This window comes from Streptomyces sp. NPDC006643, from assembly GCF_042870175.1.
Classification (GTDB): Bacteria; Actinomycetota; Actinomycetes; order Streptomycetales; family Streptomycetaceae; genus Streptomyces.
Genome location: NZ_JBIAHA010000015.1, coordinates 55,299 through 170,641, shown reverse-complemented (window position 1 = coordinate 170,641; position 115,343 = coordinate 55,299). Strand labels below are relative to the sequence as shown.

The 115,343-nt window shown below is 71.0% G+C and carries 93 protein-coding genes, 5 tRNA genes, 1 other RNA gene and 1 pseudogene (2 of these 100 cut by a window edge); 43 read left to right on the top strand and 57 right to left on the bottom strand.

Annotation, left to right across the window (positions count from 1 at the left end):
- On the bottom strand, positions 1 to 376 hold the 5' portion of the coding sequence (gene purQ, locus ACFYNU_RS21450; RefSeq protein ID WP_356590672.1) for a phosphoribosylformylglycinamidine synthase subunit PurQ. 305 nt of this gene lie to the left of the window's left edge; only the first 376 of its 681 coding nucleotides appear in the window; the start codon lies at positions 374 to 376; its stop codon lies beyond the left edge, outside the window.
- Positions 373 to 618: a phosphoribosylformylglycinamidine synthase subunit PurS gene (gene purS, locus ACFYNU_RS21445; protein ID WP_031230836.1), complete on the bottom strand. Its 246-nt coding sequence runs from the start codon at positions 616 to 618 to the stop codon at positions 373 to 375. The genes purQ and purS overlap by 4 nt, the downstream gene beginning before the upstream one ends.
- A 399-nt stretch (positions 619 to 1,017) precedes the next feature.
- Here purS and ACFYNU_RS21440 point away from each other — a divergent pair, with 399 nt between their 5' ends.
- The 8 genes from ACFYNU_RS21440 to ACFYNU_RS21405 all read left to right on the top strand — a co-directional run bounded on the left by ACFYNU_RS21440 (position 1,018) and on the right by ACFYNU_RS21405 (position 6,052).
- Positions 1,018 to 1,344 (top strand): Lsr2 family protein, encoded by a 327-nt coding sequence (locus tag ACFYNU_RS21440; protein WP_171908496.1) that lies wholly within the window; start codon positions 1,018 to 1,020, stop codon positions 1,342 to 1,344.
- Between the two features lie 150 nt (positions 1,345 to 1,494).
- Positions 1,495 to 1,566, top strand: a tRNA-Gly gene (locus tag ACFYNU_RS21435).
- Between the two features lie 41 nt (positions 1,567 to 1,607).
- Positions 1,608 to 1,680 (top strand) — tRNA-Gly (locus tag ACFYNU_RS21430).
- Positions 1,681 to 1,818: 138 nt separating this feature from the next.
- Complete coding sequence (locus tag ACFYNU_RS21425; protein ID WP_356590669.1) at positions 1,819 to 2,814, top strand: ABC transporter ATP-binding protein; 996 nt, start codon at positions 1,819 to 1,821, stop codon at positions 2,812 to 2,814.
- Positions 2,811 to 3,623, top strand: a complete 813-nt coding sequence (locus ACFYNU_RS21420; RefSeq protein WP_356590667.1) for an ABC transporter permease — start codon at positions 2,811 to 2,813, stop codon at positions 3,621 to 3,623. The genes ACFYNU_RS21425 and ACFYNU_RS21420 overlap by 4 nt, the downstream gene beginning before the upstream one ends.
- A gap of 253 nt (positions 3,624 to 3,876) precedes the next feature.
- Entirely contained in the window at positions 3,877 to 5,349 is a 1,473-nt protein-coding gene (locus ACFYNU_RS21415; protein WP_356590665.1) for a histidine kinase, read from the top strand.
- Positions 5,346 to 5,957 carry a response regulator transcription factor gene (locus ACFYNU_RS21410; protein WP_356590663.1) on the top strand — a complete coding sequence of 204 codons (612 nt, stop codon included), beginning with the start codon at positions 5,346 to 5,348 and terminating at the stop codon, positions 5,955 to 5,957. Before ACFYNU_RS21415 ends, ACFYNU_RS21410 begins: the two co-directional genes overlap by 4 nt.
- A gap of 22 nt (positions 5,958 to 5,979) precedes the next feature.
- Positions 5,980 to 6,052, top strand: a tRNA-Gly gene (locus tag ACFYNU_RS21405).
- A gap of 59 nt (positions 6,053 to 6,111) precedes the next feature.
- On the opposite strand, the gene ACFYNU_RS21400 is transcribed toward ACFYNU_RS21405, so the two are convergent.
- The 6 genes from ACFYNU_RS21400 to ffs form a co-directional block, all read right to left on the bottom strand.
- The gene (locus ACFYNU_RS21400) at positions 6,112 to 7,011 is read right to left on the bottom strand and encodes a phosphoribosylaminoimidazolesuccinocarboxamide synthase (RefSeq protein WP_356590661.1); all 900 of its coding nucleotides are present in this window, start codon (positions 7,009 to 7,011) and stop codon (positions 6,112 to 6,114) included.
- Positions 7,012 to 7,134: 123 nt separating this feature from the next.
- On the bottom strand, positions 7,135 to 8,592 hold the full coding sequence (locus ACFYNU_RS21395) for a N,N-dimethylformamidase beta subunit family domain-containing protein (protein WP_356590659.1): 1,458 nt from the start codon (positions 8,590 to 8,592) through the stop codon (positions 7,135 to 7,137).
- A gap of 982 nt (positions 8,593 to 9,574) precedes the next feature.
- The gene (locus tag ACFYNU_RS21390; RefSeq protein WP_356590657.1) at positions 9,575 to 11,326 is read right to left on the bottom strand and encodes a hypothetical protein; all 1,752 of its coding nucleotides are present in this window, start codon (positions 11,324 to 11,326) and stop codon (positions 9,575 to 9,577) included.
- Between the two features lie 297 nt (positions 11,327 to 11,623).
- Positions 11,624 to 12,883, bottom strand: a complete 1,260-nt coding sequence (gene purD, locus ACFYNU_RS21385) for a phosphoribosylamine--glycine ligase (RefSeq protein ID WP_356590655.1) — start codon at positions 12,881 to 12,883, stop codon at positions 11,624 to 11,626.
- A 67-nt stretch (positions 12,884 to 12,950) separates the two neighbouring features.
- Positions 12,951 to 15,227 (bottom strand): DNA polymerase III subunit gamma and tau, encoded by a 2,277-nt coding sequence (locus ACFYNU_RS21380; RefSeq protein WP_356590653.1) that lies wholly within the window; start codon positions 15,225 to 15,227, stop codon positions 12,951 to 12,953.
- A 46-nt stretch (positions 15,228 to 15,273) separates the two neighbouring features.
- Positions 15,274 to 15,372: signal recognition particle sRNA small type (gene ffs, locus ACFYNU_RS21375), an RNA gene on the bottom strand.
- Positions 15,373 to 15,444: 72 nt separating this feature from the next.
- On the opposite strand from ffs, the gene ACFYNU_RS21370 reads away from it, so the two are divergent.
- Positions 15,445 to 15,532, top strand: a tRNA-Ser gene (locus ACFYNU_RS21370).
- A 379-nt stretch (positions 15,533 to 15,911) separates the two neighbouring features.
- Here the strand turns inward: ACFYNU_RS21370 and ACFYNU_RS21365 are convergent.
- The 7 genes from ACFYNU_RS21365 to ACFYNU_RS21335 all read right to left on the bottom strand — a co-directional run bounded on the left by ACFYNU_RS21365 (position 15,912) and on the right by ACFYNU_RS21335 (position 22,555).
- The gene (locus ACFYNU_RS21365; protein ID WP_356590651.1) at positions 15,912 to 16,523 is read right to left on the bottom strand and encodes a TetR/AcrR family transcriptional regulator; all 612 of its coding nucleotides are present in this window, start codon (positions 16,521 to 16,523) and stop codon (positions 15,912 to 15,914) included.
- 45 nt (positions 16,524 to 16,568) lie between these two features.
- Entirely contained in the window at positions 16,569 to 17,030 is a 462-nt protein-coding gene (locus ACFYNU_RS21360; RefSeq protein WP_356590649.1) for a nuclear transport factor 2 family protein, read from the bottom strand.
- Between the two features lie 124 nt (positions 17,031 to 17,154).
- Positions 17,155 to 18,639 carry a HAMP domain-containing sensor histidine kinase gene (locus tag ACFYNU_RS21355; protein ID WP_356590647.1) on the bottom strand — a complete coding sequence of 495 codons (1,485 nt, stop codon included), beginning with the start codon at positions 18,637 to 18,639 and terminating at the stop codon, positions 17,155 to 17,157.
- Positions 18,639 to 19,373 carry a response regulator transcription factor gene (locus ACFYNU_RS21350; protein ID WP_356590645.1) on the bottom strand — a complete coding sequence of 245 codons (735 nt, stop codon included), beginning with the start codon at positions 19,371 to 19,373 and terminating at the stop codon, positions 18,639 to 18,641. Before ACFYNU_RS21350 ends, ACFYNU_RS21355 begins: the two co-directional genes overlap by 1 nt.
- A 226-nt stretch (positions 19,374 to 19,599) precedes the next feature.
- Positions 19,600 to 20,994 (bottom strand): LCP family protein, encoded by a 1,395-nt coding sequence (locus tag ACFYNU_RS21345; protein WP_388766985.1) that lies wholly within the window; start codon positions 20,992 to 20,994, stop codon positions 19,600 to 19,602.
- Between the two features lie 112 nt (positions 20,995 to 21,106).
- On the bottom strand, positions 21,107 to 22,117 hold the full coding sequence (locus ACFYNU_RS21340; RefSeq protein ID WP_356590643.1) for a M56 family metallopeptidase: 1,011 nt from the start codon (positions 22,115 to 22,117) through the stop codon (positions 21,107 to 21,109).
- Positions 22,118 to 22,120: 3 nt separating this feature from the next.
- On the bottom strand, positions 22,121 to 22,555 hold the full coding sequence (locus ACFYNU_RS21335; protein WP_356590641.1) for a BlaI/MecI/CopY family transcriptional regulator: 435 nt from the start codon (positions 22,553 to 22,555) through the stop codon (positions 22,121 to 22,123).
- Positions 22,556 to 22,789: 234 nt separating this feature from the next.
- Here ACFYNU_RS21335 and ACFYNU_RS21330 point away from each other — a divergent pair, with 234 nt between their 5' ends.
- The 3 genes from ACFYNU_RS21330 (at position 22,790) to ACFYNU_RS21320 (ending at position 24,566) form a co-directional block, all read left to right on the top strand.
- Entirely contained in the window at positions 22,790 to 23,365 is a 576-nt protein-coding gene (locus tag ACFYNU_RS21330) for a TerD family protein (protein WP_356590639.1), read from the top strand.
- 113 nt (positions 23,366 to 23,478) lie between these two features.
- Positions 23,479 to 24,060 carry a TerD family protein gene (locus ACFYNU_RS21325; protein WP_356590637.1) on the top strand — a complete coding sequence of 194 codons (582 nt, stop codon included), beginning with the start codon at positions 23,479 to 23,481 and terminating at the stop codon, positions 24,058 to 24,060.
- A 50-nt stretch (positions 24,061 to 24,110) separates the two neighbouring features.
- Positions 24,111 to 24,566, top strand: coding sequence for a TerB family tellurite resistance protein (locus tag ACFYNU_RS21320; protein WP_356590635.1), 456 nt, complete (start codon positions 24,111 to 24,113; stop codon positions 24,564 to 24,566).
- Positions 24,567 to 24,599: 33 nt separating this feature from the next.
- On the opposite strand, the gene ACFYNU_RS21315 is transcribed toward ACFYNU_RS21320, so the two are convergent.
- Positions 24,600 to 25,808, bottom strand: coding sequence for a Dyp-type peroxidase (locus ACFYNU_RS21315; RefSeq protein WP_356590633.1), 1,209 nt, complete (start codon positions 25,806 to 25,808; stop codon positions 24,600 to 24,602).
- An 87-nt stretch (positions 25,809 to 25,895) separates the two neighbouring features.
- Here ACFYNU_RS21315 and ACFYNU_RS21310 point away from each other — a divergent pair, with 87 nt between their 5' ends.
- Positions 25,896 to 27,251 carry a right-handed parallel beta-helix repeat-containing protein gene (locus tag ACFYNU_RS21310; protein WP_356590631.1) on the top strand — a complete coding sequence of 452 codons (1,356 nt, stop codon included), beginning with the start codon at positions 25,896 to 25,898 and terminating at the stop codon, positions 27,249 to 27,251.
- Positions 27,252 to 27,295: 44 nt separating this feature from the next.
- Here the strand turns inward: ACFYNU_RS21310 and ACFYNU_RS21305 are convergent, their stop codons facing one another.
- Positions 27,296 to 28,069: a hypothetical protein gene (locus tag ACFYNU_RS21305; protein WP_388767014.1), complete on the bottom strand. Its 774-nt coding sequence runs from the start codon at positions 28,067 to 28,069 to the stop codon at positions 27,296 to 27,298.
- Positions 28,070 to 28,331: 262 nt separating this feature from the next.
- Here ACFYNU_RS21305 and ACFYNU_RS21300 point away from each other — a divergent pair, with 262 nt between their 5' ends.
- Positions 28,332 to 30,848, top strand: a complete 2,517-nt coding sequence (locus ACFYNU_RS21300; protein ID WP_356590627.1) for an SdrD B-like domain-containing protein — start codon at positions 28,332 to 28,334, stop codon at positions 30,846 to 30,848.
- Between the two features lie 67 nt (positions 30,849 to 30,915).
- On the opposite strand, the gene ACFYNU_RS21295 is transcribed toward ACFYNU_RS21300, so the two are convergent.
- The 7 genes from ACFYNU_RS21295 to ACFYNU_RS21265 form a co-directional block, all read right to left on the bottom strand.
- Positions 30,916 to 32,454: a serine/threonine-protein kinase gene (locus ACFYNU_RS21295; protein ID WP_356590625.1), complete on the bottom strand. Its 1,539-nt coding sequence runs from the start codon at positions 32,452 to 32,454 to the stop codon at positions 30,916 to 30,918.
- A 140-nt stretch (positions 32,455 to 32,594) separates the two neighbouring features.
- Positions 32,595 to 33,923: a hypothetical protein gene (locus tag ACFYNU_RS21290; RefSeq protein ID WP_356590623.1), complete on the bottom strand. Its 1,329-nt coding sequence runs from the start codon at positions 33,921 to 33,923 to the stop codon at positions 32,595 to 32,597.
- A gap of 4 nt (positions 33,924 to 33,927) precedes the next feature.
- Entirely contained in the window at positions 33,928 to 35,796 is a 1,869-nt protein-coding gene (locus tag ACFYNU_RS21285; RefSeq protein WP_356590621.1) for an NB-ARC domain-containing protein, read from the bottom strand.
- A gap of 178 nt (positions 35,797 to 35,974) precedes the next feature.
- A complete protein-coding gene (locus ACFYNU_RS21280) occupies positions 35,975 to 38,344 on the bottom strand; it encodes an esterase-like activity of phytase family protein (RefSeq protein ID WP_356590619.1) in 2,370 nt (789 codons plus the stop codon).
- Between the two features lie 178 nt (positions 38,345 to 38,522).
- On the bottom strand, positions 38,523 to 39,608 hold the full coding sequence (locus tag ACFYNU_RS21275) for a medium chain dehydrogenase/reductase family protein (RefSeq protein ID WP_356590617.1): 1,086 nt from the start codon (positions 39,606 to 39,608) through the stop codon (positions 38,523 to 38,525).
- Positions 39,609 to 39,800: 192 nt separating this feature from the next.
- The gene (locus tag ACFYNU_RS21270; protein WP_356590615.1) at positions 39,801 to 42,578 is read right to left on the bottom strand and encodes an AAA family ATPase; all 2,778 of its coding nucleotides are present in this window, start codon (positions 42,576 to 42,578) and stop codon (positions 39,801 to 39,803) included.
- 247 nt (positions 42,579 to 42,825) lie between these two features.
- Positions 42,826 to 43,251 carry a Fur family transcriptional regulator gene (locus ACFYNU_RS21265; RefSeq protein ID WP_356590613.1) on the bottom strand — a complete coding sequence of 142 codons (426 nt, stop codon included), beginning with the start codon at positions 43,249 to 43,251 and terminating at the stop codon, positions 42,826 to 42,828.
- 173 nt (positions 43,252 to 43,424) lie between these two features.
- Here ACFYNU_RS21265 and katG point away from each other — a divergent pair, with 173 nt between their 5' ends.
- Complete coding sequence (gene katG / locus ACFYNU_RS21260) at positions 43,425 to 45,656, top strand: catalase/peroxidase HPI (RefSeq protein ID WP_356590611.1); 2,232 nt, start codon at positions 43,425 to 43,427, stop codon at positions 45,654 to 45,656.
- Positions 45,657 to 45,880: 224 nt separating this feature from the next.
- Here the strand turns inward: katG and ACFYNU_RS21255 are convergent, their stop codons facing one another.
- A complete protein-coding gene (locus tag ACFYNU_RS21255; RefSeq protein WP_356590609.1) occupies positions 45,881 to 46,774 on the bottom strand; it encodes an NAD(P)-binding domain-containing protein in 894 nt (297 codons plus the stop codon).
- A 167-nt stretch (positions 46,775 to 46,941) separates the two neighbouring features.
- On the opposite strand from ACFYNU_RS21255, the gene ACFYNU_RS21250 reads away from it, so the two are divergent.
- The 3 genes from ACFYNU_RS21250 (at position 46,942) to ACFYNU_RS21240 (ending at position 56,089) form a co-directional block, all read left to right on the top strand.
- Complete coding sequence (locus tag ACFYNU_RS21250; protein ID WP_356590607.1) at positions 46,942 to 50,268, top strand: BTAD domain-containing putative transcriptional regulator; 3,327 nt, start codon at positions 46,942 to 46,944, stop codon at positions 50,266 to 50,268.
- Between the two features lie 213 nt (positions 50,269 to 50,481).
- The gene (locus ACFYNU_RS21245) at positions 50,482 to 51,396 is read left to right on the top strand and encodes an antibiotic ABC transporter ATP-binding protein (RefSeq protein ID WP_356590605.1); all 915 of its coding nucleotides are present in this window, start codon (positions 50,482 to 50,484) and stop codon (positions 51,394 to 51,396) included.
- Entirely contained in the window at positions 51,389 to 56,089 is a 4,701-nt protein-coding gene (locus tag ACFYNU_RS21240; RefSeq protein ID WP_356590603.1) for a caspase family protein, read from the top strand. The genes ACFYNU_RS21245 and ACFYNU_RS21240 overlap by 8 nt, the downstream gene beginning before the upstream one ends.
- Here the strand turns inward: ACFYNU_RS21240 and ACFYNU_RS21235 are convergent.
- Positions 56,001 to 58,283, bottom strand: a complete 2,283-nt coding sequence (locus tag ACFYNU_RS21235) for an FdhF/YdeP family oxidoreductase (protein ID WP_356590708.1) — start codon at positions 58,281 to 58,283, stop codon at positions 56,001 to 56,003. The genes ACFYNU_RS21240 and ACFYNU_RS21235 overlap by 89 nt on opposite strands.
- A 116-nt stretch (positions 58,284 to 58,399) precedes the next feature.
- Positions 58,400 to 58,912: an SRPBCC family protein gene (locus tag ACFYNU_RS21230; RefSeq protein WP_356590601.1), complete on the bottom strand. Its 513-nt coding sequence runs from the start codon at positions 58,910 to 58,912 to the stop codon at positions 58,400 to 58,402.
- A gap of 233 nt (positions 58,913 to 59,145) precedes the next feature.
- Between ACFYNU_RS21230 and ACFYNU_RS21225 the strand changes: the two genes are divergently transcribed.
- From ACFYNU_RS21225 to ACFYNU_RS21215, 3 genes are all read left to right on the top strand, one after another.
- On the top strand, positions 59,146 to 60,084 hold the full coding sequence (locus tag ACFYNU_RS21225; protein WP_356590599.1) for a LysR family transcriptional regulator: 939 nt from the start codon (positions 59,146 to 59,148) through the stop codon (positions 60,082 to 60,084).
- A 188-nt stretch (positions 60,085 to 60,272) separates the two neighbouring features.
- Positions 60,273 to 61,436: an NAD-dependent formate dehydrogenase gene (locus ACFYNU_RS21220; RefSeq protein WP_356590597.1), complete on the top strand. Its 1,164-nt coding sequence runs from the start codon at positions 60,273 to 60,275 to the stop codon at positions 61,434 to 61,436.
- Positions 61,437 to 61,547: 111 nt separating this feature from the next.
- Complete coding sequence (locus ACFYNU_RS21215) at positions 61,548 to 62,174, top strand: hypothetical protein (RefSeq protein WP_356590595.1); 627 nt, start codon at positions 61,548 to 61,550, stop codon at positions 62,172 to 62,174.
- A 22-nt stretch (positions 62,175 to 62,196) separates the two neighbouring features.
- Here the strand turns inward: ACFYNU_RS21215 and ACFYNU_RS21210 are convergent, their stop codons facing one another.
- The 5 genes from ACFYNU_RS21210 to ACFYNU_RS21190 all read right to left on the bottom strand — a co-directional run bounded on the left by ACFYNU_RS21210 (position 62,197) and on the right by ACFYNU_RS21190 (position 68,611).
- Positions 62,197 to 64,029 carry a leucine-rich repeat domain-containing protein gene (locus tag ACFYNU_RS21210; RefSeq protein WP_356590593.1) on the bottom strand — a complete coding sequence of 611 codons (1,833 nt, stop codon included), beginning with the start codon at positions 64,027 to 64,029 and terminating at the stop codon, positions 62,197 to 62,199.
- Positions 64,030 to 64,160: 131 nt separating this feature from the next.
- Complete coding sequence (locus ACFYNU_RS21205; RefSeq protein ID WP_356590591.1) at positions 64,161 to 65,888, bottom strand: asparagine synthase C-terminal domain-containing protein; 1,728 nt, start codon at positions 65,886 to 65,888, stop codon at positions 64,161 to 64,163.
- Between the two features lie 121 nt (positions 65,889 to 66,009).
- Positions 66,010 to 66,540, bottom strand: coding sequence for a hypothetical protein (locus ACFYNU_RS21200; RefSeq protein WP_356590589.1), 531 nt, complete (start codon positions 66,538 to 66,540; stop codon positions 66,010 to 66,012).
- A 17-nt stretch (positions 66,541 to 66,557) separates the two neighbouring features.
- Positions 66,558 to 67,586, bottom strand: a complete 1,029-nt coding sequence (locus ACFYNU_RS21195) for a hypothetical protein (protein WP_356590587.1) — start codon at positions 67,584 to 67,586, stop codon at positions 66,558 to 66,560.
- An 8-nt stretch (positions 67,587 to 67,594) separates the two neighbouring features.
- Complete coding sequence (locus tag ACFYNU_RS21190; protein WP_356590585.1) at positions 67,595 to 68,611, bottom strand: hypothetical protein; 1,017 nt, start codon at positions 68,609 to 68,611, stop codon at positions 67,595 to 67,597.
- A gap of 158 nt (positions 68,612 to 68,769) precedes the next feature.
- Between ACFYNU_RS21190 and ACFYNU_RS21185 the strand changes: the two genes are divergently transcribed.
- Positions 68,770 to 69,489, top strand: a complete 720-nt coding sequence (locus ACFYNU_RS21185) for a hypothetical protein (protein ID WP_356590583.1) — start codon at positions 68,770 to 68,772, stop codon at positions 69,487 to 69,489.
- Between the two features lie 64 nt (positions 69,490 to 69,553).
- Here the strand turns inward: ACFYNU_RS21185 and ACFYNU_RS21180 are convergent, their stop codons facing one another.
- The 3 genes from ACFYNU_RS21180 to ACFYNU_RS21170 all read right to left on the bottom strand — a co-directional run bounded on the left by ACFYNU_RS21180 (position 69,554) and on the right by ACFYNU_RS21170 (position 71,536).
- The gene (locus ACFYNU_RS21180) at positions 69,554 to 70,279 is read right to left on the bottom strand and encodes a TetR/AcrR family transcriptional regulator (protein WP_356590581.1); all 726 of its coding nucleotides are present in this window, start codon (positions 70,277 to 70,279) and stop codon (positions 69,554 to 69,556) included.
- Between the two features lie 34 nt (positions 70,280 to 70,313).
- The gene (locus ACFYNU_RS21175) at positions 70,314 to 70,673 is read right to left on the bottom strand and encodes a hypothetical protein (RefSeq protein WP_356590579.1); all 360 of its coding nucleotides are present in this window, start codon (positions 70,671 to 70,673) and stop codon (positions 70,314 to 70,316) included.
- Between the two features lie 116 nt (positions 70,674 to 70,789).
- Entirely contained in the window at positions 70,790 to 71,536 is a 747-nt protein-coding gene (locus ACFYNU_RS21170) for an SDR family oxidoreductase (protein WP_356590577.1), read from the bottom strand.
- A 296-nt stretch (positions 71,537 to 71,832) separates the two neighbouring features.
- On the opposite strand from ACFYNU_RS21170, the gene ACFYNU_RS21165 reads away from it, so the two are divergent.
- A complete protein-coding gene (locus tag ACFYNU_RS21165; RefSeq protein WP_356590575.1) occupies positions 71,833 to 72,249 on the top strand; it encodes a YciI family protein in 417 nt (138 codons plus the stop codon).
- Between the two features lie 42 nt (positions 72,250 to 72,291).
- Entirely contained in the window at positions 72,292 to 73,539 is a 1,248-nt protein-coding gene (locus ACFYNU_RS21160) for a sigma-70 family RNA polymerase sigma factor (protein ID WP_356590573.1), read from the top strand.
- A gap of 51 nt (positions 73,540 to 73,590) precedes the next feature.
- On the opposite strand, the gene ACFYNU_RS21155 is transcribed toward ACFYNU_RS21160, so the two are convergent.
- From ACFYNU_RS21155 to ACFYNU_RS21135, 5 genes are all read right to left on the bottom strand, one after another.
- On the bottom strand, positions 73,591 to 74,511 hold the full coding sequence (locus tag ACFYNU_RS21155; RefSeq protein WP_356590571.1) for an SDR family oxidoreductase: 921 nt from the start codon (positions 74,509 to 74,511) through the stop codon (positions 73,591 to 73,593).
- Positions 74,508 to 75,137, bottom strand: a complete 630-nt coding sequence (locus tag ACFYNU_RS21150; RefSeq protein WP_356590569.1) for a helix-turn-helix domain-containing protein — start codon at positions 75,135 to 75,137, stop codon at positions 74,508 to 74,510. The genes ACFYNU_RS21155 and ACFYNU_RS21150 overlap by 4 nt, the downstream gene beginning before the upstream one ends.
- A gap of 100 nt (positions 75,138 to 75,237) precedes the next feature.
- Positions 75,238 to 77,511: a serine/threonine-protein kinase gene (locus tag ACFYNU_RS21145; RefSeq protein ID WP_356590567.1), complete on the bottom strand. Its 2,274-nt coding sequence runs from the start codon at positions 77,509 to 77,511 to the stop codon at positions 75,238 to 75,240.
- 105 nt (positions 77,512 to 77,616) lie between these two features.
- Positions 77,617 to 79,734 (bottom strand): TerD family protein, encoded by a 2,118-nt coding sequence (locus ACFYNU_RS21140; RefSeq protein ID WP_356590565.1) that lies wholly within the window; start codon positions 79,732 to 79,734, stop codon positions 77,617 to 77,619.
- Between the two features lie 71 nt (positions 79,735 to 79,805).
- Positions 79,806 to 82,112: a terpene synthase family protein gene (locus ACFYNU_RS21135; protein ID WP_356590563.1), complete on the bottom strand. Its 2,307-nt coding sequence runs from the start codon at positions 82,110 to 82,112 to the stop codon at positions 79,806 to 79,808.
- A 165-nt stretch (positions 82,113 to 82,277) separates the two neighbouring features.
- Here ACFYNU_RS21135 and ACFYNU_RS21130 point away from each other — a divergent pair, with 165 nt between their 5' ends.
- The 4 genes from ACFYNU_RS21130 to ACFYNU_RS21115 all read left to right on the top strand — a co-directional run bounded on the left by ACFYNU_RS21130 (position 82,278) and on the right by ACFYNU_RS21115 (position 85,943).
- Positions 82,278 to 82,889: an HhH-GPD-type base excision DNA repair protein gene (locus ACFYNU_RS21130; protein ID WP_356590561.1), complete on the top strand. Its 612-nt coding sequence runs from the start codon at positions 82,278 to 82,280 to the stop codon at positions 82,887 to 82,889.
- Positions 82,890 to 83,054: 165 nt separating this feature from the next.
- Positions 83,055 to 84,596, top strand: a complete 1,542-nt coding sequence (locus ACFYNU_RS21125; protein ID WP_356590559.1) for a M28 family metallopeptidase — start codon at positions 83,055 to 83,057, stop codon at positions 84,594 to 84,596.
- Positions 84,597 to 84,892: 296 nt separating this feature from the next.
- Positions 84,893 to 85,195, top strand: coding sequence for a type II toxin-antitoxin system VapB family antitoxin (locus ACFYNU_RS21120; RefSeq protein WP_023540426.1), 303 nt, complete (start codon positions 84,893 to 84,895; stop codon positions 85,193 to 85,195).
- Positions 85,196 to 85,307: 112 nt separating this feature from the next.
- Positions 85,308 to 85,943 carry a LytR C-terminal domain-containing protein gene (locus ACFYNU_RS21115; RefSeq protein ID WP_356590557.1) on the top strand — a complete coding sequence of 212 codons (636 nt, stop codon included), beginning with the start codon at positions 85,308 to 85,310 and terminating at the stop codon, positions 85,941 to 85,943.
- Positions 85,944 to 85,965: 22 nt separating this feature from the next.
- On the opposite strand, the gene upp is transcribed toward ACFYNU_RS21115, so the two are convergent.
- Positions 85,966 to 86,601, bottom strand: coding sequence for a uracil phosphoribosyltransferase (gene upp, locus ACFYNU_RS21110; RefSeq protein WP_356590555.1), 636 nt, complete (start codon positions 86,599 to 86,601; stop codon positions 85,966 to 85,968).
- A 155-nt stretch (positions 86,602 to 86,756) separates the two neighbouring features.
- On the opposite strand from upp, the gene ACFYNU_RS21105 reads away from it, so the two are divergent.
- The 4 genes from ACFYNU_RS21105 to ACFYNU_RS21090 all read left to right on the top strand — a co-directional run bounded on the left by ACFYNU_RS21105 (position 86,757) and on the right by ACFYNU_RS21090 (position 88,461).
- Positions 86,757 to 87,002 (top strand): hypothetical protein, encoded by a 246-nt coding sequence (locus ACFYNU_RS21105; RefSeq protein ID WP_356590553.1) that lies wholly within the window; start codon positions 86,757 to 86,759, stop codon positions 87,000 to 87,002.
- A 252-nt stretch (positions 87,003 to 87,254) separates the two neighbouring features.
- Entirely contained in the window at positions 87,255 to 87,809 is a 555-nt protein-coding gene (locus ACFYNU_RS21100) for a hypothetical protein (protein WP_356590551.1), read from the top strand.
- Positions 87,810 to 87,898: 89 nt separating this feature from the next.
- Positions 87,899 to 88,342, top strand: coding sequence for a tRNA adenosine(34) deaminase TadA (gene tadA / locus ACFYNU_RS21095; RefSeq protein WP_356590706.1), 444 nt, complete (start codon positions 87,899 to 87,901; stop codon positions 88,340 to 88,342).
- A 31-nt stretch (positions 88,343 to 88,373) separates the two neighbouring features.
- Positions 88,374 to 88,461, top strand: a tRNA-Ser gene (locus tag ACFYNU_RS21090).
- Between the two features lie 67 nt (positions 88,462 to 88,528).
- Here the strand turns inward: ACFYNU_RS21090 and ACFYNU_RS21085 are convergent.
- Together ACFYNU_RS21085 and ACFYNU_RS21080 are read right to left on the bottom strand one after the other, a co-directional pair.
- Positions 88,529 to 89,407: a TIGR03621 family F420-dependent LLM class oxidoreductase gene (locus ACFYNU_RS21085; protein WP_356590549.1), complete on the bottom strand. Its 879-nt coding sequence runs from the start codon at positions 89,405 to 89,407 to the stop codon at positions 88,529 to 88,531.
- 202 nt (positions 89,408 to 89,609) lie between these two features.
- Positions 89,610 to 91,697 carry a discoidin domain-containing protein gene (locus ACFYNU_RS21080; protein WP_356590704.1) on the bottom strand — a complete coding sequence of 696 codons (2,088 nt, stop codon included), beginning with the start codon at positions 91,695 to 91,697 and terminating at the stop codon, positions 89,610 to 89,612.
- A 501-nt stretch (positions 91,698 to 92,198) separates the two neighbouring features.
- Here ACFYNU_RS21080 and ACFYNU_RS21075 point away from each other — a divergent pair.
- The 4 genes from ACFYNU_RS21075 (at position 92,199) to ACFYNU_RS21060 (ending at position 94,940) form a co-directional block, all read left to right on the top strand.
- Complete coding sequence (locus ACFYNU_RS21075; RefSeq protein WP_356590548.1) at positions 92,199 to 92,363, top strand: hypothetical protein; 165 nt, start codon at positions 92,199 to 92,201, stop codon at positions 92,361 to 92,363.
- A gap of 66 nt (positions 92,364 to 92,429) precedes the next feature.
- The gene (locus tag ACFYNU_RS21070; protein WP_356590547.1) at positions 92,430 to 92,723 is read left to right on the top strand and encodes a Dabb family protein; all 294 of its coding nucleotides are present in this window, start codon (positions 92,430 to 92,432) and stop codon (positions 92,721 to 92,723) included.
- Positions 92,724 to 92,946: 223 nt separating this feature from the next.
- On the top strand, positions 92,947 to 93,819 hold the full coding sequence (locus ACFYNU_RS21065) for an RNA polymerase sigma factor SigF (protein WP_079128367.1): 873 nt from the start codon (positions 92,947 to 92,949) through the stop codon (positions 93,817 to 93,819).
- 221 nt (positions 93,820 to 94,040) lie between these two features.
- A complete protein-coding gene (locus ACFYNU_RS21060; protein ID WP_356590545.1) occupies positions 94,041 to 94,940 on the top strand; it encodes an RNA polymerase sigma factor SigF in 900 nt (299 codons plus the stop codon).
- Positions 94,941 to 95,056: 116 nt separating this feature from the next.
- Here ACFYNU_RS21060 and ACFYNU_RS21055 read toward each other — a convergent pair whose 3' ends face one another.
- Positions 95,057 to 95,263: a hypothetical protein gene (locus tag ACFYNU_RS21055; RefSeq protein ID WP_356590543.1), complete on the bottom strand. Its 207-nt coding sequence runs from the start codon at positions 95,261 to 95,263 to the stop codon at positions 95,057 to 95,059.
- Between the two features lie 231 nt (positions 95,264 to 95,494).
- On the opposite strand from ACFYNU_RS21055, the gene ACFYNU_RS21050 reads away from it, so the two are divergent.
- The 4 genes from ACFYNU_RS21050 (at position 95,495) to ACFYNU_RS21035 (ending at position 100,068) form a co-directional block, all read left to right on the top strand.
- Positions 95,495 to 95,992 (top strand): MarR family transcriptional regulator, encoded by a 498-nt coding sequence (locus ACFYNU_RS21050; RefSeq protein WP_356590541.1) that lies wholly within the window; start codon positions 95,495 to 95,497, stop codon positions 95,990 to 95,992.
- A gap of 14 nt (positions 95,993 to 96,006) precedes the next feature.
- On the top strand, positions 96,007 to 98,538 hold the full coding sequence (locus tag ACFYNU_RS21045; RefSeq protein ID WP_356590539.1) for an MFS transporter: 2,532 nt from the start codon (positions 96,007 to 96,009) through the stop codon (positions 98,536 to 98,538).
- A gap of 221 nt (positions 98,539 to 98,759) precedes the next feature.
- On the top strand, positions 98,760 to 99,587 hold the full coding sequence (locus tag ACFYNU_RS21040) for a YceI family protein (RefSeq protein ID WP_356590537.1): 828 nt from the start codon (positions 98,760 to 98,762) through the stop codon (positions 99,585 to 99,587).
- Between the two features lie 10 nt (positions 99,588 to 99,597).
- Positions 99,598 to 100,068: a PPOX class F420-dependent oxidoreductase gene (locus tag ACFYNU_RS21035; RefSeq protein ID WP_356590535.1), complete on the top strand. Its 471-nt coding sequence runs from the start codon at positions 99,598 to 99,600 to the stop codon at positions 100,066 to 100,068.
- Positions 100,069 to 100,083: 15 nt separating this feature from the next.
- Here ACFYNU_RS21035 and ACFYNU_RS21030 read toward each other — a convergent pair whose 3' ends face one another.
- The 9 genes from ACFYNU_RS21030 to ACFYNU_RS20990 all read right to left on the bottom strand — a co-directional run bounded on the left by ACFYNU_RS21030 (position 100,084) and on the right by ACFYNU_RS20990 (position 111,111).
- A complete protein-coding gene (locus ACFYNU_RS21030; RefSeq protein WP_356590533.1) occupies positions 100,084 to 100,947 on the bottom strand; it encodes a TetR/AcrR family transcriptional regulator in 864 nt (287 codons plus the stop codon).
- A 45-nt stretch (positions 100,948 to 100,992) separates the two neighbouring features.
- Positions 100,993 to 102,528, bottom strand: a complete 1,536-nt coding sequence (locus ACFYNU_RS21025; RefSeq protein WP_356590531.1) for an MFS transporter — start codon at positions 102,526 to 102,528, stop codon at positions 100,993 to 100,995.
- 74 nt (positions 102,529 to 102,602) lie between these two features.
- The gene (locus ACFYNU_RS21020; RefSeq protein ID WP_356590529.1) at positions 102,603 to 104,702 is read right to left on the bottom strand and encodes a glycosyltransferase family 39 protein; all 2,100 of its coding nucleotides are present in this window, start codon (positions 104,700 to 104,702) and stop codon (positions 102,603 to 102,605) included.
- Positions 104,699 to 106,021, bottom strand: coding sequence for a glycosyltransferase (locus tag ACFYNU_RS21015; RefSeq protein ID WP_356590527.1), 1,323 nt, complete (start codon positions 106,019 to 106,021; stop codon positions 104,699 to 104,701). Before ACFYNU_RS21015 ends, ACFYNU_RS21020 begins: the two co-directional genes overlap by 4 nt.
- A 26-nt stretch (positions 106,022 to 106,047) precedes the next feature.
- Positions 106,048 to 107,763 carry a HAMP domain-containing sensor histidine kinase gene (locus ACFYNU_RS21010; protein ID WP_356590702.1) on the bottom strand — a complete coding sequence of 572 codons (1,716 nt, stop codon included), beginning with the start codon at positions 107,761 to 107,763 and terminating at the stop codon, positions 106,048 to 106,050.
- 32 nt (positions 107,764 to 107,795) lie between these two features.
- Entirely contained in the window at positions 107,796 to 108,533 is a 738-nt protein-coding gene (locus ACFYNU_RS21005; RefSeq protein ID WP_356590525.1) for a response regulator transcription factor, read from the bottom strand.
- 135 nt (positions 108,534 to 108,668) lie between these two features.
- Entirely contained in the window at positions 108,669 to 108,968 is a 300-nt protein-coding gene (locus tag ACFYNU_RS21000) for a hypothetical protein (protein WP_356590523.1), read from the bottom strand.
- Between the two features lie 224 nt (positions 108,969 to 109,192).
- Complete coding sequence (locus ACFYNU_RS20995; RefSeq protein ID WP_356590521.1) at positions 109,193 to 110,158, bottom strand: amidohydrolase family protein; 966 nt, start codon at positions 110,156 to 110,158, stop codon at positions 109,193 to 109,195.
- 62 nt (positions 110,159 to 110,220) lie between these two features.
- A complete protein-coding gene (locus ACFYNU_RS20990) occupies positions 110,221 to 111,111 on the bottom strand; it encodes a DUF2797 domain-containing protein (protein ID WP_356590519.1) in 891 nt (296 codons plus the stop codon).
- A 30-nt stretch (positions 111,112 to 111,141) separates the two neighbouring features.
- Here ACFYNU_RS20990 and ACFYNU_RS20985 point away from each other — a divergent pair.
- Positions 111,142 to 111,399: pseudogene (locus ACFYNU_RS20985) on the top strand (hypothetical protein); the annotation flags it as partial.
- 50 nt (positions 111,400 to 111,449) lie between these two features.
- Here the strand turns inward: ACFYNU_RS20985 and ACFYNU_RS20980 are convergent.
- The 4 genes from ACFYNU_RS20980 to ACFYNU_RS20965 all read right to left on the bottom strand — a co-directional run bounded on the left by ACFYNU_RS20980 (position 111,450) and on the right by ACFYNU_RS20965 (position 113,958).
- Positions 111,450 to 112,040, bottom strand: coding sequence for an isochorismatase family protein (locus ACFYNU_RS20980; RefSeq protein ID WP_356590517.1), 591 nt, complete (start codon positions 112,038 to 112,040; stop codon positions 111,450 to 111,452).
- 67 nt (positions 112,041 to 112,107) lie between these two features.
- Positions 112,108 to 112,719, bottom strand: a complete 612-nt coding sequence (locus tag ACFYNU_RS20975) for a DUF6461 domain-containing protein (protein WP_356590515.1) — start codon at positions 112,717 to 112,719, stop codon at positions 112,108 to 112,110.
- Between the two features lie 93 nt (positions 112,720 to 112,812).
- Positions 112,813 to 113,382: a dihydrofolate reductase family protein gene (locus tag ACFYNU_RS20970; RefSeq protein ID WP_356590513.1), complete on the bottom strand. Its 570-nt coding sequence runs from the start codon at positions 113,380 to 113,382 to the stop codon at positions 112,813 to 112,815.
- A gap of 150 nt (positions 113,383 to 113,532) precedes the next feature.
- Positions 113,533 to 113,958, bottom strand: a complete 426-nt coding sequence (locus tag ACFYNU_RS20965; protein WP_356590511.1) for an ArsI/CadI family heavy metal resistance metalloenzyme — start codon at positions 113,956 to 113,958, stop codon at positions 113,533 to 113,535.
- Between the two features lie 77 nt (positions 113,959 to 114,035).
- On the opposite strand from ACFYNU_RS20965, the gene ACFYNU_RS20960 reads away from it, so the two are divergent.
- Entirely contained in the window at positions 114,036 to 114,449 is a 414-nt protein-coding gene (locus tag ACFYNU_RS20960; protein WP_356590509.1) for a metalloregulator ArsR/SmtB family transcription factor, read from the top strand.
- Positions 114,446 to 115,343 carry the 5' portion of an ACR3 family arsenite efflux transporter gene (gene arsB, locus ACFYNU_RS20955; protein ID WP_356590507.1) on the top strand. The gene runs 194 nt beyond the window's last position, so only the first 898 of its 1,092 coding nucleotides appear in the window; it begins with the start codon at positions 114,446 to 114,448; its stop codon lies beyond the right edge, outside the window. Before ACFYNU_RS20960 ends, arsB begins: the two co-directional genes overlap by 4 nt.

Genomic DNA, 115,343 nt, shown 5'->3' with positions numbered 1-115,343 from the left:
CGGTCGCCGCGTTCTCCACCCGCAGCTTCTGGTCGCGGCAGATGAAGTGCAGATGGTTGTTGCGGAGCATCGCGCCCGGCAGCAGATGCGATTCGGTCAGGATCTGGAAGCCGTTGCAGATCCCCAGGACCGGCATGCCGCCCTTCGCCTGCTCGATGATCGTCTCCATCACCGGCGAGAATCGGGAAATGGCGCCGGCGCGCAGATAGTCGCCGTAGCTGAATCCACCCGCCAGGACGACGGCGTCGACCTGCTTGATGTCCTTGTCACGGTGCCAGAGCGAGACGGGCTCGGCTCCGGCGATGCGGACAGCGCGAAGACTGTCGCGGTCGTCGAGTGTGCCGGGGAAAGTGACGACTCCGATACGAGTGGTCACGACTCCACCTTTACGACGAAGTCCTCGATGACGGTGTTGGCGAGGAACGTCTCGGCCATCTCATGGATGCGGGCGAGGGCGGCCTCGTCGACCGGGCCCTGCACCTCCAGCTCGAAACGCTTTCCCTGGCGGACGTCCGCGATCCCGTCGAAACCCAGCCGGGGCAGTGCGCGCTGCACTGCTTGTCCTTGCGGGTCGAGGATCTCCGGCTTGAGCATGACGTCGACTACGACGCGTGCCACTGGCACTCCCGGTGGTGTGGTGCGGCTGTGTGCAGCTGTCTGCGGCTGTGGTTCTGACCGGGGAATCCCCCGACCCCCCGAGTGCCATCAGCGTACCCGTACACAAAATCTACGCGAGTAGATATCCACACAGTGCCGGACTCTCCACCGATCTCCGTCGATATCGCACCGTGAGACCGCACGGAAAAATCCAGGAAAAAACTCGCCCCCGCCATTGCCGTCGGACACGCTGATGCAATTGGCTGGGCTTCACAATGCGAGGCGGTTCGCTGTACAAAGGAATAGAGCAAAATGTCGCATTGCCCCTAAACAGCCGGAAGGCCGGTATCGCCGCACGTCAGCCATGTTTCAGAAGCATGCGCCCGACGAGGCGGCTGCCGCACGAAAGGACCGATATCCGTGGCGCAGCGCGTAGTGGTCACGCTCTCCGACGACATCAGCGGCGGAGAAGCGGCGGAAACGGTCTCGTTCGGCCTCGACGGGAAGTCGTACGAGATCGACCTCAATCCCGCCAATGCCAAGAAACTGCGCAAGGCCCTGGCCCCCTACCTGGAGGCGGGCCGGCGGCAGACGCACGCCGGAAAGAACCGCAAGTCCTACCGGCACACGGCCCTCGCGCCCGACCCGGCGGCCGTACGCGCGTGGGCGCTCTCCCACCGGATGGAGGTACCGGCCCGCGGCCGGATCCCCAAGCGGGTCTACGAGGCGTTCCGCGAGGCGAGTTGAGGACGGCTCAGGCCGGCTGAGGGGCCGTCCGGCCGGAGAGCGGCCGGGCCGGGCTCGCGGGGGATCGGAGTTGCACAGCACCCCCAGCCATCGGCTAGAGTCTGGAGCACGCCGAAGGGCAAGGCCGAAAAGCCGAACCCCACGCAGCGTGCGGGTGTAGTTCAGTAGTAGAACGCCCCCTTTCCAAGGGGGAGGCGCAGTGTGCGATTCCTGTCACCCGCTCTGCATCACATCGAAGGTTCGTCGTTGATGGACGATGCACTGCGGACGTAGCTCAGTTGGTAGAGCGCAACCTTGCCAAGGTTGAGGTCGCCAGTTCGAACCTGGTCGTCCGCTCCGTATCGAAGGCCCCGGTCACTTGTGACCGGGGCCTTCGTCGTGTTTCCGGCGCCCCCTCCCCCGATGACATTTGTCATGAGCAGCGGTGACAGCGCGCACTGCTCCCGGGCCCGATCCGGCGGAAGTCTTGAAGGCATGACACGAACTCTGGGAGACCACGGAGCGAGGGCCACGGACATGGACTGGAACGTCATCGAGGTGGAGCAGGTCCGGCGTACCTACGCCGGAGGATTCCAAGCGGTGAACGACATCTCGTTCTCCGTCGGGGAGGGCGAGCTGTTCGCCCTGCTCGGGACGAACGGCGCGGGCAAGACGTCCACCGTCGAGATGCTGGAGGGCCTCGCCCGCCCCAGCGGCGGCTCGGTGCGGGTGCTCGGGCACGACCCGTACACGGAGCGGGCCCTGGTCCGGCGGCGGACCGGGGTGATGCTCCAGGAGGGCGGCTTCCCGAGCGACCTGACCGTCAAGGAGACCATCCAGATGTGGGCGGGCTGCACGAGCGGCGCCCGGCCCACCGGTGAGGCGCTCGACCTCGTGGGCCTGGGAAAGCGCGTCGGCGTACGGGTCAAGCAGCTGTCCGGCGGTGAGAAGCGCCGGCTGGACCTGGCGCTGGCGCTCCTCGGCCGGCCCGAGGTGCTGTTCCTCGACGAGCCGACGACCGGTCTGGACGCCGAGGGACGGCGGGACACCTGGGACCTGGTGCAGGCGCTGCGCGACGGCGGCACCACCGTCCTGCTGACCACGCACTACCTGGAGGAGGCCGAGGGCCTCGCGGACCGGCTGGCGATCATGCACGAGGGACGCATCGTGATCTCCGGGACACCGTCGGAGGTGACGGCGTCCCGCCCGGCCCGGATCCGGTTCAAGCTGCCCGCGGGGGTGGAGCCGGGGCAGCTGCCGCTCACGCTGATGGCGGGGGCCGACGGCCGGCAGATCGAGATCCGCACCCAGCAGCTCCAGCACGATCTGGCCGAACTGCTGCGCTGGGCCGAAGAGTTGAACGTACCCCTGGACGGACTCGATGCCCGTTCCGCCTCGCTCGAAGAGGCGTTCCTGGACATCGCGGCACAGCGCATGGGAGCCGGGACCCCCGGCACCGACAGCATCACGGGAGAGGCGGTCTCGGTATGAGTACGACAGTCGCACAGAATCGGGAGACGGCCGCCGAAGGCGGGACGACGACCAGCGCGGGACGGCTCGGCGCGCTCGCGCGGGCCGAGATGACCCTGTTCGTCCGCAACAAGACGATGCTCGTCACCGCCCTGCTCCTGCCGGTCGGCATGCTCTTCTCGACCAAGGCGTCGCTGAAGAACGTCAACCTGGACGGGACCGGGCTGAGCGTCACCGATGTGGCACTGACGGGTGGCATCGGCATGGTGCTGCTCCTGGTCGTCTACATGAACCTCACCTCCGCGTACACCGCCCGGCGCGAGGAACTGGTGCTCAAGCGGCTCCGTACGGGCGAGGTCACCGACCGCGAGATCCTGGCGGGGACAGCGCTGCCGGCCGGCGCCCTGGCGCTCACGCAGTGTGTGCTGATGATCGTCGTCGGGATCGCGTTCCTGGACATGAGCGCCCCGCAGCGGCCCGAGCTGCTGGTCCTGGGTGTGCTGGTGGGGATCGGGCTCATGGCGGCGCTGGCGGCGGCCTCGGCCGGCTTCACCCGTACCGTGGAGAGCGCGCAGATCAGCATTCTGCCGATGCTCCTGATCTCGTCCTTGGGATCGGGCCTGTTCGTGCCGCTGGCGGCGCTGCCCGACAAGGTCGCCATGGTCTGCGAGATGCTGCCGATGACCGGGGTCGTGACGCTGGTGCGGGCCGGCTGGCTGGGCGGTACGTCCAGCGGCGACCTCATGATGGCGGGACTGAATGCCCTGGTCTGGAGTGTGCTGTCCGTGTTTGCTGTGAAGCAGTGGTTCCGCTGGGAGCCGCGCCGCTGAGTGACGCGACGCTGAGTGACGCACCGCTGAGTGACGCGACGCTGAGTGACGCACCGCTGAGTGACGCGTCGGCCACCGGACCGGTGACGGTCGGGGGGCCGGCGGCGGTTACGGTCACGAGGCCGGCGGCGGTCACGGAACCGGTGACGGTCACGGGGCCGGAGCGGCGAGGGTGGCGGTCGGCGAGGCCGTCTTCTTCGCTCGGCCGAGGGCAGAAGAAACCGAGACGGAGCGAGAGCGCGGAAGGGACGACATGGCGAAGGTGCTCAGCAAGACGGGCTCGTGGCGGGGCAAGAGCAAGCCGGCCAAGGTCGAGATCTACACCCGGTGGACCTTCCATCTCTTCGCGGTCGTCGAGATCGGCGCGATCGGGATAGTGGTGGCCTCGCGCACCGCGGCCCCGGTGAGCGGCTGGTTCCTGCTGCTTGTCTGCGCCCACGCGATCGTGGCGGGCGTCACGAGTTCGTACGCGCTGTCCTGGGCGCTCGGCAGGCGGCCCCGGCCGGTCCGGCTCCTGGTCGCGACGGCCGTGCTGACCACCATCGGCGGTGTCCTCGCCATCAGCGTCTACCCCCCGAACCCGGACAACGTGGAGGACGCGGAGGCGATCGCCTCCCTGCTGGTCAGCTTCACCGCTTTCGGCGTCGCCTCGCTGATCATCGGCGTCAGCCGGGTGCGGAACATGCTGCTGACCGTGCTGTCCGTCGTGGTGCTGACGGCGCTGGTCGGCCTGGTGGTGGGACTGCCGTCCGTCGCCATCCTCGGCTGTGTTCTCGGCGTGCTGATCGCGGGGCTGGCCCTGGCCTTCACCAGTGGTTTCTCGGTGTGGCTGGTCCGGTCCGTGTGGGAACTGGACAGCGCCCGCGAACTCCAGTCCCGGCTCGCCGTCGCCGAGGAGCGGCTGCGCTTCGGCCGTGACATGCACGACGTGATGGGCCGCAATCTGGCGGTGATCGCGCTCAAGAGCGAACTGGCCGTCCAGCTGGCGGAGCGCGGCGGCACCGAGAAGGCCGCCGAGCAGATGGCCGAGGTGCAGCGGATCGCGCGGGAGTCGCAGCGGGAGGTACGGGCGGTCGTGCGGGGGTACCGGGAGGTCGACCTGCACACCGAACTGGAAGGCGCGCGCGGCGTGTTGAAGGCCGCCGGGATCGGTTTCGAGCTGAGTGTGGACGACGGGGCGGGTGCCGAAGAGGGGGCCCGCGCGCTGACGCCCGAGGCGCAGTCGGCCCTCGGGTGGGTGATGCGGGAGGCCGCGACGAACGTGCTGCGGCACGGGGACGCGCGGCACTGCACGGTGCGGTTGACGGTACGGGAGGGGAACGACGCGGTGCTGGTCGTGGAGAACGACGGGCTGCCCGAAGAGGGCATTCTGGGCCGGATGGGCGCGGGCGGTACGCCGAGGACGGCGGGCACCGGACTCGCCGGGCTGCGCGAGCGGCTGGCGAAGCTGGGCGGCACGCTGGAGGCCGGCCCGGTGGCGGACGCGCGCTTTCGGCTGACGGCGCGGGTACCGCTGCCGACGGTCGCGGCGGCGGCGCCGGTGGCCGGGGCTTCGGACACAGACGGGGACCTGGACGGGAACCTGGACCGGGACATGGACGGGGCCGTGGGCGACGCGGTGGTGGAGTCGGCCACCGCGCCGGGATCCGCGGCCCCGCCCGTGCCCTCCTCCGGCTCCCCCTCCCCGTCCCCGTCCGTGCCCGTCTCGGGCGAGGTGGCCAGATGACCCCTGTACGTGTCCTGCTCGCCGACGACGAGCATCTGATCCGGGGCGCGCTGGCCGCGCTCCTCGGTCTGGAAGAGGATCTGACCGTCGTCGCCGAGGCCGCCTCCGGGCCCGAGGCGCTGGCGATGGCCCTGGCCCACCGTCCGGACGTCGCCGTGCTCGACCTCCAGATGCCGGGCGCCGACGGTGTGAAGGTCGCCACATCCATCCGGCAGGAACTGCCCAACTGCCGGACCATGATCGTCACGAGCCACGGCCGGCCCGGCCATCTGAAGCGGGCCCTCGCGGCGGGCGTGCGTGGCTTCGTACCGAAGACCGTCAGCGCCCGGCAGCTCGCCGAGATCATCCGTACCGTGCACGCCGGAAACCGCCACGTGGACCCGGAGTTGGCCGCCGACGCGATCTCGGCCGGGGACTCGCCGCTCACCGCGCGCGAGGCCGAGGTGCTGGAGCTGGCCGCCGACGGGGCGCCGATCGCCGACATCGCGGCGTGGGCCTCGCTCTCGCAGGGCACCGTGCGGAATTACCTGTCGTCGGCCGCGTCCAAACTGGGGGCGGAGAACCGGCATACGGCGGTGCGTCTCGCCCGCGAGCGAGGTTGGGTATAGTGGGCTGCGCGCCACGGCGCACGCGGACGTAGCTCAGTTGGTAGAGCGCAACCTTGCCAAGGTTGAGGTCGCCAGTTCGAACCTGGTCGTCCGCTCAGCACAGGAACCCCCGGCCGAATCATCGGCCGGGGGTTCCGCGTTGTCGCCTCGGGGGCTACCAGCGGGTGCCGGTGAGGAGTTCGTACGCCTCCAGGTACTTGGCGCGCGTCGCGTCCACCACCTCGGCCGGCAGCTCCGGCGGCGGCTGCTCGCTCGCGCGGTCCCAGCCGGACGCGGACGAGGTCAGCCAGTCGCGTACGTACTGCTTGTCGTACGACGGCTGCGCGTGGCCCGGCTCCCAGCTCGAAGCCGGCCAGAAGCGCGAGGAGTCCGGGGTCAGCACCTCGTCGGCGAGCACCAGTTGGTCGTCGGCGTCGAAGCCGAACTCGAACTTCGTGTCGGCGAGGATGATGCCCCGGTCGCGGGCGATGTCGCGGGCGCGGCCGTAGACGTCGAGCGTCGTACGGCGCAGCAGCGCGGCGGTCTCCGCGCCGACCTGGCGGGCGACCTCCTCGTACGACACGTTCTCGTCGTGGTCGCCGACCGCGGCCTTCGTGGCGGGCGTGAAGATCGGCCCCGGCAGCTCCGAGCCGTCGACCAGGCCCTCGGGGAGGGCGAGTCCGCAGACGGTGCGGGTCTGCTCGTACTCGGCGAGGCCGGAGCCGGTGAGATAGCCGCGGGCCACGCACTCGACGGGAGCCATCCGCAGCGACCGGCAGATCAGGGTGCGGCCGGCCCAGTGGGCGGGGGCGCCGTCGGGGAGGTCGGTGGAGATGACGTGGTTGGGCGCGAGATCGGTGAGCTTGTCGAACCACCAGAGCGACAGCTGGGTCAACACCCGTCCCTTGTCGGGGATCTCGGTGGGCAGGACCCAGTCGTACGCGGAGATGCGGTCGCTGGCGACCATCACGAGGTCGCCCGCCTCGTTCCGGTACAGGTCGCGCACCTTGCCGGTGTGCAGATGCACCAGGCCCGGTACCTGAAGGGGCTCGGGCTTCTCTACGAATCCGGACACGGTTCCTCGTTCCTCGCCGTGGGTGCTTTGCGGTTCCTCGCCGTGGTGCTTTGCGCTGCCGATTCTCCCGTACGACGGTCGTCGGGCGCGCGTGGGGGCGGGGCGGCGCGGAGCGGCGCCGCGTCAGTCGCGTTTGCAGATGCGGTCGAGGAGATTCGCCGTCGCGCGCTGGACGCGCGGATCGACATGGCCGGGCCGGTCCAGCGCGGGCGACCAGGCGAAGGTCCCCGAGGCGAAGACGAGGGCGCCGGAGGGGGCCCGGTAGAGCGAAGTCTCCTGGTGGCGAAGGGTGTTGCCGGCGTCCCGGTACGGCGAGTGGGCCAGCAGCATCCGTTCGTCGTGCTCGGGCAGCGCCGTACGCGGGAAGTAGCGGTCCGCCTCACCGGCGACCAGGCCGGGAAGCTCGTCGCCCTCGGCGGCGCCGGTGGCGTCCCAGAACCAGTGCTCCGCGTTCCGTACGACCATCGGGTGCGGCTCGGGGACCCGGCCCACGTACTGGATCCCGAGCAGCTGCTGCTCCGGCTTGTCGACCTCCCGCCAGAGCGCCGGGCGGCCGGGGCCGTGGCGCTTACGGCAGGTGAGCAGACGGTCGGGGACGCCGGAGGGGGACGGGCCCAGCTCGACCTGCCAGTACATGGTGTTGGCGGAGAGGAAGACCAGCGAGGTGCCGTGCTCGCGCGCCTGCTCGACGGTACGGCGCATGGGGATCGACCAGTACTCGTCGTGGCCCGGGAAGACCAGGCCCCGGTAGCGGGTCGGGTCGATCAGGCCGGCGTGCAGATCGCGGGCGTCGGCGTACGCGATGTCGTAGCCGTAGCGCTCGGCCCAGCGGATGAAGTCGTAGGCGTGGCCGACGTGGATGGGCAGGCCGGCGCCCGCGTACGGGCGGTCGAAGGAGACGGTGATCGCCGCGTCCTCCTCGCCGAGGAGCCGGCCCTGCTCGTCCCAGGCGTGGTAGAGGCTGGCGCCGAGGTGGCCGTCCTCCGGGTAGAGGTTGTACGCCTGCCAGGTGATGTCGGGGAGCAGGAGCAGCAGGTCGGCGGGGTGGGTGTCGCGGACCGTGAAGGGGATGTGGGAGCGGTAGCCGTCGGTGGTGGTGAGGACGGCGACGTACGCGCCGAGCGACCAGTACGACGGGATCTGGAGGCGCCAGGACAGCCACCAGTGGTGGCAGGAGACCGTGCGCTCGGCGGCGAGCGGGGCGGACTGGACGATGCCGGAGAGACGGGGGCTGGTGGTGATCTTGCGGGCGCCCTCGCCGCCGTAGTGCCCGATCCGGTAGACGTCCACCGAGAACGGCTGGGGCGGATCGACGGTGATGTGGAAGTCGATCGACTCGCCGGGCGCGGCGGCGCCGACCGACGCGAAGCCCTTGATCTGGCGGTGGACGTCGTCGGCGGTGTGGGGGCCGCCCCGGTCGCGCCCGAGGGTCGGGTCCGCGTACCAGGGCACGAGATGGCCCGTGTCGTCGAAGTAGTTCTCGCTGCCGCGCAGCCAGGGCACCGGTCCCTGGCCGAAGGGATCGGAGACGGCGTGGGCGAGCGCGCCCGACTCCCACCGTCGGATGTGATCGGCGCACATTGGCGCGCCCCTCCCTGGAAACCCGTGCAGGTGTTGGCGGTTGGTCGACTGCCGGTGGGCGGGCCGCCGTTGGGGGGCGGCCCGTGTCAGCGTCGACCTCCAGCACATCACATAACGCACGCGCTCCGTCACCGTTCGTCGCGAATGGAAGCGACCGGAAATAGCGGGAAGGGGTGGGAACGGGGCGGAACACCCGCCTCCGGATGGGCGGTTGACCGGAGAACGCCACACCGAAGACACCACTGACCGCCGCCGGGCCGGGGGTTGGCGACCAATCACGCATGGCGAGTCGCCTCCGATCCGCCGTGCCCGATCCAGCTCCGGCTGGATCGGCGACGGGGGTCGGTCGTGACCGACCTCACACTGGTGGGTGGGGCTTGGTGGGGGTGGGGGGCCGGTGTCGGGTCGGGGTCTGGGGTCGGGGCCGGGCGGGCCTGGCTCGACTCGGCGTCCGATCGCATCTCGGGCCGGCTAGGGGTCGGCTGGCCGACTTCTCCGGCCTGGCGTCACCGGACGGACGGGCCACTTCGGCCCGGCCCGGCTCGACCCGGCGTCAGATTGGCACCTCGGGTCGGTGTCGGGCCAGCCTGGGGCCGGCAGGCCGACTTCTCCGGCCGACGTCGGACTGGACGGACAGGCCCCTTCCGGCCCCCGGGCCTCGGATCGACCTGTCGGTCTCCCCGAGCCGTGCGTCGAACCAGAGAGTCGGGTCACTTCGGCCCGCCTCGGATCGGCCTGACGGTTCGCCCGTGCCCGGCGTCAGACCGGACGTACGGGTCCGCAGGTCCGGCCCGGCCCTACTCGGCGTCGGATCGGCGCTCGGGCCGGTCAGGGGCCGCCAGGCCGACTTCACCGGCCCTGCGTCGGACCGGACAGACAGGTCCCCCGTCCCGGCCTCGGCCCCGCCTGACGGATTACCCGAGCCCGGTCCGCCCGGCCCGCACAGCCAGACCCCACCCAGCACGCGCTGGTCGCCCCCGCCTCAGACCAGGCGGACCGGTTTTTCCGGTCGTACGCCCGTTGAGGCCAGCCACATCCGCAGTGGCTCCCCGTCGCCGTCCTCCACCAGGCTCAGTACCCCGCCCGCCAGGTCCGTGCGGCGTTTGCCGTCCATCAGGAGGGCCGGGCCGTCGAGCCAGTCGAGCCCCGGGGTCGCGCCCGCCGTGTCCACGGCGGCGCAGCAGACCATCGCCGTGACGTGGTCGGCCAGCAGTTCACGGCCCGTACGCGGCGGCATGAGCGGGAACAGCGGCAGCGGGTCCGTCCCCCGCAGGGCGAGGGCGTCGCCCGTGGTGTCCGCGCTCGCCGGGGCGGAAGGCGCGGACGAGGGCGACGGCGCGGGCGCCTCGGCCTTCTCGCGTGCCACCTCGGCGCTGATTCCGGCGGCCAGGATGTCGCCCGCCTCCTCGCCCTGCCCGGCGAGATGGGCCATGACCCGGTCCAGCGTGGGGCCGGGCACGGCGCCGACCAACGGGTCGCCCGGCCGGGCGGGGCGCCGTACGCCCATGTCGTCCAGGACGCGGTGCAGCCTGGCCGCTTCCGTACGCCACTTACGGTCGACGACCTCTTCCGGATACTGCTGCCAGTCGACCGGGGACCAGTCCGGGCCCGAGGTGGCCGGGCCGCCGTGGAAGAGGCGCGCGGCCAGCAGGGACGCGGCCTCGTCGACCGCGCCGGGCTCTTCGAGCAGATCGCAGGCGGGGCGCTCGCCGAGCCGGGAGGTGAAGCCCTCGGCCAGCCGGTCGCGCCGTGACAGCTCGGTGAGCGCCGATACGACTCCGACGTCGAGCCGGGACGGCCAGCGGCCCATCCGCCAGGCGGGCAGGGCGACGCGGGTCAGCAGCCGGTCCCAGCCCGCGTAGGCGAGGCCGACCTGTTCCTGGGCGACGATCCGCAGGCCGTAGTCCACACCCTGGGCGCGCTCGGACGCGGCGGACGCGACTCCGCGCTCCATCAGGGCGGCGTGCTCGGCGCAGGCGCGCAGCATCAGACGGGCGATCCGGCCGACGGGGGCGAGCGCAACCCGGCGTATCAGCCGCATGTCCTGGCGGCCCGCGAGGGCTACGGCCGCGTCCAGGCCCCGGACGAAGCGGCGGGCGGCGGCTATGTCGGGGTGCGACGCCGGTCCCGTACCGGCCACGACAGGGGCCAGCACGGCGCGCAGCTCGGCGACCCGCATCCACCACAGGAACGGGGAGCCGATGACGAGCACGGGAGCGGCACTTGAGGCGCCTGCGCCGCGTGAGGCACCCGGGGCACGCGGAGCACGAGCAGCACGTGCAGCACGTGAGGCGCGTGAGGCGTCGCCGCGGGCGTGCGCGGGATGCGTACGGTCTTCCAGCCAGCTGTCGCAGTCCGGTGTCAGCGCTATGGACGAGGGCGCCGGCACATTCAGCCGGTCGGCCAGATCGCGCACCAGGCGATAGAGGTCGGGGGCGGAGCGCTCGGCGATCTCCACGGTGGGGCTGAGGGCGGGCCTGGCCCTGGTGATCACGGCGGCGACGGCCGCCGCGCACAGCAGCACGACCACGGCGAGCCCGGTCACGAGCCAGCGGGCGATGTCCCAACTCCCGCCGTTGAGACGCCCCGTGGCACCACCCGCGAGCAGGACGACCGCCACCGCCGCGGGCAGCAGCGAGCCGGCCACCGCCCTGCTGCGCACGCGCAGCACGGCGAGAGCCCGGGACCTGGCGCCCTGGGCGCCGATCTCTTCACCGACACCGGAACCGGACACGTCCGGATCTCACCCCCTCTGCCTGCACTGCGGCGGATTTGCTCACTCCCCCACTGTGGCACCCGCCACTGACATCGCAATGCCGGTGGGCCAAGTGCCCGAACGCTTGCGCCGCACCATAGTTGGGGCCTCGGCGAGGGTCATCCGGATGGCTTAACCGTCACTCGATGGAATGGCTTTGGTCAAAGGTGCTGGCGTTGGGGATGTTTCGGGGTGCGGCTTCCGGGACTCCGGGGCGGAGGGGAAGGGGTGCCGGTACGGGCTCGGGCGTCGCCGGTCTCGGGAGGTTCGGCGGCCTCAGGAGGCTTCGGCGGCCCGTCGGGCGATGTCCGTACGGTGCTGGGAACCGTCCAGCCGGATCCGCCCCACGGCGGCGTACGCCCGCTCCCGCGCCTGCGCGAGATCCGCGCCGGTCGCCGTGACCGACAGCACACGGCCGCCGGCGCTGAGGACCGTGCTGCCGTCGTCGGCCAGCCGTGTCCCGGCGTGCAGGACGTACGCGTCGGGCGCATCCTGCGCGACAACATCGGCCAGTCCGTCGATCGGATCGCCGGTACGGGGCGTACCGGGGTAGTTGTGCGAGGCCACGACGACCGTGACCGCCGCGTCGTCGCGCCACACCAGATCCGGCAGGTCGGCCAGCCGGCCCTCGGCGGCGGCCAGCAGGACACCGGCGAGCGGGGTCCTCAGCCGGGCCAGGACCACCTGTGTCTCGGGGTCGCCGAAGCGGGCGTTGAACTCGATGACCCGCACGCCCCTGCTGGTGATCGCCAGCCCCGCGTACAGCAGCCCGGAGAAGGGCGTGCCACGGCGGCGCAGCTCGTCGACGGTGGGCTGGAGGACCGTCTCCAGGACCTCGTCGACCAGCTTCGGATCGGCCCACGGGAGCGGGGAGTACGCGCCCATGCCACCGGTGTTGGGGCCCTCGTCGCCGTCGAGCGCCCGCTTGAAGTCCTGGGCGGGGCGCAGCGGGAGCACCGTACGGCCGTCTGTGATCGCGAAGAGGGAGACCTCGGGGCCGTCGAGGAACTCCTCGATGACGACACGGCCGCAGGCGAGCGCGTGCTCGCGGGCGGCGGCGAGGTCGTCGGTCACGACGACGCCCTTGCCCGCGGCGAGACCGTCGTCCTTGACGACGAAGGGGGCGCCGAAGGCGTCGAGGGCCTTGTCGATCTCCTCGGGGGTGGTGCAGACGTAGCTACGCCCGGTGGGAACGCTCGCGGCGGCCATCACGGCCTTGGCGAAGGCCTTGGAGCCCTCCAGTCGCGCGGCCTCGGCGGACGGGCCGAAGCAGGCGATGCCCGCGTCCCGTACGGCGTCGGCGACCCCGGCCACGAGCGGCGCCTCGGGGCCGACGACGACGAGCCGGGCCTCCAGCTCGGTGGCGAGCCGGGCGACGGCCGCGCCGTCGAGGGCGTCGACCGGGTGCAGCTCGGCGACTTCGGCGATACCGGCGTTACCGGGTGCGCAGTGCAGCGCGGTGACGTCGGGATCGAGGGACAGAGAGCGGCACAGGGCGTGTTCGCGGGCACCGCCGCCGATGACAAGGACCTTCACGGGGGCAGCCTAGCGGGCCGGGATCGCTGACCGTCCTGGCGTCCGTGGGGCGGGACCGGGGGCCCGCCTAGTCGTTCGGATACTCCTCGACCACCGTGGCGCCCAGCTCGCGGACGATCAGGTCGTGGCCGGAGAGCGCGGAGTCGACGAGGTCGGCGTCGTCCTCTTCAGGAGTGTCGTCCTCGGGGGCGACGTGGTGGGGAGCGGCGGCGGGGCTGTCGGAGGGCCGTCGCTGTTCGGGGGTCGTACGGCCCGGGGCGGCGGTCGCGGTCGCGGCGGGGGCGTAGGCGCCGGACATCGAGGAGCCGCCCGGGGAGCCGGAGTTGGGACCGGAGGAGGACTGGGCGGGTGGTGAGGGCTGCGCGGGTCGCTGGGCGGGGGCGGGCGCCGGGGGTCTGGAGCCGCCGCCCCCGGCGCCTCCGCCGCCTCCGCCCCCGTAACCGCCGCCGTAGCCACCGCCGCCGGGGTTGTTGCCGCCGTGCCCTCCGTTGCCGCCTCCGCCGCCGGAGCCGGGCGGCTGCCCGGCGCCGCCGGAGGGATCGATGATCGCCTCGATCTTCCACTGCACATGGAACTGCTCGGAGAGCGCCTGCTTGAGCACTTCCTCGCTGCCGCTGCTGGCGAAGTTGTCGCGGGCGCCCGCGTTGAGGAAGCCGAGCTGGAGGGTCGTCCCGTCGAAGCCCGCGACCTGCGCGTTCTGACTGAGCAGGATCCAGGTGAAGCGGCGGCGGTTCTTCACCGCCTCCAGGATGTCCGGCCACATGTTCCGCACCTGTCCGGCGCCCTGGGTCATGACCGGGCCGGCGGGCTCCCCGGCGGAGGCCGGGGCCGGGGCTGCCGGTTCGGGGGTCGCCGGGCCGCTCCCGGGGGCCGAGGCGGTGGGCCAGCCACCGGGCTTACGGGCCGCCTCGGGGGCGGCAGCGGCGGGCGCCGACGCTCCGGGCCAGGCGCCGGGCCGGGGAGCGGGCGCGGGCGCTGCTTCGGCGGGCGCGGGCGGTGGGGCGGAAGGGGATGCGGGCGCGGCGGGCGCCGGAGGTGTGGCCGCCGGCGCGGGAGGCGTACCGCCACCGCCCTGTACGGCGGCCCGCGCTTCCGCGGGTCCGTTGCCGGCCGCCGCCGGATGGGCCTCGGGCCCGGGGACGTACCCCATCGCGGGCGCCCCCCCGGTCGAGAACGCCGCCGCGGACACCCCCCGCTCCAGCCGGTCGAGCCGTGTCTGTACGGACCGCTCGTCGTCGAAGGCGGCGGGCAGCAGCACGCGCGCGCAGATCAGTTCGAGCTGGAGCCTCGGCGAGGTGGCGCCCCGCATCTCGGTGAGGCCGGTGTTGACGAGGTCGGCGGCCCGGCTCAGCTCGGCGGCACCGAAGACCGCCGCTTGGTCCTGCATCCGCTGGACGACATCGTCGGGGGCGTCGATGAGCCCCTTCGTACCGGCGTCCGGAACGGCGGCCAGGATGACCAGGTCCCGCAGCCGCTCCAACAGGTCGGCGACGAACCGCCGCGGGTCGTTGCCGCCCTCGATGACCCGGTCCACGACCTCGAAGGCGGCGGCGCCGTCACCGGCCGCGAAGGCGTCGATGGTCGAATCGAGCAGCGAGCTGTCCGTGTACCCCAGCAGGGCCGTCGCCATGGCGTACGTCACACCGTCCTCGGCGGCGCCCGCGAGGAGTTGGTCCATGACGGACATCGAGTCCCGCACGGACCCGGCACCGGCCCGCACGACGAGCGGCAGCACCCCGTCCGCGACCGGGATCTCCTCCTTGGCGCAGACCTCGCCGAGATAGTCACGCAGCGTCCCGGGCGGCACCAGCCGGAACGGATAGTGGTGCGTACGCGACCGGATCGTGCCGATGACCTTCTCGGGCTCGGTGGTCGCGAAGATGAACTTGAGATGCTCCGGCGGCTCCTCGACGACCTTCAGCAGGGCGTTGAAGCCCGCCGGGGTCACCATGTGCGCCTCGTCGATGATGTAGATCTTGTACCGGCTACCGGCCGGCCCGAAGAAGGCCTTCTCCCGCAGATCACGGGCGTCGTCCACACCACCGTGCGAAGCGGCGTCGATCTCGATGACATCGATCGACCCGGGCCCGGTCCTGGCCAGGTCCTGACAGGACTGGCAGACCCCGCAGGGGGTCGGCGTGGGCCCCTGCTCGCAGTTCAGACAGCGCGCGAGAATGCGTGCACTGGTGGTCTTCCCACAGCCCCGCGGCCCGCTGAACAGGTACGCGTGATTGACCCGGTTGTTGCGCAGGGCCTGCTGCAACGGGTCAGTGACATGCTCCTGCCCGATGACCTCGGCGAAGGACTCGGGGCGGTAACGGCGGTACAGCGCTAGGGACGACACACCTACGACGATATCGGCCCGCTACGACATCCCACCCCTGCCCACCAACGCGAACGCCCCTCACGCACCCGCCAGAGCCAACCTACCCTTGCTGCCTTCCGGCCCTGGGGGAGTTCAGTCAGATAGCGCCACGTGAGGGGCTGCGCTCACAGTACCTGATCCCCACCCCCGACAACGAGTTCGCGAGCACCGCTCAACGTCTTGTATGGTTCGTCGCGGAGGATTCGCCTAGTGGCCTAGGGCGCACGCTTGGAAAGCGTGTTGGGGGCAACCCCTCACGAGTTCGAATCTCGTATCCTCCGCCATTGCTCTCACCGGGCAATAGTTGAAGGCCCGCCGTCGCTAGCGATGGCGGGCCTTCGACGTTCGTGGCCGCACGTCCTGCCGCAGGAACGGGGCGGATCTTGTACCTGAAGGCCGTCGAGCGCGCCTTGCGCCGCGTTCCGGCGATCATGAGGGGGCGCGTCTCCCTCGTCCCGGCGCGGCCGTCCGGATCGGTGGCCCAGGTGCCACGGTGGGAGCCGCACTCTGGAGACCCGCGCGCCGGGCGGCCCGTCACTGGCGGACGATCCACCGGGGCGACCCCGCCCGCTACATCACGGCTCACCGGGTCCCACCGGCCGTCTGACGCGGACCCGTTGATCCCGTTGATTGCGTTGATCTCGTTGAAGAAGGCGGACCGTGTCAGCCGTTGGTCAGTGATGCCAGGATGATCTCCCGGGCCGACTGGACCGTGGGCGCGAAGCTGGCCGGATCCCGGCCGATGCGTTCGGCGCCGGCGCGCATGACGCCGGACAGCAGTTCCACCGCGAGGTGCACGTCGCCGACGGCGCGGAATTCTCCGCGCGCCATGCCGTCCCTGACGACGTTCTCCACCTCGATCACGATCGCGAGGAACGGGGTGTCCGGCCCCGTCGGTACCTCAGAACACACCTCCGGCGGGCTGGAGTTCGGCCGGAACATCAGTTGCAGGATCTGGTCCGTGAACGCCTCCAGGACCGCCCCGACGATCTCCCGCAGCCGTTCCGCGGCCGGGTCCGTGGAGCGCGCGGCGAGCGCGGCCACACGTTCGACCGTGGGCCGGCCCGCGCGCTGGGTCAGCGCCAGGACCAGCGCGTTCTTGTCGCGTGCGTAGTTGTACAGCGTGTTGCGCGCGAGTCCGGCCCGGGACGCGATGTGGCCCATGTTGATCGAGTCGTAGTCGCGTTCGAGCAGCAACTGCCGCATCGCGTCGGCCAGGTCGGTCCACACCATCTCGTGGTGTTCCTCGATGCTGGCTCCCCTGATCCGTGGCATCGGATCATTCTCTCCTCACGGCGGCTTCCGTGTGCCCGTCCGCCGCTAGCCCGGCTGTCCGGCAGCGGCGAGATGCGCGTTCTCCTGGTATTTCGAGGTGAGCTTCACGCGGGTGAGCCGCCAGCCGTCGGCCGTACGTACGGCCTCGTTGTCGTAGAAGCCGACCACCAGCCAGCGGTTGGGCCCGTCGCCGGCGGCCTCCTCCGGGAGCCAGTGCTCGGCGCGGACGTGCGCGTGGATCCTCGCGGTGTCGCCGTCGAGGTCGACGACGTGGCCGCTGATGACGTGGTGGGTCGCCAGGAAGGGGGCGAAGGCGCCGCGGAGGATCTCGACGTACTGGCCGACCGGCACGGCCATCGGCGGCATCCCGGTCACCGATTCGAAGTCGAGCGTGACCTCGTCGGTGTAGACGCGGCCGGCCAGTTCACCGAACTGCTTGAGATCCGCCATGTCGGCGTACCTGCCCATCAGCTCGATCAGCTCGATGCGATCACTGACTGCGTTCATGAGACGACCCTCTCGATTCGGGCGGCTTTATGCGACACCCTGTCGTAAAAAAGATTACGACACCCTGTCGCAAACCTCAACCGAAGGGGGCTCCCGAGGCAGTGCCCGCGCACCTGCGGTGATCTCAAGCAGCCGGAGGCCCGAGCGGACGCCGGGCGTCGCGGCGCGGTGGGGCGGGCAGCGTCATCGTGAATACGGTGCGGCCGGGGCGGCTTTCGACGTTCACCGTGCCCCCGTGGGCCGTGACCACCGCGTGGACGATCGCCAGTCCCAGTCCGGTGCTGCCCGTCGTACGCGAGCGGCCGTGGTCGGCGCGTACGAAGCGGCCGAAGACCTCGGGCAGCAGGTCCTCGTCGATACCGGGACCGTCGTCCGTCACGGTCAGCGTGACGCGGCTGTCGTCGGCGGACAGCCGGACGGTGACCTCGGTGCCCGCCGGGGTGTGGGTGCGGGCGTTGGCGAGCAGATTCCCGACGGCCTGGTGCAGACGGTGCTCGTCGCCCTCCGCCGTCACCGACTCCTCCGGCAGGTCCAGCCGCCAGCGATGCTCCGGCCCGGCGGCGCGCGCGTCGTCCGTGGCATCGAGGACCAGCCGTGTCAGGTCGACCCGGGAGCGGCCGAGGGCGCGGCCCGCGTCGATGCGGGCGAGCAGCAGCAGGTCTTCCACCAGGCGGCTCATCCGCTCGGACTCGGACTGGATGCGGTCCAGCGCGCGGCGTACGTCGGCCGGTACGGGGCTGGTGGTCCGGAGCGCGAGTTCCGCGTGTCCGCGGATGTTCGCCACGGGGGTGCGCAGTTCGTGGCTGGCGTCGGCGGCGAAGTGCCGCAGGCGTTCCTCGCTGGCCTGCCGTCGCGCCAGAGCGTCGCCGACGTGCCCGAGCATGCGGTTGACGGCCGTGCCGACCTGCCCCACCTCGGTGCGCGGGTCGGCGACCGGTACGGGCTCCGGCATGGCGACCTCGCCGCTGGCCAGGGGCCGCTCGGCCACGCTCACCGCCGTACCGGTCACCCGGCGCAGCGGGCGCAGCGAGACGCGCACCCAGAGCGCTGCCAGGATCCCGGTGATCACGAGGGCGGCCGTGAACACCGCCGCCTCGACCATTTCGAGCCGGTTCACGGTCTCCTCGACGGGGTGCAGCGGCAGGCCGGTGACGAGGACGTCCTCGTCGTCTCCGCGAACGGCGGTGAGGCGGTACGCGCCCAGCGCGGACAGCGTGAGGCTGTGGGCGTCCCCGTCGACGGGCAGGCGTTCGAGCGCCCGCCGGTCGGCGGTGGTCAGACGCACCTCGGCGTCCGCCTCGTCCCTGACGACCGACGCCGCGTCGATCGAGCCGTTCAGCAGGCGAGCGCCGAACGTGCCTTCCGACTGGCCGCGGGTGTCGGGCACGTTGTCGGCGTCGGGGTGGGCCTCGTGCTCCAGGCTTGCCGCGAACCGGCCCTCGGAGGCGGTGAGTTGCTGGTCGAGGCGGCGTAGGAGAAAGCCGTCGAGCGCGATGACCGTGGTGAACCCCACGGCCAGGCACGCCAGCGCGAGGAGCACCACCATCCCGGTGGTCAACTGGGCCCGGAGGGTGCGCGGCAGCGGGATCCGGCGAAACCTCCGGCGCATCAGTAACCCGGCTTCAGGACGTAACCCACGCCGCGCACGGTGTGGATCATCGCCGGTCGGCCGGTGTCGATCTTCTTGCGCAGATAGCTGATGTACAGCTCCACGACATGCGCGCGGCCACCGAAGTCGTAGGACCAGACCCGGTCGAGGATCTGTGCCTTCGACAGCACGCGGCGGGGGTTGCGCATCAGGAACCGCAGGAGTTCGAACTCGGTACGGGACAGCTCCACGATCTCGCCGCCACGGGTGACCTCCCGGGCCTCCTCGTCCATCACCAGTTCGCCGACGACCAGCACGTCGTCGCTCGATTCGCGCGCCATGCCGGCCCGGCGCAGCAGGCCGCGCAGCCGGGCCAGGACCTCCTCCAGGCTGAAGGGCTTGGTCACGTAGTCGTCGCCGCCCGCCGTGATGCCGGCGATACGGTCCTGGACCGAGTCGCGTGCGGTGAGGAACAGCACGCACACGTTGTCCAGGTCGCCCCGCAGGCCCCGCAGCACGCGCAGGCCGTCCATGTCGGGAAGCATCCAGTCCAGGACGACGGCGTGCGGACGGAACGCACGCGCGGTCTCCACGGCCGAGGCGCCGTCGGCGGCGGTACGCACCTGCCAGCCCTCGCCCGCCAGGGCGCCGGAGAGGACTTCCGTGAGATCCGGCTCGTCGTCGACGACGAGGACCCGGACGGGGCCGCCGTCGCTGCCCCGCAGGCTCTGGGGTGAGGAGCTGTGATCGTTCATGGCCTTTCCAGCATCCCTCTCAATCCGGCCCGCGGGGCTCTGGGCACGCTCTGAGTTCCCTCTGAATACGGCGGGCGGTGGCGGATCGGCGGCGCCGTTCAGCGACGCCCAACCGGGCGGCATGGAGGTGAGGAGGGCGACGAGGGCTGAGTCGTCGGTCCCGCGCTCCACGGCGTGCGCGCGCGGACAGTCGGAACGGGGATGGGCGGATCGGGCACTGTCGCGCTCAGCGCACGCCGTCGAAGTCGCCGCCGACCGTCAGGGTCACTTCACCGGGAGGGGCTGCCGCGTCCTTGGACGCGGTTGTTCCGGGGAGCCGGGAGACGAGGGCATCGGCCTCCCGCTCCAGTCCGTCGGGAAACGTGACCGACGTCTTCTCGGCGTCCTCGGGCGCGTTGCCCGTCCCCACGACGGTGAAGCCGCTCGCGCGCAGGAGTTCGGCGACCTTCGCCGCCTCGCCCTCCCGGCCCGTTCCGTTGAGTACGCGGACCCGGACCGCCGCCGCGTAGAGCGGGTTCTTCTTGGCGGCCTCGACCACCTTCTTGTCCACTTCCCGGTCCTTGGCCAGCGAGGCGAACAGGTCGGCGGCCTGCGGGTACTGCCAGACCACATTCGCCTTGTCGGCGGGCACGTCGGCCTCGCGCGGATAGTTGGGCACGGTCAGGAAGGTCAGCCGGTCGCCCGGGATTCCCTTGAGTTCGGAGGCGAGCGCCGTGAGGGGTTTGATGCCGGCCAGCGCCTTGTCCGTCGTGAGCGAACCTGTCGCCGAGTCCAGGAAGCCGTACAGGGCCGTCGGACTGGTCAGCTTCGTCTGGGCCTTGGCCGCGAGCGCTTCCATGAACTCCTGCTGGCGGCCGATGCGTCCGAGGTCGGATCCGTCCCCCACGCTGTAGCGGGTTCTGACGTAGCCGAGCGCCTTCTCGCCCTTGACCGTCTGGCATCCCGCGTCCAGGTCGAGATGCGCCTTCTCGTCGTTGATCGCCGTCTCGGGGCACACCTCTATGCCGTCCAGGGCGTTCACCATGCCCTTGAACCCCTGGAAGTCGACCGACATGAAGTGGTCGATGCGCAGGCCCGTGTTCTCCTCGACGGTCCTGATGGTGCAGGCCGCCGCGCCGGCCACCTCACCGCCGGTGCCGCCGACCGCGAACGCCTCGTTGATCTTGAACTGGTGCGCCGTGGACGTGGTGCCGTCACCACGGTCACAGGCGGGTATCCGGACCCACGAATCGCGGGGCAGGGACACCACGGTCGCCCATTTCCGGTCGGCCGCGACATGCATGACCATCAGGGTGTCCGACTGCATGGTGGTCAGGCCCTTGCCGTACTTCCCGTTGTCGCCGTCGCGCGAGTCCGAGCCGACGACGAGGATGTTCTTCGATCCGGGGCTGGCGTTGGTCGGCCGGTCGCCGCCGAGCTTGCCGTCGATGTCCGCGGAGTGGATGTTCCCGTCCAGGCTCTGGTACGCCCAGAGGCCGACACCCCCGGCGACCACCAGCAGAACGGCCAGCACGGCGCCGCCGCGTACGAGGAGCTTGCCGCGCCGGGTGAGCCGCGCGGCCGGCTCACCTCCGGCGCCCCGCGCCGCGCGCCCTCGCGGCTTCCTGCGTTCCCCACCCATGCCGATCCTCCCGCGTCCGGCGTGCGTTCCGCCCGCCCCGTCGTCGGATCGAACCACATCCCACGGAACTCTACACAGCTGTAGAGACGCGCCCGCCGTCGGCCTCTCGCCGCTACAGAGGGGTCGCCGCCTTCAGTACGAGGAAGAGAGCGACCGCCGCGTTGAGCGCCGAGAGCGCGGACAGCGCCGTACCGGCCGCGGCGACATAAGCGGCGACGCCGGTCGGGGTCAGTGCCGGCGGCCAGCGCCGGTCCGGGGGTACGGGGCCCAGGAGCGCGGCCACCCTGCGCGGGACGGGTCCGGCGGCGAACGCGGGAAGCGGCGGCACGGAAGCATGCCGGGAGACGAGCGCCGCCTTGCCCACGGCCAGGGCGGTCGTCCGCCGGTCACCCGTGACCCGGGCGGCCTCCTCGTCCGCCCAGCGTTCCGTGCCGTAGGTGACGGCGGACATCAGCGGGCGCAGCAGCGGATTCGCGCAGCCCGCCAGCCGGACCGCGAGCAGCAGGCGGTGATGGCGGCCGGCGAGGTGCGCGCGCTCGTGGGCGAGCAACGCCTCGCGCTCCGGCGGTTCGAGGCACGCCAGCATGCCGGTGGACACCACGATCCGGCCGGAAGAGCCGGAAGAGCCGGGAGAGCCCGGAGAGCCGGAGAAGCCCAGAGCGCCCGGAGACCTCGAAAGCCACGAAGAACGCGAAGAGCCCGGCAGCGCGTAGGCGTAAGGGGACGCGTCACGCAGAACCGCGACGTCGGACCGGTCCGGGGAGGAATCGAGCGTGCGATGCGCGAGGGCATGGAACCGGCAATGACGCAGGACGAGGCGAGCGCATGCCGCCGCGACCAGCACCAGCGCGACGATGGCCGCCTTGCCGAAGAACTGGTCGTGCGGCACGGCCTCCCGTACCTCCGGGTCCGACCAGCCGTCGGGCAGCGGATTGCCCGGGAGCTGCGCGGTGCCGACGACCACCAGCAGTCCCAGGCACAGCGTGCTGCACGACGCGAGGATCACGGCGACGGCGGTCAGCAGGCGGGCGGCACGGCGCGGGTGCAGATGCCGCTCGGCCAGACGCGCGATGGGCAGCGCGGTCAGCGGAAGCACCAGGGGCAGAAAGACGAAGACGCCCATGGATCATTCGTCCGGTTCGGCCGTCGGCGCGGAGGGTGATCCGCGCCCGGCGTCGTTCAGCAGAGACCTCAGCAGATCCTCGTCGTCGGTGGACAGGGCCGATACGAAGCTGGAGAGGACCGCGTCGCGGTTGTCCTGCCGGTCGAGCAGCCGGCGCATGCTCAGCGCTGTAAGATCCGCCTCGTCCATCGCGACCGACCGCCACAGCACGGGTCGTCCGGGACCGGTACGCGTCACGGCGCCCTTCTCATGGAGGCGGGTCAGGATCGTGATGACCGTGCTGTACGAGAGGTCTTCCCCGAGCCGTCGCTGAACCCAGCCCACGGGGACCGGAGTCGTGGCGTCCCCCAGCGCCGACAGCACCAGGGCTTCGAGCTCTCCCTGCCCCCGCCTCCGGGCGCGCGGTGGCTGCCCGTGATCGTCCCGCTCCTCGGCCACGACGTGATCCCTTCCCGAACCCGGCCGTCCACTCTCGCCGATCGCGGCGGATCCCGCACCATCCCATCTCTACAGTGTTGTAGATTTCAGAGAACGGCCAGAGGGACCGGCCCGAGGGACCGGCCAGAGGGACCGGCCAGAGGGACCAGCCAGAGAGACCGGTCTCGGATCACCGGTACAGAGCCTCCGGACGGTCGTCGTCCGGAACACGACGAGTGGAGAGCGGGAAACGCGATGGGTGTGAGCCTCGGCAAGGGCGGAAATGTCTCGTTGAGCAAGGAGGCCCCCGGCCTGACCGCGGTCCTTGTCGGCCTCGGGTGGGACGTCCGGACCACCACCGGGGCCGACCACGATCTCGACGCGAGCGCACTGCTCTGCGACCAGGCCGGCAAGGTGCTCTCCGACCAGCACTTCGTCTTCTACAACAACCTCCGGAGCCCGGACGGCTCCGTCGAGCACACCGGCGACAACCTCACCGGTGAGGGCGAGGGCGACGACGAGACCGTGAAGGTCGATCTCGCCGCCGTACCCGCGAACGTCGCGAAGATCGTCTTCCCCGTGTCGATCCATGACGCCGACACCCGCGGCCAGAGCTTCGGCCAGGTGCGTAACGCGTACATCCGCGTCGTCAACCAGGCGGGCGGGGCCGAGATAGCGCGCTACGACCTCAGCGAGGACGCGTCCAACGAGACCGCGATGCTCTTCGGCGAGCTGTACCGGCACGGCGCGGAGTGGAAGTTCCGCGCGGTCGGGCAGGGTTACGCCTCCGGCCTGAGCGGCATCGTCACGGACTTCGGCGTCAACCTCTGACCCCTGCCCGCCTCGCCCCGCGTCACCGACCGCGTCATCAACAGAGCCACCGACCGCGTCATCGATCGCGTCACCGACCGAGCACCGCCCCCCTGTCGAAAGCGGAGTGAACCATGACCGTCAATCTCTCCAAGGGCCAGCAGATCAGCCTCACCAAGTCGGGCGGCGGTGAACTCACCGTCGTACGGATGGGACTCGGCTGGAAGTCCGCGCCCCGCAAGGGCTTCTTCGCGCGTATGACCGCCCGCGAGATCGACCTGGACGCCTCGGCCGTCCTCTTCGCCGGGAAGGACGCGCAGGACGTCGTCTTCTTCCAGCACCTGAACAGCGACGACGGATCGGTACGGCACACCGGCGACAACCGGGTGGGCGGCGCCGGCCAGGGCGGGGACGACGAGTCGATCGTCGTGGACCTGCAACGCGTCCCCGTACACGTCGACCAGATCGTCTTCACCGTCAACTCGTTCACCGGCCAGACCTTCGAAGAGGTCGAGAACGCCTTCTGCCGGCTGGTCGACGAGACGAACGGCCAGGAACTGGCGCGCTACACCCTCACCGGCGGCGGGCGCCACACCGCGCAGATCATGGCCAAGGTGCAACGCTCCGGCGCCGGTTGGCAGATGACGGCCATCGGCGCCCCCGCCGACGGCCGCACCTTCCAGGACCTGATGCCCGCCGTCGCCTCGCACCTCTGACGAGCTTCCCCCTCTCCCCCTCCCGTCCACCGAAAGGCAGGAGCACACGCATGGCCCTGTGGGACCGCATCAAGGAATCCGCGTCGACGATGCAGACGCAGCTCAACGCGAAGAAGAACGACCTCAAGAGCGGAGGATTCCGCGACGCGAGCATGGCCATGTGCGCCCTCGTCGCCGCGGCCGACGGCTCCGTCGACGCCTCGGAGCGCCAACGCGTCGCCTCCCTCATCATCGGCAACGACGTACTCCAGAACTTCCCCGCCGCCGATCTGCAACGCCGCTTCGACGACTACTGCCAGCAGCTGGCCACCGACTTCGACTTCGGGAAGGTCGCCCTTCTCCAGACCATCGGCAAGGTCGCCAAGAAGCCCACGGAGGCCCGAGCCGTCATCCAGATCGGCATCGTCATCGGCGGCGCCGACGGCGACTTCGACAAGTCGGAACGCGCCGTGGTCCGCGAAGCCTGTTTCGCGGTCGGTATCCCGCCGGACGAGTTCGACGTCTGATCGATCCCGCGCGGCCCGCGCCGGTACGGCGGATCAGCCGAACAGGGCGGAACCGAGCGGGTGTTGCCGGTCGAAGCCGGGGAGGATCAGGAAGGTCGCACTGGCGGTCGTGGTGGTGAAGGGCAGCAGTGCGTCGGAGGCGTCCATGCGGGTGAGCGTGGCCGTGAAGGTCCGCAGGTCGTTCTGGAAGCTGATGAAGAGCAGGCCGGGGGCGGGCCCGTCGGTGCTGTAGGAGCGGCGGAGCATGTGGCCGACGCCGACCGTGGTGGGGTTCGCCCTGCGTACGTGGGCGTCAACGGGCACGAGATAGCGCCCGTCGGGCGTCTTGGCGCCGAGTTCGGGGGCCGAGGCGGGGGTGCCGCCGGAGAGCGGTGCGCCGCTGGCCCGGCGGCGCCCGAAGACCGCCTCCTGCTCGGCGACGGACAGGGCGGCGAACCGTGTCAGGTCGAGTTCCATGCGCCGCAGTACGGCCAGGGTGCCGCCGGCGACCTCGGGGGGCCCGGCCAGCCACAGGTCCCGCTCCTGCTCGGCGGCGGTGTGCGGGCCCACGATGCCGTCGATGAAACCGAGCAGGTTGCGCGGCGCCGTGAGGTCCTTGGCGACGGGCACGTCCGCACCGCGTCGGCCGGACTGCCGCCAGCGTTCGCGTACGCGGTCACCGGCCTGGTCCAGGAGCGCGGCGGCGGCGACCGGTACGACCAGCGCGTCACTGGCGCAGATCTGTAGCAGCAGATCACCGCCGCGTGCCCGCGGGGCGATCTCCTCGCGGAAGAACCGCGGCAGGTCGGTCGCGCCGGGCAGCGCGGCACCAGTCGCACTGACCGTACGGGCCGCACCCGCCTTCCGTACCAGCCGCGGACCCACGCCGACGGTCACGGTCAGGTCGCCCGGGGACAGGCCCAGCAACCGCGGGTCCGACCCGGCCGTCAGGGTGCGGACGGCCTCGCCGAGGTCGGCCAGCAGCGGGCCGGGCGCCACCGTGCTGCCGAGGTCCGCGACCAGGGCCAGCAGGTTGCGCTGCCCCGACCGGGGAAGCGTGATGCCCGCCTGGTGCCGGCCGCCCGTGGCGGGCACCGGCTTGAGCGCGGGCGCGGGCGTGGCCGCCGTGGAAGTGGAAGAGGCGGCGGGCCGGTCCTGCTGAGGTGAGTCGGACGAACACCCGGCGAGGAGACCGGCGGCCACCGTGGCACCGGTGACATCGAGGAACGCGCGGCGTGACGGAGGGCGATCGTCGCGTTGCATGATGTGCACAGTGCCACAACAGCCTCGGGCCCGCCGCTCAACTTCCCTTTCCCGGCGGGGAATTCGCCGCCGTGCCAGACTGGGATCATGTCTCGATCGGCACTTTGGGTGATGGCGGCGGTACTGGGCGTGCTGACGCTGGCGACCGGCTGTAGCGGTGGTGACGGCGGCGATGACAGCGACGACGGATCGGGCAAGGGCGAGCGCCCGGAGGGTACGCGGGTGACGATCCGGGTGCCCGGCGACGCCCCCACCATCTCGGACGCGGTGTCCCTGGCCCGGCCCGGCGATCTGGTGCTGGTGGCCCCGGGTGTTTACCACGAGTCGGTGAAGATCGACACGGCTCGCGTCACGCTGCGCGGCGAGTCCCGGGACAAGGTGATCGTCGACGGGCAGTTACGGCGCCCGAACGGGGTGGTCGTCACCGCGCCCGGGGTGGCCGTGGAGAACCTGACCGTACGGAAGAACACGCAGAACGGGGTGCTGGTCACCGGCTCGGCGGCGGCGGTCGCCGGGCTGCCGGGGAGCGGCGGTTACGACACCGGTGACGAACCCGTCAGCTTCCTCAAGTCGTTCGCGGTCTCGCACGTGACCGCGACCCGTAACGGCCTGTACGGCATCTACGCGTTCTCCGCGCAGAACGGTGTCATCGAGCACTCCTACACCTCCGGCGCGGCGGACTCGGGAATCTATGTCGGCCAGTGCAAGCCGTGCCGGATCGTGGTGCGGGACAACGTCTCCGAACTCAACGCGGTCGGTTACGAGGGCACCAACGCCGGCGGCGACATGTACGTGGTCGGAAATCGTCTGGCCGGCAACCGCGTGGGGCTGACCACCAACTCCGACCACCAGGAGAAACTGCTTCCGCAACGGGACGCGGTCATCGCCGGCAATCTGATCGCCGACAACCAGCAGTCACAGACACCCCAACAGGCCGACGGCGGCTGGGGCATCGGTATCGGCGTGGACGGCGGCAGCGACAACCAGTTCGTCCGCAACCGGGTCACCGGCAACACCAACACCGGGCTCGTGATCACCGCGACGGCGGATCTGACGGCTGACCGCAACCGGATCACGGACAACACCTTCACCGCCAACGGCGTCGACATCGGCTGGACGTTCCCCACCGCCACCCGCGGACGGGGCAACTGCCTGCGGGGGAACGAGCTTCGCAAGACCGTACCTGCCGGGCTCGCGAAGTCCGCGTCCTGTCCGCTTCCCGCCAAGTCACCTTCGCCGTCCGGGAGTTGGACGAGCACGGCGGCGCCTGCGGGCATCGCGTTCACCGACGTGGCCGCGCCCGGCCCGCAGCCGCAGTTCCCGGGGGCCGCCACCACCGGTGCCACCGTCGTGCCGGACACCCCGGCGCTGCCGGACATCGCGGACATCACGCTGCCGTCGCCGTCGCTGCTCGCCGCCGGCGCACGGGTGCGGACCTCGTAGGACGGCACCCGGTGTGGCCCCTTTGAAGGGGCCGCTGAGGGCGGTTACGGCGCCGGTGTGACTCCGGGAACCGGCCGGACGGGGACGTACTTCTGGGTGTCGAAGTCGAAGACCACCGGCTGCGACTCGGAGGCGATTCTGGCCTGAACTCGGTGCATGGTGCCGCCCGAACCGATCCAGTAACGCACGGCCCCCGACGTACCGCCCCCACTCCCCGGCGTACTGCCTCCGCCCCCCGGCGTACCGGCTCCGCCGCTGCCCGCGCCAGCCGCGCCGGCCGCGCCGGCCGCACCGGCCTCGCTGTCGGCGTCCGGCCCGTTCATGATGTCCGTCCGATGGCCGCGCACCTGGTCCCGCCCGACCCATGAGGCGCCGCTCTGCGACAGCAGTACGGAGTTGTCCGGCCGGTCGTTGCCGAGGCGCAGCGCGATGGCCAGCGAGCTGTCCAGAGTCATGCCGGACGTCTGGAGCGGACGGCTGTGCCAGCCGGACGCCGGCGGCGACGCCGGTGCGGCGGCCGGGGGGTCCGTCATGGGATGGACGAGGACGGCGGTGGCCGTCCACCGGATCAGCCCGTCGCTGGACGTGTCGCGTCCGGTCCCGCGCACCACCCCGTAACCGGTATGGGTGCGGTAGTCGACGGATCCGGTGACGACCAGCCCGCCGGCGGGGTTCGGCACGGTTATCCGTATCGCCCGGCCGCCCGCCTGGTAGTTGAGGAACCGCGTGATCGCCAGCCGCTCCACCTCGTCCGAGGTCAGCGCACGCGGGCCGGTGGGGCCGTCGCCGTCGCCGAGGAGGACGAAGGTGGTGGTCACGGCGGCGGCGACACCGACGGCAACGGCCGCCACCCAGCGTAACTTCGGCCATCGACGGCGCCGGCCCGTCTCGCGCCCCGGGCGGCCCTGCTTCTTGTTGACGCTCCGCGTTCTGATGCTCCGCACGCGGCGGGACTGTAACAGGTCTCCGCCGAGGCGCCTCGAAACTCTGCGTTCACGAGACATGACTCACCGTCAACTCATATGCTCACCCCTGCATTTGCCGAGTCGGCATCAGCGTAGGACGAGGTAGAGGAGTGCCATGTCATTACGTGGAGTGGTGCGGTTGGGGCTGTCCGGCCTCTTACTGGTCGGGGGTGGCGCCGGCACGATTCTGACCGGCGCCGGGCAGGCAGGCGCTTCGGCCTCCGACGGCACCCTCACCGTCCAAGTACTACGGGACTTCTTCGGCACCGGCGTGATCAACTCGACCATGGACGTGCCGCAGCGGGGCATGAAGGTCGCGGTCGCCGACTCCGCCGGCAACCAGGTCACCGGTGTCACGGATGTCACCGGAAAGGTCATCGTGCCGCCGACGGACGAGCTGACCGGCGGCCGGTACCGGGTCGATGTCACCGTCCCGGCGCCCTACAGCGACTATCTGCGGGCGGCGCCCGCCTCGACCGCGCCGAACCACTTCGACAGCTTCACCATGTTCGTGGACGTCTCGGACGGCAAGGACGACTCCGTGATCACCGGGGTCTGGGATCCGGCCGACTACACGCTCCCCGATTCCCGCTACTTCGTGCCGATCCAGAGCGGCGCCGGCGGCAGGGACACCCGGGCGCTGGTGGCGTTCGGGACGAACGCCCGCGGCAACTGCCCCGAGCAGCAGGCGTGCCCGGAGGTGATCAACACCCAGGGCCAGGTGGGCACGACCTACGGGCTGGCGTACGACAAGTACCGCGAGCAGATCTTCCAGTCGGCCTTCGCCCGGCGGTACACGGCGTACGGGCCGGAGGGCGGTAACGCGATCTACACCACGCCCGCCGACGGCGGGAGCGCCCCGAAGCTCTTCGCGAAGGTGCCGGGCGCCACGGAGACGCCGCACGACACCGGCAATCTGATCAAGGACGCCGGATTCACCGACGCACCGGGCAAGGAGAGCGTCGGCGGTCTGGCCCTGTCGGACGACGGCTCGACCCTGTACGCGGTGAACCTGCTCACCCGCAGCCTGGTCAGCTTCGACGCGACCGGGCCCACGGCGTCCGAGCCCGAGGCGACCGTGCCGATCCCCGATCCGGGCTGCGCGTCGGACGGTGACTGGCGTCCGTTCAGCGTGGCCGTCCACAACAACACCCCGCATGTCGGGGGTGTGTGCAGTGCGGAGAGCACCAAGCAACGCGCGGACCTGAAGGCCGTCGTCGCCACCTATGACGGCGAGCGGTTCACCACCGTACTGTCCCAGCCGCTGACCGCCGAGCGCGGGAGCGTGCTCACCAACAACTCCGGCCGGGACCAGGTCAATCACTGGAACCCGTGGAACACCGACCTGGCGGACTGGGACAGCTTCAGCGTGGGCGGCGCGATGATCAATCCGCAGCCGGCCCTGGCCAGCATGGCCTTCGCCCGCGACGGCTCGCTGATCCTCGGCTTCCGCGACAGGTTCATGGACGTCGTGAGCTGGGGCGGGCTGGACCCGAGGCCCGGCAACGACACCCCGCAGAACGGGATGTCCGGCGGCGACATCAACATGGCCTGCGCCAAGCCCACCGGCGGATACGAGTGGGAAGGCACCGGAAGCTGCCCCGACCACGCCACGGACCCGACCGTCGACGGGGTCCAGCCCAGCGGCGTCGTCGAGTACTTCCCCGGTGACTTCTTCCCGAACGGCGGCTCCGCGACCCAGCCCGGACCGCACCAGGAGTCCGCGCTGGGATCGGTCGCCTACATCCCGCAGCAGCAGTGGGTCGTCAGCACGCAGATGGACCCGACCGGCCAGGTCATCACCAACGGGACCGGCTACTACGACGTCGCCACCGGCCGCGGCCCCGGCAACGACCCGGCCGCCAACGCCTACCAGTTCATCGGTCCGAACGAGAACGGGTTCGGCAAGGCGGGTGGCCTCGGCGACATCGCGTACGCCGCGGCGAACGCACCGATCCAGATCGGCAACGTGGTGTGGTTCGACGGCGACCACAACGGCGTCCAGGACCCCGGGCAGGTGCTGCTGCCGGGTGCGACGATCAACCTGCTGGACGCGGAGGGCGAGAAGGTCGCCACGACCACGACCGATGCCGCCGGTGAGTACTACTTCGGTGGTGTCGGCGCGGAGTACGAGCTGACGCCGGGCGCCAAATACACCGTGCAGTTCGATGTGTGCACCGCGGACACCGCCGAGGTACCGGGCCAACCGGCCGCCACCGACCTGCGGTTCACCCTGCCACGCACCGGGGACGACCGGGTGCACGACTCCAACGTGACCCCGCCGACCACCGGACGACTGTGCAACGGGTCCGCCCCGGTCACCGCACCGACCGCGCCGGGAGGGGTCGACCACACGATCGACGCCGGCGTCCACATCCCGGAGGCGGAACCGCCGTCCCCGTCCCCGACCCCGACCCCCACCCCGACACCCACGCCGCCCGGCTCCCCGACACCGGAACCGCCGCCGGGCGTGGTGCCCAACGACCCGACACCGGCGGGCAACCCACCGGGCTCACTCGCGAACACCGGCACGTCCGACATGGGAGAGATCCTCGCCCTCGTCGCCCTGCTGCTCGCGGCGGGCGCGACAGCGGTCCTGGTCACCCGCAGACGACGCACCAGGCACCACTGACACCCGAATCCGAAAACCCCGACGGGCCGGTGCACCGCACCGGCCCGTCTGGTTACTCGGTGCCCGTTCACTCGCCGGTGCCGGCAGGCGGCTGTCTGAAGTCGAGGACCTGCTGATAGAGCTTGCGGGCGCGTTCGTGGTTTCCGGCGTCGCGTTCCACATCGGCCCAGTACAGGAGCGCGTCGGCCCGCTGCTCGGGTGGGCCGTCGGCCTCGGTGCTCTGCTGGAGCAGCCTGCGGGCCTCCTCCAGATTCCCGGCCCCCACCTCCACCACGGCCAGATTCCACGACGCTGCCATGACTATGCCCCACTGGCCGCCGTCGATCGCCTGCCTCAGGAGGCTGCGGGCCTCCGCCGTGTTCCCGGCGTCTCTTTCCAGCATTCCCCAGGAGTTGAGGGCCCAGCTCTTGTGCCAGAGCGGACCGGTCTCGATGACTTGCCGGTACAGCCTGCGCCCCTCGTCCGGATTGCCGGCCTGCGCCTCGTGCCAGCCCAGGCGGTTGCGTGCGTCGGCCGTCTGCTCGGGGGTGCCGTCGGCCTCGATCGCCTGCCGGAACAGGTTGCGGCCCTCGCGCGAATTCCCGTTCTCCGCCTCCAGATTGGCCAGGCGGAGCAGCGCGTCCACATGGCGGTGCAGCCCCTCCCGATCACTCCGACGCCCTCCGTCGGCCGCGTCCGCCTCGGCCGCCTCGGGCTCGGGCTCGGGCTCGGGGGAAACCGTGTCGTCCGGTGGCGGCGGAGGGACGACGTCCCGCTCGGCGATCATCGTGGTGACGGTGGGCGGCAGCCACGAGATACCCGTCTCGTCCGGGACGGACACCCGGTCGAGGATCTGTTCCACGGTCGGACGTCGCGAGGCGTCCTTGTCCAGGCAGTCCGCGACCAGCGAGGAGTACGCCGCCGGCAGCCCCGACAGGTCCGGACGCTCGTGCACCACCCGGTAGTTCACCGCGTGCGGGACGCCCGCTCCGAACGGGAGGCGGCCGGTCGCCGCGTACGCGATCACGACACCGAGCGAGAACACGTCCGACGCCGGCCCGGCGGGATCGCCCAGAAGGTGCTCCGGAGCCATGAAGCCCGGCGTCCCGATGGCCATTCCGGTGCCGGTGAGCTGTGTGTCCTCGACCGCACGGGCGATGCCGAAGTCGATCAGCCGGGGGCCGTCCGCCGCCAGCAGGACGTTCCCGGGCTTCAGGTCGCGGTGCACCATCTCGCAGCCGTGCACGGCCGCCAGCCCTTCCGCGAGCCCTGCGGTCAGCGTCCCCAACGCCCGCTCCGGCAGCGGGCCGTACCGCCCGACGGCCTGTTGCAGCGAGGGGCCGGGAATGTACGCGGTGGCCAGCCACGGCGGATCGGCAGCGGGGTCGGCGCCTACGACGTGCGCGGTGTAGAAGCCGCCGACCCGCTGTGCGGCGGCCACTTCGCGCGCGAAACGCCGTCGGAAGCCGGCGTCCCTCGCCAACTCCGGCCGCACCACTTTCACCGCCACCAGCCGGCCACCACGGGAACGGCCCAGAAACACCTGCCCCATCCCGCCCCCGCCCAGCCGCTTCAGCAACCGGTACGGTCCGACCTCCTGTGGATCCCCGGTCCGCAACCCCTCCACGCCGCCCCCCCTTCGACCGAGGAACGTCCGCGCCCGACCCGCCGGTCGCGAACCCCTCGTAGCCCATCGCCGTGCTGGAAACCACTACCCCTACCCAGGACGCCGCTACCGCCCCGGCAGTTCGGTCATCCCGACCACGGTCACCGCGTGCCGCAGCTTCCGCACGGGCAGCGCACCTCCGCGGCCGGGCGTGGTGTGCGGCGGGAGCGGTCCGTGCGGCGGATGCGGTGGAGGAGGGTCGAGGTCACGTACTCCGTGGCCCCGAGTGCCGCCCGGGGGAGGTTCGCCGTGCCGTTCAGGCGGAGCCAGGCGGTGAGGGCCGAGCATCCGCTGCGCAGCGCTCCGAGCGGGTTGTGTGCGCGCAGCTGGCACAGCGCCGCCTTGCTCTCGAACAGGACCACCCCGCGCCGGTAGCCGTTGCGCCGGGACGTCGCCACCGCCCCGGCCAGGACCGCGAGGGCGTCCTTCCAGCGGCCCCGGCGCATGTGCAGGGTCGCCACGGCCGCGTCCAGGATCGCCTGTGCGGTGCCGCTCTCCCGTAACCGGCCGAAGGCCCTGCGCGCTTCGGCGAGATGGGCGTACGCCTCGTCGAGGCTGCCGGCCGTCGTCAGCACCTCGCCGAGCCGCAGATGCAGGAAGCCGGCGCGGCGCAGCCGTTCGGACTCGCTGACGCAGGGGTAGTCGGCCATCCGCAGCAGTTGGTCGAGCGCCTCCTGGTGCCGGCCGAGCACGCTGAGGATCTTGCCGCTGTAGTGGTGGGCGCGCATCGCCGCCCGGTGGGCCGGGGTGGGAACGGGGTCGCCCGCCGCGTCCAGAGCTGATTGGAAGTGGTGCAGAGCCGTACGCAGCGCCCCTTGTACATAGCGCAAGTTGCCGTAGCAGATGTGCAGTTCGGCGCGGCGGTCGGCGCAGGAGGGGTCGTCCTCGCAGAGCCGGCGGCAGTGCGCGAGCAGCCGGTCGGCCTCCCGGTACTGGCACAGGTCGATGTGGTGCTGCGCCAGCATCAGCCCGACCTCCACCTCGTCCCGGTTGCCCGCGCAGGCCCGGTGGGCCTCCCGAAGCGCCTCGCGGCGGGCGGCGCGGCCTTCCTCCAGATGCTCCTGGCGTGAGTGGTACGAGGCCTTCGCCACATGCAGCGGCCAGGTCGGCAGACCGTTCGCCGCCGCCAGGGGCAGGCTCCGGTCAATGACGGAGATCAGGTCCAGCCCGTCGAACCGGTCACCGTGCTCGCCCGCGCTGACCGACACCTGGGCCAGTCTGGTCAGGAAGCGCGCGAGCAGCAGGCCGTCCACGTCGATGCCGTAACGCACCACGTTGTCCAGAGCGTTGACGGCTTCCTGGAGCCCTTCGTCCGCGACGTCGCTGTCGGCCGTCACCCGCTCCAGGGCGATGCCGAACAGCCGCAGCACGGTCGTGCTCCACACCTCCGGCCGCTCACCGCAGTAGCCGCGCCGCGACGTCCCGTTCACGCGCTCACGGCTTGGTGTACTCGTACAGCAGGCTGTGGATGGAGTACAGCTCGTTGAGCCGGGACGCCTGGACGAGTTCCAGGTCGTGTCCGCAGCGCAGCGTACGGCGCAGCTCGTCCTCCGCCAGTCCGCTCAGGTCGGCCAACTCGCCCATGCCGACCCGGTCTCCGCGCCGCTTGGCGCAGAACGCGGCCATCAGCCGGTGCCCCGGCTCCACCCCGGCGTTCAGGTCGAACTCGTTCAGCGAGCGGTCGAAGAGATGGTTCTTGATGTGGGCGGCCAGCCGTTCGCCGCCGTCGGGGGCGTCGCGCTCCAGCGCCGTCAGCTCCTCGACCACGTCGGGCAGCGGCATCCGGGTCGAGAGATAGCGCCGGATCGCCAGCCGCATCAGATACGGGTTGCCCTCGGTGATCCGTACGACAGGGGTGAAGGTGGCCCCGTCCGCCCCGGCGAACTCCGCGTCCTGCGCCCCGACATGGCGGATCAGCGCGACCGCCGCGTCCGCGCCGAGACCGGTCACGGCATGCTCCTTGATCGCGTGGTCCGGGGCGTGGACCACACCGCGACTGGTGACCATGAGCTTGTGCGGCCGTACGAAACCGGCCCGGCGCAGCCCTTCGACGACGGCCGTGGCCTGGCTCGCCACCTCCAGGTTGTCCACCACCGCGAGCACCCGCCCACCGGTGTCGCCGGCCGCCCGCAGGGCCGTCCGCAGCTCGGTCTCCCAGCCGCCGCGGTCGGCGCCGAGGCGCACCCCGAGCTGTTCGGCGAGGTCGAACAGGGCTTCCCGCAGGCCGGTTTCGTCCACCTCGCCGCGGACCGTGGTCCACAGAACGCGGTCGAAGACACCTTCCTGGGCGACCCGCCGGGTCGCCTCGTACGCCCGGGTCGTCTTTCCGACGCCGCCCGCGCCGCGCACGTTGACCACCCAGGGACCGGTCGGGCCTGCCAGGTCGGCGAGCAGCCGCTCGACGGCCGGCTCGATCCCGAACAGGCCGTCCTGCTCGTGGTCCACGCCGGCGCGGCTGTGCCAGTCGGGCGCGGGAGTCGCTGTCGTGGCCGTCGCTGCTGCCATCGCTGTTGCCGCTGCCGTGGCCGTCGGCGCGGGCGGCCTCGGTGGTGTCGGCGGCATCGGCGGCACGGGCGGCACGGATGGGGCGGGTGGCGTCGGTGCGGGCAGCAGCCGCTTCAGCGCCGTGTACGAACGGTGCCGCCGCGAGTCCGGCCGGATGATGGAGAAGTGGTCGCCGGGCAGAACTCCCGCGTCGGGAAAGACACTTCGCGCCGAGGCCGGAGTCGCCACCCCGTCGCTCTCCCCGGCGAAAATGGTGACCGGGATGGGGCAGGACCGCTCGGTCACCGACCGGGCGTACACCACATGTTCGAGCACCGTGCGCCGAGCCTCGGCCACCGCCCGGTCGAGCGGGCGCAGTTGGCGCTCCCGCGGCTTCCGGCGCAGGAACGAGCGGCGCGGGAGGAGGGCGAGCGCGGAGCCGGAGTCGGGGCAGGCGAACATCACCACCCGGACGATCCGGGCGAGTTCGGTGCCCCGGCCCTCGTCCAGCATCCGGGCCAGATGGCGCTGGACCACCAGACCGCCCTGGCTGTGCGAGACCAGCACCAGCCGCCGGTGGCTCGCTCCTTCGACGTCGAGGAAGCCCCGCAGGCTGTCCGCGACGTCGTCGAAGGAGGGGATACGGCGCAGCGGGCTGAACGAGGCGATCTGCGAGGTGTACTCGAAGGGAAGCGGGTCGATGTGCGCCAGTTCGGGGTCGCCCGCGATCAGTTCCTCGAAGGGAGTCCAGACCCGGGGCGAGGAGAAGAGGCCGTGGACGAGGACCAGCCCCACCCTGTCGGTCAGCCCGTTCTCCACGGGTCTCAGTATGCCCACCGGAGGCGTGCGACGTGGCCGTTGGCGAGAAGCGTACGGCCGCCGGTCACGCGCCCGGCGGCCGTACTCGTACAGGACGGGGCGTCGGCCCCGCGTGAGGGACGTGCGTGAGGGACCTGCGTGAGTGACGTGCGTGAGGGACCTGCGTGAGGGACGTGCGTCAGTCGCGGCCGAAGATCTTCCTGGCGGAGCCCAGGTTCAGCAACGCCGTCTCTCCGGTGGCGTTGTCCAGGCCGTCGTTGTCGGTCACCGCGTAGACGTCGCCGTCACCGGCCACAGTCAGGCCCTCAAGCTTCTCCTGGGTCCAGCCGTTGGTGGCGCGCAGATCGGGCAGCACGTCGTGGGCGAGCTTCTTGGGCAGGACGCGCAACGGGCCCGCCGGGGCGGCGGACTTCGGGAGGTCGACGGTGTACACCCGCTTGATCTTCGCGGACGGGCCGTTCAGCTTGTCGCGTTCGATGACGGCCAGCTTGTCTCCGACCACGGTGATCTCGGAGAGGCCGATCCAGTCACCGGGCGTGGTGGTCGTGCCGATCCGGTATCCGTACCAGCTCCAGGTGCCGGCCTCGACGTCGTACCGGCCGAGGCGCACGGTCCCGGCCGGATCGGTCTTGACCTCGCGCTGGAGCGTGGCCCAGACGATCTCGTGGCCGCGCCGGTCGGTGGTCGCCGTGACGCCCTCGAAGCCCTGTCCCGCGAGGCCCGCGGCGATGTCCGCCGGCAGGGGGACGACCTGGCGGGTCGTGCCGCCGCCGTCGAGCCGGACCAGCTTGTTGCCGGCGCCGGTCGCGCCCTCCACGGCCAGCCAGAAGCCGCCCCGCGGGCGGGCGTGGATGCCTTCCACGTCGTAACCGGTCGGCTTTCCGTCGGCGTCCTTGACGGTCAACTGTCGTTTGATGAGCGCCGGTTGGCGCGCCGCGTCGATCGTGAGGATCCTGGTCGTGGTGTACGCGGCGTCGGTGGCGCTGTAGAGCTGGTGCGACCGGCCGGGTACGGCGGAGAGCGCGCCGAGCGCGCCCCAGCCGATCGGCGTGCCGGTGGAGTCGTCGGCCGAGACGACGCTCGGGAAGGCGGGGGTGTTCCTGCCAAGACGGAAGAGGCTCACCGAGGCCCGTACGTTGACGGAGGCGTCGTCCTCCTCGCTGGAGACGGCGAGCAGGTCGCGTGCCGGGATCGGCAGCAGCCCCTCGGGACCGTTGGTGGTGGCCAGCACCTGGCGGAAGACCGGGGCGGTGGGCCGGCTCAGGTCGTACACCGCCACGAAGTTGCCGCGCTCCGACCCGACGAACGCGTAGCGCACCCCGTCGAACTCGGCGATCGCCAGCCCCTCCGGCTCGGTGCCCTTCTTCTCGGCGCGGGACTCGTTGTGGAGCCCGTGGCGCGCGGCGAGTGCCTCGAAGCTGTTGCCCGCGTCCCAGACGACCTTGCCGGTACGGCTGTCGAAGACGGACCAGCCGCGGGTGCCGCCCCGCCAGTCGCCCTCGTTGGCGGTGGCCAGGTAGCGGTCGTCGATCCAGCCGACCGAGTCGGGTTCGCGCGGTACGCCGGTGATCGAGCCGGTCAGATCGATGTCGCCGTCCTCGACCGTGTCGACGCCGTCGACCGACGCCGTACCGGCGGTGAAGGCCTTGGTGATGCGGCCGGTCGGCAGATCGAGCAGGACGACGCCGTTGTTCTCCTGGAGGGTCACCACCAGCTGGTTGCGGCGGTTGACGGAGACGTACTCCGGCTCCGGGTCGGTCGGTTCGGTGATCCCGGCGGCCAGCAGGGCGGGCAGTGCCGTGCCGTCCGGCCGCGTCAGGGGGACGGCGCGGGTACGCCACTGCGCGGGCCCGGCGCCCTTGAGGTCGACGATCTGCACGAAACCGGCCGGGAGTTGGGGCAGGTCGCCCTCCTCGCCGCCGGGCGGGGTCGCCTCCTCGTCGCGCTCGTTCTCGATCGCGATGGCGGCGTACCGCTTGTCCTTGCTGATCGCGAGGGAGTCGGGCTGGCCGCCGAGGTCATGGCTCGCCACCCGGCGCCGGTCGCGCAGCGAGATGACGTCGAGCCGCCCGGACGGGTGGGTGTGGTCGGCGCTGGTGTTCACCACCACCAGGACGTACGGGCCGACGACGGCGATCGAGGTCGGCTCGTCCTCCGCGTTGCCGAGTTCGGCCAGCGACAGGGTGCCGAGGCCGCGCGGGCGGTCGGCGTCGGCGATGTCGACGAAGCCGATCCGGCGGGCCGCCGCGTCCGTGTAGACGAGGGTCCGGCCGTCCTCGCCGGCCGCCGAGATCTCGGCGACGGTGGGGGACGCGGGGTCCTCGCCGGCGGGACGGTTCTGGAAGACCGGGTAGGTGGCGGTGCGGTCGAAGGCGAGCGGGCGCCGCCGGTCCTGGTGCGAATCCTGGCGCGAGTCCCGGTATGAATCCCGGTACGAATCCCGGTGCGAGTCCTGGTGTGCGCTCGCCGCGCCCGTACCGGCCAGCATGCCGGCGGCGACAGCTACGGCTACGAGCGCGGCGTAGGTTCTCTTGGGCTTGAGGTGCATGGTGTCTCCGTTGCGCGACAGTGGCAGGGCGGAATCGTGGCACCTGCGGGCGAGCACGGAACGGCGTCCGGGTGAACAGGCGTCGACGCCGGTGGGCGGCGGGACGCGGCGGCGGAGACGTGGCGGCGGCGCGGGGTTCGGTGGGGTTCGGTGGGGTTCGGAGCTTGGGGGCCGGGGGTCAGCAGGGGTCCGCCAGCAGGACGACCTTGCCCTCGACGGCTCCCGACTCCGCGTACCGCATGGCCTCCGCGATCTGCGACAGCGGGAAGGCGCGGGCGATACGGACGGCGATATGGCCCGCCGCGAGATGGTCGAACACCGCTTCCAGGTCCGCGCGCACCTCCACCCGGTGACGCCGCGGGTTTCGCCTGCGGCCGGCCCAGAGGTTGAAGAACGTCGTGGAACGGCCGTTGGGCAGTACGCGCCAGAGCAGCAGCCGCGCGAACAGCGCGTAGACGGGGAGTTGGGCGTTGCCCCGCCGGTCGCGGGCGGCGGCCGTACCGTACGCGACGAGCACGCCGCCGCGCGCCAGGAGCGAGAAGGAGCGGCGGATGCCCGGCCCGCCGACGTGGTCGAACACGGCCGCCACACCCCGCGGGGCGATGCGCCGGATCTCGGCGGCGAAGTCGCCGTGCCGGTCGACCGGGACGGCGCCCAACTCGCGCAGATACAGCGCGTGCCGCGCGGAGGCGACACCGATCACCCGGGCACCGGCATGGCGGGCGAGCTGCACCAGCAGCGAGCCGACGCCGCCGTTGGCGCCGAGCACGACGATCGTGTCTCCGCCGCGCACCCGCGCGGCGGAGAGCATCCGGCGGGCGGTGATGCCGTTGACGATCACCGTCTCCGCCTCCTCGGCGGTGAGGCTGTCGGGCACCGCCACCAGTTCGTCCAGCGGCAGCACCAGGCGGTCGGCCCACGCGCCGGTCTTCGTCAGCGCCGCCACCCGCCGGCCCACCGCGAACCGGGCGTGGGACTGCGGAGGGTCCGACGGGCGGTCCGACGGGCGGGAGGACGGGCAGGACGGCGCGTGACCGTCGTCGCCGAGCGCGTGGATGACACCGACGACGTCGTAGCCGGGGACGAACGGGAACGGCGGCTGGTTGAAGTACCGGCCACGGCGCATCTGCTGCTCGGCGAAGGAGATCCCGGTCGCCTCCATCCGTACCAGCGCCTGTCCGGGCCGGAGCGGCGGCGTCGGTCGCGTCCGCAGTTCCAGACCGTCCGGCTCCACGACGCCCGGCAGAACGACCTCAGTGATCAACGCGCCTGTCCCACTTCCTTCTCAGGGTCCGGTCACCGGCTTGCCGATTCTCACGATCCCCTGGTCAAGGACGCTGGTGCGTCGGCGAAAACTACGTAGCCAGGGCGGGCGCTACGTAGTCCGAGCGGTCCCGTCCGCAGTCGCCCGTCCACCGTCGCCCGTCCGCCGCCGCCCGTCCGCCGTCGCCGGTGGTCACCGGGTCATCTCGCGGAGCATGCGGCGCGACGAGATGCCCAGCTTGCGGTACACGTTGCGCAGATGCGTGTCGATGGTGCGCGGGCTGAGGAACAGCGCCGCCGCCACCTCCTTGGACGTCGCCCCGGCGGCGACCTGCCCCGCGATGAGCCGCTCCTGCGCGGTGAGCAGGTCGAGCCGGCTCTCGCCCGGACCGCCCTCGCCCTGCCTGCGCGGCTGCTCGCCGGTGGCGCGCAGTTCCCGGGCCGCGCGCTGGGCGAAGCCGCGGGCGCCCATGGCCGACAGCATGTCGTGGGCCGCCCGTAGCTCGACCCGTGCCTCGATACGCCGGTTCTCCCGGCGCAGCCACTCCCCGTACGTCAGCCGGGCGCGCGCGTACAGCACCCGCACCCGAGTCTGCGAGAACTGGTCGATGGCCTCCCGGTGCAGACCCTCGCGGTCCTCCTCCCGGCCGAGGAGGGCCCGCGCCCGCAGCCATTCGGCGACGGCCCACGGGACGGGGTTCGCGCGGGCCAGCGCCGCGAGGTGGTCCAGGGCGGCATCGGCCTCGTCGCCGCGATCGGCACGGGCGGCGGCCTCGACCAGCTCGCTGTGGACGGCCCAGATCGAGTACGAGCCCGACCGGAGCCGGCGCTCGGCGGCGAGCGCGGCGTCCAGCGCCGCGTCGTAGTCGCCGAGCCCGTTGTGCAGGACCGCGCTGGCGTAGTGCTGGCCGGCAGTCTCGAACGGCCGCCCGCCACGGCCGAGTTGCGCCTGGATCTCCCGGAAGTGGTCGAGGTCGCCCCGGAAGCCCGCGTAGACGAGTTCGGCGCCCACGAGCGGGGCCGTGCCCGCCGCCTCGTCGACCGCCCGCGCCTCGGCGAGGCTGGCGTCGGCCTCGTCGAACCGGCCCACCGCGACCCTGGCGATCGCCTGGTAGCGCAGCGCCTGCGGCAGTACGGCGAGCGCGCCCTGGTCGCGCGCGACCTCCACCTGACGGTCGGAGATCTCCTCCATCAGTTCGTCCTCGCGCAGATCGATGACGAGCTGGCAGGCCAGATTCATCCGCCACGGGCCCGTCGAGGCCGAGGCCGCGGCGGCACGGCAGGCCCTGGCCACGCCGAGCATCGTGGGCACCGCCTCCTCCAGAGGCAGCATGATCTGGTCGAGCAGGGCGTCGAGCAGCATGTCGACGGGCCGGGCGGGCTCGCGCCTGGGTGCCCGCTTACGGATCTCCGCGCCCAACTGCTTGAGCAGGCCGGGCTGGTTGTCGTTGTACATGAACGAGGCGAACGCCTCCAGATACATCTCCCTGGCCCGGTCGGGAGCGAACTCCATGGCGACGTCGACCAGTGTGGTGGTCGCTTCCGGACTGTGGCCGAGCTGGAAGTCGACGCGCGCGTGCAGCAGGCGCGCCTCCGCGCGACCGCGGTCGTCCATGGGGAGGTGCGACGTCTGCTCGACGAGCGCGCGGGCCGCCCTCGGCGCACCGGCCTGGAGTCGCAGCTTCGCGGCGGAGAGCAGCCGGCATGCCCGGCGGTCGGCCTGGGGGTCCGCCGGGTGGCCGGCTCCCCGGTCGCCGCCCGTGCTGTCGCCGCCCGTGCGCTCGGCGACCGGCGTCAACTGCGCCGCCCGCTCCATGAACGCTGCGGCGGCGGCGAATCCGCCGCGCAGCCGCGCCCACTCGGCGGAGCGCTCCAGTTCCGCCGCGACGTCCTCGTCGACGTCGATGACCGCGTGGGCCCGGTGCCACGCCCGGCGGTCGACCCCGGTCTCGCGGTCGGTGGCCTCCGCGAGAGCGCCGTGCACCCGTCGCCGTAAGCCGGGAGTGGCCGACGCGTACACGGCGGAGCGTACGAGAGGGTGGCGGAAGCGCAGACGCGGCCCGAGGGTCAGCAGCCCGGCGTCCTCCGCGGCGGCGAGCCCCGCGATGTCCAGGTCGAGCAGCTTCGCCGCGCGCCGCAGCAGACCGAGATCGCCGACCGGCTCCGCCGCGGCGAGCACCACCGACGACCGCGCGGCGGACGGCAGTCGCTCAAGCCGGTGTACGAACTGTTCCGCCAGCGCGTCGACAACGGTGGCCCGCAGCCGCTTCGGACTGGCGACCGCGAAGGGGCCGGCGTCGTGCGAGAACTCCAGCAGTGCCAACGGGTTGCCGCGCGCCTCGGCGAGCGTCCGGTCCAGCACCTCGCTGTCCGGTCCGGTGTACGACGCCGCACCCAGTACGGCGCGCGCGTCCTCGTCGCTCAGACCGGTGAGCGGCAGGCGCGGCAGATCGGCGAGGCCGCGCAGCGAACCGACGTCACGCGCGGCGAACAGCACCGCTATCCGCTCGCTCGCCACGCGCCGGGCGACGAAGACCAGCGCCCGCCGCGAACCGTCGTCGATCCACTGGGCGTCCTCCACGACGCAGCACACCGGGTGCTCCACCGCCACCGCGCGCAGCAGCCCCAGTACGGCGAGGCCGACCGTCAGCGAGTCGGGCGACGTCTGCTCACCGAGGCCGAACACCGCCTCCAGCGCGCCTCGTTGGACCGAGGGCAGCCCCACCCGGTACTCAAGGAACGGCGCGCAGAGCTGGTGCAGCGACGCGTACAGCAGATCCCGTTCGAACTCGGTGCCGGCGGCGCTCAGCACCGCGAACCCGTCCAGGGCCGCCACCGCGTTGTCGATGAGGGCCGATTTGCCGATCCCCGCGTCACCGGACACGACGAGCGACCCGCCTTGTCCGGTGGACGCCGAGTTCAGCAGTTGGTCGAGCGCGCGTCGCTCAGCGTGTCGAGCTACGAACCGCATGGGAATCGGCCTTCCGGTCAGCGCTGTCGGGTCAACTCGCTCTACCTGCGAGCACGCGAGATTCGGCGCACGGGTTGCCGAAAGTGCCGCCCTGTGCCCCGGGTGTTACAGGTGCTCCAGGTGCTCCAGGTGCCGCTGACGTTAGTGAGGCGACAGAGAATTTTGCAGTGTTAGATTTCCCGAACACCGAGGTCATTCACACCCGGGGGTCATTCACACCCGACGGCCGCTCGCACACGGTGACCGCTCACACCCGACGGCCGCTCGCACACGACGGACAGAGCCCGCGATACGTGACCTCCGCCTCGGACACCGTGAACCCGAACCGTTCCGCCGCCGGAAGCCCGGCCAGTGGATCGCCGGTGGGATGGACGTCCCGGATGGTGCCGCAGTCGGAACAGACCAAGTGCTGGTGCGGATGGTGCGCGTTGGGGTCGTAGCGCATGGCCCGGCCCGCCGCCGAGACCTCCACGACCTCGCCGAGGGAGACCAGTTCACCCAGGGTGTTGTAGACGGTGGCCCGGGAGATCTCGGGCAGCAGCCGCGCCGCCAGGGTGTGCACCTCGTCGGCCGTGAGGTGCACGTGATCGCCGTCGAGAACCTGGGCCACGACCCGGCGCTGGGAGGTCATCCGCCAGCCACGCCCGCGCAGTCGCTCCAGCAGGTCGCTCATGTGGGATCACCTGTTCAGGTTCGGGACATCAGATGTTCGTCCGTGGATGTCCATGTTTCGGCCGTATCTTACTGAATGCGGTTTTAGTTCGCTTCTTGACTTGGACTCTGTCCATCGTAGGATCGGGTCCGGCCGCCTGAGAACCGCAATCCGCTTGGTCCGGAAGGATTCCCATGTCTGAGAACCATGACGCAATCGTCGTAGACGCGAAATCGGAGGGTGAAGGCGGCTGCCCCGTCGCACACGGGCGCGCGCCGCACCCGACCCAGGGCGGCGGAAACCGCGCGTGGTGGCCCGAGCAGCTCAACCTGAAGATCCTTGCCAAGAACCCCGCGGTGGCCAACCCCCTGGGTGCGGAGTTCGACTACGCCGAGGCCTTCAAGTCCCTTGACCTCCCGGCCGTCAAGCAGGACATCGCCGAGGTCCTGACGACCTCGCAGGACTGGTGGCCCGCCGACTTCGGGCACTACGGCCCCTTCATCATCCGGATGGCCTGGCACAGCGCGGGCACGTACCGCATCAGCGACGGCCGCGGCGGCGCCGGAGCCGGCCAGCAGCGCTTCGCCCCCCTCAACAGCTGGCCGGACAACGGCAACCTCGACAAGGCCCGCCGACTCCTGTGGCCGGTGAAGAAGAAGTACGGCCAGAGCCTGTCCTGGGCCGACCTGATGATCCTCGCCGGCAACGTCGCCCTGGAGACCATGGGCTTCGAGACCTTCGGCTTCGCCGGTGGCCGCGCGGACGTCTGGGAGCCCGAGGAGGACGTGTACTGGGGTCCCGAGACCACCTGGCTCGGCGACGAGCGCTACACCGGTGACCGCGAGCTGGAAAGCCCCCTCGGCGCCGTCCAGATGGGCCTCATCTACGTCAACCCCGAGGGCCCCAACGGCAGTCCGGACCCGCTCGCCTCGGCGCGCGACATCCGTGAGACGTTCCGCCGCATGGCGATGAACGACGAGGAGACGGTCGCCCTCATCGCCGGCGGCCACACCTTCGGCAAGACCCACGGCGCGGGCCCGGCGGACAACGTCGGCGCCGACCCGGAGGCCGCCCCGATCGAGCAGCAGGGCTTCGGCTGGAAGAACAGCTTCGGCACCGGCAAGGGCGGCGACACCATCACCAGTGGCCTTGAGGGCATCTGGACCAACACCCCCATCACCTGGGACAACAGCTTCCTGGAGATCCTTTACGGCTACGAGTGGGAGCTGTTCACCAGCCCCGCCGGCGCCAACCAGTGGCGGCCCAAGGACGGCGGCGGCGCCGGCACCGTACCCGACGCCCACGACGCGTCGAAGAGCCACGCCCCGACGATGCTCACGACCGACCTCGCGCTCCGCGTCGACCCGGCGTACGAGCAGATCTCGCGGCGCTTCCTGGAGAACCCCGCAGAGTTCGCGGACGCCTTCGCCCGCGCGTGGTTCAAGCTGACGCACCGTGACATGGGCCCGATCGTGCGCTACCTCGGCACCGAGGTGCCCGCCGAGACGCTGGTGTGGCAGGACCCGATCCCCGCCGTCACGGACGAACTCGTCGACGCCGTGGACATCGCCTCCCTCAAGGAGCAGGTCCTGGCCTCGGGCCTGTCGGTGTCCCAGCTGGTGTCGACCGCCTGGGCGTCGGCCTCGTCCTTCCGCGGCAGCGACAAGCGCGGCGGCGCCAACGGCGCGCGGATCCGCCTCCAGCCGCAGATCGGCTGGGAGGTCAACGACCCCGACCGGCTCGCGACGGTGCTCCGTACGCTCGAAGGCATCCAGGAGAGCTTCAACGCCGGCCCGAACGGCGGAAAGCGCATCTCGCTCGCCGACCTGATCGTGCTCGCCGGAGCCGCCGCCGTCGAACAGGCCGCCAAGAGCGCCGGCTTCGACATCGAGGTCCCCTTCACGCCGGGCCGCGCGGACGCGTCGCAGGAGCAGACGGACGTCGAGTCGTTCGCCGCGCTGGAGCCGGTCGCCGACGGGTTCCGCAACTACCTCGGCAAGGGCCACCGGCTGCCGGCCGAGTTCCTGCTGATCGACCGGGCGAACCTGCTGACCCTCAGCGCCCCCGAGCTGACCGTCCTCGTGGGTGGTCTGCGTGTCCTGGGCGCGAACTACCAGCAGTCGTCGCTCGGTGTCCTCACCGAGACCCCCGGGTCGCTGACCAACGACTTCTTCGTCAACCTGCTGGACCTGGGCACGACGTGGACGGCGACGTCCGAGGACGCGAACACCTTCGAGGCCCGCGACGCCGCCACCGGCGAGGTCAAGTGGACCGGCACCCGCGCCGACCTGGTCTTCGGGTCGAACTCCGAGCTGCGCGCGGTCGCGGAGGTATACGCGAGTGACGACGCGAAGGAGAAGTTCGTGAACGACTTCGTCGCGGCGTGGACCAAGGTCTCGAACCTGGACCGGTTCGACCTCGTCTGATCCTCTCGGCCGGTTCCGACCGGCCGGTTCCGACCGGCCGACGACGACGACGGCAGACGACGGCAGACGACGACGGCCGGGCCGGCCCGCGGTGTTCGCGGGCCGACCCGGCCGTTCGGCGTTCACGTGCCCGCGTGCACGTACGCCGCCCGGACATGGGGGCGCTCCGGGACCCGCCGGCGCAGTTCCCGGACGGTGTGGTGGAGCGCGCGGCGGGGCGGGCGTCAGCGCGGGGGGCGCAGTGATTCGATTGCCCGGGAGAGGCTGGCCGAGCCGTGGCCCTGGGCCAGCTGGTGCTCGAAGAGGGTCTGGAGCGGGGTCAGCAGGTCCACCCCGACGCCCTGGGCCTTGGTGGCCGTCAGCATGTTGGCCAGGCCCACGGTGTTGATGTCGAGATTGGACGTCTCCGTCGTGTAGTCGCCGGAGTCGATCTCGGCCGCGAAGCCGGGCAGCGCGGCGGCTGCCCCGTTCAGCCAGGGGACCAGGAGGGCGGTGATGTCCGTGGCCTTGATCTGCGCCGAGTCGGCGACCGCGACCGACTGGAAGAAGCCCGCGAACATGCCATACATGCCGCTGAGCAGCGCGACGTCGTACAGCGAGGCCAGGCCGGGGTCACCGCCGACGAAGGTGGGGGCGCCGAGGAGGTCCAGCTGTTCGCGGTACGTCTCGAAGACGGCGGACGAACCGCTGTAGAGGACGAACGCGTCCGCCGTGCCGAGCGTCTGCGGTACGGCGTAGACCGCGCCGTCCAGATAGTTGGCGCCCTGGGCCGTGACCCAGGCCGCCAACTCGCGGGCGGGCTCCGGGGTTCCGGAGGTGAGGTTGAGCAGGGTCCGGCCCCGGAGCGCGTCGGCGGCGGGCGTCAGGAGCCGGCTCACGGTGTCGTAGTCCAGTACGCAGACGATGACGAGTTCGCCCGCCGCGAGGGCTTCGGCGACCGTCGCCGCCCGGTGCGCGCCTCTGGCGACGAGGTCGTCGGCCTTGGCCGGGGAACGGTTCCAGACCGTGGTGCGGTAGCCCTGGTCGAGGAAGGCGGCGGCCAGGGCGCGGCCCAGGTTGCCGAGCCCGATGACGGTGACGGTGAGGGTCTGCTGCTGCGCGGGCGCGATGGTGGTCATGGGGTGTGTCCTCCGTTGTTGTCGTGTGCGGGTTGTCGTGTGCGGGTTGTCGTGTGCGGGTTGTCGTGTGCGGGTTGTCGTGTGCGGTGCGATGAGAAGGACTCTGCCGGGCAGGGCTGTTGATCGACTGTCGGTCCGCTGTCGGTCGGCATCGTTAGGCTGGGCGTATGCGATTCGGGGTGCTCGGTCCGCTGGCCGTGTGGACGGCGGACGGTGATCCCGTTCCGATCCCCGGCGCCAAGGTCCGTGCGCTGCTGGCCCAGTTGCTGATGGATCCGGGGCGCGCCGTCTCCGTCGGCCGACTGGTGGACGGGCTGTGGGGGTCCGCGCTGCCGGCCGACCCCGGCAACACGTTGCAGGGAAAGGTCTCGCAGCTGCGCCGCGCACTGGAGCGTGCCGAGCCGGGCGGGCGGGAGCTGGTGGTGTCCGGGGCCGGGGCTTCCGGGTATCTCCTGCGGGCCGGCCCCGAGGCTGTCGACGCGGGCAGGTTCACCGCGCTGCTGGACCGGGCGCGGACCGAGACCGTGCCGCGTACGAAGGCGGACCTGCTGGCCGAGGCGCTGGGCCTCTGGCGAGGGGAGGCGTTCGCGGACTTCGCCGGGGAGCCGTTCGCCCTCGCCGCTGCCGACCGGCTGGCGGAGGCGCGGCTGACGGCTCTGGAGGAACAGGCCGAAGTACGGCTGGAGTTGGGCGAGCACGCAGAGCTGGCCGGTGAACTCGGCGGCCTGGTCGCCGCGCACCCGCTGCGGGAACGGCTGCGCGCCGTACAGCTACGGGCGTTGTACGGCGCGGGGCGCCAGACCGAGGCGCTGGAGAGTTTCGCGGACCTGCGGCGCCGGCTCTCCGACGAGCTGGGCCTGGAGCCGGGACGCGAGTTGATGGCGCTCCAACAGGCGGTGCTACGACAGGACTTGGCCGTTCCCGAGGCCGCCTCTCTCGGTGACCCTGCCGGTGTCGGTCCAGGTGTCCCGCTCGGTGTCCGTCCGTCCCGCCGTACGAATCTGCCCGCCCCGCTCACCGAGATCGTCGGCCGGGAGGAGGACGCCGCCGCGATACGCGCCCTGCTCGGCGCCGCCCGGCTGGTCACCCTCACCGGCCCCGGCGGGGTCGGCAAGACCCGGCTGGCCGTGGAGGTCGCGGGACGGTTCGCCGAGCCGGACCCCGCCGCGTACCCCGACACATATCCCGACGCGTATCCCGACGGCGTCTGGCTCGTGGAACTGGCCGCACTCGCGCCCGCGCCGGGTCAGCAGGCCGATCCGGACGCGGTGAACGCGGCGGCCGAGGCCGTGTTGCGAGTCCTGGGCATCCAGGAGAGCGACGGGGAGAGCCCGGCGGGCGGGGCGCTGTCCCCGGTCGGCCGGCTGGCCGGGGCGCTGCGCGAGCGGCGGCTGCTGCTCGTCCTGGACAACTGCGAGCACGTCGTGGGCCCGGTCGCCGAACTGGCCGCCGCGCTGCTCCCGAACGCGCCCGGCCTGACAGTGCTGACGACCAGTCAGGAACCGCTCGCCATCAGCGGCGAACAGGTGTGGCCGGTGCCGCCGCTCCCCCTGCCGAGCGCCGTCGCGCTGTTCACCGCGCGGGCCGGGGGCCGCGCCGGAGTCGACGCTCGGTCCCACGACCAAGACGGTACGGGGGCGGAAGCCGAGGCCGAGGCGGTCGCCGTCGCCGAGCTGTGCCGCCGTCTCGACGGCATTCCGCTCGCACTTGAACTCGCCGCGTCGCGCGTGCGGACCATCGGCGTACACGGTCTGGTCGCCCGGCTGGACGACCGGTTCACCCTGCTGGCCGTCGGCCCCCGCAACGCGCCCGACCGGCAACGGACCCTGCGCGCGGTGATCGACTGGAGCTGGGGCCTGCTGACCGCGCCCGAGCGCGTCGTGCTGCGCAGACTGGCCGTCCACAGCGGCAGTTGCGCCCTGGAGGCGGCCGAGAAGGTCTGCGCCGGGGACGGCGACGTACGGTCCGCCGATGTCTTCGATTTGCTCGCGCGCCTGGTGGAACGGTCCCTGGTCGTGCTCTCCGACCGGCCGGACGGTCCCCGCTACCGGCTGCTGGAGTCGGTCAGGGAGTACTGCGCCGAACAGCTCCGGGCGGTGGGCGAGTTCGACGCCGTACGCGAACAGCACAGCCGGTATTACACCGAACTCGCCTGCCACGCCGGGCCGTTGCTCCGGAGGCCCGAGCAACGGCGCTGGCTGGAAAGGCTGGACGGGGAGACGGCCAATCTGAGCAGCGCGCTCGATTTCGCCGTACGGCACGGGGCCGGCGAGCGGGCGTTGCGTACGGTGAACGCGCTGGCCTGGTACTGGGTGCTGCGCGGCCGGCCGACGGAGGCCCGCCGTTCCCTGGACGCGGCGCTCGCGGCCGTACCGGCGCCCACGTCCGATCGCGCCCTGGCCACGGCATGGCGGGCGGGTATCGGCCTGCTGCAAGGCGAGCCCCGCGCGGCCGGCACAGACGGCACGGACGGCACAGACGGCACAGACGGGATCGACGGGATCGAGGATCCTCTCGACCGGGCGACCGCCCTGTGGTTCCTGGGCTTCGCGCAGATGGGATCCGGCGATGTCGCCACCGGGGAGAGCCTGGTGAACCGGTCCCTGGAGGCGTTCCACGGCATCGGCGACCCCTGGGGAACGGCGGCGGCGCTGAGCGTACGGGCCCGGCACGCGATGGCCCGCGGCGATCTGGACGCCGTCCGGCGCGACGGCGAACGCAGCGCCCGGCTCTTCGAGGAGACCGGCGACCGATGGGGACGCCTCCAGACCGTGTTCCCGCTGGCCGCGCTGAGCCAGATCACCGGCGACTACGAGCACGCAGCGCGCCTCCACCGCGACGGGCTGGCCATCGCCGAACAGCTCGGACTGTGGACCGAGGCCACCAAGCGGCTGTCGGGTCTGGGCCGGATCCATCTCCTCACGGGGGATCTCACGCGCGCCCGCGAGTTCCACGGCCGCGCCCTCAAGCTGGCGCGCGAACAGAACCTCAGATCCGGCGAGGTCGACGCCGAGATCGGCCTCGGACTCGGCGCCCGCCAGGAGGGGGACCACGACCTGGCGGAGCACCATATGCGCGGGCTGCTCGCCTGGTTCCGCGAGGTGGGGTACGGGCCCGGCAGCACACTCGCGCTGGCGGAACTGGGCTTCGTCGCCGAACTGCGCGGCGACGCCGACACCGCCCGCGCCCTGCACCTGGAGGGCTTCGACACCGCGTACGAACTCGGCGACCCGCGTGCCGTGGCCCTGGCGGTGGAGGGCCTGGCCGGCGCACAGGCCGCCGCCGGCCGGTACGGCGACTCGGCCAGACTGCTGGGCGCGGCGGCGGCTGCCCGCGACTCCGTCGGCGCCCCGCTGCCGCCCGCCGAACGCCGGGACGTGGACCGTGTCACGGCCGTGGCGCGCGAGGCGCTCGGGGCGGCCGGCTTCGACACGGAGTTCGCCCGGGGCGCGCTGCTGGACATGCCGGGGGCGCGGGCTCTGGCGACGAAGTGACGCCGGTCGAAGAGACTTCCAGCCGAGCCGCCGAGTCGTCGAGTTTTCAAGTCTTCAGGTCTTCAAGTCTTCGGTTGGACCAAACACCTTGGACCCAGGGCCTGTTCACGCCCATCTCTACTATTGTCGCGGGATATGTCGGTGGTGTCGGCCGGTCCGACGGCACTGGGCGGTCGGCGGTCCGGCAGTCGGCGGTCCAGGGGTGACGTGGGGATGGCCAGGGTCGTATTCGTGCACGGCGTCGGCAAGCAGTATCTGAGCGAGGACTCGCTGGTCCGGGACATCGTTCCCGAGCTGCGCGGCGGCGTAAGGCTGGCCGGGGCCGGCACCCGTGCCGCGGTGCCCGATCCCGAGGACATCGCCGTGGCCTTCTACGGCGACCTGTTCCGGCCCGCCGGCACCCGCGCGGACAGCGAGAGCTTCCAAGCCGCGGATGTCGAGAGCGACCTTGAGTTCGAACTGCTGATGGCCTGGTGGGCCGAGGCGGCCCGTACCGACCGCCGGGTTCCCGCACCCGACGAGACCGGCACGCGCGGCGCGGTCGGCTGGGCCGCCGCCCAAGGTCTGCGGCTTAAGACCGTGCGACGTGCTCTGGACGCACTGACGGGGGCGGAGTTCCTGGGGGGCGTCCGTGACCGCGTACTGATCGGAAATCTGAAGCAGGTGGTCCGCTACCTCACCGATCCGGACGTCCGCACCCGCGCGCAGGCGCAGGTCGCCGCTCACCTCACCCCGGACACGCGCGTCGTCGTGGGGCACTCGCTGGGCTCGGTGCTCGCGTACGAGGCACTGTGCGCGGCTGCGGAGCGCGGCGAGGAGTTGGACGTGCGGATGCTCGTCACGCTCGGCTCGCCGCTGGGCATGCGCGGAGTGGTACTCAACCGGCTGCACCCGGCGCCCGTCGAAGGCCGGGCGGTGTGGCCGGAGAATCTGCGGGCCTGGACGAACGTCGCCGACTCGAAGGACATCGTGGCCGTCGTACGGGAGTTGAGCCCCGCCTTCGGTCCCGGCGTCACCGACCAGGTCGTGCACAACGGCAGCCACATGCACGACGCGACCCGCTACCTCACCGCGGTCGAGACCGGCCGCGCCATCGCCGAGGGACTGTCGGGGACCGCGGATGAGTGAACAACCCCCGTCCGGTACTTCCGCACGGCGTTACGTCATCGCTGCGGGCACCCGGCACTACACGCACCTCCCCGAACTCCCTGAGGCGCACCGCGACGTCCAGCGGATCGCCGACCTCTTCACGTCGATGGGGTACGAGCGGGTCCTCACCGACGTCTCGTACGACCCGCGCGCCGACGACTTCGAAGACGCGCTGGCCGACTGGTGCGCCGGGGCCGAACTCACCGCCGACGACACGGTGGTCCTCTACTACGCGGGCCACGGCGACCTCCCCGACGCCGGGAACTACCGCCTCGCCTGCGCGGGCACGGTGGAGTCCAGGCCGCGCAGTTGGCTGTCCCCGCGCAATCTGGAGGCCGTACTCGGCGCATCCGGCGTCCGCAACGTGCTGTTCGTGATCGACGCCTGCAACGCGGCGGCGGGCGCGGGCGACATCGCGTCGGCGGCGGACGCCTTCGCCGCCGTCAGACCACGGGGCGCCGAGGGCGGCGCCGGCACCTGGGTCATGGCGTCGGCGCGGCATCGCGATCTCGCGGACGACGGCGCCTTCGTCGCCGAACTGGCCAGCGTTATCAAGGCGGGTGACGGTGCGTCACAGCGCTATCTGTCTCCCGCCCTGCTCGCCCACCGCGTCAACCAGTCCTTCGAACGGGCCGGTCGACGGCAGCGCGCGTCCTGCTCGCTGGCCGACCAGTCCGCGCAACCGCCCTTCTTCTCCAACCCGAAGTTCGACCCGAGCGCCGAGACGGACACCGCCGGGCGGCTCGGCGGCGATGCCTCCGACCGGGCCTCGCACTTCGAGCCCCGGGGACGCGGGGTGGAGCACGTGAGCGACCCGGGTTCGTACTTCACCGGACGCGGGCACGCCCTCACGGCCCTGCGGACGCACCTGGCCGCCACGGACGAACGGCGCCCCCTGGTGGTGACCGGGGCGCCCGGCTCGGGCAAGTCGGCGGTCCTGGGAAAGATCGTGCTCGAAGGCGAGCACGGCGGCGAAGGTGAGGACGGCGGCGAACGCGACGCCGACAACCGGATCGACGTCTCGATCAACATGCGCCACCAGACCCTCCACGACGTCGTCCAACGGCTGGCGAGCGCCGCCGATGTCTCGGCCACGACCGTGCCCGCGCTCCTCACCGCCCTCGCCGGCCGCCGGCGCCCCTTCCGGATCGTGGCGGACTCCCTGGACGAGGCCGGCCCGGGTGACGGCAAGGCCGAGGCACGGCACATCGCGTGGGAGCTGCTGCGCCCACTGGCCGCCGTGCCGTGCGTACGCCTGGTGATCGGCTCACGGCGCGAACTGCTGCTGCACATCGGCGACCGCGCGCCCGTGATCGATCTGGACAGCACGGAGTACGCCGACGACACGAGCATCGCCGAGTACGCGGAACGCGTCCTGACCGATCTCGGCTCTCCGTACGAGCACGCGCCGGAAGTCGCGCGTACGGTCGCCGAGGAGGTCGCGGCACGAGCCGGCCGTTGCTTCCTGGTCGCCCGGATGACCACGACGGCGCTGATGCGCGACACACCCATCGACATCGCCGTGCCGGGCTGGGCCGAGCGCCTGCCGTCCGACGTCAACGGGGCTCTCGACGCGTACTTGGAGCGGCTGCCCCAAGGGCGCAGATCGACGGCGCTCGCCCTGCTGACGGCACTCGCCTTCGGCGAAGGGCACGGCCTGCCCCGCGCGGGCGTGTGGGCGCAGGTGGCGTCCCGGCTGTCCGGCGAAGCGCTGACCGAGGCCCACATCGATGAACTGGTGGACGAGGACGGCTCCTATCTGACGGTGGTCGAACAGGACGGCCGGAAGTACTTCCGCCTCTACCACCAACAACTCACGACCCACCTCCAGACCCGTACGCTCCGCTTCCGCGACCTCGCGGACATCCAACGGTGCTTCGTGGACACCCTGCTGGACCTCGTGCCGCACCGCGCGGACCAGCCCCACTGGGACCGGGCCCACCCGTACGTACGCGGCTATCTGGCCACCCACGCGGCGGCGGCCGGCACGATCGACGACCTCATCGAGGACCCGGCCTTCGTCCTGGCCGCCGACGTCTCGGGTCTGCTCCCGGCGGTCCGGTACGCGCGCCACGCCTCCGTCCCGGCGCTGGTGATCGAACGCTGCTCGGACCTGCTGCGTGCGGGCGACGGACTGGACCGGCCGGCTCAGCTGGCATTCGTCGCGGAGACGTACGGGGCACGGGAGTTCGCGCTGCGGGCGGCGGCGCTGTCGGCGTCCGTGGACCGCCTGTGGGTCGAACCACGACGCGTCACACCGCACCGGATCATCGGCCAGCACGGGTCGGGCAACAACTCGACCACCTCGCTCTTGGGCGGCTGGATGATCGAGGAGGTCGGCACGTCCCGGGGGCGGACGGTGATCCTCGCGGCTCCCCCCTCCGCCGAACACGTATACGTGTGGGGCCTGGACGACCCCTCTCAGTCGGCCTTGCTTCCGCATCCGTCACGCGTCCGGAACCTGCTTCTGCTCAGACGACCTGATGAACAGCCGCTGGCCGTCACCCTCGACGAGGCGGGCAGCCTGCGGGTCTGGGATGTCGAGCACCAGACGCTGAAGGCGCACACGGCTACGAACGGCTCCGAACTGCTGCTGGATTCGGGAATCCTGGGGAACGGCACGCCCGTGGTTCTGTGCCGGAGCCCCCGGGGGATCGAGGCGTACGACCCACTGCGCTCGGTCCTTCTGTCTCTTATCCCATTCGGCTCGTCGCGCGAGGATCCATCGGCCAGGTCCGTGCTCTGGCAGAACCCGCCGACGGCCCGGGTCGTGCACGACAGGGACGGGAGTGCCTGGGCGTTGGTATGCGACGCCGCGGCCGGGAAGGTCACCCTGTTCCCGCTGGAGTCCGACGCCCGGCCACGAACACTGCTCCGGTGGCTCAGGAGCCCGGCCATCACGGCAACCACTCGTCTTCGCGACGGAAGCACAACAGCGGCGATCCACCATGGGCGCCTGCACGGCTCCCTCACCCTGATCGATGTCTTCACCGGACACGCGACATCACATGCGCTCCCCGACGGCTACGGCTGGCCCACGGGACGATTCGTCGGCAATGATCCGGCCAGCTGCGTACTCGTCACCGCCCGGCGACCGTCTCTGCATGTGGTCCTGCTGTCCGCTCCGGCGAAGCCGGCGGTACAGGTACAGGGCGACATCTACGCCTTCGATGTCGCACCGGAGTCTCAGGACGGACGCCTTCTTGCCGTCGGTGCCGGAATGACCGGCGGAGTAAGCGTCATCAACGCGGAGACGGGAGTCGCCGTCGGAAGCCCACTGCACGGACACGAGAGTGCGATCTGCGCCGTGCACATCCTGAAGTCCTCGACTTCCCGCGCACTGGACATCCTCTCGATCGGCAATGACGGCACGGCACGGATGTGGCACTGGAACGAGGAACACGTATCCCAGGACGCCCCGCCCGATGAGGAGGTCAGCAGGAACGCGGCGTCGCACACCGAACTCGTCCTCGGATGGGACGCGAGCCCGACGCGGATTGCCGCCAGTTCCTGGGCCGGCATCCGGCTGATCTCCACCGGCAATCTCAGCAGGCTCACGGACGGCGGGGCTCCTGAACGCACCCACGAGCTTCCCGAGACTGTGAGGGCGGACTTCGAGAGATGCAGCGAGGATCCTGACGGAACGCTGAACCTACTGACCAGGCGGGATCACTTCGAGAGTGACGACAGGGGGTGGCCACTGATCAACTTCTACTGGCAGCGACTCAGCCCTACGGGGGCCGTGAGCGCGGCGGAGTTGGACAAGCCGAGCAAAGCCGGGCGGAACACGGAGTGCCACGTCCTGCCGCCGACGGCGGCCCACCCACGCACCCGCGTGCTCGGTTTTGATCCCGCACGCAACGAGGTATCCATCTCGGTGTCCCCTCGGCAACACACTGTTCTCGCCGCGATGCCACGGTCCCTCCGACTCGACATCCGGATCCGGGATCTCCGTTCGACCGCCTTCGAACTCCGCACCGGTGAGGTCGTGTTGATGGTCTGCATCGGCAATGGGTCCGAGTCGCAGGGCTATCTGTGGGACGCCATCGCCGCGAGGCCCCTTCGTACCGATCCGATAAAACTGATCAGGGACGTTGTCGCCATGGTTCCCCAGCACGGCACCGAAGGTTCGAGATACGTCGCCATGGCCGCCAAGTTCGGCGAGGCGGCTGTACTGGACCTGGTCACATGGCAGATCCACACCGTCAATCCACCACAGCCGGAATCCGTCGGGCGGGGCCACCGGAGTCTCGCCTCCGGCGTCAGCTGGTATCTGCGCTGGGCCGGCGGAGACGACTCCCAGCCGGTCCTCCTGCACATGGACTGCCAAGGTTTCGACGACACGACCCTCGTCCCCGTCACCGTCTGGGACAGCGCCCACCCCGAAACGACGACCCTCCTCCCCATGCCCGCCTACCGCCTCCTGTGGGCCGGCACCGCCCCCAACGGGGAACTCATGGCCGCGGTCAGCGACGAGCACGGTGTCGCCCTCTGCCGGCTGCCCAGCGGGGAGAAGGTCTGGGGCACGCCGATCCCCGCGCTCGTGACCTCGCTCGCCGTACTGCCCGGCTTCGATCTGGCGATCAGCACCCAGCAGGGGGTTGTGCTGGTGCGCCCCCGCCTGCCCGCTCCAGCCGGATCACGACCCCCTTCGACGTCGGCGTATTGCTGACGTCGGCCACGCTGTCCAGCGGCACCAGCACGTTGGCCTCCGGGTAGTACGCGGCGGCGCACCCGGCCGGGGTCGGGTAGGCGACCAGCCGGAAGCCCTCCGCCCGCCGCTCGATGTCGTCGTGCCAGACGCTGACCACGTCGACCCGCTCGCCGTCGCGCAGACCGAGCGCGTCCAGGTCGCTCTGGTTGACGAGCACGACGTGCCGTGAGCCGTGGATGCCCCGGTAGCGGTCGTTCGTCGTGTACGGGACGGTGTTCCACTGGTCGTGCGAGCGCAGCGTCTGGAGCAGGAGGTGCCCTTCGGGGGCGTGCAGCATCTCGAACGTGTTGCGTGTGAAGAGCGCCTTGCCGACGGCGTTGGGGAAGACGCCTTCGTTGACCGGGTTCGGCAGCGTGAAGCCGCCGGGGCGGGCGGCGCGTGCGTTGTAGTTGTCGAATCCGGGGACCACCCGGGCGATGCGGTCCCGGATCGTTCCGTAGTCCGCCTCGAACTCCTCCCAGGGCACGGCCACCCGGTCCCCGAGCGTCCGGCGCGCGAGGCGGCTGAGGATGGCCACCTCGCTGAGCAGCTGCTTCGACGCGGGCTCAAGGCGTCCGTGGGAGGCGTGGACCTGGCTCATCGAGTCCTCGACGGTGACGAACTGCTCCCCGCCCTCCTGGATGTCCTTCTCGCTGCGGCCGAGCGTGGGAAGGATCAGCGCCGTGTCACCGCAGACCGTGTGCGAGCGGTTCAGCTTGGTGGAGATGTGCGCCGTGAGACGGCAGCGGCGCATCGCCCGCTCGGTGACGGGGCTGTCGGGCGTGGCCCGTACGAAATTGCCCGCGAGGCCGAGGAACAGCTTGATCCGCCCGTCGAGCATGGCCCGGATGGAGTCCACCGTGTCCAGGCCGTGCGCCGCCGGGGGCTCGAACGAGAACTCGCGTCCGAGGGCCGCCATGAACGCCTCGGGCATCTGCTCCCAGATTCCCATCGTCCGGTCGCCCTGGACGTTGCTGTGTCCGCGTACGGGACACGGCCCGGCCCCGGGCTTGCCGACGTTGCCCCGCAGCAGCAGGAAGTTCACGATCTCCCGGATGGTGGCGACTCCGTGTTTCTGCTGCGTGAGCCCCATCGCCCAGCAGACGACGACGCGTTCGCTGCGGAGGACGGCGTCGCGCAGCCGCTCGATCCCGGCACGGGTCAGTCCGGTGGCGGCGAGGACGTCGGGCCACGAGACGGTCGAGCGGATGTGCTCGGCGAACTCACCGAAGTCCTTGGTGTGCGAATCGATGAAGGACCGGTTCAGCACGGTGCCGGGCGCGGCGTCCTCCGCCTCCAGCAGCAGCAGGTTCAGGGCCTGGAAGAGGGCGAGGTCGCCGCCGAGCCGGATCTGGAGGAAGTCGTCGGCGATCACGGTCCCCCGGCCCACCACACCGCGCGGCTTCTGCGGATTCTTGAACCGGATCAGTCCCGCCTCCGGCAGCGGGTTGATCGCGACGATACGGCCACCCCTGCGCTTGTTCTCCTCCAGTGCCGAGAGCATCCGGGGGTGATTGCTGCCGGGGTTCTGGCCCACGGTGAGAATCAGGTCGGCGTGGTGGATGTCCGTCAGGCTCACGCTGCCTTTGCCGGTGCCCAGCGTCTCGTACAGGGCGGCGCCGCTCGACTCGTGGCACATGTTGGAGCAGTCGGGGAGGTTGTTGGTGCCGAAGGCGCGGGCGAACAACTGGAGGACGAAGGCCTGCTCGTTTCCCGCGCGGCCCGAGGTGTAGAAGACGGCTTCGTCGGGCGAGTCCAGGCCGCGCAGCTCGTCGGCGATGAGCCCGAGCGCGTCGTGCCAGCTGATCGGCTCGTAGTGCTCGGAGCCCGGACGTTTCACCATGGGTTCGGTGAGCCGTCCCTGCTGGTTGAGCCACTGGTCGGAGGCGCGGCCCAGTTCGGCCACCGAGTGGCGGCGGAAGAATTCCGGGGTGATCCGCCGGGTGGTCGCCTCGTCGTTGACGTGCTTGGCGCCGTTCTCGCAGTACTCGTTACGGTGCCGGGTGCCCGGCTCGGGATCCGCCCAGGCGCAGCCGGGGCAGTCGAAGCCCTTGGTCTGGTTGATGTTGAGCAGGGTCACGGCGGTGTGCGAGGCCGAGGTCTCCGCGAGGGAGTAGGAGAGGGCGTGGGCGACGGCGGGAACGCCTGCCGCCCATGTCTTGGGCGGCGTGATCTCAATCTCGGCTTCGGCTTCCGATTCCGCTTCCGCTTCCGATTCGACATCGACGTCGACGTCGCTCTCGGTCGATCCCCTGGCCGGTCGACTTTCCACCTGAACAGCCTTTCGCCTCAGCCTGTGGGCCAATTGGGCACCTGCGGATGTTTCTGTCCCGAGTCCGGCCTGACATGGCTGTCGCTGATGGCGCCACGCCATTCGCCGGTTTCCCGTCCCTGACCCTCGATGTATTCCTTGAAGCTTTTCAGGTCGTTGTGCACCCGGCGATGCACGATGCCCAGCGCATCACCGGCGCGCTCCACCAATCCGTGCGGGGTGAAGTCGATCCGCAGGGTCACCCGTACCCGGTTCTCGCCCAGTTCCTGGAAGGTCACGGTGCCCGAATGGCGGGGCCGGCCCAGGCTTCGCCAGCTGACCCGCTCGTCAGGGCGCTGCTCCACGATCTCCGCGTCGAACTCATGGGTCATCGGCCCCATCCGGGTCACCCAGTGGGTCATCGTGGACCGGGACTGGTCAATTCGGCGTACGCCGTCCATGAAGCGCGGAAAGCTCTCGAATTGCGTCCACTGGTTGTAGGCCATCCGGATCGGCACATCGACATCACGGGACGCCTCGATGGTGCTCATGAATTCCCTGATCCCTCCGGCGCCGAATTGTGCGACATGCCCCCGCGGGACATACCTGTACGCAGCGTAGGGAAAGCCGTCCCGGTCCGCCCCTCGAAGCACGCGGACGGCGTATTCGACCGACACCGCCCGGCCCGACCCGTATCGCAACCGCTCCCCCCTGGGTGAGGATGACCGGGACCGGACCCGGGCCGGAGTCAGCGGGACCGGAGAGCCGAGAGGAGCGGGTCGTCGTGCTGTTGCGGCAGCTGGAGTATCTGGTCGCGCTCGCCCGCGAGCGGCATTTCGCGCGCGCCGCCGACGCCTGCTTCGTGTCGCAGCCCTCCCTCTCCGCCGCGATACGCAAGCTGGAGCACGAACTGGGCGTGCCCATCGTGCGACGCGGCCGGCGCTTCGAGGGGCTGACGCCCGAGGGCGAGCGGGTACTGCTCTGGGCACATCGGATCCTCTCCGAACGCGACGCGCTGCACCACGAGTTGTCGGTCATGCGCGGCGGACTGACCGGCACGCTGCGCCTCGGCGCCATCCCGACCGCCCTGACCGCCGCGTCCCTTCTGACCACGCCCTTCTGTGAGCAACACCCCCTGGTCCGGGTCTCGTTGGAGACGCTGTCGTCGCGCGACATCACACGCCGGCTGACCTCCTTCGAACTGGACATCGCGCTCACCTATCTCGACGACGAGAGCCTGCGCCACGTACGCAGAACGCCCCTGTACGAGGAGCGGTATCTGCTCCTCACGCCGCACGACAGCGCGCTCGCCGAGCAGCGTTCGGTGCGCTGGGCCGAGGTCGCCGGGGTCCCGCTGTGTCTGCTGTCACCGCAGATGCGCAACCGCCGCATCATGGACGAGTACTTCGCCGCCGAAGGGGCGAGCGTCACCCCGGCCATCGAGACCGACACCGTCGCCGGCCTCTACACGCACATGGCGTCGGGCCGCTGGTCGAGCGTGATCTCGCACGCCTGGCTGCATATGTTCGGCGTCCCCGCGTCGATGCGCGTGGTCCCGCTGGTGCACCCCACGCACGGCCCGCGCGTGGGGCTGGTCATCGCCGACCGCAGCCCCGAACCGGTGCTGGCGAAGGCCCTGTTGGAGACCGCGCGGCGGGTGAGCGTACGGGAAGTGCTGAACGACCTGCTCGACACGGCGCTCGCGCCGGCGGCGGACAGGTAGACAGTCGGCTCCCACAGACAGCCAGCTCCCACAGACAGCCGGCACCCACAGACAGCCGGCACCCACAGATAGCCGGCTCCTATCCCGGCATAGGAAAGTTCGCTTTGCCAGCGCCGACTCCCAGCACCCACCGTAAGAGGGCACCTTCCGAAGCACTCCCGCAGCAACGGACGAGGAGCCGCAACGTCATGGCCAAAATCCTGTGTGTGCTGTACGACGACCCGACCGACGGCCAGCCCACCACCTACGCCCGCGACGACCTCCCGGTCATCGACCACTACCCGGGCGGCCAGACCACCCCCACCCCCGAGGCCACCGACTTCACCCCCGGCCATCTGCTGGGCAGCGTGTCCGGTGAACTCGGCCTGCGCTCCTTCCTGGAGAGCCGCGGCCACACCCTCGTCGTCACGTCCGACAAGGAAGGCGCGGGTTCGGTCTTCGACCGTGAGCTGGTCGACGCGGACATCGTCATCTCCCAGCCGTTCTGGCCGGCCTATCTGACGGCCGAGCGCATCGCCACCGCCAAGAACCTGAAGCTCGCCGTCACCGCCGGCATCGGCTCCGACCATGTCGACCTGGACGCCGCCATCTCGCACGGCGTCACCGTCGCCGAGGTGACGTACTGCAACAGCATCAGCGTCGCCGAGCACGTGGTGATGACCATCCTCGGCCTCGTCCGCAACTTCATCCCCTCGCACCAGATCGTGCTCGACGGCGGCTGGAACATCGCGGACGCCGTCAAGCGCTCGTACGACCTGGAGGGCATGCAGGTCGGCACGGTCGCGGCAGGCCGTATCGGGCTCGGCGTGCTGCGCCGGCTCGCCCCCTTCGACGTGGGCCTGCACTACACGGACCGCCACCGGCTGCCGGAGTCCGTCGAGCAGGAGCTGAACCTCACCTGGCACGAGTCGACCGCCGCCATGGTGCCGCACGTCGACGTCGTCACCATCAACGCGCCGCTGCACCCGGAGACCGAGGGCCTGTTCGACGACAAGCTCATCGGCACCATGAAGCGGGGCGCGTACCTCATCAACACCGCGCGGGCGAAGATCGTCGACCGTGACGCCGTGGACCGCGCGCTGCGCAGCGGTCAACTGGCGGGCTACGGCGGCGACGTCTGGTACCCGCAGCCCGCGCCGGCCGACCACCCGTGGCGCACCATGCCGCACCACGCGATGACGCCGCACATCTCGGGCTCGTCGCTCTCGGCGCAGGCGCGCTACGCGGCCGGTACGCGGGAGATCCTGGAGTCGTTCTTCGCCGGGAACCCGATCCGGGACGAGTACCTGATCGTTGAGGGCGGGGCGCTCGCGGGCACGGGAGCGCACTCGTACTCCACGAAGGAGTCCTGACCTCTCCGTCCCCGCCCCCTCGTCCCCAACCCCTCGTCCCCAACCCCTGACACTCCGACCCCCCGACCCCCGACGGGATTCCGTTCTCCGCGATGTGCGATCGTGCGCGCCATGACGGCGTTCCAGGAGCACATGCGGCGGGCGGGTGAGCGGGCGCTGGAGGCGCTTCCGGCTCCGCTCAGGTCCGAGATCTATGTGATCTCGTTCCGGATCTGGCGACACGACTCGTTCGACCACCGCCACCCGTACCTCGCGATCGGTTACAACACCGAGAGCGAGGTACGGCGCGTGGTGGCCGCGGGCGGCGAGCCGGGCGAGGTGCGGTGGAGTTACGCGTACTGGCTGCTGGACGAGACGACGGGCATCGTCGGCCACGGTCCCGAACCGACGGACGATCCGGTGGGAGCGGCGCTGCACCTGGCCGAGATCAAGGAGCTTGGTCTCTGGTACGAGGCGCCCGACGACGAGGACGAATCGGACGACGAGGGCGACGAGGGCGACGAGGGTGAACAGGACCGCCGGGACGAGCTGCTGACGACCCACTTCGACGACGCCTGCGTCGACCTCGCCCGCCATCTGCACGCGAGCGGCAAGCTCACCGAGATCCTCGGCCGCCCCGTACCGATCGTGCCGTTCGACATGTACCGGGCCGGGTACGAGCCGGAGCTGGCCGAGGCCGCGAACCCGCCCGAGGTGGTGTCGGACTACCTCGCCTGGGCGAGAGCCCAGGAGGGGTGAACGGGCTCACCCATGCACGCGCTCAGCGCATGAACGGGCTCACCCCGCGCGCCTTCAACTCGGCCTTGACCTTCGCCCCGTCGGGAACGTGCCGGATGACGTAGTCGCTCAGCACGGCGTTCGTCAGCCCGCCCATCTCCAACAGCGGCGCGAACGAAGCCAGTTCGGTGGTCGAGGAGAGGCTGAAGTCCACCTTCGCCAGCGCGGGCAGCCCGGCCAGCGCGGAGATGTCGCGCAGTCCGAGCGAGTAGGCCTTGACCGACTCGATCGAGGTGCTGCCGCCGAGGAAGTCGAAGTCCGGCCATCGCTGATACCGGTACTCCAGCTCCCGCAGTGCCTTCATCCCGCCCATCGGCGGCGCCTTCAGCCGGTCGCACGACTCGATCTTGATCTTCCGGAGCGTGGGTGAGTCGGCCAGGCTCTCCAGGGACTCCAGTTGCGATACGCCCTCCAGCCGCAGATCCTCCAGCGGGGCCCGGCCGGCCAGACCGTCCGCGTCGTGCAGGACGTCGCACCCGAAGATCTGCACGCGCCGCAGCTGCGGCAGATCGCCGACCCGGCCTAGATCGACCAGCGAGGGGCAGTGGCGTACGTCGAGAATCCGCAGGTCGGGCAGGTCCGGTGCGCCACGCAGCGTACGCAGGGTGCGGAACCGGTCGATCAACAGCACCCGCAGACCCGGCAGTTCCGGCAGGAACCCGAGATCGGACCCGCCGTCGACGTCCGTCAGGAACAGCCGGCGGGGCGCCGGGGCGCCGGCCAGTGACGAGAAGTCCGACAGGGCGGTGCAGGCGCGCACCCGGAGCAGGTCGAGACGGGTCAGCGCCTCGACCCCGGCGACGGAGGTGAGCCGTTCGCAGTCGGCGATCTCCAGGGTCTCCAGTCCGGGCAGGCCCGCTATCGCCCGCAGATCCTGGAGCTGGGCGCATTCGGTGAGGACCAGCTCCGTGACGTCCGGGTGGTGGCCGAGGCCGTCCAGCGAGCGGAGCCGGCGGACCTTGTCCATCCGCAGCACCCGCAGGCCGGGCATCGCGTCGATGCCCTTGAGGGTGGTGAGATGGGCGCAACTGGTCAGGTCCAGCTCGGTGACCGCGCCGACGTCCGTCAGCGCGGACAGATCCTTGATGCCGGTCCATCCCAGGTCGAGTGTGGCGAGCCGGCGCAGACCGCTGAGCGGGCCGATGTCGCGCAGGCCCCGGCAGCCCTGGAGGCTGAGGGTTTCCAGGGCGGGCAGCGCGGAGCCGAGCCCGGCGACGGACGCGACACCGGTCATGCTGAGATCGAGCCGCCGCAGCGCGCGTGACGTCAGCAACGGGCCGATGTCCTTGACCTTGCGGCAACGGTGCAGCCGCAGACTCTCCAGCGCGGTGAGCCCGGCGAGCGGCGCGAGATCGTCGATGCCCGAACAGCCGCCGAGATCAAGGCTGATGAGGTAGGTGAAGTCGGCGATCACCGTGAGATCGGTGAGCCCGGCGCACCGGTCCAGATGGAGTGTACGCAGGAGGGGCCCGAGGTGCCGCAGCCCCGCCGGGACGACCTTGCTCACCTTGAGATCGGTGCGGTTCTCCCGTACGAAGGCGGGCACGAGCAGCAACTCGGCGAACCGGTCGGGATCGGCGACCTTGGCCCACATCTTCAGCAGCGCGTCGGTCTTCGGCTCCCCGACGGCGGCGAACCGCGCGGCGAGCGCGACCGCCTCCCCTGGGTCGACGGCCGGCGCGTCCGCGCCCCGAACGAGCAGTTCGCGTACGACCTTACGGGCCTGGGCGGCCTTCACGCCGGGCAGCAGCTCACGCAGGGAGTCGAGTTCACCGACGGCGCCGGAGGGACGGCCGTCGATCGGGAAGGTGGTCATGCCACCGCAGGATAGGCGCCGCCACCGACAACCCACCCCGCCGGTCGGCCGCCCACCGGGGCCGGGCCTCGGTCCACGAGCCTCGGTCCACGGGCCTCAATCAACGGGCCTCACGCCTCAGTTGACAGTCCTCAGGCCCCGACCTCGAACGACCGCAGCCACAGCTCCAGCGTGAGGACCAGCCACAACTTGCCGCCCTGGCGCGGCAGCAGCGTCCCCTCCCTCCGCAGCCACGACCGGATCGTGTCCTCCCGGAACAGCCCACGGGCGCGCGCCGAGCTGCCGATCAGCAGATCGTGTCCCAGCTCGCGCAGGGGCCCGTCCAGCCACTGCTGGACCGGCACCCGCATCCCGCTCTTCGGCCGGTCCACGATGGTCGGCGGCAGCAGGTCCCGGACCGCCTCCTTGAGGATCCACTTCTCGCTCGTCCCGGCGAGCTTCAGCCGGGGCGGCACCCGGAACGCGTGGTCGACCACCGCGCGGTCGAACAGCGGCGCCCGGCCCTCCAGCCCCTGGGAGGCGGTGATGCGCTCCACCTTGGTCAGGATGTGGTGGGCGCCCTTGGTCCGCAGGTTGGTGTGGAGCAACTGGTTGAGCAGGCTGGTCATCCGGCCCTGCGCCAGATACGGCGCCAGCAGATCCGTCACCGGCGGCGCGTCCGCCAGCTCGGCCAGCACATCGGGCGTGAGCAGCACCGGCAGATCGCCGTGGCATTTGCGGTATGAGTCGACGTAGGCCCGCGCCCGGGAGTCCACCCCCGCCTCGTCACGGTGCAGTTCATGGATGAGCATCGGCAGATTCTTGGGGCCGCCGAACACCGGGTCGCCGCCCTCCCCGTTGAGCACGACGCTCATCCCGTCCGCCGCGACCGCCTCGGCGAGCATCAGGTTGGGGACGGTGAGCGGGTCGCCGACCGGGCTGTCCAGCAGCGCGACGGTCTCCGGCAGCCGCGCCGCGACCGCCTCGCCGGGCACGGTCAGGACCCGGTGCTCGGTGTGGCAGTGGGCGGCGACCAGCCCGGAGTAGGCGAGTTCGTTGGGGGCGTCGCCGCCGAAGCTGATCGAGTACGACCGGACGGCCTGGTCGTGCAGCTTGGCGGCGAGCGCGGTCACCAGGCTGCTGTCCACACCGCCGGAGAGCAGGACACCGACCGGTTCGGCGGCCGGCAGTCGGCGCGCGGTGGCGGACTCCAGCAACTCCCGCAGTTCCTGGGCGTGTTCGGAGGCTGGCCGCTCGTCGACCGCCTCGACCGGCTCCCAGTACGTCTCCTCCGCGTACATCTCCTCCGCGTACGTCTTCTTCGCGTACGTCTCCTCCGCCGTGGACCCGTCCGCCCTCAGCCGTACGCACCGGCCCGGCAGCACCTCGTGGATCCCGCGCAGCAGGGTCTCTCTGCCGGGCAGATACGCGAAGGTCAGGAACGACCGGACGGCCGGCAGATGCAGCCCGGTGTCCAGCGCGGGCCAGCGCTGGAGTGCCCGCAGGGAGGTGGACGCCGCCCAGGCCGCTCCCTCCCCCGTACCGGCGTGCGCGTGGAAGATGGTCCGGGCGCCCATATGGTCCCGTACGAGGACGAGTTCCTCCCCCTCGGCGATGGCGAGGGCGAACATGCCGTCGGCGGCGGCCAGTCCGGCGGCGCCGAATCTGACGTACACGCGCAGGAGCAGTTCACCGTCCGAGCAGTCGGCGGGGGCGCCGTCCGCGCCGAGCCGGGAACGGAGTTCGGGCGCGTTGTGGAGCGTGACCTCGCCGATCGCGTACACGTCGCCGACCCGGTACGGCCCCGCCGCGACACCGGGCCCGTCGAGCAGGCCGAGCGCGTGCCGGTCCGCCCGCGTCCGGACAGGGCGGCCACCCATGGCCGCCACCTGCCCGGCCGGATCATCGGCGGTCAGAGACGCACACCAGCGGGACATCGCGTCCCCTCTCTCTTCTCTCTTCTCGGCTCCCAGGCGGTGGACGGCACCCCGGCCTGCCTGCTCAGCCGAAGTCGTCGTCGGTGTCGCCGGAGCCGTCGCCCCAGTCCCCGTAATCACCGTCGCCGCCGTCGCCCCCGCCTCCCGAGCCGCCGTCGCCGCCGGACGCGCTCGCCTCGGCCTGGCGGCGCAACTCCTCCTCCTCTTCCGGGGAGAGGGCGGTGGGCGGCATGGTGAGTGCTGCCCCGACGAGGGCGCCCGCGGTCACCGCGCCCAGGACGGTGCCCAGCCGGCCGCCGAACGACGTCCGGTTCACCGTCAACACCCCGTCGCTCCACAGCGTCCGGCCGTAACCGCCCTCCCTGCCGTAGATGGCCGGGCGCCCGTCCCCGTACACGCGCTTGACGATCCGCTGTCCGAGCAGTTCGTCGGTGCCCTCAAGGCCGCGATCGTCCCGCCACCGCACGACGCGACCGCTCGCCCCGCCGCCCGTGCTGCGCCACTCCTGGCGGCCGTCCGAGTAGCGCCGGTGGACGGAGCGGTCCGCGAGCAGCTCGTCGGTGTAGGTGATCTCCCGCCTCTGCGGCTGCGGCACTGCGGTTCCTCTCATGCTCATGCGGTGGGCCAGCTCAGGAATCCCGCCCGGCGCACCTGCCGGAGTTCGGTCAACTGCGAGCGCGGCGGGCGCACTTCGCGTACGAGACGGTGCACCGTACGGATCAGTGACGCCGGGTTCACGGCGGCCAGCTCCACGAATCTGCCGCGTCGCAGCCAGTCGCGCTCCCAGCGGCTGAGCGCGGCCCCGACCCCCGGACCGGTGCCGGGCCCGGCGCCCGTACCGCCCAGGACGAAGGGCGCCGGACCTTGGGCGGGCACGGCGGCATACGCCGGGCCACGGCCGTGCACCAGATGGAGAGCCCCGGCCTGCCGGGGCCGCAGCCCCAGCGGGACGACCCGTACGCCCTCCGGCAGATCGACGGACCTGGCGAACCGGGCCGGGAAGGTGAGCCCCCGCGCGCTCGCGTCGTGCAGCAGATAGACCGTCCCGCGCTCGGCGAGCGAGAGCATCCTCAACACGCCCGGATACAGGGGCAGTTCGGATGCCCCGTACACCGGGCACGCCGACTCCATCGGCACCCCGTTGGCCCGCAGCATGGCCGCGATGTCGTCGGACTCGCAGACCAGCAGCCGCGGCAGACCGTAGTCGAACAGGTCAGGTTCCGGGGTGTGCCGCCCGGCCGCCTGCCGGGGCGCCGGAACGGCGGGCGGCAGCAGGCCGGCCACCGACTCCGGACCGTGCCGGCGCAGCGTGGTCCGGTACGCGTCGTACGTCAGGGCGGGGGCCGAGGTGAACTGCGCGCGCCGGGGCGCCCGGTGCCACGGCTGTAGGACCCGGCACATCTCGTAGTACAACTGCCGCTCGGTGAAGCGCAGTTGACCGGGCGCGGCGGCCTTCTCGACCGCCGTACGCAGCACCCGGTCCAGGATCGCCTGCCGCATCTGCCCCACGTTCCTCACGTCGGTCATGTCGGCCACATCAGTCGGGGTGGTCGGGGCGGTCACGTCGGCCACGTACGCCGCGTTCGTCAGATGCGCCGCGTTCGTCACCCGCGCCGCCTGCGCCGCCTGCGTCGCTTGCACCGCGTCGCTCATGACGCCGTCGGCCAGGTGAGGAATCCGACCTGCTGCGCGCGACCCCGGTCGGGATCGGCCATCCCCTCGGCCCGGTCCACCGCACGCGCCACCACGGTCAGCAGCTTCGCCGGCGGCACGGCGGCTATCGGCGACCACCAGCCACGGCTCAGCCAGTCGACCTCCGCCGTGGTCAACGGCGGCGCGGACGCACGGATGACGTCCAGGTCCCCACCCCGCAGCGGTTTGCGCAGCCGCAGTGCGGTCGGCTTATCCATCACGCTGCGCGGCAGCATCCCGGCGACCACCACCCGGCCGCCGAGCGCGGCCCTGGCCGAGGCGGCGAAGGCGAGCCCCGCCGGGCTGGCGTCATGCAGGACTATCCCCACAAGTCCCGGCCCCCCGGCCGCGGTCGCGCCGGTGGATATGCTCCCGAGCTGGTCCGGCGACTGCGCCAGTGCGAGTGAGTGCGTCGTGTGCGCGTTGTTCAGCGCGAGGCAGGCCAGCACGTCACGGTCCGGGCAGAGGACGACCAGCCTCGGCCTGCCGCCGTCGGGAAGCACGGGGAACCGGAAGTGGTCGTCGCCCTTCAGCCCGTCGGGCCGGCTGTAGACGGTGGTCCAACGGTCGATGACCGACGTCCGGAAGGTGCTGAGCGACATCGGCACCTCGACCGTGCCCGACCACTTGGCGCGGCGGGAGCCACGGAACGTCAGCAGGAGAGTCAGCGCCAGGAAGACGCCGGAGATCCCGAGAGTGCCGAGCATCACGTCCGGATCGAACTCGTTGATGCCGATGACCAGCCACGAGATGAAGCCCGTCGCCACGATGAGCGCGACGGCGACGCATCCGAACGATGTGCCGCCCGCGGGAGTCCGGTTGCGCGCTGCGGCGTACCAGAGCTGGGTGGGCGTGTAGCGCAGTCCTTCGCCGTTGCCGAGCTTGTCGATGAGCTTGCGCATCCGGACGTCGTGCAGACGGAGCGTGTTCTCCTTCGGTTCGAGGGCGAACGCGCGCTTGCAGGTCGGGCACATCCCACGCCCCCGCTCCCGGTAGCGAGCGTCTTTCCCACAGTGCGGGCAGATCACGGCGGCCCCCTCCAACTGCCCTGAGAAGCGCATGGTTTCGTTATGCCGAACGGACAGATCCTAGACGATGGAGCTTGATTCAGATGTCCAATTCCCGTACACGAATGAAACGCGAGGCGAACGCCGAGAACGAGGTCCACGACGTCGCCGAATTCACGGATGCGGCAAGAAATGTCGTCACGCCCGTCCTCCAACTCCCCGAAGACATCGCCTTGGCCGTGGTGAACGCCTTCACCAAGGTCGTGAGAGACGCCAAGAGAAGCGAATCGGCGACGACCCGGGACAAGGATGGGATAACTCGTTTCCAGACATTCGAGGAGGGCGACGTCTATATGCTCGAAGCGCCCTTCGACGACTTCTTCGCCGACCGCTATCTGATGGATTTCTACAATGTGGAGGAGCGTGGCGTCTGCTCCCGTATGCATCTGCACACCGGTCTGCGCTTCGTACGGATGATGACGGGCCCGGACACCCGGATCCGGGTGAGCAGCCTCTCCCCGTTCGAGATCACCGGCGTCGCCGGGGTAACTCCCTTCTCGCTGCGGTCCTTCGAAGACATGCTGCCCGACACCCCGCCGGGTGTGGAGCGGACCCGCTACAACCTGGTCGTACCGCCCTGCTCCTTCGTGGACATGCAGATCCCGCGCGGTGTGAGCCACCAGTTCAACGCCGTCGGCGAGCACGCCGTGATCGATTCCGTACACCCCGAGGAGTCGGTGGAGACATTCCGCGAGAAGATGTCCGGCTTCAAGATGATGGCGCAGACGGTATTCCTCGCGGACGAACTCCCGGCGTCGGACACCTGCGCGGATCTGCCGACGTGAGGGCCCCCGGGCCCGGTCCGGCGGACATCTGCCAGACCTGACAGATCTGGCAGATCGGTCAGATCTAGTCGGTGTCCTTGGACGTCGTGGAAAGCCGGCGCAGCCATTCCGTCATCAGGGCCACTTCCGCGGTGCTGAGCCCCGACTCCGCCGAGCGTCCCAGCAGGGCGTTCAACTGGGCCGCCGCCGCAGGCAGCTGTGTCCCGCCACCTGCGGCCCGCGTGCCCGTGCCGGTCTCCGCCGTCACGTCCGGGGTGAGGACGGTGGCGTGCACGGCGTCGCGGACCCGCCGGGAGGTGTCCCTGTCGGTGAAGGTCGAGGGACGGGCGACGAGCATCAGCGCCACCCCGACGTTGGCCGACATGACGACCTGCGCGGCTGCCTCCGGCGCCAGCCGCAACTTCCCGTCCGCCGCCGCCCGTCGCAGATCCCTGGTGAGGATCTCGTGGGACTCCAGCGCAGCCGCCGGGGGCGTGCGCATCGCGGGGGAGTACATCAGCCGGTACAGATTCGGGTTGTCCAGCGCGAACTCCACATGGCTGTCCCAGCCCTTGCGCAGATCCTCTATCGGGTCGTCCTCCGGGGCACGCTGCCGCTTGGTCTCCAGATACTTGTCGAAGCCGTAGTCCACGACGGCGGACAACAGCCCTTCCTTGTCCCCGAAGTGCCGGTAGAGCGCCGGGGCACCCACCTGCGCTGCGTCGCACACGGCCCGGGTGGAGACGTCCCCGTTGGGCGACTCGGCGACCAGCCGGGCCGCGACTTCCAGGATCCGCGCGCGTGTACTCATCGCCGACGACCGTATCAAGGGCCCCGTAGCGCTGTTACGCATGACGAGCGACAGGGCCGGCGGGGGCAGCGGCAGGCGCCGCGGAGTCATGCGGGGCGAGCAGGTCGGCCAGGCCGATACGAGTCAGGAACTCCGCCCGTATTCGATCCGCGACCCGGCTGACCTCTTCCGACCCGTCGTTCGCGGGATCCACATGCACCCGGAACGGCCGCGTGCCGTACGGGGCGTCCACCACCTCGACGATGGCGTCGGCGACCCGGGCCGCGTTACGGCCCGTGGTGTCGCGCATCGGCGCGTAGACGGTGTGCCCGGCGTGGGCGAGGGAGCGCGCGGCGAGCGCTCCGAAGCCGGAGCCGGCCCCTGTGATCACGACGGTCTTCGCGGTGTCGTCCATGACGGACCTCCACTCCTCGCTGCTTCACGCTGCTTGTCACTGCTTGTCACTGCTTGTCACTGCTTCTCGATCCATCGGGCGGTCTCCCGGCCGGAGACTCGGCGGGCGCGCGCGGCTCAGATGATGCCGCCGTTGGCGCGCAGCACCTGCCCGTTGACCCAGCGGGCCGGTCCCGCCAGGAAGGACACGACCTCGGCGATGTCCTCCGGCCGGCCCAGCCGCTCCAACGGCGCCTGCGCGGCGAGCTTCGCGACGGTCTCCTCGTCCTTCCCGTCCAGGAACAGCGCGGTGGCCGTCGGTCCGGGCGCCACCGCGTTGACGGTGATGTCGCGTCCACGCAGCTCCCTGGCCAGGATCAGCGTCATCGCCTCGACCGCGCCCTTGCTGGCCGCGTACGCCGTGTAGCCGGGGAAGGCCAGGCCCAGCACCGAGCTGGAGAAGTTGATGATCGCCCCGCCGCTCCGCAGTCGGCGCGCGGCCTGCTGGTCGACCACGAACGTGCCCCGGATGTTGGTGCGGTGCATACGATCCAGCGCGTCCAACTCGGTGTCCACCAGCGGCGTCACCGACATGACGCCCGCCGCGTGCACGAGGACGTCCACGCCTCCGTATGCCTCCTCCGCCGCGTCGAAGAGCGCCGACACCGCGGCCTCGTCGGCCACATCGGCGCGGAAGGCCATGGCGGTCCCGCCCGACCCGGTGATGGCGGCGACCGTCGCCTCCGCCTCGACCTGATTTCCCGCGTAGTTGACGACGACGGCGAGCCCGTCGGCCGCCAGGCGCTCCGCGCTCTCCCGGCCGATCCCTCGGGACCCTCCGGTGACGATCACCACTCGACGGTCCGTGCCCGACTGCTCGCTCATGACATTGCTCCCTGGATAGCGGTCCTCGCCTCCCGACAACATCAACGCTAACACGATCGACGTAGCATCGCTACCCCATTCCGTAACATCGCTACGCACCCAGCTCCCGGACCGCTACGCACCCCGCCCCCAAACCATCCCCCTACCACCACGACCCGGCTCGCGCCCACGCACCGGAGCCGACAGAGTGGTGGAGAAGAAAAATCCCGCGAGCTGTCGAGAAGCCGTCGTCGGCTCCGACGTCCCCTGTGAGAGTTGCCCAGCAGGGGCGACAGCACGACACAGGGAGTGACGTCATGAAGTATCTGGTGATGGTCCAGGGTTCGCAGGCCGACTACGACGCGATGAGCGGCAAGGCATCCGAGCACAGCGCGGCCTGGAACGAGGCGGACTTGCAGGCGATGTTCGCCTTCATGGGAGCGATCAACGACGACCTCGCCGAGTCGGGCGAGCTGGTCGACGCGAACGGCCTGGCCGCCCCCTCGCAGACCCGTTTCGTCGGCGCGGACAAGGACGGCAAGCCGGTGATCACGGACGGCCCGTACGGCGAGACGAAGGAGCTGCTGGCCGGCTACTGGATTCTCGACTGCGCGAGCCTGGAGCGGGTCACGGAGATCGCCGCGCGCGTCGCGACGTGCCCCCAGCCCGAGGGCGTGCCGTCCTACCCGGTGGTCATCCGCCCCATCCAGGGGAGCCCGGCCACCGACGGCTGAGACTCCGTGCGCGCCTCGGCACGACGCGGTGTAATACACGGTGTGAACGACGGCACCGGCTCCACCACGACCGAGGACCTGCTGCGCCTGCACGCGCCGCAGGTCCTCGGCGCGCTCGTCCGCCGCTACGGCCACTTCGACCTCGCCGAGGACGCCGTGCAGGAATCGCTCATCGCCGCCGCCCAGCAGTGGCCGACCACCGGCCCGCCCGACAACCCCCGCGGCTGGCTGATCAGAACCGCCTCCCGCCGGCTCGTCGACCAGCTCCGCAGCGAAGAGGCACGGCGCAGACGCGAGGAGAACGCCACCGCGCTCACCCCCAGGGACGCCTTCACCACACCGCCGCCCGGCGAGAGCCGCGCCCCGTCGGAGGACGACACGCTCACCCTGCTCTTCCTCTGCTGCCATCCCGAACTGCCCGCCGCCGGCCGGATCGCGCTCACCCTGCGCGCCGTCGGCGGTCTGACCACGGCCGAGATCGCCCGCGCGCATCTGATGCCGGAGGCGACGATGGCGCAGCGCATCAGCAGGGCGAAGCAGAAGATCAAGGGCGCGCCCTTCCGGCAGCCGGGCCCCGAGGACCGCGACCGCCGGCTCGCCACCGTGCTCCAGGTGCTCTACCTGATATTCAACGAGGGCCATACGGCCACCTCCGGCAGCGAGTTGCACCGCGCGGATCTGGCGTACGAGGCGATCCGGCTGACCCGGGAGGTACGGCGGCTGCTGCCGACCGAGGGCACCGTGACGGGCCTGCTCGCGCTGATGCTGCTCACGGAGGCGCGGAGCGCCGCCCGCACGGGTCCGCACGGGGAACTCGTCCCGCTGGACGAGCAGGACCGCGACCGCTGGGACCGCGCCGCGATCGACGAGGGTACGGCGCTGGTCGAGGAGGCGCTGTCCCAAGGGCCCGCCGGTCCCTACCAGTTGCAGGCCGCCATCGCCGCGCTGCACGACGAGGCGGCGAGCGCGGAGGACACCGACTGGCTCCAGATCGTGGCGCTGTACGACGAGTTGCTGCGCCGCGCTCCCGGGCCCGAGCCGATGGCCGAGCTGAGCAGGGCGGTGGCCGTGGCGATGGCGCACGGCCCGGAGGCCGGGCTCGCCGAACTCAAGGGTGTCGAGAAGGAGTTGGCGGGCCACCACCGGCTCGACGCGGTGCGGGCCCATCTGCTGGAGCGGGCGGGCGACACGGAAGGCGCCCTGGCGGCGTACCAGTTGGCGGCGGACCGTACGCTCAGCGTCCCGGAGACCCGCTACCTGATGATGCGAGCGGCCCGCCTGCGCGGCTGACCACCGGGCCCTACCGCATCGCGCTGAGCCCCGCCGTGCCGTGCCGTGCCGCTACAGCGGTTCGCCGAGCGGCCCGTACTCCTCGACCAGCGAACGGGCCCAGTGCGCGGCGAAGTCCGGCCGCGTACCGTCCGCGTCCGTGAAGCCGTACTCCTCGTACAGCCCCCACGTCGCCAGCGCCCGCCCCGACTTGGCCATGACGTCCGGATCGGCGGCCAGCGCGGCGACCGCGCGTCCCAGATACGCGGGGCTCTCCGAGTGGGCGAAGTTCGGGTCCTGGGCCACCGCGTCCCGCCAGTTCTCCTCGGTGACGCCGAGACCGTCCAGCATCGCCTCGGAGCGCAGAAAACCGGGCGTGATCGCGACGGCGGCGACACCGTACGGTCTCAACTCGGCCGCCTGCGCGACCGCGAGGCGGATCACCGAGGACTTCACCAGGTCGTAGAAGAAACTCCCCCGGTAGCGGGCGGTGTTCCCGTCCGTCACCTCCACGACCAGCCCGCTCCGCCGGGCGACCAGCAGCGGCAGGGCGTAACGGCTGGTGATCACATGGGTGTCGACGGCCTGCCGCAGCAGCCGGAACCCGGTGTCCAGGTCCTGCTCCCACAGCGGATGCTCCCAGTCGGTCAACGGATCCCCGCCCCATACGGAGTTGACGAGGATGTCCAGCCGCCCGTCCTGCTCGGCGGCGATCCGGTCGACCAGGGCGCGTACGTCGTCGGGCCTGCTGTGATCGGTACGGACGGCGATACCGCGCCCACCGGCGGCGGTGACCAGATCGGCCGTCCCCTCGACGGTCTCGGGCCGGTCCAGGTCGGAGCGTCCGGCGGCGCTGCTGCGGCCGGTGACGTACACCGTCGCGCCGGCCGCGCCGAGTTCGACCGCGATGCCGCGCCCGCCGCCCCGGGTCCCGCCCGCGACCAGCGCGACCTGCCCGGCCAGCGGTCCCGGCGTCCTCGATGTGTCGTTCATGATTCCTCCTGGTCGGCCGGTACGGGCGGGGCCACGTGCCGCGCCAGCACCTCGTGGATCTCCTGCCGGGTCCGCCGCGCGAGCGTCCCTTCCCGGTCGAGTGCCCAGAGCAGCCCGGCGCCGGAGGCCATCGCCTGTACGGAACGGGCCAGCGGGCGTACGTCGGTCCCGGCGCGCAGCTCTCCGGCGGCGACGGCGGCGGTCAGCAGTTCCTCGACGGCGCGCCGCTCGGCCCGGTGCACGGTGAGGGCGTGCGCGTGGAAGTCCGGTTCGCCGAGGTCAAGGCAGAGGAACGCCAGATGGTTGGCGTACGTCTGGGGCGTCCTCATCGGTTCCGTCGACTCCACGAGCAGGGCGGTCAGCGCGGCGAGCGCCGAACCGTGCTCCTCGCGCAGCCGCTCCGGCGCCGTACAGGCATCGGCCTCCGCGCTCTCGGCGGCCCGCTCGGCGAGCGCCAGCAGCAGGCCGCGCTTGGAGCCGAAACGCTGCATGAGCGTGCCGGGCACGACGCCGACCTCGCGGGCCACCGCGGCGAGTGTGAGCCCGGCGGGCCCGACGCGTCCGACGACGTCGGCGGTGGCGCGCAGGATCGCGGCGTCGTCGACACCACGGGGACGTCCGACCACGGCGAGGTTTCCTCCTTTAATAAATGCATGTTCATTCATTAAACAGCGCGTACGAGACGGCGGCAACAGCTCCCGGACGCCCGTCAGCCCCGCCGGCGCCTCAGCCGGTCAGGCTGCCGACCGTCCCTAGCTGCTTCCACTTGCCGCTCTCGCGCACATCGACCCACACCGGCCGGTCGAGGGCCTGATGGTCCTTGAAGCGGTACCGGCCCAGCAGCCCCTTGACGTCGACACCGTCCATGCCCTTCCGCAGCGCCGCCCGCGCCGCGTCGGGATCCGCGTCCGCCGCGCCCGGCTCCGGCACGCTCCCGTCGTCCATGGCCTGCCCGATCCCGGCGGCGAGGGCGAGCGTGGCGTCGTACAGCTCGACCGCGCCCCGCGCCTCGAACATCTTCCGCAGCGCGGCCGGTGCCGCGCAGACCTTCGGGAACAGCTCGCAGTCGGCCTTCGGCTGCCGCTCGTCGTGGAAGGAACGGAAGCGCAGTGTGCCGTCCGGCACCAACGTGTCTTCCTTGTCGGTGTATTCGTGGTCGTCCTCGGAGTCGCAGGACGCCTCGTAGTTCTCCTGCACGACCATCAGCTGCCCGGACTTCTTCAGCGCGTCGACCCAGCCTTCGCGGTGCCGGGAGTTGGGCAGGGTGACGGTGTCCGGCCGGTTGTCGGCCACGTCCCGGGCGACGTCCTCCTCGCTCATCTCGTCCGGATAGCCCGCGGCCTCGATGGCGTCGACACCTGCCTCGCGCAGCCCGTGGCCGAGCTCCCGGTGGTACGGATCGTCCTCGGCAAGATCGACGTCCCAGCGGTAGTCGGAGCCGATGATCACCTTGCCCGTGTCGTACGCGCCCCGCAGATAGCGCCCTTCCTGCTTGCCGATGTCGAACTTCGACGGCATCGTGCCGAAGGCGAAGTCCGGGCCAGAGCCTTCTTTGCAGGTGTCGATCGCGGCCATGTCGCCGTCGAATCCCGTCTCGATGCCGTCGACACTGCTGACGTCACCGACGAGCGCGAGCATGCCCGGGTATTTCTCCAGCATCTCGGTCGCCGGCGTCTGCCCGTAGTCCTTGACCGGGACGACACGCACCGGCAGCTTCGTGCCCGACGTGCGCTCCGCGTCCTTGAAGGCGGCCTTGACGATCGTGGCACGCTCCACCCCGTACTGGTCGTCGAGCGACCAGTCGAAGGGGACACCGACGACATAGTCCTTCGCCATGGCCGTGGTGGGTCCGGCGACCGGACTCTCCTCGTCGCCGGACGACGAGGAGGCGGACGAGAGCGCGAACCCGGTCGGTACGCCGAGCACGACGAGTGCGACGGCGGCCCCGACGAAGGCCTTGCGCCGGCGGCGCCGGGGGACGGGCGGGGGCGGGGGCGTGGGCGGCGTGGACACCTTGGCGACGAAATGCGGCCGGGGCGGCGGGGCCGGCACCGGTTCCGGCCGTACGTCCTCGGGCTCGGGACCCGGTTCCGGCTCGGACGGCGGTACGACGACGGCCGCCGCGCCCACAGCGCGCTCCGCCGCCGCCTCCGCCCGCACCCGCTCCAGCTCCACCCGCGCCGCGCGCGCGTCCGACGGCCTGTCGTCGGGGTCCTTGGCCATCAACGAGAGGATCAACCGGTCCAGACCGGCCCCGAGTTCGGCACGGGCCCGACTCGGGCGCAGCGGCTCGTCGTTCAGGTGGTTGTACATGATCCCGGCGGCGTGACCGGTGAACGGCGGTCGCCCCACGAGGAGTTCGTACAGGACACAGCCCAGCGCGTAGAGATCCGTACGCCCGTCGCCGTTCCGCTGCTGAAAACGCTCGGGCGCCATGTACAGCACGCTGCCGAACGGCGCCTGTCCGGTCCGGGTGAGCTGCGGATCGCTGGACCTGGCCTCGGTGTACTTGGCGATGCCGAAGTCCACGACCTTGGCCACGCCCTCACCGGTGACCATGATGTTGGCGGGCTTGATGTCACGGTGCACGATGCCCGCCGCGTGCGCGACCTCCAGCCCCCGGCACACGTCGATCGCCCAGCCCAGCGCGTCCACCACACCCACACGCCCGCTCTCGGCGAGTACGTCGTGCAGCGTCCGCCCCTCCACCAGGGCCATCACCAGGTACGGACTGTCCCCGTCGGTCCCGTGATCGTGTACGGCGACGATGTGCGGGCTGTCCAACGAGGCCACGGCCCGCGCCTCCCGCCGAAACCGCGCCAACTGCTCCCGCCGCTCCCCGTCGCCCCCGGGCGCGAGAAGCAGCTTGACGGCGACGTCCCGCCCCAACTCCCGGTCCCGCGCCCGCCAGACCTCCCCCATCCCCCCGACCCCGAGCAACTCCCCCAACTCGTACCGCCCACTCAGCAACCGCCCCCGCACGATGCCCTCCCCGTCCACAGAAGTGGATTGGAGGCTATCCCCCTCCCCCATTCATCATGCAGGGGCCACCGACCCTTGCCCCCCTCTCGCGCTCCCCGCCGAAGGCCGCCCGTCCTCCGGACGTCAGCCGGCCACTCGCACCGGCTCCGCCCCCTGACGCTCCGGCTGCGACCGTCGGGCGGGACGTCGTTCGAGGGGCGCGACGACGCTCACACAGAAACGGTCCACCGCTTCGTCGACGCTGCGGATGAAGCTGGACTCGGCGTTGCCCCGCGTATTGCCCATGCCCTTGAACAGGGACAGCCGGAAGCCGGTGATCTCGATGTCGCCCCGCGCCTCGCCCTTCGGCAGCAGATAGGCCGGCTCAGGTCGCAGCCGCTCCAGCGTGCCGCGCGGCCCGTCCCCACCGCCACTCACAAGTGTCTGCACATGGAGATCCGCAGGCGCGTCCGCGAGCTGTCTGATCAGCCGCTTCGCCGTGATCAGCGGGGAGCCGTGGTCGGGGGCCGGGACATCGATCGACGTACGCAGCTTGCCTGTGCGCAGATCCGCGGCGAGCGCGAGAACGCCGGGTGTTCCCTCGATACGCAGCTCGGCGGACAACCGCCCCTCGTGGCAGAGCAGTTCGGCCAGCTCGGCGCGCCGCGCGTGGGGGTCGGAGGCGCGTCTGACGCGCCGTACGGGCAGGACCTTCTGGCCGAGTTCACCGCCGAGCCGCAGACACACCTGTCGTACGAGACGCTCCCAGCTCTCCACGACGTCCACGGCGCGCGGGTCTCCCTGGCACAGGGTCTCCTCGTCGATGCTCCTGCGCACCGGCACCCACGCGGGACCCATGTTCTGGAAGCCGTGACAGCCGGAGTTCTCGTGCTGGAGGTAGTGGAGCAACTCCTGCAACAGCCAGGCGTGCGCGGCGTTGCCGACGCCCTCGTGCCTGATCAGCATCTGGGCCTGGTGAGTGACCTCGGCCCAGGACAGATGCCAGAGCACGACCTTGTGCTTCCGACGGCCGTCCGTCCGCACGTCGACGAGCGGACTGCCCTCCAGCGCGACATCGTTGCAGAGCGTGATGACCGCCTCGTAGCCACGCCGGGCGGCGATGTCCATGTAGTCCTGGACCTGCTGGGCCTTGAGCGGGTTGCCGTTGGTCTTCGTCTCGACCAGGGCCGTCCACAGCTTGCCGGCCCGCTCGACGCGGATGACGCCGTCGGGACGTTTCTGCGTATCGCCCTGCCGCAGGGGCACCTCGGTGAACGTCTCCATCCGGCCGACCGGTGCGCCGAACGCGGCGGTCAGCCGACGCCCGAACTCGGGGACCTGCGTCATCACCGACAGCAGGACGGAGGTGGCACGCGTCTCGCGCTCCCGGTCGTTCTTGAGCGACGGGACGGGGAAGAGACGGGCCGGTCGCCACGAGTCGTTCTCGGCGAGGGACTTCTTTGCGACCTTCGGGATCGTCACCTTCTTCTTTGCCGTACGCGGGCGTCGTACGGGCGGGGGCGTGACCGGATCCTCCTTCATGGGCGCCGACGCGGCGGCCCCGCGCGGCACCTGCGGCGGAACGGCCGCCACGGGACCCCCGCCGATGGCCACGAGGACTCCCTCGCCCGGCAGAGCCTCGCCCGGACCCGCCTCGGCCTCCGGGTCGGCCCCTGTCTCCGCGTCCTGCCCCACTTCCGGCTCCGGCTCCGGCTCCGCGTCATCCACGTCGATGCCGAAGTCCGTGGCCAGGCCGGCGAGACCGGTCTCGTACCCCTGCCCGACGGCCCGGAACTTCCACTCGCCGCCGCGCCGGTAGAACTCACCGAAGACGAAGGCACTCTCCGTGCTCGCGTCCTCGATGGAGAATCCGAGCAGATCCTCGCCGGTACGGTCGGCGACCGTCAGCCGTAACCCGTTGAGGTCACCGAACCGCGCGTCGTCGTACCGACTCGCCGCCACGACCACACGCTCCACGTCCGGTGCCATCGCACGCAGATCCAGGCTGATGCGGTCCTCGCTCCCGCTGTCCGTCGGTGTCTTCCCCAGCAGTTGCACACTGCCGTCACCGGCCACCGGGTTGTTGTAGAAGAGGAAGTCGGCGTCGCTGCGGACCTTCCCCTTGCCACCGACGAGCAGTACCGAGACGTCCGCGTCCCCGTCCCCCTCCTCGCTGCTCCAGCTCAGCCCCACCCGTACGGACTCGGCGTCCTCACTCAGGACCGCCAGTCCGGTGTTGGCTCCCTTGACCATCTCGTACATGAGTCCACCCCCAGAAACACACCGAATCTTCACGGCGCGAGAGGTGAACCTTAACGCCCGAAGTACCCAACTCACTGCACTCTTGCGGCAATTGGAACAACCTCTCCGGCGTCCGCACCTGGCGCGGCCGACACCCTCCCCGCCGGCAGGCGGACCCGGGTCGCCGAGGTGCCGGGGCCGCTGGGGGTCGGGGGGAGCCAGCGGGTGACGCCCGCGCGGTCGTGGAGCAGGTCCGATTCCTTGTAGCGGTGGCAGCCGGCGTGCCACACGAGGATGCCGGAGAGCCAGTTCTCCAGCTCCTTCACATAGCCGTCCAGAACCTGCCGCGCCTCCTCGTCCAGGTCGAAGTCGTCGTAGAGGACGGGGAGTTCGTTGGCCGCGACATGCTGGAACTGGCGCATGCGGCCCTTCATCAGGTCGTGGACGATCGCGACGCCCGTCGGGTAGTCGCAGTTGAAGAAGGACTGCACGACCAGGACGCCGTTGTGGACCTCGCCCTCGAACTCGATCTCCTTCTGGTACGAGAAGAGGTCGTTCATCAGGCACGCGTAGTCCTGGGCCGCGTTCTCCAGGGACTTCATCGGGCCGCTGCGGTAGATCTCCGGCGGCACCGAGCGGCCGTGGCCGATGCGGGACAGACTCATCGTCATGTTGGAGCCGAAGGTCTGGCGACGCATCTCGATGTAGTCGACGGGGTCCGGGATCCGGTTCTGGATCTGGTTGGCCAGCTCCCAGACCCAGCTGGCCGTCATCTCCTCGACGGCCGCGCGGAAGGCCCTGCGGGCGTCGGCGTCCATCGGGCCCGCCGTGCGGACCCACAGGTCGGCCAGTCCGCGCTCCAGGGCGCTGAGCGGTGGCGGGGTGTCCAGGGTGTCGACCGGCATGAAGAGGGACAGCCGCTCGTTGCAGACCTTCGCCGCCGCCAGATTGCGGGTGTTGCCGTACACGACGGGGAAGAAGTCGTCGCCGTACGTCCCCCAGGCCAGCCAGTCCGAGGTCAGGTCGAGCCCCTCGGGGGTGGCGTCGGGATGGATGCCGGCGGCGCAGAGCGGGAGGTCGATACGGCGGATCCGGTCCTCGTCCCAGATGTCCGAGCCGGGGACGCCCGGCTGCCCCTCCAGGATGCCCATCCGGTGTGCCCATGCCACGACGTGCTCGCGCGACGCCTCCAGATGCGGGCTGAGCGTCGCGGTGAACGGCATCTCGAACTCGGGGAGGATCGACGGCCCCACCCGCTGGTACGGCACATGGCTGTGGGCGCGCGTCCTGGTGGGGGCGCCGTTGGTGAGGGTCTTGAGATAGTCCGACGCCGCCGTCCAGCGGCCGACGGGGGTCTGCGAGAACAGCGGCCCCGCCGTCTCCTCCGGTCCGGGGCCGTCGCCCGCCGCCGCGCCGTTCATGTACCGGCTGGAGCGCATGTGCCACTCGTGGCCGCCGGACTGCCAGTCCTGGAGGCCCTTCACATAGGCCAGGGTCCCCGCCGCCGCGACCGGGTCGATGCCCTTCTCCACGAAGAGCGGTCCCAGCTCGGTCAGGGCCGTGTTCTCGAACTGGTGGAGGCGCGACGTCAGCAGGTCGTTGACCGCGTCGGCCGCCTCCTGCGTCGTGCAGCCCAGGAACGTCTCCAGGACGAGCACCCCGTTGCTCAGCTCGCCCTCCTCCTCGATCTCCCGCTGGTAGGAGAAGAGGTCGTTACGCAGATGGACACCGTCGGAGAACGAGTCCCGCAGCACCCGCATCGGACGGGAGTCGGCGATCGGGGCCGGCACCTCCGCCCCCGCCGCGTACTCGATGAGTCCCGCCGACCACGGCGCCCCGCCGACCTTGCGGCGCATTTCGATGTACTCGACGGGATTCGCGATCCGACCGGCATTGATGTTGGCCAGTTCCCAGAGGGATTCGTTGAGCAGATTCTCCGTGCTCTCGGCGAACCGCGCCCGCCAGTCCAGGGACATCGACGGCACCGTGCGTTTCCAGAGGTCGGCGAGGCCCGCCTCCACCGGATTCGTCGGCTCGGGAAATCCCTGACTGAGATCCATCGGCATGAAGAGCGGGAGCCGGTCGAGATACGCCTTGCCGCCCGCCCGGTCCGACGATCTCTTGAAGATCTCCAGGAAGTGGTCGTCGAAGAAGAAGACCCACACATACCAGTCCGTGACCAGCGACAACTGCGGCCCTGTGCAGTCGGGATGGGTGTACGAGCACAGCAGCGCGTAGTCGTGGGCGTCGAGATCGCTCAGCTCCCAGATCCCGGAACCCTCCAGCATCCCCATGTCGCGCGCCCAGGCCCGGGAGTGCTCCCTGGCCTCCTCCAGACGCGGGTTGATACGCGCCGGATACGGCATGTAGAAATCCGGCAGTTCGAAGGGCTGAGTCACTGGTGCGCGGCCTTTCCCGAGGATTCCGGAGCATTCCGGGAGCTGTCCGTGTCCAGCCCTACCCCTCGCCCCGTACCGCCATCCGCGCCATAAAACAGTCATATGAACACACCGTCAGGGCGTGGCCTCCCTGAAACTCGAAGCGTCCCGGTCCACCATCGGCGTATGAGCACGACGATTCGCATCGCACAGCAGCCCGAGGCCGACGAACTCCTCGGCCGCAGCCCGCTGGCCGCGCTGGTCGGCATGCTGCTGGACCAGCAGGTGCCCATGGAGTGGGCCTTCTCGGGGCCGTACACCATCGCCGTACGCATGGGGGGTGACGATCTGGACGCGCACGCCATCGCCGCGTACGACCCCGAGGCCTTCGCCGCGCTGCTCTCGGAGAAGCCCGCCGTGCACCGCTACCCGGGGTCCATGGCCAAGCGCGTGCAGCAGCTCTGTCAGTTCCTGGTCGCCCACTACGACGGGGACGCCGCCGGGGTGTGGCGCGATGTCGCCACCGGCACGGAACTGCTCAAGCGGCTGACCGAACTCCCCGGCTACGGCAAGCAGAAGTCGCAGATCTTCCTCGCGCTGCTCGGCAAGCAGTACGGCGTACGGCCCGAGGGCTGGCGGGCCGCGGCCGGCGCGTACGGCGACGAGGGCTCGTACCGCTCGGCGGCCGACATCACGGGGCCCGAGACGCTGGCCAAGGTCCGCGCGCACAAGCAGGAGGCCAAGGCTGCCGCCAAGGCGGAGAAGGCAACGAAGACGACGAAGCCCGCGGAGAGCTGAACGGACGCCGACGGGCGGCCGGCCGACGAGCATGATTTCTGGCACATCTGTTCCCCTGGAACGCCCCAGGTCGCTAACTTTCGGTAGCTCACCGCACCAAGCTCCTGCTCGTCCGCACCCGTTCGCATCGGAAGGACCCCTGTGAACGCAACGTCCCGCAGACTCATGGCAGTCGCAGCCGCCACCGCGCTCGCCGCCCCGCTTCTGCTGTCCGCATCCTCCGCCTCCGCGCACAACAGGCCCGACCCGGCGAGGGACGCGGCGAAGCTCGCCAAGAAGCTCGTCAAGGAGGCGTCCGGCAAGGACGCGTACAAGCACCTTCAGAAGTTCCAGGACATCGCCGACTCCGCCGGCGGCCACCGCGCCGCGGGCTCGCTCGGCCACGACGCGTCCGCGGCGTACGTGTTCAGCCTCCTGAAGAAGGCCGGCTACAACGTCTCGTACGACAGCTTCGAGTTCACGTACATCGAGACGCAGGCCGAGACGCTGAAGGTGACCGCGCCGACACCGCGCGACTCCGAGATCACGGCCATGTCGTACACGAAGTCCACGCCCAAGGGCGGGATCGAGGCGGCCCTGGCCGTCGTACCGGTCGACGAGACCACCGGCTGCGAGGCCACCGACTACGCCGCCGGCGCCTTCACCGGCAAGATCGCGCTCATCCAGCGCGGCGGCTGCGACTTCGCGACGAAGCAGCAGACGGCGGCCGACGCGGGCGCGGTCGCGGCGATCGTCTCGAACAACACCGAGGGCGCCCTCAGCGGCACCCTGGGCGACCCGGCGGCGGCCAGGATCCCCACGGGCGGTGTCACCCAGGCCGAGGGCGCGAAGCTCGCCGCCGAGGCCGCGGCGGGCCCCGTGACGGTCTCCCTGGACATCCGTCAGCTCCAGGAGAAGCGCACCACCCGCAACGTCATCGCCGAGACCAAGGGCGGTAACCCGGCCAACACGGTGATGCTCGGCTCCCACCTCGACTCCGTCACCGAGGGCGCGGGCATCAACGACAACGCGTCGGGCTCCGCCGGTCTCCTCGAAGTCGCCCTGGATCTCGCCAAGTCGCGCGAGAAGACCGCCAACAAGGTGCGCTTCGCCTGGTGGTCGGCCGAGGAGCTGGGGCTGCTCGGCGCCGAGGACTACGTGAAGGGCCTCACCCCCGAGCAGAGCGAACAGATCGCGCTCTACCTGAACTTCGACATGATCGCCTCGCCGAACTTCGGCCAGTTCGTGTACGACGGCGACGACTCGGACGGCGAGGGCTCGGGCGCGGGGCCGGAGGGCTCGGCGCAGCTGGAGAAGGGCATCACCGACTTCCTCGACAGCAAGGACTACCCGCACGAGGGCACGGACTTCTCCGGCCGCTCCGACTACGGGCCGTTCATCGAGGTCGGCATCCCCTCCGGGGGAACCTTCACCGGCGCCGAGGGCATAAAGACCGCGGACCAGGCGGCGAAGTTCGGCGGCGAGGCCGGTGTCGCGTACGACCCCTGCTACCACGCGGCCTGTGACGACCTCGACAACATCAACAAGGAGGCGTTCGACGTCAACATCGACGTCATCGCGAACGCCGTGGGCCGCTACGCCCACGACCTGAGCCCGCTCACCGCGAAGGCCGGGGCGAAGGCCCCCGCCACGGTCCAGCGCGGCGCGGCGCACGGTGACACCGGTGTCGGGGCGTCGAACGCCCACGAGCACGAGTCCCGGGCCTGACCGACCGACAGCGATACGCGGCGGGCGCCGAGGGAGCGGATTCCCTCGGCGCCCGCCGTGCGTACTGAGCCTTCGTCGAGCCCTTGCCGAGGCCGTTGCCGAGGCCGTTGCCGAGGCCGTTGCTGAGCCCTTTACCGAGGCCGTCGCTGAAGCCTCTTCAGGAGGCGGTGGGAAGGGCGACGTCAGCGGACGGGACGGTTCCATTCATATGTCGCTCCTACTTTGAACCATATGCATCCCTTTGCACCACCGCGCCATGGCTGCGCCCGGAGCCGCTCGCCCGGTAGGCTTTCCGTGTGATCTTCAAGCGCATCGGTAACGGGCGGCCGTACCCCGACCACGGCCGGGAAAGCACCCGGCAGTGGGCGGACGTAGCGCCGCGCCCGGTCCGCCTCGATCAGCTCGTCACCACGAAGGGCCAACTGGATCTGGAGACGCTGCTCGCCGAGGACTCGACCTTCTACGGAGACCTCTTCGCGCACGTCGTGAAGTGGCAGGGCGACCTGTATCTGGAGGACGGACTGCACCGCGCCGTCCGCGCGGCGCTCCAGCAGCGGCAGGTGCTGCACGCGCGCGTGCTCGAACTGGACCTGGGCTGACGCGCCCTCAACCCACCCGGCACTGAGCCTTTCGGGGTCTTTCCGGCCTCTACGGGCCCAACCCATTGATCATTTAGTAGGAATCACTACCGACGCGCACTACGCTGCGGCCATGAGCATGCTCACTCCCCCCGGCATGGGCGGCAAATATCGCATTACGGGTGCCAAGTACCCCCGCATGCGCCGCCCCCGTCACCGCCGCAGGACCGTGCTCGCGGCCATCGCCGGAGTCGTCGCCCTCGGCCTCGTCGGCTGGGGGACCGTACAGCTCGTCGACGTGTTCACGGCGGACGACGGTACGAAGACGAAGACCGCGACCGCCTCGGACCGTAACCGCAAGCCCTCCTGCGAGCCGTCCCCGTCGGCCGTGGCCGCCAAGGCGCTGCCCAAGCCGGCCCAGATCAAGGTCAACGTCTACAACGCGACCCCGCGCGCGGGACTCGCCAAGACCACCGCGGACGAACTCAAGAAGCGCGGCTTCCTCATCGGCAAGGTGGGCAACGCGCCCGCGGCGTTCGACAAGAAGATCCCCGGCACGGGGATACTGCTCGGCGCCCCGACCGCCGCGGACGGCTCCCTCGCGGTGCTCGGCGCCCAGCTCAAGGGCGCCAAGCCCCAGCACGACGAACGGCGGACCAAGGACGTCGACCTGCTGATCGGCACGGCCTTCAAGACCCTGAACGTGCAGAAGGAGGCCGACCGGACCCTGGCCACCCTGACCAGGCCGGCGTCCACCGGCTCCTGCTGAACCGGAGCGGACGGGACCGGGGCTAGTCGACCGTCCCGTACATCCGGTCGCCCGCGTCGCCCAGCCCCGGCACGATGTACCCGCGGTCGTTCAGCCGCTCGTCGACCGCCGCCGTGACGACCGTCACCGGCGTGCCCGCCAGCTCGCGCTCCATCACCTCGACGCCCTCGGGCGCCGCGAGAAGCACCACGGCCGTCACATCGTCCGCGCCGCGCTTGATGAGTTCGCGGATCGCCGCGACGAGCGTGCCGCCGGTGGCCAGCATCGGGTCCAGGACATACACCTGGCGCCCCGAGAGATCCTCGGGCATCCGGCTCGCGTACGTCGACGCCTGAAGCGTCTCCTCGTTACGGATCATCCCGAGGAAACCGACCTCGGCGGTCGGCAGCAGCCGCACCATGCCGTCGAGCATGCCGAGGCCGGCCCGGAGGATCGGCACCACGAGGGGCCGGGGATGGGACAGCTTCACACCCGTGGTCGGCGTCACCGGAGTCTCGATGTCGACCTGCTCGGTGCGCACGTCCCTGGTGGCCTCGTACGCGAGCAGGGTGACCAGCTCGTCGGCGAGGCGCCGGAAGGTAGGGGAGTCGGTGCGCTTGTCGCGCAGCGTGGTGAGTTTGTGCGCGACCAGCGGGTGGTCGACGACGTGAATCCGCATGGCTCCACAGTAACCGCGGCCCGTCCGGCGGCCCCCGCTGGCATCAATCCCCCGTGCGCAGGGAAGGTGTGTGGGCACATGCAGAGGGGTCACAGGGGCGCGGGTGCGGGTGCACCGGGGCGCGATCGACCGAGTCGTGGGGTGGTGAGGCGGCGATGCCGGACCGGCAGCAGCGGGATCCGCGGGAGCGCGGCGGCGAAGCGCCGCCCGGCCCCGAGGCGACGCCCGACGCCGAACCGGACGGCACCTCCGGCGGGAGCGACGAGGCCCGCCGGCGGCGGCGTGCGCAGTTCCTGCGGGAGTTGAACGAGGCCAAGGCCCTGCGCGAGCGGGTGAAACCTCGGCGGGCGCGCGCGGCCCGGATGCGCCAGCAGATGCGGATGCGGACCTTCCGCTGGTAGTCGCGAACACGTCACGAAGCGGCCCTCCGGCCGTCGCGCGACTGCCACTTGGGCGTCGGCCGGCGGCCGTCCGGCGGCCCTCGCGGACCCCCGCCGGGCGGTGCGTCCACCCCGGTCCAAAAAAATGCCTGCACGACGCAACGGCGGAAGACCTCTCGCAATCGCCGTGTTTCTGCCACGATTCCGAGTAGTGGGCGGGGCAGAGCGCAGCGCACCGCCGAATCGTCACCTCTGACCAGTGGGAGAGTCACGGTGTACTTCGCCGCACTGCTCGCGCGCACCGAAGACGGGTGGGAAGCGAGCGACACAGAGCTCGACGACGTGGAGACCTTGTCGGATCTGACCGATCTGGCCCGCGAAGCCTCGGTGGACGAGGACACGGTGCTCGTCTTCATCGAGCAGGAGGACGCCTGGTTCGGCGTGCTCCGCGTGGAGGGCGAGGAGGATCCTCGCATCTACGTCTCCGACGCGGCCATGGCCGCACGCTCCTCGTACGGGGAGATCCTCACGGACGAATTGCTCGGCGGGGACGATGACGACCTCGCCGACGCCTTGGACACGCTGGACCTCGACGGCACCGAGGACGGCGAAACTGAAGAGCAGGAGGACACGGAGGACTCGGACGAGGTTTCCGGCCTCGCCGGCGCGGCCGGCCCCGGAGCGGTCCCGGCGGGACCGGCGGGCGACCGCGCGATCCTCGCCGATCTGGGCCTCTCGGAGGCGGACCTGCTGGCGCTGGAGACCGACGCCATGGCCGAGATCGCGGACGCGCTGGGCGCCTCCGAGGTGCTGGAGACCGCACGCTAGTGACCGAGCACGACCCTGTGCACAACCCGGCGCACGACGCGGCGCATGACACGGCGCACGACCCCGTGCGTGAGCCGTGGCGGGCGTCGATGCGACTCGCCCTGGAACAGGCCGCACGCGCGGCGCCGGCCGGCGATGTGCCGGTCGGCGCCGTCGTGCTGTCCCCGGCCGGCCAGGTCCTCGCCACCGGCCACAACGAACGCGAGCTGACGGGCGACCCCACCGCGCACGCCGAGGTCCTGGCGCTCCGCCGGGCGGCGGCGAAGCTCGGCACCTGGCGGCTGACCGGCTGCACGCTCGTGGTGACCCTGGAGCCGTGCACGATGTGCGCGGGCGCGCTCGTGCAGTCGCGGGTGGCCCGCGTCGTGTACGGGGCGCTCGACGAGAAGGCGGGCGCGGCGGGCTCGCTGTGGGACGTCGTACGGGACCGTCGGCTCAACCACCGCCCGGAAGTGATCCACGGGGTGCTCGCCGACGAGTGCTCCGCGCTGCTCACGGCCTTCTTCCGGGACCGCCGGATTATCGATTTCTGAGCACGGGCCACCTTGGGCTAAGCTCTCTCTCGGTAGCGTGTCCGAGCGGCCGAAGGAGCTCGCCTCGAAAGCGAGTGTGGCGTAACCCGTCACCGTGGGTTCAAATCCCACCGCTACCGCTTGTACGACGAAGGGGCGGACCTCACGAGGTCCGCCCCTTCGCGTTGTCGCGGGCACCGCACGGCGTCAGCGGAGGCGGGCGATGACCTTCGCGAAGTCCGTCAGGTGCGGTTCGAGCACGGAGAAGTACGACAGGCCGTACGTGTCCCGATGGTGGTGCAGTGTCTCGGCGATCTCGTCGGGCGAGCCCGCCAGTACGTTCGGCAGCTGCCGGACCTGATCCTCCGTGAGATCGGGGCTGGCGCGGCGCACCGCTGTCAGGTCCGGGGCGCCGGAGGGGCCCGACGGCAGGACCACCGCCGAGACGAACAGGTTCAGTTCCAGACGGCCGAAGCGGGCGCCCGCCTCGGCGCGGACGTGGTCGACGCGCTCGGCGAGGATCCGCCGCGGGTCCGCGCCCGGCGGGGTCCTGGGCGACAGGGCCGGGAAGCCGACGATGTCCGCCTCGCGGGCGGCCAGTCGCAGTACGCGGTCGCCGAGGCCGGCCACCAGGAGCGGCGGGGCCGGGTGCTGGCGGACCGCGGGGACCTGCTCCGGGGTGGCGAACAGCCGGTGCAGTTCGGCGACCGTGTGCGCGAGGTGGTCGACGCGTTCTCCGGGGGCGGGGTACGACAGCTCCGCCGTACGGTACTCGGCCCCCGCGTAACCCGCGCCGAGGCCGATCTCCAGCCGGCCGTCGGTGAGCTGGTCGGTGTCGGCGATGTCCCTGGCCAGCAGCGCGGGCCGGTAGAAGCCGGCGTTCAGGACGAAGGTGCCGAGCCTGAGGGTGGTGGTCGCGTCGGCGGCGGACACCAGGGCGGGGAACGGGGCCGGCATGCCGAGATGGTCGGGGACCTGGAGTACGTCGTAGCCGAGGTCCTCGGCCTGTCGGGCCTTGGCCTGCCAGGCCGGGCGCGATCCGGTGGCCAGCAGGCTGACGCCGAAACGGAAGGGGCGGGTGGGCATGGCTTCCGGCTTCCTGTCGAGGGGGACCGGTGTCCCGGGAAGTTCCCTTTCAGGGTTTTTGCAGCTTTTCGCCATGATAGTCGTGATACGTGGCGGGGCCCGGCCTCCGCCTTGAGCTTCCTCAAGAGGCCGGGCCCCGCTCGCTGCTTCCCTACGCGAAGTTCACGATCACGCCAAGCTCACGATCACGCGAATTTCACGACTACGGGAAGTTCACGATGTTCGACGGGACGGTCGACGTGCCCGACGTCGGTGCCCCGATGCTGTTGATCACGTGGTTGTACTGGCCCATACCGCCGAGTGAGACGACCAGGATGTTGTGGAACTTCACCCCTGGCTTCACCGGTGCCTGGAATCCGTGCTCCTGACGGATGTTCGGATCCGATGTGTAGTTGCAGTAGCTGCCCATCGCCCAGCCCTCATGGGTGACGACCGAGTCGTCCACCTTGTAGCCGGCGTAGCCCTGGATGCTGCCGTTCTGGATGGCGGCCTGGTTCGGGGCGTCGTACGCCTTCTCGTTCTGGAAGAAGATCGTCCGGCCGCGTTCTCCGCTCCATCGCACGTCGTACTTGTTGAAGTGCTCGACGAACAGACCGGTGGCGAGCACGTCGTCGCCGTTCACCTGGAGTCCGTAGTCGGCGCGGTTGGTCTCCCAGCCCACACCGTCACCGTGGTCGGCGCGCCAGATCCAGGTGTGGTCGATGATCGTGTCGTCGCTGTTGACGACCATGCTGGTGGTGGCCTTGCCCGGGCCGGCGCCGCCGATCCGGATGAAGACGTCCTGCACGGTCGTCGGGTTGGCGGAGTGGTCCGCCGACGCGTTCTGCGGGCCTACCTCCAGCAGCGTCGGCGAGTTGACCGGTCCGGCGTCGATCAGGAAGCCGGCCAGCTTCACGCCGTCGACGTCGGCGACCTTCATCGCCGTCACCCCGTTGTCCGGGATGATCGTGGCGTAACCGAGGCCGAGGACCACGGTGTTCGCCCGGTTGACGTTGATGGTCTGGTCGACGTGGTAGATGCCCGGGGTGAAGAGCAGGTGCAGGCCCTGGGCGAGCGCGGCGTTGATCGTGGCCGCCGAGGCGCCCGGCTTGACGACGTAGAACTGGTCCAGCGGCAGGGACTCGCCCTGCGGGGTGCCGTTCCAGGAGACGCCGCGGGCGTTGGTGCGCTTGGCCGGGACGAAGACCTTGTACGTGTTGCCGTCCAGGTAGAGGAACGGCTTCTCGCGTGAGGTCGGGGTGTTGTTCAGCGTGGTGTACGGCGGGTTCGGGAAGGACTGCGCGGGCGCGCCCTCGACCCCGGAGAACGCCATGTTCCAGACGCCGTTGCCCCAGCCGCCGATGGCGCTGTCGCGGGTGTACCACTGCTGCTGCGAGTAGGGCGTGATCTGGCCGTCGACCTTGCTGTCGGCGATGTAGCCGCCGCTGGCCCAGCCGTAGCCGTTCGGCGCGAGGTTGAGCCCGCCCTTGACGTGCATACGGCGGAACGGGGCGGCCTGCGCGACGGCCCAGCGGTTGCTGCCGCTGACCGGGTTGAGCGCGAGGTTCTCCGCCGAGCGCCAGAAGTTCTGGGTCGCGTTGCCGTTGAACCAGCCGGCGTCGACCGTCACGTCACCGTTGATGTTCGTGTCGTCGGGCTTGAGGCCGAGACCGGAGATCGAGGTGTAGAAGCCGAGTTGGGCGTTGAGGTTGTTGTACGTGCCCGGCTTGAAGAGGAGTTGGTAGCGGCCGGTGCCGAACTGGGCCGACTCCTGCTGCCGGAAGATCGTGTCGAGCGTGCCCTGGATGTTGGGCGTCGAGGGGTCGAAGACCTTGACGTTGGGGCCGAGGTCGCCGCCGCCCTGGATCGGTCCGCCGGGACCGGTGCCGCTCTCGCCGTACACCTGGAACTCCCAGAGCGAGTAGCCGTACTGGGTGGCGCGGGTGGTGCCGGTCAGCTTCACGTAGCGGGCGGTGCCGGAGACGTTCAGCGTCTCGTTGCCGCCGGGGCCCGTGGTGGTGGAGTACGCGCTCGTCCAGCTGGTGCCGTTCGTGGACAGCTCGATCTTGTACGCCCTGGCGTACGCCGCCTCCCAGCGGAGTACGACCTGGCTGACCGCGACCGACGAGCCGAGGTCGATCTGGATCCACTGCGGATCGGCTGCGGCGCTCGACCAGCGGGTGCCGTTGTCGCCGTCGACGGCGGCGCCGGCCGGGGTGCCGCCGTTCTCCGTGCTGGAGACGGTCACCGGCTTGCCCTGGGAGAGCAGGGTCGGCGCGGCACTCGCGGCGGTGGTGGAGGGGATGAGCATCAGCAGGGAGGCGATGAGGGTGGCGGCGACGGACGCGGCGATCCCGCGGCGGCGCACGGACGCGGGTCTCCGGAACACCGGAAGAACGGACGGCGGAGCGTGCATGGGCAGGTCTCCTGAAGTCTCGGACGACGAGGGGAAGTTCGGGACGTACGGCGGAGAGCGCTCTCTCGTTACGGCAGATGGTTCTCCCGTGTTTCGTACACGTCAAGAGTTGTGCACGCACCGGCCGTCGCGGGTTGCCTTCCGATCAACAACTAACCGACTCCGCGGGGCTTTTGCTCCCGTTCGCGACGTGTTCGGCGGAGTGTGCGTTCAGGTCCTGACAGCGCGGACCGGGCGGGCGCCGCGTACGGCGTCCCGCTCCGACGGCGGCGATCGGGCGGCGCGGGGACGTGACCAGAAGTGGTCACACGGGCGATCGAAATCGACCTCTGAACGGGCCCATTCGTACGGTTAGACTCACGCGTCACACCGGGAACAGCTGGGGAGGCAGCGCCGATGGCGCAGGCAAAGAAGATCGTGCTCTACGTGCTGGCCGTCTTCGTGCTGTACACGATCATCACCTCACCCAAAAAGGCGGCCGACCTCGTCGAGGTGGGCTTCGAGGGCATATCGAGCGCCGCCGAAGGTGTCGGCGAGTTCATGACCGAGCTCGTACAGTAGCCGCGACCGGGGCCGCCGCAGTCCCCGTCCGCCCCCGGCCCGACCGCACCCCCTCAGGAGACCCCCGTGATCCGCCACCTGGTCCTCTTCAAGCTCAACGAGGGCGTCTCGCGCGACGAGCCCCGCGTCGTCGCCGGCGTACGGGCCTTCGAGGAGCTGGGCGACAGGATCCCGGAGCTCCGGCAGTGGGAGTGCGCCTGGAACATCAGCGACCGGCCGATCGCCCAGGACTTCGCCATCAACGCGGCGGTCGACGACGCCGAGGCGCTGACCCGTTATCTGGAGCACCCGGACCATCAGGCGGGCGTCGGTCAGTGGCGCGAGTTCGCCACCTGGGTGATCGCCGACTACGAGTTCTGATCGGTTCCGACCGCTCCCGCGCCTCACGTCCCACCGGGCGCCCCCGCCCGTGGTCCTCCTGGCCCCATGCCTCACCGGCGTGGGGCTTTTCGAGTTTGAACAGCGGTTTCCTCGTCAACACGGAGTTTTCTGGTGCTTGCACACAGTGGGCATGTCTTGTGATGCTATGACCGCTTTTGACGGATGAGTTGACCGTAGTTGACCGCAAAGGGGTGGCGTGACCGTGCCGGCCAGTACAACGCCTCAAATGCCGCCCCAGATCGAGCCCCGAGCTGAGGCGCCCCTCGTCGAGACCCCGAGCGAGAACGAGCCCCGGCCGTCGACGCCGGGGACCCGGGGCGCCGACACCAGGGCGCTGACGCAGCTGCTCTTCTCGCAGATCAAGGACCTGGAGCGGGGCAGCCCCGAGCACACCCGCGTACGCAGCGCGCTCATCGAGGCGAATCTGCCGCTCGTGCGCTACGCCGCCGCCCGCTTCCGCAGCCGTAACGAGCCGATGGAGGACGTCGTCCAGGTCGGCACGATCGGTCTGATCAACGCGATCGACCGGTTCGACCCCGACCGGGGCGTGCAGTTCCCGACCTTCGCGATGCCGACCGTCGTCGGCGAGATCAAGCGCTACTTCCGCGACAACGTGCGGACCGTCCACGTACCGCGCCGGCTGCACGAGCTGTGGGTCCAGGTCACCGGCGCCACCGAGGATCTGACGACGGCTCACGGCCGCTCCCCCACGACCGCCGAGATCGCCGCGCGGCTGAAGATCTCTGAGGAGGAGGTCCTCGCCTGCATCGAGGCGGGCCGGTCGTACCACGCCACGTCGCTGGAGGCGGCCCAGGAGGGCGACGGGCTGCCGGGACTGCTCGACCGGCTCGGCTACGAGGACCCCGCGCTGGCCGGCGTCGAGCACCGCGATCTGGTCCGGCATCTGCTCGTCCAGCTGCCCGAGCGGGAACAGCGCATCCTGATGCTGCGCTACTACAACAACCTGACGCAGTCGCAGATCAGCCAGGAACTGGGCGTCTCCCAGATGCATGTGTCACGGCTGCTGGCGCGAAGCTTCGCGCGTTTGCGATCCGCAAACAGGATCGAGGCGTAGCTCTTCCGGGTAGTAACCCCGCAGCGCCCCCACCGGCAGCAAATTCGCATACCCCCTTATTCCGGTGCAGATATGTCGACTTGGCGCTACAGCGTGTTGACGACATGTGACATTCTGCTGGAACCGCGTTTGCCGCAGTCCCACCGCCGGTATTCAGGTGGAGGCTGCGTTCCTTCGACGGGAGCGGCCACCGCGACCGTCAGCGACCTCAAGGGGGTGGCATGTCCGTAGAACAGGGCAGCTCGAAGGTGCTCACGCTCAACAAGAGCGACCAGGCACCGCAGGCACCGGATGCACCGGATGCTCTCGACCGCGTGGCCGAACCGAGCGTGGCCGAACCGCGCGTGTCCCAGCCGGAAGCCATCGACACCCGCACTCTGTCCCGCTCCCTGTTCCTGCGGCTCGCCGTGCTCGCCCAGGACAGCCCGGAGCGCACCTACGTACGTGACACCCTCATCGAGCTGAATCTGCCCCTGGTGCGTTACGCGGCGGCCCGGTTCCGCAGCCGTAACGAGCCGATGGAGGACATCGTCCAGGTCGGCACGATCGGCCTCATCAAGGCGATCGACCGGTTCGACTGCGAACGGGGCGTGGAATTCCCCACGTTCGCGATGCCGACCGTCGTCGGCGAGATCAAGCGCTTCTTCCGCGACACCTCGTGGTCGGTCCGCGTGCCCCGCCGGCTCCAGGAGCTGCGCCTGGCGCTGACGAAGGCCAGCGACGAGCTGGCGCAGAAGCTGGACCGCTCGCCCACCGTTCCCGAACTCGCCCTGGTGCTGGGGGTGTCGGAGGAGGACGTGGTCGACGGCCTCGCGGTCGGGAACGCGTACACGGCCTCCTCGCTGGACTCCCCGTCACCCGAGGACGACGGCGGCGAGGGCTCGCTGGCGGACCGTCTGGGGTACGAGGACACGGCCCTGGAGGGCGTGGAGTACCGCGAGTCGCTGAAGCCGCTGCTGGCCAAACTCCCGCCCCGGGAGCGGCAGATCATCATGCTGCGCTTCTTCGCGAACATGACGCAGTCCCAGATCGGCGAAGAGGTCGGCATCTCGCAGATGCATGTCTCACGCCTGCTGACCCGCACGCTGGCGCAGCTGCGGGACGGGCTGATCGCGGACTGAGAGCGGGCGTCACCGCGAGGACGGCCTCCGAGGTCATCGTCGGAGTGCGGTCGACGCGGTGGCGCCCCGCGCTGAGCGGAGCGCCACCGCCAGGAGATCGTGGGTACTGCCCGCGGTCAGCCGAGCGCGAGCCAGGCGACGGCGCCCAGGATCACGACCACGGCCACGACGCCGGCGATCAGTCCGGTTTTCGATCCGCTCCGCTGTGGCGCCTGTCGACTCGCCGGCTCACCCTCGTCGACGAAGGCGCGGAACATCTGGGTGCTGCCCGCGGGGTCGGGATTTCCCTCGGGGCCCTGCGGGGCATGGGGGTTGTGTGCCATGTGGCAGGACCCTAGCGAACGCGGCTCCGCCGCCCAACCCCCGGGGCCACCCCAAGCCCAACTCGGGCCTCCCGCCCCCTCCGTGGACCATTGACCTCGCATATGCGAAGCCTTTTGGGTTCCTTTACTCCTGATGCCCTCTTTTAGTTTGCCTTCAGCAACCAACCGCTTCTATGGTTGCCCTAAGCAACAACATGTACGCGACATGCGCACGGGGTCCTCGGAGGGGTCATGGCCGCCAAGAGTCAGTACGCGGAACTGGCCCGCCAGCTCAGTGCCATCGGCGCCGTGAAACGGGGGCTCGCCCGCGTCCTGCCGCCCGACTGTCCGGGCGGCTCCGCGGCCGTCATGACCCTGCTGGAGCGGCACGGCGACATGCGGATGAGCGGCCTCGCCGATCTTCTGGCCGTGAATATGTCCGTGACCAGCAGACATGTGGCCCACGCGGTGGAGCGCGGCTGGATCGAGCGCGTACCCGACCTGGACGACCGGCGGTCCCGCATCCTGCGGCTCACCCCGGCGGGCCGCGAACTGCTCGACGAACTCGCGCGCCGGACGACCGAGACATTCGCCCGCGCGCTGTCCGACTGGACCGACGACGAGGTCGGACAGCTCAACACCATGCTGGCCCGCCTGCGTGAGAACTTCGGCGACTGCCGGCCGGGCCGTTACGACGACAGCCCCGGTTCGTACGCCCGTACACCCCCGATCTCCGCACAAGAGACGTAAGACAAAGGAATTCAATGGCTACGACCACCACACCAACGGGTGTACGGGGCGGCCACGCCAAGCACGGCGGCGGCTCACCCGCCCCCGCCGCTCCCGGCACGCCGATGACACACCGCCAGATCATGGAGGCGCTCTCCGGGCTGCTGCTCGGCATGTTCGTGGCGATCCTCTCGTCCACGGTCGTCACCAACGCCCTGCCCGAGATCATCTCCGACCTCGGCGGCGGCCAGAGCGCGTACACCTGGGTGGTGACCGCCTCGCTCCTGGCGATGACGGCCACCACTCCCCTGTGGGGCAAGCTCGCCGACCTGTTCAGCAAGAAGCTGCTGGTCCAGATAGCACTGACCCTCTACGTGGTCGCCTCGGCGGCGGCCGGACTGTCCCAGAGCGCGGGGACGCTGATCGTCTTCCGCGTCATCCAGGGCATCGGCGTCGGCGGTCTCACCGCCCTCGCCCAGATCATCATGGCCGCGATGATCGCCCCGCGGGAGCGCGGGCGCTACAGCGGATACCTCGGCGCGACCTTCGCCGTCGCCACCGTCGGCGGCCCGCTCATCGGCGGTGTCATCACCGACACGTCATGGCTCGGCTGGCGCTGGTGCTTCTACGTCGGCGTCCCCTTCGCCGTCATCGCGCTGATCGTGCTCCAGAAGACCCTCAACCTCCCGGTGGTCAAGCGCAAGGTCAAGATCGACTGGACCGGCGCGTTCCTCATCAGCGCGGCCGTCTCGCTGCTGCTGCTCTGGGTCACCTTCGCCGGTGACAAGTACGACTGGGTCTCCTGGCAGACGTACACGATGCTCGCCGGCACGGTCGTCCTTGGCGCCCTCTTCCTGCTCACCGAGTCGCGGGCGAGCGAGCCGATCATCCCGTTGCGCCTCTTCCGCAACCGGACGATCACCCTTGCCTCGCTGGCCTCGCTGTTCGTCGGTATCGCGATGTTCGCGGGCACCGTCTTCTTCAGCCAGTACTTCCAGCTCGCGCGTGACAAGTCGCCGACGATGTCCGGCGTGATGACCATCCCGATGATCGGCGGTCTCTTCCTCTCGTCGACGGTCTCGGGCCTGATCATCACCAAGACGGGACGGTGGAAGGCCTGGCTGGTCAGCGGTGGTGTGCTGGTGACGGCCGGACTCGGGCTGCTGGGCACGATCCGGTACGACACCGAGTACTGGCACATCGCGGGCTTCATGGCGATCATGGGCCTCGGCATCGGCATGATGATGCAGAACCTGGTGCTCTGCACCCAGAACCAGGTCTCCCCTCAAGACCTGGGCGCCGCGAGTTCCGTCGTCACCTTCTTCCGCTCGCTCGGCGGCGCGATCGGCGTCTCGGCGCTGGGCGCGGTGCTCGGCAACCGGGTCGCCGGCTATGTCAAGGACGGTCTCGCCGACCTCGGCCCGGAGGGCGCGGCGGCCGGCCACGCCGGAACGGGCGGCGGGGGCATCCCGGATCTGGACACGCTGCCCGGACCGATGCGGACCGTCGTGGAGGCGGCGTACGGGCACGGTGTCGCCGATGTCTTCCTGTTCTCGGCGCCGGCCGCGCTGCTCGCGTTCCTCGTGACGCTGTTCATCAAGGAGGTCGCGTTGAAGACGCGTGCGGCGAATGACGCGGTGGAGAGCCTGGAGAACGCGCCTGCCGAGTCGGGTGTGCCGGTCGAGTCGGCTGTGCCGCTCGCCGTCGCCGCCGAGGGGGCCACGACGGTCCTCACGGCGGGCGCACAGGGCACGTCGGGCGCAGCGGGTACACAGGGCACCTCGGGCGCGCCAGGCACCGTCGGCATCCCCGTGCACGGCGTCGTACGCGGCGGCGAGGGCGGAGCCGTGCCACGGGCGGCCGTCACCCTCATCTCCTCGACCGGGCGCCAGTTGGGCCGCGCGGTCGCCGGTGACGACGGCGGCTACACGGTCGACGCGCCGGAGTCCGGCGCGTACGTCCTGATCGCCTCGGCCGACGGCTTCCAGCCGCAGGCCGCCACGGTGGCCGTGGGCGCGGAGCCGCTGGCGTACGACATCCTGCTCGCCGGTACGAGCGGCCTCACCGGCACCGTACGGAGCGCGGAGGGCGATATCCCCGTCGAGGGCGCGATGGTCGTCGTGGCCGACGTACGCGGCGATGTGCTGGCGACCGGCAAGTCGGGCGCGGAGGGCGAGTTCGCCTTCGCGGAGCTGCTGCCCGGCTCGGTGACGGTCGCCGTCAACGCCGCCGGCTTCCGCCCGCTGGCCCTGCCGGTGGAGATCGGCGCCCAGGGCGTGACCCGCGTCGAGGCGGTGCTGCGGTCGGGCGCGCTCGTCCGGGGCACGGTCCGGGCGGGTGCCGACCGGCGTCCGCTGCCGGACGCCCGTGTCACGCTGATCGACGCGGCCGGGAACGTGGTCGCCACAGCGACGACCGGGGACGACGGGGTGTACGGCTTCGCGGACCTGGACGCGGGCGAGTACACGGTCATGGCGACCGGCTACCCGCCGGTGGCCGGTGCGCTGACGGTGGCCGGGCACGGCGTCGACGGCCACGACATCGAGCTGACGCACGCGGGCGAGTAGTACGCCGCGTGCGGACCGAAGCCCCCGGACGGGCGCGTTCCCCAGCGGAGACGCGTCCCGTCCGGTGGAAAGGGGCCCCGGTGACGGTGGCGGCAGCCTGGGGACGGCATGTCGTCACCGCGCCGGGGCCCATCTCCTGACCACCCATGAGCCAGTTGGACCTGACGAACCGCACGAGCCGCACGGGCCGCACGGGGACCGCGAACGAGGAGAGAAACGCCATGGGACTTCGCGCACAGGTACGGACACCGGACGGCTGGGCCGTCCAGCACGCCGCCGTGACCCTGACCGACCGGACCGGCGCGCAGGTCGTGCGCGCCGACGCGGACGCCGACGGTGACGTGGTCGCCGATGTGCCGCTGGCGCCGGGTCCTTACACCGTGATCGTGACGGCCATCGGCTACGCGCCCGCCGCCGCGACCGCGTTCGTGACCTCCACCGGTGTCGCCGACGCCGGGACGGTCGTCCTGACCCGGCAGGGCGGCGTCGAACTGCCGCCGCCCGGTGTGTGGAACATCGACCCCGCCCACTCGTCGGTGGCCACCGTCGCCCAGCACCTCGGATTCTCCAGCGTGCGGGGGCACTTCGGCGAGTTCGGCGGGCGGATCGAGATCTCGGCGGTGCCGGAGCGTTCCCGGGTGGACGCGGTCATCGACGCGGCGAGCGTCGACACCGGCAACGACATGCGGGACAAGCATCTGCGGTCGCCGGACTTCCTGGACGTGGCACGGTTCCCGGAGATCACGTACCACAGCACGGGCGTCAGCCAGTCGGGTCCGGACCGCTGGTCGGTACGGGGTGAGCTGGCGATGCACGGAGTCGTACGGAAGGTGGCGCTGGACCTGTCGTACCTCGGGACCGGCCCCGACCCGTGGGGCGGGGTGCGGGCCGGCTTCCGCGCGACGACGGAGCTGCGCCGTGACGACTTCGCCATGAACTACAACCAGGTCGTACGGGCGGGGATCTCGGCGATCGGCACGACGCTGCGGGTGGAACTCGACATCCAGGCGGTCCTTGAGGTCGCTCCGCGGGAGACGGCCGGGTCGTAGGCTGCGGGGTATGGCACCGAACATCGCGACCAACACCACCGTGGGGCTGGAAGAGTTGCTGGACTTCGTCCGGCCCAGGCACCACGCGATCCTGCTGACCACCCGTTCCGACGGCCGCCCCCAGGGCTCGCCGCTGACCTGCGGCGTCGACGACTCGGGACGGATCGTCGTCTCCACCTACCCGGAGCGCGCCAAGACGCGGAACGCGAAGCGTGACCCGCGCGCGAGCGTGATCGTGCTGTCGGACAGCTGGGACGGGCCGTGGGTGCAGATCGACGGTACGGCGGAGGTGCTGGACGTCCCGGAGTCGGTCGAGCCGCTGGTCGAGTACTTCCGCAACATCTCCGGGGAGCACCCGGACTGGGACGAGTACCGCGAGGCGATGGTGCGGCAGGGCAAGTCGATCATCCGCATCACGCCGGAGCGGTGGAGCCCGATCGCGACGGGCGGCTTCCCGGCGCGACTGGCCCCGCCCTCGTAACGGGGCTGGCGGCGGTCAGCCGCGTTCGCGCATCGTCTCGATGCCCGCGACGAGGACTTCGAGCGCGAACGTGAAGTCCCGTTCGCGCATCTCCTCGACCGTCTCGCCGCCGCGCGCCGCCATCAGCTCCTCCGCGTGGTCGAACCGGCCCTGGTACTCGGGCTGTTGGTGGATCGATCCCATGGCGTGCCGGTGGTACTGGTCCTGTGTCATGCCCGCCTCGGCGCACCGCTGGACGAAGTGGCCCTCGATCGTGCCGAAGCCGTACACGAACTGGAAGACGGCGGACAGCGCGCCCATCTGGCGGTGCGCGGGCAGGCCGGTGCGGCGGATGACCCGTTGCACGGCGGTGGAGAACTCCATCGAATGCGGGCCGATGTTGAGGAACTTGCCGACGAGGGGCGAGACCCAGGGGTGCCGGACCAGCAGGGCCCGGTAGCTGACGGCGAGTTCGCGCAGCTCGTCACGCCAGCCGGTCTCCGCGTCCGTGGCCGCGTCCGTCACCGCGTCCGTCACCGCGTCCGTCGCCGCGTCCGTGGCCGCGCGCTCCTGCGCCTCCCCGTCGGGCGCCGCCCCGCCGGGCGTGCCGATCTCCGTGTAGACGGAGTCCAGGGCGAGTTCGAGGAGGTCGTCCTTGGTGTCCACGTACCAGTACAGGGACATCGCCGTCACACCCAGCTCGGCCGCCAGCCGCCGCATGGAGAACTTGGCCGGGCCCTCCGCGTCGAGCAGCCGTACCGAGACCTCGGTGATCCGGTCCCTGTCGAGCCCGGTGGGATGGTCGGAACGTTCGTTCTTCCGGCCTCGGGCCGCCGGTTTCCCCTCCAGCCATACGCTGGTCCGCAGGGGCTGCCCGGCCTTGTCGGCTGCCGACTCCATGGATGAGCCTCCTCGGTTCCTCGGCCCGTTCGTGCGGATCCGATGCTATGCCGCCGATGTCCCCGGCCGGTCGGCCCGTTCGGCACGGCGCAGCAGGAGCGCGGCGAGCAGTCCGCCCGCGAGCACCGCCACCGCGCCCGCCAACTGGCTTGTCTCCAGCCCCCGGGCGAACGCGTCGGAGATGCCGGCCCGCTCCGCGTCCCCGCCGGGGCCCGCCTCGACGGCCGCGAGCGCGGCGGGCAGCGAGGACGCGCCCACGGCGGCGGGTACGAGCGCGGCGAACCGGGAGTTCAGTACCGCGCCGAGTACGGCGACCCCCAGACCGTTGCCGAACTCGGCCAGCGTGCCGTTGACACCCGCGCCCACGCCCGCCTTCTCGGGCGGGATCGCGCTCATGATGGCGTTGGCCATGACGGGCATCGAGAGCGCGACGCCCACGCCCATCACGACGAGTCCCACCAGCATCCCGCGGTAGCCGTCGGCGCCGAGTACGGCGATGGCCGCGAGCCCGGCGGCCACCAGGGACATGCCGACGGCGATGGTGAGCGGCGTGCCCATCTTCCCCGCGAGCCATGGTCCGAGGCCCGTGAGGTTGAGCGCGACGACGGTGACGGCGAGCGGGGCCGTACGCAGTCCGGCGTCCAACGGGCCGTATCCAAGCACGAATTGCAGATGCTGCGTGAGCAGGAACAGCGAGCCCGTCATGCCGAAGGCGACGAGGACCGCGCCCGCGACGGCGCCGACGAAGCGCCGGTTGCGGAAGAAGTGCATGTCGAGCATGGGATACGGGATGTGCCTCTCCCAGGCCACGAAGGCGCCCAGGACCAGGACGCCGACCGCCGCCGGGAGCAGCACCCGGCCGGATGTCCAGCCGTGGTCGGGGCCGGAGATGATCGCGTACACGACGGCGGTCATGCCGATCACGGAGAGCAGCGCGCCCAGCAGGTCGGGGCGGTCGCCCTGGCGGCTGCTGGATTCCGGTACGAGCGCGACGACGGCGACCAGGCCGAGCACGACGACCGGGATGTTGATGAGGAAGATCGCGCCCCACCAGTAGTGGTCGAGCACGGCGCCGCCGAGCACCGGTCCGGCGGCGAAGCCCAGTGAACTGACCGTCGACCAGAGGGCGATGGCCTTGACGCGCTCCTCGTCGTCGAAGATCTGGACGATGACGGCGAGGGTGGTGGTGATCAACAGGGCGCCGCCGACGCCCATTCCGGCGCGGGCGGCGATCAACTGGCCCGAGGACTGGGCGAGTCCGGCGGCCAGCGAGCCCACGCCGAACAGCGCGAGGCCGGCGATGAGCATCTTCTTGCGGCCGTAGCGGTCGGCGGCGTTGCCGGCGGTGAGCAGGAGGCCGGACTGGACGAGCGAGTAGGCGTTGATCATCCACTGGACGTCGGCGGTCGACGCGTGCAGTTCGGTGGTGAGGGAGGGGATCGCGACGCTGAGGACGGTGTTGTCGAGGAGCACCGTGAGCTGGGCGAGGCAGATGACGCCGAGGATCAGCCAGCGCTGGGGGTGGCGGCCGGGGGCCGCCGAGGGAGCGGCGGTGCGGGTGTCGGCGGCCGGCGCCTTCATACGGAGACTCCTCTACGGTGTACGGGACCGAGTGGCCCCGCACACCGTACAAGGAACTCCCTTACGCCGTATAGCTACTTTTCGGCGGTCAGGTCGTACAGCGTCATGCCGCCCACGGTGACCTCCTTGTACGTGGACTGCACCCAGTCGGCGATCGCCGAACCGGAACCGTTCCGGCCGCCGCCACCGCCACCGCCACCGAAGCCACCCCCGCCGAGGAAGTAGTGGATCTTTCCCTCGGCGACGTACCGCTTGAACTGCTCAAGCGTCGGGGACGGGTCGCTGCCGTTGAAGCCGCCGATCGCCATCACCGGTTCCCCGGCGGCGAGTTGGTTGCTCGCGGCGTTCTGCGAGCCCGTCGTCGCGGCGACCCAGGTGTAGTCGTCGGCGTCCTCGCGCAGCGCCGTGACGACCTCGGCGCTGACGGCCTGGCCGTCGAGCAGCCCCGACATACCGCCGCCGCCGAATCCGCCGCCACCGCCTCGCTGCGGGGCCCCACCACCGCCCTGGGGGGCCTGGCCGGCCTGGGCACCACCCGGGGCCTGGCCCCCGCCGGGGAGTTGCCCCCCGCCGGGACGCGCGGGGCGTTCGGCGCCACCGCCCATAGGACCGCCGCCCCCGCCGCCCCCACCGAAACCGCCGCGTGCCACCGCCGGACCCGCCGTGACGATCGACCCGGAGTGCGGGGTGCCGACCGTCGACAGCGTGTACGCGAGCGGGGCCGCCAGCGACGCGGCGAGCGCCAGCACCACGGCACCCGTGGTGAGCCGGGGAGTGAGCGTCCGCAGGCGTCCGTCCCGGCCGAGCCGGCCCACGACCGCCAGCGCCACGGCCGCGATCAGCCCGCCGGCCAGTACCGCCCAGCGCAGCCACGGCACATAGTCCGGCGTACGCCCCAGCAGCACGAACGCCCACACCGCCGTCCCGGCCACCGCCGCACCGAGCGCGGCCGACGCGAGCGGCTTCGCACGCTCCTCCCACAGCAGCGTCGCCCCCATGCCGACGAGGGCGGCGATGTACGGCGCGAGCGCCACCGTGTAGTACTCGTGGAAGATCCCCGCCATGAAGCTGAAAACCCCGGCCGTCATGAGCAGCGCACCGCCCCAGACCAGGAACGCGGCGCGCGCGCTGTCCGTGCGCCCGGCCCGCCGGGTCAGCACCAGACCGACGACGAGCAGGAACAGCGCGGCGGGCAGCAGCCACGAGATCTGACCGCCGATGCCGTCGCTGAACATCCGGCCGAGCCCGCTCTCACCACCGCGCCGCCCGCCTCCGCCGCCTCCGCCGCCGACACTGCCGACCTCCTCGCCGTTGATACGGCCAAGTCCGTTGTAGCCAAAGGTGAGTTCGAGGAAGGAGTTGGTCTGCGAGCCGCCGATGTACGGGCGGGACGCGGCCGGCCACAGCTCGACGATCGCGACCCACCAGCCGCCGCTGGCCACCAAAGCCAGCCCGGCGGCGGCCAGTTGACCGATCCTGCGCCGTACCGGCGTGGGCGCGCACACCGCGTACACGAGGGCGAGCGGCGGCAGGATCAGAAACGCCTGAAGCGTCTTCGTCAGGAACGCGAAGCCCAACGCGGCACCCGCCCACACCAGCCAGCGCGTCCGGGCGTCCTCCAGCGCGCGCAGCACGCAGTAGACCGTGACGGTCATCAGCAGCGCGAGGAGCGCGTCGGGGTTGTTGAAGCGGAACATCAGCGCGGCGACGGGTGTGAGCGCGAGCACGCCGGCCGCGATCAGCCCGGCCGGGGCGCTGAAGCGGCGGCGTACGGCCGCGTACAGCACCGCTACGGTGCCGACACCCATCAGCGCCTCGGGCACCAGGATCTGCCACGAACCGAGGCCGAACAGCCGCACCGACAGGGCCATCGGCCACAGCGCGGCCGGGGGTTTGTCGACGGTGATGGAGTTCGCCGCGTCGGACGAGCCGAAGAAGAAGGCCTTCCAGCTCTCGCCGCCCGCCTGAACGGCGGCGGAGTAGAAGGAGTTGGCGTAACCGGAGTCGCCGAGACTCCAGAGGTTGACGACCAGCGCCGCGAGGAGGAGGGCGAGGAAGGCGGGGCGTACCCAGGGCGCGTCCTCGGGCCTGCCCCGGCGGAGACGGACCGGCAGGGGCACGGCGGGGCGGGCCGGTGCGGTGCCCGGTGCGCCGGGGTGCGGGGCGTGGGTCATCGGGCGCTCCGTTCCTGTGTGCGGGCCTCGTGTGCGTGGGGCTTCTCGTCGCCGCCGCGCCGGTCGGGGAAGACCCACGCGCGGAAGAGAAGGAAACGCAGCACCGTCGCCGCGAGGTTGGCGGAGATCAGTACGGCCAGCTCGGTGCCGTGCGCGGGATTCCCGGACGCCGCGTCGAGCGCGGCCAGCGAGCCGCTGGTCAGCGCCAGCCCGATACCGAAGACGACGAGACCCTGCGCCTGGTGACGCACGGCCCGCTCCCGGCCGCGTACGCCGAACGTCAGCCGGCGATTGGCCGCGGTGTTCGCGACCGCCGAGACCAACAGCGCGGCAGCGTTTGCCGCTTGAGGCCCGGAGGCCGTACGGAAGAGCGAGTACAGCAGCAGATAGAAGAGCGTCGACAGCGCGCCGACGACACAGAAGCCGACCAGCTGGCGCGCGAGTCCGCCGGGCACACCGCTGATCGCGCGGTCCCGCGGGTCGTCGCCGAACGGCCGGGCGAGCCGGTCGAGCGGCAGCGCGCCGACCGCGAGCGCGCGGCCCACCCGCCAGACGCCCTTGAGGTCGTCGACGGCCGTACTCACGATGTGCACCCGGCTGTCCGGGTCGTCGACCCAGTCGACCGGCACCTCGTGGATCCGCAGCCCGGCCCGCTCGGCGAGCACCAGCAGCTCGGTGTCGAAGAACCACCCGGTGTCCTCGACCATCGGCAGCAGCCGCTCGGCGACTTCGCGCCGTATCGCCTTGAAGCCGCACTGCGCGTCGCTGAAGCGCGCGGAGAGCGAGGACTTGAGGATCAGGTTGTACGCGCGCGAGATGAACTCCCGCTTGGGGCCGCGCACCACACGCGACGAGCGCGCGAGCCGTGACCCGATCGCCAGGTCCGAGTGGCCCGAGATCAGCGGCGCGACGAGCGGCAGGAGCGCGTTGAGGTCGGTGGACAGGTCGACGTCCATGTACGCGAGGACGGGGGAGTCGGAGTGCGACCACACGGTCCGCAGCGCCCGCCCCCGCCCCTTCTCCTCCAGCCGGTACGCCGTGACCCCGGTCATCGACGCGGCGAGCCGGGCCGCCACGGCGGGTGTGCGGTCGGTGCTGGCGTTGTCGGCGACGGTGATACGGAAGCGGTACGGGAAGGTGCGGGCGAGATGGTCGTGGAGCCGGCGTACGCACGGCTCCAGGTCTCGCTCCTCGTTGTGGACGGGGATCACCACGTCGAGCACGGGGACGCCGGTGGGGGCCCCCGCGTCGGGCGCTTCGACCGGGAGATGCTCCCTGGCCGGGAGGCTGCCCCACGGAGTGTCGGTGTCTGTTCTCATGCGACCGACACTCGGCGGTCAGGCTGTCACCGCAGTGTGCTGAGCCTGTGGTGCGACTGTGAGTCGGGGGCGGTCGTGTCGGGGGCGTTGACGCCGTCGCGGGCGGCCGGTAGGCGCACGGTGAAGACGGTGCGGCGGCCGGGCTCGCTGCGTACGTGGACGTCCCCGCCGTGCGCGGTGACGACGGCCTGCACGATGGCGAGACCGAGACCGGTGGAATCGGCGTTCGGGGCGTTCGGGGCGTTCGGGGCGTGCGACGGGCCGACGTCGGCGCCGGTGCGGGTGCGGGTGCCGGCGCGGGTGCGGGACGCGTCGCCGCGCGCGAAGCGTTCGAAGACGTGCGGGAGGAGGGCGGGCGGGATGCCGGGCCCGTCGTCCGCCACATCGACGAGGACGTACGGGTCGGGGTCGGACGGTCCGAGGCCGGATGCCGTCCGTACGGTCGCCGTGACGGTCGTCCCCGGCGGGGTGTGCGTACGGGCGTTGGCCAGCAGATTCACGAGCACCTGCTGGAGCCGGGTGGCGTCGCCACGTACGAGTCCGGGCTCGTCCGGCAGCTCAAGTCGCCAGTGGTGGTCCTGCCCGGCGGCCCGCGCGTCGCTGAGCGCGTCCACCACGAGCGGGACGAGATCGACCGTCTCGTACGCGAGCGGCCGTCCGGCGTCGAGCCGGGCCAGCAGCAGCAGATCGTCGACCAGCCCGGTCATCCGCTCCGCCTCGGCCTCGATCCGGCCGAGCGCGTGCCGGGTGTCGGGCCCGATCTTCTCCCGGCCGCGCCGGGTGAGTTCGGCGTAACCACGGATGGAGGCGAGCGGTGTCCGCAGCTCATGGCTGGCGTCGGCGACGAACCGCCGTACGCGCGTCTCGCTCTCCTGCCGCGCGACGAGCGCCGAACCGACGTGCCCCAGCATCCTGTTGAGCGCGGCGCCGACCTGGCCGACCTCGGTGCGCGGATCGGCCTCCGTGTCCGGCAGCCGGGTCAGCGGGGCCACCTCGCCGCTGTGCAGGGGGAGTTCGGAGACGAGGGTGGCGGTGGTGGCGACGCGCCGCAGGGGCCGCAGCGCCACCCCGACCAGGACTCCGCCCGCGATCCCGGCGGCGACGAGACCGGCGACGGTGACGCAGATCTCCACGACGATCAGGGTCGCGAGGGTGTCCTGGACATCGCTGAGCGGGACGCCGACGAGGAAGGCGCCGTTGACGCCGGCGACGTACTCGACGCGGTAGTCGCCCAGGTCGGCGAGGGTCACCGTGTGCGAGTCGCCGTCGCGCGGGACCGAGGCGAGCGCGGCCGTCTCGGAGTCGGTGAGCGCGTGCCCGGTGACCTGCTGGCCGCCCTGGTCGTCCCCGCCGCTCTGGGCGCTGATCATGCCCTGGCCGATGTCACCCGGACCGCTGCCGGTCAGCTCGACGCCGACCGTGCCGATCGGCGCGCCGCCGCCGGTGATGGTCCTGAGCGGCTCCTTGCCCTTCGAAGGACGGGGCTGCGGGAGGCCGTTCGGCGGCGGTTCGTCCCGGCTGTGCGGGCCGGCGGCGCGCTGGGCGATGGCATGGACCTGGGCATCGAGCTGGTCGTACTGGTACGAGCGGAAGGCGATGGTCGTCACCGCGCCGATCACCGCCGCGACGACCGCGATGAGCGAGACGGCGGACACGACGAGGCGGGTGCGCAGGGACCAGCGCTTCGACGCGGTACGGGGAGACGTACGCGGCCGGCACCCACCCCGTACTCGACCCCACATCGCCGCCATCGCAGCCGTCGCCGCCGCCATGGTCACTCTCCCGGCTTGATCAAATACCCCGCGCCGCGCCGTGTGTGGATCATCGGCGGGTGGCCGAGGTCGATCTTCCGTCGCAGGTAGGAGATGTACAGCTCCACGACATTCGCCTGCCCGCCGAAGTCGTACGACCACACGCGGTCGAGGATCTGGGCCTTGCTCAGCACCCGCCGCGGGTTGCGCATCAGGAAGCGCAGCAGCTCGAACTCCGTCGCCGTGAGATGGATGGACCGCCCCGCCCGGCTGACGTCGTGGCTGTCCTCGTCGAGCGAGAGGTCACCGACGACCAGCACCGATTCGCTGCGTACGGACGCGGTGCCGGAGCGCCGTATGAGCCCGCGGAGCCGTGCCACGACCTCCTCCAGACTGAAGGGCTTGGTGACGTAGTCGTCACCGCCCGCCGTGAGCCCGGCGATCCGGTCCTCCACCGCGTCCTTCGCGGTGAGGAAGAGGACGGGCACCTGCGGCAGCTCCTGGCGCAGCCGCCCGAGGACGGCGATGCCGTCCATGTCGGGCAGCATCACGTCCAGCACCACCGCGTCGGGCCGGAACTCCCGCGCCGAGCGCACGGCGCCCGCGCCGTCACCGGCGCTGCGGACGTCCCACCCCTCGTAGCGCAGGGTCATGGACATCAGCTCGGCGAGCGAGGCTTCGTCGTCCACGACAAGGACCCGGACGGGGCTGCCGTCCGGCTTGATCATCTCGGTGCGCCCCCTGGGCGAGGTGACGGTCATGCTGCCCACCCTGCGGAGTCCGGGTGAGAAGGGTCTTGCCGCTTCCTGTGAATTCCCTGAGAACGGGCGGGCTTCCCGTCGGCCGCTCACACCGCGGAGCGCCGCTCAGCACCGCTCAGCGCCACTCAGCGCCGCTCAGCGGAAACGGCGCGCCTCGGTCCTGCTCTCCCGCCGGCCCGCGTAACGCTCCTTGCGGTTGCCGGTCTTCGCCCACTCCTGCCGCTCCTTGATGTGGGAGCGCACCTTGCATCCGGCGCAGCAGGGCCGGGCGATCAGCGCGGCGAGGGTCGGCACCCACCGGCAGCGGGTGTCCGTTTCGTCCCGTGCGGGAGCGGCCGGCAGATCGCAGGGGCCGTGACGGTGATCGTGAACGGGCAGGGGGTGGTGCTCCGCGTGGCGGACCCACGGCGGCTTGGTCTTGTCCGTGCGGGACATCTCGTTCCTCTCGGAACCCGCCGCCCGTGCTCCCGGAGCTTCCGGGCGGGCGGCTAGGTCGTGCACGTGGTCCGCGTCACGCCCTCACACCCCTTCCTCGGTGGTGAACTCCGGTGAACTGTGTTGAACACCCAATGAGATTACGGAAATAACTGCCGCCCGGCCACGCCTTTCGGACCACGCCGATGGGACAGTGACCGTGCTGTCAGACCCTGACCGCGCTGTCAGACCTTGCCGGTGTCGTCCAGCCCGAAGAGGCGGACCCCGTTCCCGTAACAGACCGCGCGCGTCCAGGCGTCGCCCAGTCCGAGCCGTTCGAGGACCTCCAGCTGGTGGAGGTAGGGATACGGGATGTTGGGGAAGTCCGACCCGAGCAGGATCCGGTCCCCCAGGTCCGCGAGCCGGGCCTTGGCCTCAGCCCCGGCCGGGAAGGGCGCGAACGCCTCGCTGAAGTCGGTGAACGCCATCGTCGTGTCGAGCAGGACCCCGTCGTACCGGTCGGCCAGGTCCAGGAAGTCCGTGTACTCCGGCATCCCCATGTGCGCGACGACGAGCCGCAGCCTCGGATGGCGCGCGAGCAGCCGCCCGACGGGTTCGGGCCCGGTGAACTTGCCGGGCTGCGGCCCCGATCCGCAGTGCATGACGACCGGCACAGCGGCGTCGGCGAGCAACCCCCAGACCCGGTCGAGCCGTTCGTCGTTGGGGTCGTAACCCCCCACCTGGAGATGCGACTTGAAGATCCGCGCGCCGGAGTCGACGGCCTCGCGCACGTAAGTCTCCACGCCGTCCTCGGGGAAGAGGGTCGCGGTCTGGAGGCAGTCGGGCACGCGCGCGGCGAAGCCGGCGGCCCAGCCGTTGAGCCAGTCGGCCATGCCGGGCTTGTGGGGGTAGAGCATCGAGGTGTACGCGCGTACGCCGAACGCCCGCAGGAGCGCGACGCGTTGGTCCTCCTCGTGCCGGTAGGTGATGGGCCACTCCATGCCGGTGAGGGGGCCGGCGCTGTCGAAGTACGCCCATACCTTCCGCAGGACGCGGTCGGGCATGAAGTGCGTGTGCACGTCGACGAGTCCGGGCAGCGAGAGCCGCTCCCGGAACTCCCGCACGGCCTGGATCTCCCTCTCCGCCTGGTTCTCTGTCGCGGCCTGGATCTCCGTCGCGGCCTGGTTCTCGGCGGCTGCTTGATCATCCATCCCTCTACCCTCCGATCCGGGGGCCGTGCTGTCCAGGGGCACCGAGGTGCGGCCGGTCACGGTCAGAACAGGCCGTCCTGCACGGAAGCGCCCGCGCTCCCCACGTCCCGTACGGGCACGGTCACACCCGCCCCGCCGTCGCCCGCCCCCGCCCCCGTCAGCTCCCAGCCCCGCACGAGCCGGGTGTCGAGCACGAGCACGCCGCTGTCCCCGCACTCCAGGTGCAGATCGGGCCCGGCGGCGGCGACCAGCCGCCCGGCGACGCGCCCTCCGTCGGCCAGTTCACCGATCACGCCGGTCACGGGCGGGGTGCCGGCCAGCCCGAACACCTCCAGATGATCGACCGGTTCTAGATCCGCCCGCTCCAACGACTCGGGCCACCCGGCGAGCGCGACGGCCCGCCCGTACAACTCCCGTACCTCCTCGGCCCGTTCGCTTTCGTCGGCGGGCAGGGTGGCGCGTACGGCACGCTTCGCGGCGTACGGCACCCGGTCCGGCACACCCAGCGCCGTACGCAGCAACTCCTCGGTCCGCCGCGCCGCCATCAGCGGCCCGCGCCCGAGCCGGGTGAACACGACGGCGCCCTGTTCGAGCAGCCGCGCCGACCCGCGCGCCTCGGCGGTGATCCCGACCTTCACCATGCCTGGCCCGAACCAGGCCAGATAGACGGTGTACGGCTGCGGATCGTCCGCCACGGTGTCGGCGGCCACCGACCGCGACCGGTCGAGCCGCGCGCAGTCCGGGCACTGCCCGCCGGTACTCCGCCCGCCGACGACGGCACCGACCGGACACCCCTGCCGCCGCACCCCGGCACACCGCCGCACCCCGCCGGCCCGGAACCCCAGCTCCCGCCCGTACCGGAGCGCACTGCGCCGCTCCCGCCCGGCGCCGTCCCGCCACACCAGCTCACCACCGCCGGGGCCCCACCGCACCCCGTCGCACCACCACCCCATACGCGCTCCCCGAACTGCTAGAACTACCGGATGCCGCCGCTGCCCCCCACCCTCCACCATGTCCGCTTCCAGTCCCCGACCCGGAGCCCGCGCGGCCACTTCCCGGGCATCTTCGCGCCGGCCAACGGGCTGGCACGGGACGGCAGACTCACGCCGGAGCAGTGGAGGTTCTGGCGTACGAACAACGACTGGTACGACGCGGCGTACCAGGACCCCGCGAAGGTCGATCCGACGGTCTACGACCACGACATCAACCCGGGCGCGGAGGCCTGGTTCAAGTCGACGGCCTGAGTCGGTCAGAGGTCAGCGGTCAGCGGCCGGCGGCCGGCGGCCGGCAGTCAGCGGTCGGAGGCCAGCGCCGGCGCCGGCGCGAAGGTGACGTCGGCCGCCCGAGCGACCACCTCGACCTCGTCGCCGAGCGCCCACTCGGCGACGCGCGACACCGTCGCGGCCGGGACGGCCTCGCTGATGCCCTCGACGGCGGGGGCGTCGTACGTCGCGTGGGCGTCGTGCGGCAGTACGACGCGGTACCCGCGCGCCAGGGCGGTCCGCGCGGTGGCCGACACGCACATCTCGGACATCACCCCGCACACGGCGATCCCCCTCACCCCGGCGGCCACCAACACCCCACCGAGCGGCGTCCCTTCGAACCCGTCGTCCCGCTTCTTCCGCACGACGACTTCGCGGTCCCCCGCCGCGACGGGCAGCGCGAGTTCCCACCCCGGGGTCCCGGCCTCGTCATCGGCCCCGTCGGGCCCGTCGTTCTGGAGATGCACGACGAGCACCCCACGCTCGCGCGCCCGCCGCAGCATCCCCTCGATCGCCTCCCGCACCGGCCGGGCGGCGGGCACGGCGCCCTCGCCGGTGAAGAAGGCGGTCTGCACATCGACAACGACCAGTGCCTGCACGTCAGCAGCAACGTCACTCATCCCGCGATGATCGCCCGCACGGCCGCCCCCGACAAACGCTTATCGGAACCAGGGAGGGGCGACGCGGTCACTGGAGCCAGGAACTCTCCGGACCGCCGAAGAGTTCGCCGGGCGCGGCGAGCAGAACCGTACGCAGTGGTGTGTCGAGCCAGGCCGGATCGACGGCGAGGCCCGTCGTGCGTTCCATGAGCGCGAACGATTCGGCACCGAGGGTGCCCATGGCGAAGGCGACCCCCTCCGCCCAGCCCGGAACCTCGAACCCGGGGTCCGCCCAGGGCCCGTCCTCCACCTCCGCGGGGTCGAACGCGCCGTCGACCCGCCCGTCCGTCGCGCGCATGACCTGGTAGCGCGCGTTGACGTCCCAGTGGACGCTGAAGAACTCGCCGCCGTCCGCCGACGCGCGCCGGGCGATCTCCGGCAGGCTGCCGTGGTACCCCCACTCGATGGCCACGACGTGTTCCTTGCTGGTGACCACCCGCAGCAGCTCGTACTCCTCGTACAGATGGTCCGCCTGTTCGTCGGCGGCTTCGGCGAACGTCATGAGCCGCGACTCCCCGGGGTCCCCGCCGAACGCCCGGATCACGTCGTCCTCGGACTTTCCGGCGACCACGGAGACCGTGCACGCCTCCAGCGAGTTCGCGTCGGCCCACGCGTACCGAGCAACGAGGTCTTCCCACACCGCGGCGTCTCCCTGGGTTCGAGCGCGTTCGCCTACGTGACGGCGCGTGGCGGCGCACTCTACAGACCGCGCGGGACGGAACGATCACCCCACTCAGGCCCGCGGAATGTCCCGCCCGGTCGGCCGGTACTCGATCAGCAGCACGCGCGCGTCCAGGGCCCGCGTGCCGACCAGTTCCAGCTCGGCCGCCGCCACGCCCGCGAAGAAGGGTTCACGGCCCGACGCCCCCACGAGCAGCGGAAATGTCATCAGCCGGAGCCGGTCGACGAGTCCCGCGTCGAGGAGCTGGCGGGCGACGGAGAGACTGCCCATGGTGCGCAGCGGCACATCGCTCTCCGTCTTGAGACGGCCCACCTCGGCGACCAGATCACCACGGCAGAGGCGGGTGTTCGGCCACGAGACGCTCTCCAACGTCGTTGAGAACACGACCGCGTTCAGCTCACTCATCCGCCGCCACGACTCGTCGCGCGCCTCCTCGGGCAGCCCCGCCAGCGCCTCGTACGTACGCCGCCCGAAGACGACCAGTTGCGGCAGGGCCGACTCGGCGGCGACCCACTCGGCCAGTTCCGGACCGTCGTAGCCGAAGAATCCCGGCGAGTCCTCCGCGCCGGCCCATCCGTCGGCCGAGAGGAACACGTCGACGGTCAGTGGCTGTGTGCTCATGGCTGTCCTTTCACGAACCCGTGTCTCGGATCCCTTCCACAGGGGACGTCGGAGCCACGCCGCCGTTCTCGACACCGGCCTCACCAACCGTTTCGGGGCGACCACCGCGTAGACGCTCTGCCAAGGCCAAGGTGCTCTCCGAGTACTACTTCATGCCCCGCAGCGGCAGTCCCCGCTCCGGTCGGGCCGGGCGCTCTTGCCGAGGGTGCCGGCGTCAGCCTTGACGACGTAGACCTCCCACGGCTCCCGGCCGGGGCCATGGACCCACACCTTGTCCTGGAGGGCGTAGCAGCACGAGGTGTCGCTCTCCTCGAACGTCGCGAGGCCGGCGTCCTTGAGCCGGGCCGTCGCCGCCTCCACCTGCCCGGTGGACTCGACTTCCACCCCGAGGTGGTCGAGACGGGTCTCCTGGCCGGCCTCACCCTCGATCAGTACGAGCTTGAGGGGCGGTTCGGTGAGGGCGAAGTTGGCGTAGCCCTCGCGCCGCTTGGCCGGTTCCGTACCGAACAGCTTCGAGTAGAAGGTGACGGACGCTTCGAGGTCGCTGACGCGCAGGGCGAGTTGGGCGCGGGACATGACGGACTCCGATCGACTGTATTGATGTTCTTCGATCCAAGGTTGCATCTTGGATCGAAGAACGTCAACATAGAAGCATGTCGAAACAAGAGCTGGTGGTGCTCGGCCAACCCGACGGCACGGACGGGAGGGACGGCACGGTCGAGAGAGACGCGAAGGACACCTGCTGCCCGGGACTGCTGACCGCGCCCCTCGACGGGGAGCAGGCCGTGGAACTGGCAAAGGTGTTCAAGGCGCTCGGCGACCCCGTACGCCTGCGTCTCCTCTCGATGATCGCCTCGCGCGCCGGCGGCGAGATCTGCGTATGCGACCTCACCCCCGCCTTCGACCTGTCGCAGCCGACGATCTCGCACCATCTCAAGCTGCTCCGGCAGGCCGGTCTCATCGACTGCGAGCGGCGCGGGACTTGGGTCTACTACTGGCTGCTGCCCGAGATGACCGACCGTCTCGCCGGCGTCCTGACGCGCCCGTCGGCCGACGCGACCTCGTGAGCGCGGCGCCCGAGCGGGCGGTCGCCGGCCGGCTGTCCTTCCTCGACCGGTATCTCGCGGTGTGGATCCTCTCCGCGATGGCACTCGGCCTCGGCCTCGGCCGCGTCGTGCCCGGCCTCGGGGACGCGCTCGCCCAGGTCACCGTGACCGGGGTATCGCTGCCGATCGCACTCGGCCTGTTGGTGATGATGTATCCGGTCCTCGCCAAGGTCCGTTACGACCGGCTGGACACCGTCACCCGCGACCGCCGCCTGCTGCTGCCCTCGCTGCTGCTGAACTGGGTCGTCGGCCCGGCGCTGATGTTCGCGCTGGCCTGGCTGTTCCTGCCGGACCTGCCCGAGTACCGCACCGGCCTGATCATCGTGGGGCTGGCGCGCTGCATCGCCATGGTCATCATCTGGAACGACCTGGCGTGCGGTCACCGCGAGGCCGCCGCCGTCCTGGTCGCCCTCAACTCGGTGTTCCAGGTGGTCGCGTTCTCGGCACTCGGCTGGTTCTATCTGACGGCCCTGCCCGGCCGGCTCGGCCTTGAGCAGGCGGGCCTGGACGTGTCCGTGTGGGAGGTCTCCCGCAGCGTACTGATCTTCCTCGGCATCCCGCTCGCCGCCGGATACCTCACGCGCCGCATCGGCGAGCGGACCAAGGGCCGCGCCTGGTACGAGGCGCGTCTGGTCCCGCGCATCGGCCCCTTCGCCCTGTACGGGCTGCTGTTCACCGTCGTCGTACTCTTCGCCCTCCAGGGAGACGCCATCACCTCCCGACCACTCGACGTCGTACGGATCGCGCTGCCGCTGTTGACGTACTTCACCCTGATGTGGGCGGGCTCCATGGCGCTGGGACGCGCGGTCGGACTCGACCACCCTCGCGCGACGACACTGGCGTTCACCGCGACGG

Coding starts and splice junctions, on each gene's coding strand:
- ACFYNU_RS21050 (WP_356590541.1), top strand. CDS start 95,495: ATGGCCGCCAAGAGTCAGTACGCGGAACTGGCCCGCCAGCTCAGTGCC.
- ACFYNU_RS21310 (WP_356590631.1), top strand. CDS start 25,896: ATGTCTCGATCGGCACTTTGGGTGATGGCGGCGGTACTGGGCGTGCTG.
- ACFYNU_RS21250 (WP_356590607.1), top strand. CDS start 46,942: ATGCGATTCGGGGTGCTCGGTCCGCTGGCCGTGTGGACGGCGGACGGT.
- ACFYNU_RS21180 (WP_356590581.1), bottom strand. CDS start 70,279: ATGAGTACACGCGCGCGGATCCTGGAAGTCGCGGCCCGGCTGGTCGCC.
- ACFYNU_RS21045 (WP_356590539.1), top strand. CDS start 96,007: ATGGCTACGACCACCACACCAACGGGTGTACGGGGCGGCCACGCCAAG.
- ACFYNU_RS21170 (WP_356590577.1), bottom strand. CDS start 71,536: ATGAGCGAGCAGTCGGGCACGGACCGTCGAGTGGTGATCGTCACCGGA.
- upp (WP_356590555.1), bottom strand. CDS start 86,601: ATGCGGATTCACGTCGTCGACCACCCGCTGGTCGCGCACAAACTCACC.
- ACFYNU_RS21415 (WP_356590665.1), top strand. CDS start 3,877: ATGGCGAAGGTGCTCAGCAAGACGGGCTCGTGGCGGGGCAAGAGCAAG.
- ACFYNU_RS21060 (WP_356590545.1), top strand. CDS start 94,041: ATGTCCGTAGAACAGGGCAGCTCGAAGGTGCTCACGCTCAACAAGAGC.
- tadA (WP_356590706.1), top strand. CDS start 87,899: ATGCGACTCGCCCTGGAACAGGCCGCACGCGCGGCGCCGGCCGGCGAT.
- ACFYNU_RS21210 (WP_356590593.1), bottom strand. CDS start 64,029: ATGACCACCTTCCCGATCGACGGCCGTCCCTCCGGCGCCGTCGGTGAA.
- ACFYNU_RS21315 (WP_356590633.1), bottom strand. CDS start 25,808: ATGCAACGCGACGATCGCCCTCCGTCACGCCGCGCGTTCCTCGATGTC.
- katG (WP_356590611.1), top strand. CDS start 43,425: ATGTCTGAGAACCATGACGCAATCGTCGTAGACGCGAAATCGGAGGGT.
- ACFYNU_RS21215 (WP_356590595.1), top strand. CDS start 61,548: ATGACGGCGTTCCAGGAGCACATGCGGCGGGCGGGTGAGCGGGCGCTG.
- ACFYNU_RS21010 (WP_356590702.1), bottom strand. CDS start 107,763: ATGTGGGGTCGAGTACGGGGTGGGTGCCGGCCGCGTACGTCTCCCCGT.
- ACFYNU_RS21230 (WP_356590601.1), bottom strand. CDS start 58,912: ATGAGCACCATCGAGGCGTCCCGTGATGTCGATGTGCCGATCCGGATG.
- ACFYNU_RS21020 (WP_356590529.1), bottom strand. CDS start 104,702: ATGACCCACGCCCCGCACCCCGGCGCACCGGGCACCGCACCGGCCCGC.
- ACFYNU_RS20970 (WP_356590513.1), bottom strand. CDS start 113,382: ATGAGCACACAGCCACTGACCGTCGACGTGTTCCTCTCGGCCGACGGA.
- ACFYNU_RS21245 (WP_356590605.1), top strand. CDS start 50,482: ATGGCCAGGGTCGTATTCGTGCACGGCGTCGGCAAGCAGTATCTGAGC.
- ACFYNU_RS21105 (WP_356590553.1), top strand. CDS start 86,757: ATGCCGGACCGGCAGCAGCGGGATCCGCGGGAGCGCGGCGGCGAAGCG.
- ACFYNU_RS21280 (WP_356590619.1), bottom strand. CDS start 38,344: ATGCACCTCAAGCCCAAGAGAACCTACGCCGCGCTCGTAGCCGTAGCT.
- ACFYNU_RS20980 (WP_356590517.1), bottom strand. CDS start 112,040: ATGAGTGACGTTGCTGCTGACGTGCAGGCACTGGTCGTTGTCGATGTG.
- ACFYNU_RS20965 (WP_356590511.1), bottom strand. CDS start 113,958: ATGTCCCGCGCCCAACTCGCCCTGCGCGTCAGCGACCTCGAAGCGTCC.
- ACFYNU_RS21350 (WP_356590645.1), bottom strand. CDS start 19,373: ATGAACGATCACAGCTCCTCACCCCAGAGCCTGCGGGGCAGCGACGGC.
- ACFYNU_RS21140 (WP_356590565.1), bottom strand. CDS start 79,734: ATGTACGAGATGGTCAAGGGAGCCAACACCGGACTGGCGGTCCTGAGT.
- ACFYNU_RS21175 (WP_356590579.1), bottom strand. CDS start 70,673: ATGGACGACACCGCGAAGACCGTCGTGATCACAGGGGCCGGCTCCGGC.
- ACFYNU_RS21190 (WP_356590585.1), bottom strand. CDS start 68,611: ATGTGCCCGACCTGCAAGCGCGCGTTCGCCCTCGAACCGAAGGAGAAC.
- ACFYNU_RS21325 (WP_356590637.1), top strand. CDS start 23,479: ATGACCGTCAATCTCTCCAAGGGCCAGCAGATCAGCCTCACCAAGTCG.
- ACFYNU_RS20990 (WP_356590519.1), bottom strand. CDS start 111,111: ATGGGGTGGTGGTGCGACGGGGTGCGGTGGGGCCCCGGCGGTGGTGAG.
- ACFYNU_RS21130 (WP_356590561.1), top strand. CDS start 82,278: ATGAGCACGACGATTCGCATCGCACAGCAGCCCGAGGCCGACGAACTC.
- ACFYNU_RS21075 (WP_356590548.1), top strand. CDS start 92,199: ATGGCGCAGGCAAAGAAGATCGTGCTCTACGTGCTGGCCGTCTTCGTG.
- ACFYNU_RS21330 (WP_356590639.1), top strand. CDS start 22,790: ATGGGTGTGAGCCTCGGCAAGGGCGGAAATGTCTCGTTGAGCAAGGAG.
- ACFYNU_RS21115 (WP_356590557.1), top strand. CDS start 85,308: ATGAGCATGCTCACTCCCCCCGGCATGGGCGGCAAATATCGCATTACG.
- ACFYNU_RS20995 (WP_356590521.1), bottom strand. CDS start 110,158: ATGGATGATCAAGCAGCCGCCGAGAACCAGGCCGCGACGGAGATCCAG.
- ACFYNU_RS21155 (WP_356590571.1), bottom strand. CDS start 74,511: ATGAACGACACATCGAGGACGCCGGGACCGCTGGCCGGGCAGGTCGCG.
- ACFYNU_RS20960 (WP_356590509.1), top strand. CDS start 114,036: ATGTCGAAACAAGAGCTGGTGGTGCTCGGCCAACCCGACGGCACGGAC.
- ACFYNU_RS21425 (WP_356590669.1), top strand. CDS start 1,819: ATGACACGAACTCTGGGAGACCACGGAGCGAGGGCCACGGACATGGAC.
- ACFYNU_RS21420 (WP_356590667.1), top strand. CDS start 2,811: ATGAGTACGACAGTCGCACAGAATCGGGAGACGGCCGCCGAAGGCGGG.
- ACFYNU_RS21125 (WP_356590559.1), top strand. CDS start 83,055: ATGGCAGTCGCAGCCGCCACCGCGCTCGCCGCCCCGCTTCTGCTGTCC.
- ACFYNU_RS21005 (WP_356590525.1), bottom strand. CDS start 108,533: ATGACCGTCACCTCGCCCAGGGGGCGCACCGAGATGATCAAGCCGGAC.
- ACFYNU_RS21000 (WP_356590523.1), bottom strand. CDS start 108,968: ATGTCCCGCACGGACAAGACCAAGCCGCCGTGGGTCCGCCACGCGGAG.
- ACFYNU_RS21055 (WP_356590543.1), bottom strand. CDS start 95,263: ATGGCACACAACCCCCATGCCCCGCAGGGCCCCGAGGGAAATCCCGAC.
- ACFYNU_RS21320 (WP_356590635.1), top strand. CDS start 24,111: ATGGCCCTGTGGGACCGCATCAAGGAATCCGCGTCGACGATGCAGACG.
- ACFYNU_RS21360 (WP_356590649.1), bottom strand. CDS start 17,030: ATGAACGCAGTCAGTGATCGCATCGAGCTGATCGAGCTGATGGGCAGG.
- ACFYNU_RS21040 (WP_356590537.1), top strand. CDS start 98,760: ATGGGACTTCGCGCACAGGTACGGACACCGGACGGCTGGGCCGTCCAG.
- ACFYNU_RS21255 (WP_356590609.1), bottom strand. CDS start 46,774: ATGACCACCATCGCGCCCGCGCAGCAGCAGACCCTCACCGTCACCGTC.
- ACFYNU_RS21220 (WP_356590597.1), top strand. CDS start 60,273: ATGGCCAAAATCCTGTGTGTGCTGTACGACGACCCGACCGACGGCCAG.
- ACFYNU_RS21355 (WP_356590647.1), bottom strand. CDS start 18,639: ATGCGCCGGAGGTTTCGCCGGATCCCGCTGCCGCGCACCCTCCGGGCC.
- ACFYNU_RS21300 (WP_356590627.1), top strand. CDS start 28,332: ATGTCATTACGTGGAGTGGTGCGGTTGGGGCTGTCCGGCCTCTTACTG.
- ACFYNU_RS21165 (WP_356590575.1), top strand. CDS start 71,833: ATGAAGTATCTGGTGATGGTCCAGGGTTCGCAGGCCGACTACGACGCG.
- ACFYNU_RS21345 (WP_388766985.1), bottom strand. CDS start 20,994: ATGGGTGGGGAACGCAGGAAGCCGCGAGGGCGCGCGGCGCGGGGCGCC.
- ACFYNU_RS21080 (WP_356590704.1), bottom strand. CDS start 91,697: ATGCTCATCCCCTCCACCACCGCCGCGAGTGCCGCGCCGACCCTGCTC.
- ACFYNU_RS21015 (WP_356590527.1), bottom strand. CDS start 106,021: ATGAGAACAGACACCGACACTCCGTGGGGCAGCCTCCCGGCCAGGGAG.
- ACFYNU_RS21025 (WP_356590531.1), bottom strand. CDS start 102,528: ATGAAGGCGCCGGCCGCCGACACCCGCACCGCCGCTCCCTCGGCGGCC.
- ACFYNU_RS21410 (WP_356590663.1), top strand. CDS start 5,346: ATGACCCCTGTACGTGTCCTGCTCGCCGACGACGAGCATCTGATCCGG.
- ACFYNU_RS21270 (WP_356590615.1), bottom strand. CDS start 42,578: ATGCGGTTCGTAGCTCGACACGCTGAGCGACGCGCGCTCGACCAACTG.
- ACFYNU_RS21030 (WP_356590533.1), bottom strand. CDS start 100,947: ATGGAGTCGGCAGCCGACAAGGCCGGGCAGCCCCTGCGGACCAGCGTA.
- ACFYNU_RS21340 (WP_356590643.1), bottom strand. CDS start 22,117: ATGGGCGTCTTCGTCTTTCTGCCCCTGGTGCTTCCGCTGACCGCGCTG.
- ACFYNU_RS21205 (WP_356590591.1), bottom strand. CDS start 65,888: ATGGGTGGCCGCCCTGTCCGGACGCGGGCGGACCGGCACGCGCTCGGC.
- ACFYNU_RS21240 (WP_356590603.1), top strand. CDS start 51,389: ATGAGTGAACAACCCCCGTCCGGTACTTCCGCACGGCGTTACGTCATC.
- ACFYNU_RS21185 (WP_356590583.1), top strand. CDS start 68,770: ATGAAACGCGAGGCGAACGCCGAGAACGAGGTCCACGACGTCGCCGAA.
- ACFYNU_RS21085 (WP_356590549.1), bottom strand. CDS start 89,407: ATGCCCACCCGCCCCTTCCGTTTCGGCGTCAGCCTGCTGGCCACCGGA.
- ACFYNU_RS21365 (WP_356590651.1), bottom strand. CDS start 16,523: ATGCCACGGATCAGGGGAGCCAGCATCGAGGAACACCACGAGATGGTG.
- ACFYNU_RS21395 (WP_356590659.1), bottom strand. CDS start 8,592: ATGTGCGCCGATCACATCCGACGGTGGGAGTCGGGCGCGCTCGCCCAC.
- ACFYNU_RS21035 (WP_356590535.1), top strand. CDS start 99,598: ATGGCACCGAACATCGCGACCAACACCACCGTGGGGCTGGAAGAGTTG.
- ACFYNU_RS21265 (WP_356590613.1), bottom strand. CDS start 43,251: ATGAGCGACCTGCTGGAGCGACTGCGCGGGCGTGGCTGGCGGATGACC.